Source organism: Candidatus Endolissoclinum faulkneri L5 (assembly GCF_000510265.1).
GTDB classification, from domain to species: domain Bacteria; phylum Pseudomonadota; class Alphaproteobacteria; order Thalassobaculales; family Thalassobaculaceae; genus Thalassobaculum; species Thalassobaculum faulkneri_A.
In genome coordinates, this window is record NZ_CP006745.1 from 461,372 (window position 1) to 576,714 (window position 115,343).

At 35.8% G+C, this 115,343-nt stretch carries 65 protein-coding genes and 5 tRNA genes; 31 read left to right on the plus strand and 39 right to left on the minus strand.

Going from position 1 to position 115,343, the window contains the following annotated elements:
- Positions 1–347: 347 nt before the first annotated feature.
- The 10 genes from P856_RS01410 (at position 348) to thiD (ending at position 16,245) form a co-directional block, all read left to right on the plus strand.
- The gene (locus P856_RS01410; RefSeq protein ID WP_025300393.1) at positions 348–950 is read left to right on the plus strand and encodes a 5-formyltetrahydrofolate cyclo-ligase; all 603 of its coding nucleotides are present in this window, start codon (positions 348–350) and stop codon (positions 948–950) included.
- Positions 951–954: 4 nt separating this feature from the next.
- Positions 955–1,773 (plus strand): TIGR00282 family metallophosphoesterase, encoded by an 819-nt coding sequence (locus tag P856_RS01415; RefSeq protein ID WP_025300394.1) that lies wholly within the window; start codon positions 955–957, stop codon positions 1,771–1,773.
- 267 nt (positions 1,774–2,040) lie between these two features.
- Positions 2,041–2,772 (plus strand): YebC/PmpR family DNA-binding transcriptional regulator, encoded by a 732-nt coding sequence (locus P856_RS01420; protein ID WP_025300395.1) that lies wholly within the window; start codon positions 2,041–2,043, stop codon positions 2,770–2,772.
- A gap of 2,239 nt (positions 2,773–5,011) precedes the next feature.
- Positions 5,012–5,437: a YbgC/FadM family acyl-CoA thioesterase gene (locus tag P856_RS01425; protein ID WP_052323020.1), complete on the plus strand. Its 426-nt coding sequence runs from the start codon at positions 5,012–5,014 to the stop codon at positions 5,435–5,437.
- A 2,453-nt stretch (positions 5,438–7,890) separates the two neighbouring features.
- Positions 7,891–8,397 (plus strand): OmpA family protein, encoded by a 507-nt coding sequence (locus P856_RS01430; protein ID WP_025300397.1) that lies wholly within the window; start codon positions 7,891–7,893, stop codon positions 8,395–8,397.
- A gap of 445 nt (positions 8,398–8,842) precedes the next feature.
- Positions 8,843–10,216 carry a tRNA lysidine(34) synthetase TilS gene (gene tilS, locus P856_RS04145; RefSeq protein WP_025300398.1) on the plus strand — a complete coding sequence of 458 codons (1,374 nt, stop codon included), beginning with the start codon at positions 8,843–8,845 and terminating at the stop codon, positions 10,214–10,216.
- Positions 10,213–12,150: an ATP-dependent zinc metalloprotease FtsH gene (gene ftsH, locus P856_RS01440; protein WP_025300399.1), complete on the plus strand. Its 1,938-nt coding sequence runs from the start codon at positions 10,213–10,215 to the stop codon at positions 12,148–12,150. Before tilS ends, ftsH begins: the two co-directional genes overlap by 4 nt.
- 719 nt (positions 12,151–12,869) lie before the next feature.
- Positions 12,870–13,973 carry a dihydropteroate synthase gene (gene folP / locus P856_RS01445; protein WP_025300400.1) on the plus strand — a complete coding sequence of 368 codons (1,104 nt, stop codon included), beginning with the start codon at positions 12,870–12,872 and terminating at the stop codon, positions 13,971–13,973.
- 80 nt (positions 13,974–14,053) lie between these two features.
- Positions 14,054–15,415 carry a phosphoglucosamine mutase gene (gene glmM, locus P856_RS01450; RefSeq protein ID WP_025300401.1) on the plus strand — a complete coding sequence of 454 codons (1,362 nt, stop codon included), beginning with the start codon at positions 14,054–14,056 and terminating at the stop codon, positions 15,413–15,415.
- 11 nt (positions 15,416–15,426) lie between these two features.
- Positions 15,427–16,245, plus strand: coding sequence for a bifunctional hydroxymethylpyrimidine kinase/phosphomethylpyrimidine kinase (gene thiD, locus P856_RS01455; RefSeq protein WP_025300402.1), 819 nt, complete (start codon positions 15,427–15,429; stop codon positions 16,243–16,245).
- Between the two features lie 1,471 nt (positions 16,246–17,716).
- On the opposite strand, the gene P856_RS01460 is transcribed toward thiD, so the two are convergent.
- On the minus strand, positions 17,717–18,757 hold the full coding sequence (locus tag P856_RS01460) for an NAD(P)H-dependent glycerol-3-phosphate dehydrogenase (protein ID WP_044214843.1): 1,041 nt from the start codon (positions 18,755–18,757) through the stop codon (positions 17,717–17,719).
- Positions 18,758–20,215: 1,458 nt separating this feature from the next.
- On the minus strand, positions 20,216–20,881 hold the full coding sequence (ccmB, locus tag P856_RS01465; protein WP_025300403.1) for a heme exporter protein CcmB: 666 nt from the start codon (positions 20,879–20,881) through the stop codon (positions 20,216–20,218).
- A 1,285-nt stretch (positions 20,882–22,166) separates the two neighbouring features.
- On the opposite strand from ccmB, the gene P856_RS01470 reads away from it, so the two are divergent.
- From P856_RS01470 to ccmI, 7 genes are all read left to right on the plus strand, one after another.
- Positions 22,167–22,886 (plus strand): heme ABC transporter permease, encoded by a 720-nt coding sequence (locus tag P856_RS01470; protein WP_025300404.1) that lies wholly within the window; start codon positions 22,167–22,169, stop codon positions 22,884–22,886.
- A gap of 149 nt (positions 22,887–23,035) precedes the next feature.
- Positions 23,036–23,224 (plus strand): heme exporter protein CcmD, encoded by a 189-nt coding sequence (ccmD, locus tag P856_RS01475; protein WP_227028684.1) that lies wholly within the window; start codon positions 23,036–23,038, stop codon positions 23,222–23,224.
- A gap of 1 nt (position 23,225) precedes the next feature.
- Entirely contained in the window at positions 23,226–23,639 is a 414-nt protein-coding gene (gene ccmE, locus P856_RS01480; RefSeq protein ID WP_025300406.1) for a cytochrome c maturation protein CcmE, read from the plus strand.
- Between the two features lie 68 nt (positions 23,640–23,707).
- Complete coding sequence (locus P856_RS01485; protein ID WP_227028685.1) at positions 23,708–25,624, plus strand: heme lyase CcmF/NrfE family subunit; 1,917 nt, start codon at positions 23,708–23,710, stop codon at positions 25,622–25,624.
- Between the two features lie 34 nt (positions 25,625–25,658).
- Positions 25,659–26,213: a DsbE family thiol:disulfide interchange protein gene (locus tag P856_RS01490; RefSeq protein ID WP_227028686.1), complete on the plus strand. Its 555-nt coding sequence runs from the start codon at positions 25,659–25,661 to the stop codon at positions 26,211–26,213.
- The gene (locus P856_RS01495; RefSeq protein ID WP_025300408.1) at positions 26,210–26,680 is read left to right on the plus strand and encodes a cytochrome c-type biogenesis protein; all 471 of its coding nucleotides are present in this window, start codon (positions 26,210–26,212) and stop codon (positions 26,678–26,680) included. Before P856_RS01490 ends, P856_RS01495 begins: the two co-directional genes overlap by 4 nt.
- Positions 26,681–26,682: 2 nt before the next feature.
- Complete coding sequence (gene ccmI / locus P856_RS01500) at positions 26,683–27,597, plus strand: c-type cytochrome biogenesis protein CcmI (protein ID WP_025300409.1); 915 nt, start codon at positions 26,683–26,685, stop codon at positions 27,595–27,597.
- A 486-nt stretch (positions 27,598–28,083) separates the two neighbouring features.
- On the opposite strand, the gene P856_RS01505 is transcribed toward ccmI, so the two are convergent.
- Together P856_RS01505 and purE are read right to left on the minus strand one after the other, a co-directional pair.
- A complete protein-coding gene (locus tag P856_RS01505) occupies positions 28,084–29,172 on the minus strand; it encodes a 5-(carboxyamino)imidazole ribonucleotide synthase (protein ID WP_025300410.1) in 1,089 nt (362 codons plus the stop codon).
- Positions 29,169–29,669, minus strand: a complete 501-nt coding sequence (gene purE / locus P856_RS01510) for a 5-(carboxyamino)imidazole ribonucleotide mutase (protein ID WP_025300411.1) — start codon at positions 29,667–29,669, stop codon at positions 29,169–29,171. Before purE ends, P856_RS01505 begins: the two co-directional genes overlap by 4 nt.
- A gap of 527 nt (positions 29,670–30,196) precedes the next feature.
- On the opposite strand from purE, the gene ribA reads away from it, so the two are divergent.
- Positions 30,197–31,396, plus strand: coding sequence for a GTP cyclohydrolase II (ribA, locus tag P856_RS01515; protein ID WP_025300412.1), 1,200 nt, complete (start codon positions 30,197–30,199; stop codon positions 31,394–31,396).
- Between the two features lie 1,221 nt (positions 31,397–32,617).
- Entirely contained in the window at positions 32,618–32,968 is a 351-nt protein-coding gene (locus tag P856_RS01520; RefSeq protein WP_025300413.1) for a hypothetical protein, read from the plus strand.
- A 1,492-nt stretch (positions 32,969–34,460) separates the two neighbouring features.
- On the opposite strand, the gene P856_RS01525 is transcribed toward P856_RS01520, so the two are convergent.
- A complete protein-coding gene (locus P856_RS01525) occupies positions 34,461–35,330 on the minus strand; it encodes a DUF2333 family protein (RefSeq protein WP_227028687.1) in 870 nt (289 codons plus the stop codon).
- 1,809 nt (positions 35,331–37,139) lie between these two features.
- Between P856_RS01525 and P856_RS01530 the strand changes: the two genes are divergently transcribed.
- The 5 genes from P856_RS01530 to argF all read left to right on the plus strand — a co-directional run bounded on the left by P856_RS01530 (position 37,140) and on the right by argF (position 43,285).
- Positions 37,140–37,214 (plus strand) — tRNA-Val (locus P856_RS01530).
- Positions 37,215–37,811: 597 nt separating this feature from the next.
- Positions 37,812–37,884, plus strand: a tRNA-Glu gene (locus tag P856_RS01535).
- A gap of 856 nt (positions 37,885–38,740) precedes the next feature.
- Positions 38,741–39,352 carry a pyridoxamine 5'-phosphate oxidase gene (pdxH, locus tag P856_RS01540; protein WP_025300415.1) on the plus strand — a complete coding sequence of 204 codons (612 nt, stop codon included), beginning with the start codon at positions 38,741–38,743 and terminating at the stop codon, positions 39,350–39,352.
- 1,788 nt (positions 39,353–41,140) lie between these two features.
- On the plus strand, positions 41,141–42,352 hold the full coding sequence (locus tag P856_RS01545) for an aspartate aminotransferase family protein (RefSeq protein WP_227028688.1): 1,212 nt from the start codon (positions 41,141–41,143) through the stop codon (positions 42,350–42,352).
- A gap of 27 nt (positions 42,353–42,379) precedes the next feature.
- Positions 42,380–43,285, plus strand: coding sequence for an ornithine carbamoyltransferase (argF, locus tag P856_RS01550; RefSeq protein ID WP_025300417.1), 906 nt, complete (start codon positions 42,380–42,382; stop codon positions 43,283–43,285).
- A gap of 2,440 nt (positions 43,286–45,725) precedes the next feature.
- Here argF and katG read toward each other — a convergent pair.
- From katG to P856_RS01565, 3 genes are all read right to left on the minus strand, one after another.
- The gene (gene katG / locus P856_RS01555; protein ID WP_025300418.1) at positions 45,726–47,936 is read right to left on the minus strand and encodes a catalase/peroxidase HPI; all 2,211 of its coding nucleotides are present in this window, start codon (positions 47,934–47,936) and stop codon (positions 45,726–45,728) included.
- Positions 47,937–49,148: 1,212 nt separating this feature from the next.
- On the minus strand, positions 49,149–59,810 hold the full coding sequence (locus P856_RS01560) for a non-ribosomal peptide synthetase (protein WP_025300419.1): 10,662 nt from the start codon (positions 59,808–59,810) through the stop codon (positions 49,149–49,151).
- Between the two features lie 1,181 nt (positions 59,811–60,991).
- Positions 60,992–61,225, minus strand: a complete 234-nt coding sequence (locus P856_RS01565; protein WP_025300420.1) for a hypothetical protein — start codon at positions 61,223–61,225, stop codon at positions 60,992–60,994.
- A 3,682-nt stretch (positions 61,226–64,907) separates the two neighbouring features.
- Here P856_RS01565 and rpmB point away from each other — a divergent pair.
- Positions 64,908–65,207, plus strand: a complete 300-nt coding sequence (gene rpmB, locus P856_RS01570; RefSeq protein ID WP_025300421.1) for a 50S ribosomal protein L28 — start codon at positions 64,908–64,910, stop codon at positions 65,205–65,207.
- A gap of 816 nt (positions 65,208–66,023) precedes the next feature.
- Positions 66,024–66,695, plus strand: a complete 672-nt coding sequence (gene ccmA / locus P856_RS01575; RefSeq protein WP_025300422.1) for a heme ABC exporter ATP-binding protein CcmA — start codon at positions 66,024–66,026, stop codon at positions 66,693–66,695.
- Between the two features lie 3,425 nt (positions 66,696–70,120).
- Here the strand turns inward: ccmA and P856_RS01580 are convergent.
- Entirely contained in the window at positions 70,121–71,200 is a 1,080-nt protein-coding gene (locus tag P856_RS01580) for a quinone-dependent dihydroorotate dehydrogenase (RefSeq protein ID WP_044214847.1), read from the minus strand.
- A gap of 2,098 nt (positions 71,201–73,298) precedes the next feature.
- On the opposite strand from P856_RS01580, the gene trxA reads away from it, so the two are divergent.
- On the plus strand, positions 73,299–73,619 hold the full coding sequence (gene trxA / locus P856_RS01585; protein ID WP_025300424.1) for a thioredoxin: 321 nt from the start codon (positions 73,299–73,301) through the stop codon (positions 73,617–73,619).
- A gap of 169 nt (positions 73,620–73,788) precedes the next feature.
- Here trxA and P856_RS01590 read toward each other — a convergent pair whose 3' ends face one another.
- The 3 genes from P856_RS01590 to P856_RS01600 all read right to left on the minus strand — a co-directional run bounded on the left by P856_RS01590 (position 73,789) and on the right by P856_RS01600 (position 78,767).
- Complete coding sequence (locus P856_RS01590) at positions 73,789–75,129, minus strand: Mur ligase family protein (RefSeq protein WP_044214849.1); 1,341 nt, start codon at positions 75,127–75,129, stop codon at positions 73,789–73,791.
- 24 nt (positions 75,130–75,153) lie between these two features.
- Positions 75,154–76,110, minus strand: coding sequence for an acetyl-CoA carboxylase, carboxyltransferase subunit beta (accD, locus tag P856_RS01595; protein WP_025300426.1), 957 nt, complete (start codon positions 76,108–76,110; stop codon positions 75,154–75,156).
- 1,688 nt (positions 76,111–77,798) lie between these two features.
- Positions 77,799–78,767, minus strand: a complete 969-nt coding sequence (locus P856_RS01600) for an acetyl-CoA carboxylase carboxyltransferase subunit alpha (RefSeq protein WP_025300427.1) — start codon at positions 78,765–78,767, stop codon at positions 77,799–77,801.
- 959 nt (positions 78,768–79,726) lie between these two features.
- On the opposite strand from P856_RS01600, the gene P856_RS01605 reads away from it, so the two are divergent.
- The gene (locus P856_RS01605) at positions 79,727–80,419 is read left to right on the plus strand and encodes a LabA-like NYN domain-containing protein (RefSeq protein ID WP_025300428.1); all 693 of its coding nucleotides are present in this window, start codon (positions 79,727–79,729) and stop codon (positions 80,417–80,419) included.
- 29 nt (positions 80,420–80,448) lie between these two features.
- Positions 80,449–81,099, plus strand: a complete 651-nt coding sequence (locus P856_RS01610; protein WP_025300429.1) for a uracil-DNA glycosylase — start codon at positions 80,449–80,451, stop codon at positions 81,097–81,099.
- A 411-nt stretch (positions 81,100–81,510) separates the two neighbouring features.
- On the opposite strand, the gene smpB is transcribed toward P856_RS01610, so the two are convergent.
- The 26 genes from smpB to P856_RS01740 form a co-directional block, all read right to left on the minus strand.
- Positions 81,511–81,981: an SsrA-binding protein SmpB gene (gene smpB, locus P856_RS01615; RefSeq protein ID WP_025300430.1), complete on the minus strand. Its 471-nt coding sequence runs from the start codon at positions 81,979–81,981 to the stop codon at positions 81,511–81,513.
- Positions 81,982–82,110: 129 nt separating this feature from the next.
- Positions 82,111–83,013: a 4-hydroxy-tetrahydrodipicolinate synthase gene (gene dapA, locus P856_RS01620; protein ID WP_025300431.1), complete on the minus strand. Its 903-nt coding sequence runs from the start codon at positions 83,011–83,013 to the stop codon at positions 82,111–82,113.
- A 1,168-nt stretch (positions 83,014–84,181) separates the two neighbouring features.
- The gene (locus tag P856_RS01625) at positions 84,182–85,369 is read right to left on the minus strand and encodes a beta/alpha barrel domain-containing protein (RefSeq protein ID WP_025300432.1); all 1,188 of its coding nucleotides are present in this window, start codon (positions 85,367–85,369) and stop codon (positions 84,182–84,184) included.
- Between the two features lie 692 nt (positions 85,370–86,061).
- Positions 86,062–87,744: a ribonuclease J gene (locus tag P856_RS01630; protein WP_025300433.1), complete on the minus strand. Its 1,683-nt coding sequence runs from the start codon at positions 87,742–87,744 to the stop codon at positions 86,062–86,064.
- On the minus strand, positions 87,729–88,559 hold the full coding sequence (locus P856_RS01635; protein WP_025300434.1) for a type III pantothenate kinase: 831 nt from the start codon (positions 88,557–88,559) through the stop codon (positions 87,729–87,731). The genes P856_RS01630 and P856_RS01635 overlap by 16 nt, the downstream gene beginning before the upstream one ends.
- Before the next feature lie 52 nt (positions 88,560–88,611).
- Complete coding sequence (gene nuoN, locus P856_RS01640) at positions 88,612–90,054, minus strand: NADH-quinone oxidoreductase subunit NuoN (RefSeq protein WP_025300435.1); 1,443 nt, start codon at positions 90,052–90,054, stop codon at positions 88,612–88,614.
- Positions 90,055–90,075: 21 nt separating this feature from the next.
- Positions 90,076–91,590, minus strand: a complete 1,515-nt coding sequence (locus tag P856_RS01645; RefSeq protein ID WP_025300436.1) for an NADH-quinone oxidoreductase subunit M — start codon at positions 91,588–91,590, stop codon at positions 90,076–90,078.
- 4 nt (positions 91,591–91,594) lie between these two features.
- Entirely contained in the window at positions 91,595–93,532 is a 1,938-nt protein-coding gene (gene nuoL / locus P856_RS01650; protein WP_025300437.1) for an NADH-quinone oxidoreductase subunit L, read from the minus strand.
- Positions 93,533–93,537: 5 nt separating this feature from the next.
- The gene (gene nuoK / locus P856_RS01655; RefSeq protein WP_025300438.1) at positions 93,538–93,846 is read right to left on the minus strand and encodes an NADH-quinone oxidoreductase subunit NuoK; all 309 of its coding nucleotides are present in this window, start codon (positions 93,844–93,846) and stop codon (positions 93,538–93,540) included.
- Position 93,847: 1 nt separating this feature from the next.
- Entirely contained in the window at positions 93,848–94,456 is a 609-nt protein-coding gene (locus P856_RS01660) for an NADH-quinone oxidoreductase subunit J (RefSeq protein ID WP_025300439.1), read from the minus strand.
- 92 nt (positions 94,457–94,548) lie between these two features.
- Entirely contained in the window at positions 94,549–95,037 is a 489-nt protein-coding gene (nuoI, locus tag P856_RS01665; RefSeq protein WP_025300440.1) for an NADH-quinone oxidoreductase subunit NuoI, read from the minus strand.
- A 31-nt stretch (positions 95,038–95,068) separates the two neighbouring features.
- Positions 95,069–96,067: an NADH-quinone oxidoreductase subunit NuoH gene (nuoH, locus tag P856_RS01670; RefSeq protein WP_025300441.1), complete on the minus strand. Its 999-nt coding sequence runs from the start codon at positions 96,065–96,067 to the stop codon at positions 95,069–95,071.
- A 9-nt stretch (positions 96,068–96,076) separates the two neighbouring features.
- Positions 96,077–98,200 carry an NADH-quinone oxidoreductase subunit NuoG gene (nuoG, locus tag P856_RS01675; protein ID WP_025300442.1) on the minus strand — a complete coding sequence of 708 codons (2,124 nt, stop codon included), beginning with the start codon at positions 98,198–98,200 and terminating at the stop codon, positions 96,077–96,079.
- A gap of 62 nt (positions 98,201–98,262) precedes the next feature.
- Positions 98,263–99,555, minus strand: a complete 1,293-nt coding sequence (gene nuoF, locus P856_RS01680) for an NADH-quinone oxidoreductase subunit NuoF (protein ID WP_025300443.1) — start codon at positions 99,553–99,555, stop codon at positions 98,263–98,265.
- Between the two features lie 19 nt (positions 99,556–99,574).
- Positions 99,575–100,231 (minus strand): complex I 24 kDa subunit family protein, encoded by a 657-nt coding sequence (locus P856_RS01685; protein ID WP_025300444.1) that lies wholly within the window; start codon positions 100,229–100,231, stop codon positions 99,575–99,577.
- A complete protein-coding gene (locus P856_RS01690) occupies positions 100,228–101,406 on the minus strand; it encodes an NADH-quinone oxidoreductase subunit D (protein WP_025300445.1) in 1,179 nt (392 codons plus the stop codon). The genes P856_RS01685 and P856_RS01690 overlap by 4 nt, the downstream gene beginning before the upstream one ends.
- A gap of 11 nt (positions 101,407–101,417) precedes the next feature.
- Positions 101,418–102,050 (minus strand): NADH-quinone oxidoreductase subunit C, encoded by a 633-nt coding sequence (locus P856_RS01695; protein ID WP_025300446.1) that lies wholly within the window; start codon positions 102,048–102,050, stop codon positions 101,418–101,420.
- Positions 102,051–102,099: 49 nt separating this feature from the next.
- Complete coding sequence (locus P856_RS01700) at positions 102,100–102,639, minus strand: NuoB/complex I 20 kDa subunit family protein (RefSeq protein WP_025300447.1); 540 nt, start codon at positions 102,637–102,639, stop codon at positions 102,100–102,102.
- A complete protein-coding gene (locus P856_RS01705) occupies positions 102,630–102,995 on the minus strand; it encodes an NADH-quinone oxidoreductase subunit A (RefSeq protein WP_025300448.1) in 366 nt (121 codons plus the stop codon). The genes P856_RS01700 and P856_RS01705 overlap by 10 nt, the downstream gene beginning before the upstream one ends.
- Positions 102,996–103,224: 229 nt before the next feature.
- A tRNA-Asp gene (locus tag P856_RS01710) sits at positions 103,225–103,301 on the minus strand.
- A 1,088-nt stretch (positions 103,302–104,389) separates the two neighbouring features.
- Positions 104,390–104,465: transfer RNA gene (locus tag P856_RS01715), tRNA-Val, on the minus strand.
- Positions 104,466–104,914: 449 nt separating this feature from the next.
- A complete protein-coding gene (lon, locus tag P856_RS01720) occupies positions 104,915–107,329 on the minus strand; it encodes an endopeptidase La (protein ID WP_144079719.1) in 2,415 nt (804 codons plus the stop codon).
- A 132-nt stretch (positions 107,330–107,461) separates the two neighbouring features.
- Entirely contained in the window at positions 107,462–108,730 is a 1,269-nt protein-coding gene (clpX, locus tag P856_RS01725) for an ATP-dependent Clp protease ATP-binding subunit ClpX (protein WP_025300450.1), read from the minus strand.
- Positions 108,731–108,976: 246 nt separating this feature from the next.
- Positions 108,977–109,612, minus strand: a complete 636-nt coding sequence (gene clpP, locus P856_RS01730) for an ATP-dependent Clp endopeptidase proteolytic subunit ClpP (RefSeq protein ID WP_025300451.1) — start codon at positions 109,610–109,612, stop codon at positions 108,977–108,979.
- Between the two features lie 210 nt (positions 109,613–109,822).
- Entirely contained in the window at positions 109,823–111,235 is a 1,413-nt protein-coding gene (tig, locus tag P856_RS01735; protein WP_144079720.1) for a trigger factor, read from the minus strand.
- A 78-nt stretch (positions 111,236–111,313) separates the two neighbouring features.
- A tRNA-Leu gene (locus P856_RS01740) sits at positions 111,314–111,396 on the minus strand.
- A 404-nt stretch (positions 111,397–111,800) separates the two neighbouring features.
- On the opposite strand from P856_RS01740, the gene ccoS reads away from it, so the two are divergent.
- Positions 111,801–111,953: a cbb3-type cytochrome oxidase assembly protein CcoS gene (gene ccoS / locus P856_RS01745; RefSeq protein ID WP_025300453.1), complete on the plus strand. Its 153-nt coding sequence runs from the start codon at positions 111,801–111,803 to the stop codon at positions 111,951–111,953.
- Positions 111,954–112,126: 173 nt separating this feature from the next.
- Here the strand turns inward: ccoS and P856_RS01750 are convergent, their stop codons facing one another.
- Positions 112,127–113,449 carry a dihydroorotase gene (locus tag P856_RS01750; protein WP_044214857.1) on the minus strand — a complete coding sequence of 441 codons (1,323 nt, stop codon included), beginning with the start codon at positions 113,447–113,449 and terminating at the stop codon, positions 112,127–112,129.
- A gap of 1,265 nt (positions 113,450–114,714) precedes the next feature.
- On the opposite strand from P856_RS01750, the gene folE reads away from it, so the two are divergent.
- Positions 114,715–115,305 (plus strand): GTP cyclohydrolase I FolE, encoded by a 591-nt coding sequence (gene folE / locus P856_RS01755; protein ID WP_025300454.1) that lies wholly within the window; start codon positions 114,715–114,717, stop codon positions 115,303–115,305.
- Positions 115,306–115,343: the final 38 nt, after the last annotated feature.

Consider the following 115,343-nt stretch of genomic DNA (forward strand, 5'->3'; position numbering starts at 1 on the left):
CTGCACAATCATTCCCTAATGCAGTTTAGCGAATGATTGCTAAGTACAAACCTGCGGTATGTACTAAAATATTTTAAAACTGAATACTGGGTAATCATCTAATGTATTTATTGTGCTCACACGAAATGATGCGAAGTATAAGGTTCAATGATTGTTTTTTATACCAAAGATTAGGCACATGAACTATTCCGGATGTGAGATTAAATAAAAAATATTAACTTTTTACTAACGCAATTGCATAAAATAAAGAAAATTTCTTGAACGAAAAATCCTTGCATATGCTCTATTCTTTGCTAAGAATCACTAATTTAGCTATTTATATTCAAAACGATAATTTTTAGGTAGTTATGGTGATTACAGCTTATCCAATTGTTAATAATTTAATTATTGACAAAATTAATATGCGTAAGCAAATTTTTCGTCTCCTTGAGAGGCTGTCGGCTGAGGCGATGGGTGCAGGTCATAAGCTAGTTATCAATCTTTTTGAAGCACTCTCACCCTGTTCAGGCATGGTAGTATCTGGGTATTGGCCAATGCGCTACGAGATCAATTTGCTGCCGTGTTTGAATGCGCTATGCTCTTACGGTTGTCGAACTGCTTTGCCTGTTATACTTCCAGATGAACATGTATTGATCTTCCGTGCTTGGGCACCAGGCGATCAATTGGTTAAAGGCTTATATGGTACTTTGGAGCCGAGCCATGAGGCGGAGGTAGTTTACCCTACTTTGCTGCTGGTACCTCTAGTGGCCTTTGATCGATCGGGCAATCGTCTTGGTTATGGTGGAGGCTATTATGATAAAACACTAGTCAGCTTGCGTGAGTGGCTTACTATCCAGGCTATTGGCGTAGCCTATGCAGTTCAAGAGGTTGACTGTGTTCCTGTAGGCGCTCATGATGTTATGCTTAACGGCTTCTTAACCGAAAACGGTTTTATTGAAATTTCGGAGTAAGATCTTGCGTGTATTGTTTTTAGGTGACATTGTTGGGCGGGTTGGGCGAGAAGCAGTAATTCATCATTTGCCTAATTTAATAAAATTTCTCAAAATTGATTTCGTTGTAGCTAATGGTGAAAATTCTGCGCATGGATTCGGAATTACTAGCAAAATTTGCAATGAGCTTTATGATTCTGGAGTAGACGTTATTACCACAGGCAATCACGTATGGGATCAGCGTGAGATTATCAATTTTATTGTAGATGATGATCGATTAGTGCGTCCAATCAACTTTCCTCGGGGCACACCCGGCAAAGGAGCAGTTGTTAGAGAAAGTTGCGATGGGCATAGAGTTCTGGTGATTAATGTTATGTGCAGGCTTTTTATGGAGCCTCTTGATGATCCATTTATTGCTGTGGAGAAGGCGATTGATGGGATCTCTTTGGGAGGAGAATTAGATTTTATTTTGATTGATGTGCATGGTGAGGCGACAAGTGAAAAAATGGCTTTCGGACATGCTTTCGACGGCCGAGTTTCTTTGGTAGTCGGCACTCACACACACGTACCAACAGCTGACTTAATGGTTTTAGCTAACGGAACAGCCTACCAGAGTGACGTAGGTATGTGCGGTGATTATGATAGCGTGATAGGGATGAAAAAAGAATATCCAATCAAACGTTTCATTACAAAACTTCCTACTCCGCGATTAGAAGCTGCCGAAGGCGAAGCTACTATTTGTGGTATTTTGGTTGTCACAGATGATCGTAGTGGCTTGGCTATTAGTGCTGAACCGTTGCGTGTCGGAGGTTTGCTTACAGAGATAATGCCACTTAGATCTTAATCTTTTACTGTATTTTACTTCTAAATTTAAAAACAACCTTAGTAATTATAAAACGATAATAATAATATATTAAAACAGATTAATTAAAAAAATATTGTATGGTATAAACAGCGTGCTCTATGCTTTCCTAACTAGGAAAAGCTGCAGATTTGTTGTATGAAATATTAATAGAGTAATATTAAGTATAGAATCTTGCTTGTTGTCTGCTTATTTTTTATTAAGTATCGGTTGTTGTTGCAGACATGGAGGTAAATGGAAAATCTGAAAATGGCTGGTCATTCTCAATTTAAGAACATTATGTATCGCAAAGGAGCGCAAGATAAAAAGCGTGGCAAGATTTTTGCTCGTCTTGCATGCGATATTCAGGCCGCAATTAAAGCTGGTAGCGATGATCCATGTTCAAATCCAGCTCTTCGTAGCGCTATTATGTCAGCTCGCAGAGAAAATATGCCTAAGGAGAATATTGAGCGCGCTATTAGAAATGGTTTTTGTGGTGGTGACAATGTAAGCTGGCAGAATGTTTGCTATGAGGGCTATGGACCAGGTGGCGTAGCTCTGATTATTGATGCATTGACTGATAATCGTAATCGTACTGCTTCAGAAATGCGTGCTGCTTTTAGCAAATTTGGCGGTAAATTAGGTGAAACTAATTCGGTTTCTTTTATGTTTAATCGAGTTGGTCGGATTGTGTATCCTGCGGATATCGGTAGCGCTAACGATGTGCTAGAAGCAGCGATTAACGCTGGTGCGGAAAATACCGAGAGCTCGCAAGTTTCGCACGAGATCGCTTGTCATGTTGAAGAATTTAATATAGTGCTTGAACTTTTACAATCTACATTCGGCAAACCTCAGTCAGCAGGGCTAGCATGGAAACCATTAAACAAATTGGCTGTGGATGATGAACATGTTGTTGCTCTAATTAAATTGTGGAAGCTTTTGAAAAGCAACAATCATGTACAGCAACTTGCCGCAAACTTTGACACTACTTTAATTGTATAATTTTTATTGTTTCGGAATATCGAATGCGATCTTAGATACTAAGAATTAATCAAATAATTTTTACCTTTTATTTAGTGACCCTTTTTAGGAGTTAAGTTTATTTATAGTTGTTTTATTCTGGCGTTATATCCAAAACTAAGCTTTTAGCGCTATTTGCTAGTACTTAATGATAATTTTTTATTTTAAACTCGAAAAGTTAATTCTTACTGAAAGGTAAATATTTTTATTATCCATAAGGAGAGAGAACTTTCGATGTTCCTAACCCCTATAATCGATCTTTATATGTTTGAAGATTTTTACCCGATTATAGTAATCTCTTAATTTTATTATTACTCGTATTACAGTAATATTTCTTTATAAGAAATATGATCAAAACAAAATGCAGTTTCGCGATAAGTTTTTGAAGATATTAATGTAATCTTATCTACTGCTGTATTATTTATTTAGCTAGTGCTATAGTAAGAAATATCTCTTAATTAGTAGTAATTAATTTTGCTTTATTTCTTATTAAGCTTTAAAAAAAAATAATGTTTAACTAAAAATTATTAAAATAACTTCATTAGGCTTATCGCTAATCAAGATTAAGCAATCTCTAAACTAGAAATTGCAGATTACACAACTAATTCATTGAATTTTTATTCTGCTGATCGATCCACTACATAAGTTATATAATTTAATATTTGTATATCTAAAAATACATTAGTATAGAAGTATTTTTACTTATGTTTTGCGACGGTAATTTTATTGATAATGTTTGGCGTTTTCAATTTCATATTTAGACTTACTCTTAAAATAAGAAAGATTATTTAGCGACAAGAGCGTGAACTGTCTGCATTCTACCATGTTGCAAATAATTAAGATTTAATGTGCTTGTTTATAGCAAGCTCTAAGATTATTGTAATAAAAGGTATTTTGATAAAATTGTTAGTTTTAATTGTTTTCTTAGCGCAGCGGAAAGTTGTTATTGTTTGCATAGGCTAATAAGTATGTTTTGCTTTATGTTCTTTATATGCAGTGCATTTGATCAACTTTGAATAATTATTTTTAATTAAATGCTTAGCTATCAATAGTAAAACAGAGAATGTAATGTTGCTTTTATATTACAGTATTGCTATTAATGAGAAATAAATATTTAATTATCATTACAGATAGTTTTGAATGTTTAAAAATTTTTAATTACATTGAGCAGCAATTTCTTTAAGAATATTTTATATTTTAAGCGTATACGATCAGTTTATTATAAAAGATAATTTTGTTTTATTATAACTTGACAATTAAGTTAACTATAGTTTGGTGTGCTAGCACTGCTATATGAAAATGATCGCAAAAGCGATTGCTGCAATTTATAATTTTTAGATACTTTCCACGGTAAAGAAAATTTAAGATCGTATGATAAAAATAAATTATTTAGCTAATATTTGACATGAATATTAATTACGCAACTTATAAAAACAATTAAGCCGTCCAATTTTTGCTTGGTGCTTTCATAGTCTGAGTAACTATGGAAATACCGACCAAATTTTATTATTGGAATGCTATTTTATAGAAAAGTAATCTTGGTAAATATTACTAAAGACGAAAGAAATGCATAAAATTATATATTTTTAGAAAAATTCTATTTAATTTTTAACAAAAATCTATGCTGCATTAATCTAGATTAATTCAATATTTTTTATCATGTATTACTTACAAAAATAATCGTTTATTTTAAGCAACACTTTGCTGTGAAATATTCCAGCACTAATTTCCCTACTAACATATATTATGCTATTAGCTAAAATATAAAAGTTTTATGTAAATTTTTTGATTTTCAGTTAACTAACAGCGGCACAAGTGAACTTTAATCAATGTCAGTCTAAAAATCGTTTAGATTGTTTAATAGGAATGCGATAAATATACAATCTTCAATAAATATAATTTGAGATTATGGCGAATGGCTTGATAGCAGATAAATTGTGATACATGTCAACATCGATTCTGTTATCTTTAATACATTAGCATGAACTGTTTAGTGCTTTTTAGTTGGCCACAGAGATCATAATGTTTACGCAAAAATAATAGGATAAAAGATTATTAGGATAAAAGATTATCAATTATTTATTAGGGGATTATTGGCTATTCTACAGCAATCAGCTTAATTAGTCCAAAATTTATATTGGCGCTGGTAGTGTTAATATTTATAATTAAAAAAAATTATAGATATCCAACTATGATCTGCGTAAAGGGGGGCGCAGAGACGATGTCTGAATCATTCCGATTTTCTGTCCGTGTATATTACGAAGACACTGATGCAAGTGGAGTAGTGTATCATGCAACTTATTTGCATTATGCAGAACGTGCACGTACGGAGTTTTTGCGCACTAAGGGGATCGAACAACGCGTAATGCGGAAAGTAGAGAACTTTGCCTTTATGGTTCGCCGTTGTACAGTTGATTATCGTGCTCCAGCGCTTTTAGATGATGCACTTGAAGTACTTACTCGTTTTACATTTGCACGCGGTGCTGTTTTGAAAGTAGTGCAAGAAGTGATTAGACGTGGAGAAAGCAAACCGCTTGTGGTGATAGATCTAGTTATTGCTGGAGTAAACGAACGAGGAAGACCAGTGCGGTTGCCTCAAAAAATATGCGATATGGTTATTAGAGCTAATCAGTCTAAGGAATTATGAAGAGATGTTTAGTTTAAGAAAATTAAAAATAATTGCTAAATTGATTGCAAACAAACTATTATTTGTAAGATGTTGAAGTTAGTATTCTGACTTGTGAGTATTATGCTTTAAATATAAAATTTAATTTTCTTGTTTAGTTGTATTAGGTATAAGCTGCTAGCTGAAAAATTCTATTCTACGTCTATTCTATTAGTCAGATTGATTTAAATTAATATTTTTAGCAATATAATAAAACATAACAACCAAATGATTATTTTGATTGTTATGTTTTGATCGGCTATTTATAGCATTAACAAATCAGACGCTGCATTTTATTAATTTAAAATCATCTTTAGTTACTTATCATGCAAGAATAAGATTCTAATGCTTTGTTCTAAGTTATTAGCTTTTATTATTTAAAAGTTCAGTAAAAATTGCTTATTGCAACTGGCTTAGCCTTTAAGCTATTTTTATTTGATTATAGCTAACAAGATAATATTCAAATAGAGAAATCCTCTAAAAGTGTTATTTTTTCTTTGATTGCTTAAAAATAAAAATAGTACGCTAAACTATATATTCAAATCTTGATTTATTTATAGATACGTTGAACTATAAGAGCTGAGAATCATAATTAATAGATGAAACGAAAAAAAGATTTTGTACCGAAGAATAGGTATATTAGTGGTTTAACGACCAAGCTTAGCTATGAAATAGCGTATTTAAGAACAATAGCGCACTTGCTTGTAAGTTTTATAGATATTTTACAAATCACTGTATTATTATGTGTTTACTGCAATAAACCTATACTTTTTTGATCATAACTTTAAAAAGAATAGTTGAGATTATTGTAATATATTTTGCTTTTAAACTTGTTTTAATTGTAGGTATAACAGTGCTATAATCTTCTTATTGAAAATATTTTTTCTTCCTAATCGGAGTTAATGGATGACTTCATGAAGATCTTCTGCTACTTGTTGAACCTTTAAGATTAAATAATAAAGCTTTTTGACTAATTAGCTGTTTTACTTAAGTAGCTGTAAGCGCTAATGAATTAATCATTACCGCCTCCTTTCTTCATAAGTCTCCTGCGATCAGATTATCAGCAACAGTACTTAATAAGTTTAATCATTTTAAAACTTTATTCTCATCGTCATTAAAATAACAATTTTAGTATCTGTCATTTTGACGGATACTGCTTGATGAATGATATAGTACTAATTTTCGTAGTTTGGGGATTAGTATCTATTAAGTAAATTTATGCGATAAAGTAATCTTACTAGTTATCACGATATAAGCTTTAAAATATTATATTGAAAGTTACTTAGTATGTAATTCTTAATATGAAGATTAGTTTAATATCCTTAGGTTTTATTATTTTTTTGATCTAGCTTAAACACTTAAAAGTTAGCAGAATTTAATTGCTTAAACTTTTAGGAAGTTTTAGCTGGATAGATGTATTGTTATGTCATCAATTATTAAGTAAAATTTTTTATAGTGTCATTTTAATAGTGTTATATAGATTTTTATACAGATAGTGGATTTTTATATAGTTATAGTGTTTTTTATTTAATTTAGGTTATATTAAGTGTTATATTTATAGTGTTATATAACTATATTACATGAGCTCCTTGCTTTAAGGAGAAAGCTGACCTTGTATTGTTTGGATGATTATTTCACAATAAGAAACTTCTTTACGAAAGAAGCGCTATATTAAGAACAGCAATTGTTATTTAGCTTTTAAGCATTGTGCTGTAGAAGCACGATCTGCTTAATCTTGATGTCAACTTTTTTACTCTTAATGTTTAAGTAGGCTTTTAAATATCGTATTTCAGCATAGGCTATGTGAGCTATTTTTGTTTTAATTAATCGGAGCTGATCTGGTTTTGTTTCTGTTAAGATAAATTAGTTTTGGATTTTTTCTATTATTACGTTATGTCTATTGACAAGCTTCGTGAATAGTGACTTATTAAATAATGGTGACTTAATAATTCTTGTGGAAGCTATGAGTTATGCGGTCTAAGATTTCGCTTTTGCGTATTTTATATAGTGCGAAAAGTATTTGCTCCAATTGGCTCAATGTATTACAGGTTGTATAGTGATTGGTTTAGCCATAATTATGTAGTTATATATATGTTACATAATATATACGTTACATAATATTATGTAGTTTATAATATATTATGTAGTTATATATTTTAAATATGTTTATATATATTTATAAATATATTTATAAATATATATTTTGGTATACGTTTTTTAGAATTTCGCTAAAAACCTTAAGTATTTTTTTTGGTCGGTCTTTAAAGGAGCTGCTAAAGATAATTTTAATGGTTAGATTAAGGTTAATTCTGTGAAATTTGGTTAAACGATTTGCGGTTTTTTTTTGGGTAAGCTTTGGCTTTGAAGATAGCAAATTAAGTCTCAAACTTTGAAGCAAGCTACCGCAGAATTCTTCAAAGGAGCTAATATTGATCATGCGCATAAAATTTCTCAGCATATTTGCTGCAGTATCGCTGCTTGCTGCTTGCGAAACCGCACCCACTGAGACCTCGAATGTCGAATCGACTGGAGTAAAGACGGATGCTGTTTCTACATCCCCTTCAAATCCCACTACTATAGTCCCCGGCAGTTCGGAAGATTTTGCTGCTAATGTTACCGATCGCGTTTTTTTTGCATTTGATAGTTTTTCTCTTGACGAGAAGGCCCGCCGAATCCTTAAAAATCAAGCTTCCTGGTTACGCAAATATCCAGCCACGATGGTTACGCTAGAGGGGCATTGCGACACAGTTGGTACTCGCGAATATAATATGGCCCTAGGAGAGCGTCGCGCTAATGCAGTTAAGGATTATCTTATTTCTTTGGGCAGTGATCCTAGTCACATAACAACTACCTCTTATGGTGAGGAACGTCCAATTAACAAGGGGACAACTAAGAAAGATCAGGCGGCTGGAAATCGTCGTAGCGTTACTGTAATTAATTGATAATTTTGCTTCTGCTTAAGTTCTACTTGACGTTATGATAAAAGGATGAAATTTTATTTTAGATTATTTCATCCTTTTATCTCTCCAATAGGCATTCTTGCGGTGGTTTTTATGTTATAGACTGATTTGCTAACTGGTAATAACATTTATTTGTGTGCTGGATGGTATGCGCAAAAGCTATGATTAGTGATTATTTAAACAATATCTAAACCTTAATTCCTAAGGTTTAGATATTGTTTAAATAATGTTTCTGTTATGTCTAAAGTTTTTTCATCCTAAGATGTATCTTCTCATCTAAGATGTAGCATGGTTAGTTGGGAGGGATTACACAATTTACTGCTAAATTTCTTAAAAAATTATTTTTAAGGAAAAACTTATTTAGACTAGAAATGGCCTAATTGGCAATGTTTTAGTCAATTAGCGGTATTGAGTAGTTTGTTCTTTTGTGAAAGAAGACTTTTCTCTAAGTCATGCTCCGTTGCATGATATCGATGCGATCGAATTGTTGGACATCGTTATGGCTGATGATCTTGATCTATATGGACCAGTTGCTTTAGCTGTTTCAGGTGGGCCTGACAGCACAGCTCTATTGTATTTTGCGGATCTTTGGGCGCGGCAAAGAAAAAGGAAATTGTTAGTACTTACAGTAGATCATTCTCTACGTCATGAATCTTCAAATGAAGCTGTTGAAGTTGCACGGAAGGTTGTGGCGATGGGGCATACTCACCGAGTGCTCACTTGGCGTGGGAATAAGCCAGCGACAAGAATACAGGAGACCGCTCGTGCTATTCGTTTAACTCTGCTTTCTGAGGCATGTTATAATGCTGGTGCGAATACTGTGCTACTTGCACATCATCGTGAGGATCAGGCAGAAACATTGTTGCATCGCATAAATTGTAACACTGGTCCAGAAGGACTCGCAGGTATGGCGCTGGTCACTTCGTGGAATGGCTTGCGGTTGGCTAGACCGTTTTTATCTGTGCCAAAGGATAGACTTTTGGCTACTTGCCGGAAAGCCGGGATTGACTACATTACGGACCCATCTAATGAGGATTTGCGTTTTGCTCGTGCAAAATTACGGCGCTTACGACCTGCTTTATCTGGGATAGGTTTAACGGTTGACCGTTTAACTCGACTATCTAATTCTATGAGTATCGCCCGTTGCGCTATGAGTAAGATAGTTAGTAACTGGCTGGCTCGTTATGCCGTGGTTTACTCTTGTGGTACTTGTCGGCTTGATCGATTAGCTCTGCAAGCTGAACCGGTTTATTTTATTGTTATTATTTTGCGTTACGTGCTCAATATAGCGGGCGGCTGCGGTTATCCACCGAGCAGCGAGGCGATGACCAAGTTGATTGATTGGTTAACTGGAGAGTCAGCTGTATGGCGACGTACTTTGCGTGGATGTTTACTCCAAGTTGATAATGCTGATCTTATAGTAATGCGGGAAGAAGTTGCTTGTGCGCCGCCTGTGTTTATACGTCGTGGCCAAGTCAGATGTTGGGATGGCCGTTTTTTAATACGCAACAAGACGAATTGTACAATAAATGTAGGATCATGTGGTACGGATGGATGGCGTCGAATCAAATGTTCTAGATTAACTTTGATGCTATCTAAGGAATTGCGAAATCTACCTTACCCAGCTCGTATCGCTTGGCCTGTTGTTACTAATCTTGACGGATCAATTACTCTCCCCCACCTTGTGTCAAGCGAACAAGATGCACTGAAATCAAATAGTATTGGGGTGGAAATCTGTTTGATGTCTCTGCAGGCGCAAATGATCGTTGGCCTGAAGGTTAATGGAAAGCTAAGGATGTGAATAATTTTGGTAAAAATATTGCTCTTTGGGTTATTATTGGCGTTTTGTGTGTAGCACTGTTCAATCTTTTTCAAGGATCTTATTCGCACACTAGCCAGCGGACTCTAGCCTATTCCGAATTTTTGTCTGAAATTGAAAGTGGTCGTATTAGTCAGGTTGTAATTCAGGGACAAGAAATTTCTGGCCAGTTTTTTGATGGTAATACTTTTAGTACTTATGCGCCGCAAGATATTAATCTTGTTGCGCAACTTACCAAGTCCGGTGTACGGATTTCTGCGGAACCTCTTGAGAATGGTACTTCCGGATTTCTTCAAATATTACTTAGCTGGTTCCCAATGTTGCTTTTTATAGCTGTTTGGATTTTCTTTATGCGTCAGATGCAGGGAGGAGGAGGAAAGGCTATGGGATTTGGCCGAAGCCGAGCTAGATTGTTAGCCGAGAGAAGTGGGCGTGTTACCTTTGACGACGTTGCTGGTGTTGATGAAGCAAAATCTGAATTAGAAGAAATAGTTGAATTTCTCAAAGATCAGCAGCGGTTTCGTCGATTGGGTGGCAAGATTCCTAAGGGATGTCTATTGGTAGGACCTCCTGGTACTGGTAAAACCCTTCTTGCGCGCGCAATTGCGGGTGAAGCTAATGTACCGTTCTTTACTATATCTGGTTCTGATTTTGTTGAAATGTTTGTAGGTGTTGGTGCTAGTCGTGTTCGCGACATGTTTGAACAAGGTAAAAAGAATGCTCCTTGCATCATTTTTATTGATGAAATTGATGCAGTCGGTCGTCATCGTGGTGCTGGAATGGGTGGCGGTAATGATGAACGCGAACAGACTTTAAACCAACTTTTAGTTGAAATGGACGGTTTTGAGTCAAACGATGGTGTTATTTTGATCGCTGCTACTAATCGGCCAGACGTTTTGGATCCTGCTCTTCTGCGTCCTGGTCGCTTTGATCGACAAATCGTCGTCTTAAATCCTGATATTCTTGGTCGCGCAAAAATTTTAAAAGTTCACATGCGCAAAGTGCCAATCGCATCCGACGTAGATGCACACACAATTGGACGTGGTACCCCAGGTTTTTCTGGCGCTGACCTTGCTAATTTGGTGAATGAAGCCGCCTTGTTAGCCGCACGTAAGGGCAAGCGCTTAGTTGGTGTTACTGAATTTGAGGAAGCCAAAGATAAAGTTATGATGGGCTCAGAACGTCGCTCTATGGTCATGACCAACGATGAAAAAAAGCTTACTGCTTATCACGAAGCAGGTCATGCTATAGTCGCTTTGCATTGCCCGAATAGCGATCCTATTCATAAAGCCACTATTATTCCGCGCGGTAGAGCTTTGGGTATGGTCGTACGCCTACCTGAGGGTGACAGGATATCATTATCACGAGCAAAGCTAGAAGCTGATTTGTGTGTTGCTTGCGGTGGACGTATTGCTGAATCCATTATATTTGGTTCCGAGCAGATAACTACTGGTTCTGCTTCCGACATTCGCATGGTGTCAGAGATGTCACGTCGAATGATTAGAGAATGGGGCATGAGTGATCAACTTGGCTTTTTAGCTTACTCGCCTGATCAATCTGAGATACTTTTGGGTCATTTAGTTAATCACCAAGCTAACGTTTCCGAAGCGACTGCTAACGTTATTGATAAAGAAATTCGCCGAATTAGTGATTGTGCCTATGACTACGCTACTCGAATATTGGAGAATAATATAGAAGATTTGCATGCTTTGGCTAAAGGCTTGTTGGAATACGAAAGTCTTTCTGGTAATGAGATTCAGGAGTTGTTAGCAAGAGGATCAATTAATCGTTCTTGCGGTCGTGATGAAAGCTGTAACAAGCCTAGCAACTCAGGTCTTCGTCGTAGAGCATCTGTGCCTACTGGTGGCAGTACTGGTGTTGCCACTACGACCACTAATAGTGCATATTGGACCTAATTTTCCGTAGCCTGGTGATTGCTGAGAAATGTCAACATCTTATATTAAAAAATTAATATTGGTAAATTTACCTAGCAAATCGAATTCGCCTGTGATGCAGAGAGTTTTACCCTCTTGAATGTATGCAAATAAATAAATTAGATTATTCTTAAAATATACTGGCTATAAAAGTATGGAAAGAATTAATTTTTTTATTAAAGGTAAACTATACGTATTTTATAGGTAATTGTGTTGCTTTGTTTTATATTTTTTGACTAATTGACCTAATTGATTTGTCTGTTTATGTAATTTGGTATATGTAATTATCTGCTGAGAAATTTCTCGTGTGCTATAAAAAAGCTTTATATATTAGTTAATTAGGCATTAAGCTCATATATCTTGTTAATTTCTTTATTTTTATTCAGCATAAAAAATTTATAATTTTTATTTTTAAATGGGTGTACTTGCAGTTAGTTAAATATTATGGAGTTTATTGAATATAAGCTTTCCGCTATTAGTTATGAAATTCTTTTGATTGATTAAAGTTTATTACAAGCATGTGATTTAGTATTTTTTGCAAAATTTGTAAGCAGATAGTATTGCAATACTTTTCTATTGAAGATTGAGCGTCTTTGTTCTATTATTTTATTTCTTAAATAAACAGCTGCTTTAAAATGGTGTTGATAATTTATCATCGTAATTTAAAAAATTAATTAAATTTAAATCTTCTTTGTCTTATTATGAATTTTCGTATTATTCGTGAACCTTTACCAACGCGCGGTTTGCCCTTATCTACAATAATTAGCCCAGAATATGCTCGCCCAGTCGATTTATTGTATGGCCCGATGGCCAAGATTGCGGTGGATGCTGGTGAAGCTTTGTTGTTAGCTGGCGGACCTATTGCTTTTCGTGCTCTACAATTGATTTACCGGGAAAGCAACTGCTTACGTGTGCAGACTGTCACTGTACCTGAACTTGATTCAGTTGTTTTGCCAATAGGTATGTTGCAATGCTTTATAAATTCTCGCCCACCTATGTGGAGCAATTCTGTTCCAGTTATTATGGGTATAGTTAATGTAACGCCAGATAGCTTTTTTGATGGTGGATTTTTTGCTGCACGGGATGATGCAATATCAAGAGGACGTCAGCTTGCAGCAGCTGGGGCTGATATTCTAGATATAGGCGGTGAGTCTACTCGACCAGGAGCTATTGAGATTACGGTTGCAGAGGAGATTGATCGAGTAGTTCCAGTGATTGAAGCGCTTGCTAACGAACAGTATCGAGTATCTATTGACACTCGCAAAGCTTCAGTAATGCATGCGGCTTTGGAAGCCGGGGCAACGATTGTTAATGATATTTCCGGTTTAATATATGATTCTAATGCACGAGAATTATTGGCTAATTACACTTGTCCAATTGTGCTTATGCATATGCGAGGCACACATGAAACGATGCACAATGATTACCACTATAGTTTTGCGCCAATTGAAGTTTATGACGAGCTTAGCGAGCGCTTAGCAGCTGCGGAGATGGCTGGAATTGCGTTAGACCGATTGGTAATCGATCCTGGCTTCGGATTTAGTAAAAGCGTATCGCACAATGTGCTAATAACAGCTTGGCTAACGATGTTTCATGGAATGGGTAGGCCTATTTTGTTTGGTGCATCACGCAAAAGTTCTATCGCTGCGTTGTCTTGCAAAGAGCCAGCGCAGGCTCGTTTACCCGGTTCTATTGCTTTAGCTTTATCAGCCTTTGAACTTGGAGTTCAAGCAGTGCGTGTACATGACGTCTCGGAAACGGCTCAGGCTTTCGCTGTACGTCAAGCTATTCTTAATTCATTATAAGCCTAATAGTTTAATCACTTTTATTAAGTGAGGATAGACTTTTATTATCTAAAACATTATTAACATATATTAGCATACTTATGTCGCGCACACTTTTTGGAACAGATGGAATACGCGGCCGCGCAAATGTAGAACCGATAACCCCTTCTATTGCTATGGCTGTAGCAATGGCGTCTGGTGCACGATTTCATACTAACCATGCCGGGCGCAACTTAGTCTTAATTGGTAAGGATACTAGGTTATCTGGATATATGTTGGAAACGGCAATGGTGGCTGGTTTCACCTCAATTGGTATGGACGTAGTACTTGTCGGACCGATGCCTACTCCTGCTGTTGCGATGCTAGTGCAATCTATGCGTGCTAATCTTGGAGTTATGATCTCTGCTTCGCACAATCCTTACTATGATAATGGTATTAAGCTTTTTGGGCCAGATGGATATAAGCTATCAGATCAGGTTGAAGCGGAAATTGAAGAAATGTTTACCCGCTGGCAAAGTTTACCATTAAGCAACTCTGAGTCACTAGGTCGTGCACGTCGTTTAGAAGACGAGCAGGGTCGATATATTGAGTTTGTTAAATCAGCTTTTCCCAGAGATTTGCGTCTAGAAGGTTTGAAGGTTGTTATCGATTGCGCAAATGGCGCTGCTTACAAAGCAGCACCTCGTGTTTTGTTTGAGCTTGGTGCTGAAGTCATCTCTATGGGAGTATCACCGGACGGGTTTAATATAAACGATAATTGTGGCACTACCGCGCCGGAAGCTATGATGAACCTTGTTAATAATGAGGGTGCTGATATTGGTATTTCCCTTGATGGAGATGCTGATCGGCTGATCTTAGCTGACGAAGAGGGGCGCAAACTAGACGGTGATCAGATTCTTGGCCTAATAGGTAGCTCTTGGTTGATTGATGGTAAGCTTAGCGGAGGTGGTATAGTAGCTACAGTGATGTCTAATCTTGGATTAGAGCGTTATCTTAATGGGATTGGTCTTAAGTTGGTGCGCGTTAAAGTAGGTGACCGATACGTGCTCGAGGCAATGCGTGCAGGGGGTTATAATGTTGGTGGTGAACAATCTGGACATATGATCTTAGCTGATTACGGTACTACTGGTGACGGTTTAGCAGCTGCTTTGCAAGTTTTAGCAGCAATGAAACGCTCTGAAAAGCCATTGTCCCAAGTTTCTAAGATTTTTGAGCCTATGCCTCAGATTTTGCGTAATGTTAGATTTGTTGGTCCAGATCCTCTATCTATCGATTCTGTAAAATCTGCGATCGTAGCTAGTAAGGCTAGATTGGGTGATAGTGGTCTTTTAGTAATACGTAAATCAGGCACAGAACCTTTGATCAGAGTTATGGCACAAGGTGAAAATCAAATAGAAGTGTTGTCTGCAGTAGAAAGAGTAGTGGATGCAATTGAACAAGCTACAAAAAAAACGATGGAGTAAAAAAAATTGTTATGTCGAGGCTGACAAAAGGACGTGTTTTAATCGTTGCCGGATCTGATCCTACTGGTGGCGCAGGTATTCAAGCTGATATCAAAGTTGTTACTGCCCTTGGTGGTTATGCTATGACTGCTATTACAGCATTGACGGCCCAAAATAGCAAATGTGTGCTTGATATCCATTCAATACCGATTGCTTTTTTGCGTAAGCAATTTGAACTTGTAATTGATGATATCGGCACTGATGTGATTAAAACTGGCATGCTACATTCTGCTTTGGTGATTGATCTTATTGTTGATCTAATTCAAGATAAGGCAAGAGATATCCCATTAATAGTTGATCCTGTGATGACAGCAAAGGGTGGAGGATGTCAATTGCTTAATTCAGACGCTATGCAAGTTCTTAAAGATAAATTAATAATGCGAGCGCATTTACTGACACCTAACATACCTGAGGCTGAGTATTTAACTGGTATAAAAATCAATAATTTAGATGATATGTATTACGTTGCTAAATCACTTTTATCTCTTGGTCCTTCGGCAGTTTTACTAAAGGGAGGGCATCTTTTTTCAGAAACGGTTATTGACCTAATGGTTACAAAAGACAATTTGCTTGAATTTAACAGTCCGCGAATTAGCAGCAATAATACTCACGGCACGGGCTGTACATTAGCGTCAGCTATTGCTACAGGCTTAGCTCAGGGGTTATCTATGAAAGATGCAGTATTACGAGCAAGGAAATATGTCTTTACAGCTATAGCAACTGCTCCGAGCTATACAACAGCTGGCTATGGTCCTTTAAATCATGTTCATACGGTTATTAAAGACATTTAGTCTTTTTTTTTTGAGCAAATGAGAGCAGCGAGCCGCCTAATTTATTTTCTTTAACTTGTTTCTTTATCTGTTTTCTTGCTCGTAGAGCGAATGCTCTAAAAATAAAATTGTATAATATATTTTCTATTAATGAATAGAAATACACTGATGATAATTTTTATTTTTTTACAGCATTAGTTAAGTATAAGATTTGCATGTAGCATCTGATGCTAGTAATCAGTGATTGACGACAACTCTGATTTATAATTTTGCTTAGTAGCTAAGTAAAATGATTGATGAATTTAAGGATTCTTATTAATAAAAATCTACTGTGTTTTTCTATTTTATAATATAGGCTTTTATCAAGAGTATAATCTATATTTTATCGAAATTAGTATATTATACTAGTAAATTATACTAGCATTAACAATAAATCGATAATTGTTAATTTTTAGTTAAGACTTATTACCTAATTAAAGCATTATATTTTACTTTTAAGTAAAAAACATGTAAAGATCAATAATCACATTGTGGATATTTTATTGTAACTCCAAGACAAATACTGTAAAATTAGATTATCTTAACAAGATGTCACGAAAGAACATGAATGTTAATTCGCTAGATATTTGTTTGACAAACCAAGGATCATATTTTTAACTTAAATAACTAGATTTTACAAAGAAAGTGATTTTTCTATGAAATTGGATTTAAACAATCGTTTTGACCGTAAGAAACTTGCTAATAATATTAGTATACAAAATTAAAAAAAATAAGAAAAGCATAATTTTAACAATGCACTTTCTTAACTCTGTTAATTTTATTATAATCTCATTGTTTTTTATTTGATATATTAAATTATAGACTATTGCTTTGTTTAATCTTCTTTACAAGAACCTCTGTTTTTACAAGAGGTTTTGTAAAGAAAAAACTTAATTTTGCGATTGGTTTATTTTAGCGTAGCAAGTTTTATTTTGTTTTTTTTAACTTCTCAGTTATGAGATGGATTGAATGATGTATTACTTTTTAATTAGAATATAACACACAATAAGTGTATTTATTTTTACTAGAATATTCTTTTCTGAAGAAAAAAAATATTAAAGAGTAAATTGGTTATATCTAGCAATTAACAATAAGGTATGGATTAATTTTAAAATGTGTGTTTTATAACATTAGAACAGAAAAGAAACGAAAAAAATATCCGCCCAAATTTGTATTATTTTATTGCTACAATATTGAATATTTGCCATCCGGTTGGATATAAATATTATAGGTTAATTAATTGATTTTACCAAAGATAAGTCGCCTTCTGCATTAATTTTAAAATTAAAATTATAATATGGCAGATTACTATTGAGATCGTCAATAAATTTTATGACTTATGCGAGCCTGAAGAAAACAACACACCCAAAAGCATTATAAAAAAACTTTACTTACGTCAAAAAATAGCTAATTTATGATAATTTATTCTTATTATTGTGCAATATAATGACTGCTACGAGCAGCGATGCTCCGCTTTTAGCGGGCGTTGTACAAGGCGATTGATTACTTCTGAAATCTCCATATCGTCAGATATAACAGAACGTACAGCTTCACATATTGGCATCTCTATACCCAATCTTCGAGCGAGATCAGTAATGGAAACTGCGTTAACTACACCCTCTACAGTATCCTGTTTACTACTGACAAGATCCTTTTTGCAGTGTTGATTACTACTTAAAACTTTACCAAATGACATGTTACGCGACTGCTCAAAAGAGCAAGTTAATGCAAGATCCCCAATGCCTGATAGGCCTGCTAAAGTTTCATCTCGCCCTCCAAGAGCCCGCGCTAGACTCTTAATTTCGTATAGCCCACGAGTGATTATTGCAGCGCAAGTATTAGCTCCAAAGCCATAGCCACTAGCAATTCCGCTAGCGATAGCAATTACATTTTTTACAGCTCCGCAAATCTCTACGCCTATTAGATCATCAGAAATATAAGGGCGGAAAAATGGCGTTGCGAGTGCTAATGATAGCCTATTAGCTAGTGATCCATCCGGATCAATTATAGCATCTGCCGAAGCTATAATTACTGCTGTTGGATGACTAGCAGCAACCTCTGAGGCAAGGCTTGGACCAGATAAGACGGCTATAGGTTGACCAGGCATTTCTTCAGCTACAATAGCTGACATTAGCTTCCCTGATTTATTTTCTACTCCTTTACTGGCCAAGACGATTGGAACATTTGTAGGTGCTACATTGTGTATCATTTTCCCAATTTTGCGAATAGCTTGAGAGGGAACTGCTAAAATAATCGCGTCAGATATAGCCACAGCTTCTGCTATCTCAGAAGTTGCAGTCACTTCATCGGGAATATTATAGCCAGCTAAAAATTGAACATTCGTTCGATTTTGATTTATAGCGTTCGACAAGGCTGGATTACGAGCCCACAACATAACTTTGGATCCGGCACGGGCAGCAATGATGGAAAGTGCTGTACCCCACGCCCCTGCGCCAATCACGGCAATTTTTCTTATTCTATTATCACTGTTCATGTTGCAAACAACAGCCTATTGTTTGTTCTTACTAAGATAAGGAAAAATTTTAAACCTGATCATTTTCCCCTCTAACTTGGGCTGCATGATACCCTTATCAAGATTTAAGCGTGTGGCTATTTGCTAACCTATTGTTGTATTGTTAAACCCAATATGCTTTATCTTTGTTAGATTACATTTAACCTCAGATGCATTTAAAAATAATCTTAGGCAAAATGTTATTAGCTAATTTACATTAGTGTAGCATATTAACTCCATTTGTATTAATAGAATTTCTAAATTTATTATTGCTTTAATCGCTGATTAACAACCGTAAAAGCATCAAAAGTTCTATATTATATTTCTCTTAAATAATCTTAAAAACGATATAGAGTTGGTTTGAATATTAATCTTTGACTACATTATGTTTTTCATGAATCGATTAGCTGTACTATTTAAAACTAAATGCGTATCTATGTTCTATTAACCTAAATACAAATCTAATAATCATATTGATAAATAACTAAATCACTTAGCATTGCTTAATATTTTTAGTATGTAGTTAATCAGCTGCCGCTCCGGCCAAGCTGAATAGAGCTAATTGGGAGAATTATTAGATCGGTTGCAAGGCATATCTAATGGTATTGATTTTTTGATCCGACCGGCTGTTGACTTAACTGCTAACTAAGATTTATTTTTGCGCTCAAATCCTGTGGATGTTGATGCATAAGATCTTTATGTAGAACTTTTTATTTTTTTTTTGACTAAAAATATAATATCATTCGTTTAATTAAGCTATTTTTTTTGAAAGCTGTTAACTTGACAAGTTGGTTAGATTATTACTATGCAATATCTTTGTACGCTAAATTCATGTTTTAATTTGAGTAAATTATTATAATTATACTAAATTAGGCAATAATTTATGGACTTGCGATGATGCAAAATTTGGTTGCCGAATTTAATAGTACAGTTTTAGCAAATGAAAAATGCTAAAGTAAATTTACCTAGAAGAAGTAAATTTACTTTAGCATGACTATCCTATACGTAACTAGAGTATTTTAATTTAATTTATTATATTTTGCTACTTGTACCATTGTAAATTATTAAATAAAAAAGCTAAGATTAACTTATTATACTAGATTAGTATCATTTAGCATTTATCTTAGTAATTTTTTAAGTTTATTTATACAGCTTGTCTGTTATCTATGCTTTCTTAAATGCTAATAATTTCTCAACATTACAATAAACAATCCGTGTGCGCAGTGATTTAAAGATTAATTAAATTGGAGGAAGTTGTTAATGAAGATATTTGGCTATTTATAGTAGGCGATAATAATCAAGTTTTCACGAAAAACAATTTAGCGTTAATTTCAATGTTATTTAGAAACGATTTTAGTATAGTTATAAATACTTATATAGTTTTCATCTTCAGGTGTTTTTTATTTATTGATAATACAATTTGCTCAATAGTTTGAATAATTATTCTAGCGATTGGCGCAAAACGTTACTCGCAGCTATTCCTACTAACGGAATTGCTGCGGATAATATTGCGCCTAAAAATAAAAGGCGTACACGAATGGCTGACCAGTCCCCCGTAGCCTCGATCGCGGAAACTGCGAAAATAAGCACCGGTATTAACAATGGTAACACGATTATTGTTATCAGTAAACCAGGGCGACGAGCGCTGATTACTAGTGCTGCTCCTAAAGTCCCGAATAGGCTAATAACAGGAGTCCCTAAAAGCATAGTAAAAATTGTGATAGGATAAGATTTTGATGGAAGATTCAGACCAACAGCTAAAAGTGGAGCTAATAATAACATCGGTAGTCCAGTTATTAGCCAATGAGCACATGCTTTAGCCAATACTAGCATCGATAGGGGTAAGCCAGAGAAGATAAGTTGTTCTAACCAACCATCTTCATAATCTTTTTGAAATAATTGATCAAAAGATAGCATTGCTGAAAGCAATACGGTAACCCATAGTACTGCCGGTGCTATTTTAGAGAGCAAAACCGGAGCAGAACTAAGTCCAAGCGGAAATAAAGCAACCACTAGAACAAAAAAAGCTAGCGTCATAGCGATATCAGTACCATGCCGCTTGGCAAGCTGCAAATCGCGGATAATAACAGCTAGAAATAAAGCCACAGTTCTCAATCGTGAAAGCGTTGCGCGTCTGTAATTATTGCTAAATGTATCACATAAATTAATTTTTGCGAAATTACTTAACTAGTTAGCTAGAATATTATAAAGTATAAGCTGAATACGGTATGCAATCTTGATGGTTATTTTATGGAAATTAGTTGATTTGTTTTTAGTTAAATGATAATAAACGATAGGTATAATGATAGCATAAGGGTATAATAACAGCATAAAGACTCTTCTTAAATCAATTTTATTAATTCCTTAAATACTATAAAACTATTCAAAGATAAGCTTTGCTTATCTTAATGAAAGAACACACCTTAGCAATGCTATTAATTCATAATTTTATGATTTTTATTAAAAATTATGAATTAATAGTTATAGAAAAATTTTGTTAACTACGCATATAATTTAATATTATTAAAATATCCCTTAAGTAGAATTCAGATCATCATTAAGTATAAATAAACAGGTCTTAAATAATAAATTACTTAAAATATTGATTAATTTGACATTGTGCATTACTGCTAAGTTGCTAGTAATATAGCAACTAGTATTTTTATACATAAATGTTGTTTTAATCCAAAAAGTAAATATTATAATTTATTTTTAAAGCAATATTTGATATCTAAAGCTCCCAAAATTCTAAAAAAGTATTGTTGTGCTAGGCCATGCTAAAGATATTAGATGTATTTGATTAGTCAAACTAAAAATTAGTTAACTACTTGAATAATTAACTAGATCAATAATCGTTAATGGTTGTTATAGAATTTATATAAAGGTGATTACGATAATTAGTTTTAATATTAGCCTACTGGAACAAATACTAACTACAAGATAGTAGATTGGCATACATTTCGGTAATGTAAGCTATTATTTTGGTATTAGCAATGATACAAATAATTTTGTTGAATTTAAGCGCATCTCCTAAAGATCGCTATGATCAATTAGCCCTATGCTGACTTACGATAGCAGCAACCTCGAGTACATTATCAATACATGATAGCTTAAAAAGATTATTGTTAATTTATCGAAGTTAATTTTAATTTTTTAAAGTGTATTGGTCTGCTTAAAATCCTTTTTAAGAAAATCATAATTCACGTTAAGCTGTAATTGACTACTCTGCTCAATATCTAAATTGAATATTTAGTATATTATGAATCATTTATGCCCTACAATTATGTATTTACATTGTAATTATCTGAATTGACTATAAAATATCAATATGACTATTTAGGCTGTAGTATAATGATGCCATTTAAAATAAGTGTGATATTAGGAGTCTATTATGCACCATATTAGCAATATGAATCGCTTTTTCTGTATTGCTAACGCAATTTTGCCTATATTTTGTGTAGTATCTGCGGGGATGTTTCCTGTGGGCTTGTACTACGCTTTAATTGAAAGCCCAGCAGATTATCAGCAGGGTGATACAGTGAGAATTATGTACGTGCACGTACCAGCTGCATGGGGTGCAATGATTTGTTACTTAACGATGGCAATGGCAAGCGCTGTTTTTCTTATTTACAATCAGCCGTTAGCGAATCTTGCTGCTCGTGCGGCTGCACCAATCGGTGCAGGTTTTACGTTAATCGTTCTGGTTACCGGCTCCTTCTGGGGGCAACCAGTATGGGGAACTGGTTGGGTATGGGATGCTCGTTTAACTTCTGTGTTAATCTTGTTTTTCCTTTATCTAGGCTATATAGCTCTGGCTAATGCCTTTGAAGATCCCGATCGAGGTGGACGAGCAGGTGCAGTCTTAGCGCTGGTTGGTGCTATTAATCTGCCAATCATTAAATTTTCTGTCGATTGGTGGAACACTCTGCACCAGTCTTCTAGCTTGTGGCGTATCCGTGGACCTTCAATAGTGCCTGAAATGTTGCTGCCATTATTGCTAATGGGGTGCGCATATTTTTCGTTGTTTGTGGTGATGATGATCCTACGCTTGCGTGGGTTATACGCTGGTCGACTTTTACGTCAGATGAGAATTGCTGCAGCTTCTAGATAACCAAAATACATTCGCTTTTGTGCTGGGCGCTAGATGATACTTAAGATAAATCTTTATCGCGCATTTAAATACAGTTCCTTTAGTTTATAATGCTCTAAATGTATTTTACCGATATACAAATTGTATTATACGATCTAGGAGAATCGATAATGGAGTACTTCTCTATGGGTGGGTATGCTGCCTATGTTTGGCCTTCTTACGGTATAGCAATGCTCATATTGGTAGGTCTTCTGATAAACTCTTGGAGTATTACTCGTCGTTATGAGGCTGATTTGATTTGCATGTGCCAAAATAGATCTGATATCGAACCTGTTTCAATAGACATTACGGAAAAATAAGATGATAAGTAAGAATTATCGATTAGGGATGCTAATTGGCTTTCTTGCTTTTATCGGTACTGCAGTTGCTCTAGTGCTTATTGCATTTGAAGATAGCGTTGTTTTCTTTTTTACTCCAACTGAACTCCAATCGAAGCAGGTTAATCCAGAAAGGCGTATTCGTGTTGGCGGGCTGGTAGAGGATGGTTCTACAAAACGCGGTCCTGCTGATGCAGAGATACGCTTTAAGATAACGGATGGCAATACTACTGTAACTATTCGCTATATAGGCATTTTACCTGATTTATTTCGTGAGGGTCAAGGCGTAGTAGCGCAGGGATATTTGCAGAATGCTGTATTCCAGGCGGATGAAGTATTAGCTAAGCACGACGAGAATTATATGCCTAGAAATTTAGCTAGTGCTATGAATAAATAAAAATATATTAAGATATATTTAGTAAAAGCATATACAATAAAAAACAATTAAAGACGGAGGAATAGTTTTTGATTGTGGAACTTGGCCACATGGCGCTTATCATAGCTTTGGTTGTATCAGTATTTCAGACGATAATTCCTCTCTATGGTACGGCTTGTCAGCAGGCTAGATTGATATCTTTTGCTTGCCCAGCCGCTATTGTTCAATTTACCGCACTAGTACTATCCTTTGGAGCATTGATTAATGCATTTGTAACTTCGGATTTCTCTGTAGCGAATGTAGCTTATAACTCTAGTTTTCTAAAACCTATGCTTTATAAAGTTTCAGGTGTGTGGGGAAATCATGAGGGATCTATGTTGCTTTGGGTGCTAATTCTATCTTTTTTTGGCGCTTCTGTGGCGATTTTTGGAGGTAATTTGCCGGAAATTTTACGGGCACGAGCCATAGCGGTACAAGGTTTAATTGGCGCTAGTTTTTTAACATTTATAATATTTACTTCTAATCCGTTTGCTAGATTGATTCCAGCTCCAATAGATGGGCGTGGGCTAAATCCTTTGCTGCAGGATATTGGTCTTGCCTTACATCCACCTATACTCTATTTAGGCTATGTTGGTCTTTCAACTACATTTTCTTTTGCTGTAGCCGCTCTTTTAGAAGGTCGTGTTAGTCAATTATGGGCACGCTGGGTGCGTCCATGGATTTTAGCCGCTTGGGTCGCGTTGACTGCGGGTATCACGCTTGGCTCTATTTGGTCTTATTACGAACTTGGCTGGGGAGGATGGTGGTTTTGGGATCCAGTTGAAAATGCTAGTTTTATGCCTTGGCTGGCAGCTACCGCTTTGTTGCACTCGGTAGTTGTGGTGGAAAAGCGAAACGCTCTTAAACGCTGGACTATTTTGTTGGCGTTAGTTGCTTTTGCCTTTTCATTACTCGGTACCTTCTTAGTGCGTTCAGGTGTATTGACAAGTGTACACTCCTTTGCTGCTGATTCTCAGCGCGGTATGTTCATACTTGTTCTACTTTCAATTGCAATTGTTGGTTCTTTATCCCTTTATGCTTGGCGAGCACCCAAGATAGAGAGTAGTGGAACTTTTCTCCTCATTAGTCGTGAAGGTGCTTTGGTCATAAACAACCTTTTTACAGTCACTGGAGCAGGAACTGTATTAATAGGAACCATTTATCCTTTGTTTTTGGAAAGTATCTCTGATGAGAAAATTTCCGTCGGTCCACCATTTTTTGAGGCTACTTTTGTTCCTCTTATGGTGCCGTTAATTTTTGCTGTAGGTGTTGGCCCATTCTTGGCATGGAAACGCAATAATTTAGTAAGTGCATTACATAATCTAATTTTTGCAACAGTTTGTTTAGTTGTGGTATTTGTATGTCTTCTCGGCGCGCCAATCGGTGCGGTGTTTGGCATGGCATTAGCAGTTTGGCTAATGTTAGCTGTGTTAACTGAATGGGCTAAACGCGTGCGTTTATTTCGAGTATCACTTTTTGCGTCTTTATCTCGTGCACGTTTATTACCGCGTTCGGCCTACGGGATGTCCATCGCTCATTTTGGATTGGCGGTGTTTATTTTTGGTGCTGTCGGTGATAACCTTTATAGCACAGAAGTTGTGCGATATGCTTCCCCTGGAGATAAGATAAAAATTGCTGGACATACTTTAACTTTTCAAAGTGTTACTAAGCAATTGGGCATTAATTACGATGCATATGTGGGTAAATTTGTTATGGAAAATGGACAAGTGATTGAATCAGAACGTAGATTTTTCCCGGTAGAAGGTCAACAAACTACTGAAGTTGGGCTTAGTGTTCGACCTTCTGGTGATATTTATACTGTTTTAGGAGAGGCGGTTGCGCAAGATAAGTGGACTATAAGAATCTATTACAATGCTCTTGTGGTTTGGATTTGGATTGGAACCGCTCTAATGTCTGTGGGAGGCTTGTTGTCATTTCTCGATGCTCGTTTACGTATTGCTCTTTAGGTAACGCGCTATAATCGGGTGATGGCGTTAACCATTGGAGGAGATCGCTGATTCAGTGTATCGTTTTCTTTCGATTATACCATTACTTGGAGCTATTATTTTACTATTTGCCTTGGTATGGCCAATTTTGGAAGATCACAACCCAGAAGAGTTGCCGTCAGCATTATTGAACAAGCAAGTTCCTGTTTTTGATTTGCCTGGATTAGATCCTAAAGCTCCCCGAGTAAGATCAGCTAATTTGATTGGTAAACCAGCGATAGTGAATTTTTTTGCCTCTTGGTGCATACCTTGTCGTATTGAGATTACAGAACTTAGAACTATTGCCAGCGATGGCATAATCATTTACGGTCTAGCATACAAGGATGATACGGAGGCGATACGTCGATTTTTGTCTAGTTTTGGAAACCCATATAAAATGGTAGGTCTAGATCGCGATGGTCGTATTGGCCTTGAATTTGGCGTTTATGGTCTGCCTGAAACTTATATAATTGATAGTAAAGGATTTATTCGCTATCGCCACGTCGGTGCATTAACTAATGAGATGATTAAAAATATTTTGGTACCTTTGCTAAATAAGCTAGGGCAATGATTCTGATAATTATTGTATACTTTCTGTTGGTTAACAGTGAGCCATTATTTGCTGTAGAACCTAACGAAATGCTTGACGATCCTATTCTTGAGGCTAGTGCTCGTATAATTAGTGCTAATGTTCGTTGCCCTGTCTGTCAGAATCAGTCGATTGACGACAGTGATTCTGAATTAGCTCACGATTTGCGTTTACTAATACGCGAACGACTGATGGCTGGAGAAAGTGCTGAGCAAGTGTTTGAATTTCTAGTTGATCGCTATGGTCAATTCATTCTTTTAAAACCACCGAAGAAAGTTAGTACTTTATTACTCTGGTATGGCCCTGCTGGTTTGTTTAGTCTGGGTGTTGTAATATTAATTTTTTCTTTTTCTCGACGCCAGAAATCAGTTGCACCCGTACCTCTGACTGCAGAGGAGCGAATACGTTTGGTAGCATTTTTAGGCAAGCACGAACATACTAGGAGATGATAATGACGTTTTGGGTGGCTGCTGGTATTTTAATATCTATCGTAGTGCTTGTCCTAATTATTCCATTGTTGCGCCAGCATACTGCACCGGTTCCGAGAACAGCCTGTGAGCTAGCTGTATTGAACAATCAATTGGCTGAAATAGAGAATGATCTTGCTTGCGAGCTTATTAGCAAGGAGGAAGCTAATGCTAATCGGATAGAGCTAAAGCAGTGTATGCTGAATGCAATTAATTTAACAGATAATTTTGTTCAACAATCTTCTAATATGCGATACAACTTTGTAGTTGCTTTATCGATTGTCTTGTTCTTACCATTGACAACCAGCTTAATATATCTGAGTATCGGTAATCCTTATATGCCTGATTTACCGCTATCGATTCGATCAAAAGAGATAGGCGCTGATATAGTTAAACTTGCTCAAAGCCAGCGTAGTATCGTCGCGATGGCTCATAATCTGGAAAACCGGCTTAGCTTTGAGTCGAACGATCTGGATAGTTGGATGTTACTTGGCAGAGTCTGGCTGGAGCTTGGAGATTTTAAACAAGCCACTGTTGCCTTTCGTCAAGCTATTAAACTTGGTGGCGGATCTGAGGCAATGGGTGAACTGGCTGAAACTATGATTCGCATTAACCATGGGATTGTTAGTGCTGAAACTTATAAAATTTTTCAACATATACTAAAGATTGTTCCAAGTGATTCACGAGCCAGATATTATTTAGCCTTAGCAGCGTTACAAGCAGGCGATGCTAGTTCTGCACTACGCCAGTGGTTATTATTGGTTGCTGATACTCCACTAGACACTAATTGGCTCGCCACTTTGATGAAACGTATTGAAGAGGTAGCAAATGATAATAAAATTGACCTCGCAGCAATAAAGGAGCAGATTTGGCTTGATCGTATAGAATCATCTAAATAGTTTGTTCAATCATTACTAATGAACAAATTACTATAGAGCATACCATATATTCAAATGATCTATTCTCAATAATGAGAGTTATTATCAAGCAATTTACAAATTCTTCTGAAAGAGAATTTCAAGCAATGATTAAGAGCTGTCTATAGTTATTTCATTCTTAATAATTGTTACGCAAGTTAGATGATTCGATTGATGATTAGATGCAAGAGATAGCATTGGATCTAAAAGATTTAATGCATAAATAAATTATGCTTGCGCTTTGTTTTCGCGAGAAATTAAAAGAAAATACTTACAAACAAAATTTATTGAAGTTACTGAAAGAATAACTGTAAGTTAGACTTCTAGTTTAGAAGGAATATTGTTCGTTTGTGGGTAATTGTAAAACCAAACGTAAATGATAACAGTTAAGATAATAATGAAAAATATCTGCTGAAAAGCATAGCAAAATATTTACTGATCTGTGAAATTATTCAGCTAATACTTAATTTATCTTGGAATAGTATCTAGTCTTCTATTAACATGCCCCATCTTGCGGCCTGGACGAATTTCTTTTTTACCATATAGATGTACATGAGCAAAAGGATCCAGTAGGTAACTCGCGGTTTGTTTAATATCGTCGCCAATTAAGTTGATCATCTCAGTTGCTACTAACACATCGGTTGAGCCTAGTGGTAAGCCGACAACTGCGCGTACAAACTGTTCAAATTGAGAGGTGGCACAACCATCCATAGTCCAGTGGCCTGAGTTGTGTGGCCGAGGTGCAAGTTCATTAACTAAAATTTTACCGCAATTGGTTACAAACATTTCTACTGTTAATAATCCTACGATGTTTAGAGCAGCGATGAGAGTTTCAGCTGCCTTGTTGGCTTTTTGGGCAATTGCTTGAGAAATCTTAGCAGGTACCACTGAGCGATGAAGAATGCTATTTTTATGGTTATTTTCAGTTACAGGGAAACACGCAATATTGCCATTTATGCTGCGTGCGGCTATAACTGAAATTTCAATACCAAATTCAACTTCCCTCTCTAAGATAGCATCGTTGTCATTCAAATCTTTCCAGGCTGTGGTCAATATGGAATTCGAGTCAATGCGTATTTGACTTTTGCCGTCATAACCAAACTGGCAAGTTTTTAATAGGGCAGGTAAACCAACTACTGTTAAACCGTAAATCAATTCATCTAGCGATTTTACTCCTAAAAATCTTACGGTTTCTAGTCCATTATCACGGGCAAATTTCTTTTCTAGAATTCGGTGACCTGTAATTGCTAGTGTTTTTGGGCTGGGGCGTACAATAACTTGTTTTATCAAGTATTCAACAGTAGCATAAGGTACGTTTTCAAATTCAAAAGTGACTACATCCACGGATTTTGCGAAAGCATCTAGTGCCGCCCAATCATCCCAGGCAGCTGATGTTGCTGCAAATGATACCTGAGCTGCTGGACTGTCTTCAGCACACGGATCGTAGATATGGCAAATGTAGCCAAGTGAAGCGGCGGCAAGCGCTGTCATACGCCCAAGCTGCCCGCCACCTAAAATACCTATTATTGCATTTGTTGGGAAAGGATCAGTAGTCATGATTTACAATCTTCTATCGGAGGAAATTCGGCAACTAAATCAGTGCAAGCTTTGCGCCAGCTCGTTAAAGCGATATCAGCCTTAGGGTCGGACAATGCAATGATAGAAGTAGCCATCAGGCCAGCATTAATTGCTCCTGCTTTTCCAATTGCTAAGGTTCCAACCGGAATACCGCTAGGCATCTGTACGATTGACAATAAACTATCCCAACCGGACAAAATATTACTTTCTACTGGCACTCCTAGTACTGGCAAGGTTGTCATAGAGGCTACCATGCCAGGTAGGTGTGCAGCTCCGCCAGCAAAGGCAACGATCACTTGTAATCCCCTATCTTTAGCTGTCTCAGCATATTCAACCATACGTTTAGGGGTGCGGTGAGCGGAAATGATCCTAGTTTCATAAGAGATTTTTAGATCATTTAATATTTTACATGTATGCTGCATGGTTGACCAGTCTGATTGACTGCCCATTATAATACCAACTCTGGGGGATGTCATTCTAATCTCCGAGTTTTTGAATTTAGCCTATGGCTACCCGAAGCTTCAAAGTAACAAATTATCATTATCTAACTTTAAACCCCCGAAAAAAACTTACTTTAAATATACTTAACAGTAAGATTAATATTATTAATTTAGCTAGCAACAATTTAGTCTTCTAGCAAATTAATGTAAAGTGAGCTTTTTCTTAACTAATATTTGTTTTGCATCAAGATCTAAAATGCTTCTTAATTTGATTAAGAATAGTAAATTAATAGAGATAAATGTATAATTTTATTGTAGCTTGCGCAACTAATAATGTATCAGCAAAGCTAATATATATATACTACTTATGGAAGCATAGATGTAATTAATACAGATCTGTCCTTCAGTAATTATGCCTAACAGATTTTATATAGCAGTATATAAAATCTGTTAGGCATAATTACTCTTAGAGCTTGATTTAATTATATCAATACGCTCTTAGTAAAACTATAGTACTATTTTTATTTTCTCTCGCTAGGAGAGCTGCAATCAATGTATCATCTATGTTAACTAATCCTTATCATCAAGCAAGAGATACAACTACTGTTAATAATTCATCTATTGAATTTAATACTTCCGCTCGGCCTTTTATACGAGCAACAGGCCAAATAGCCGTTGATCGCGCTATCGCCGAATTACGACGTGGTGGATTAGTAGCTATTCGTGCTAGTCGCGATCTTGATCGTCTAGCGGTAGCTGCTGGTAGTGAGATGGCTACACGGGAACTTATGAGTCAGATGTCTGTTATAGCAGGCTCTGAGCCGCGGGTTGTACTAACACGAAATCGGGCGGCAGCAGTTCTTGGTTCTGCTACTGAAGCACCAGCTGTTTCAGTAGCTATGGCTAATGATCTTGATGTGGATGCTGTCTTGGACCTTGCAGATCCCACAAGGAATGCCGGTATTCCATCTGGTCTTACCGCCTTACCTGAAAGAGCTGATACGCCAGCGACTGCTGCGGTAAAACTAGTAAAGTTATCTCGGTTACTTCCCAGCGCATTAGTTGCTTCAGTGCATGGTATTTCAGCTTCGACTATTACCGCTTGGGCTCGTGAGCTGACACTACTGGTAGTTGATGCTATAGAAATTGAGCGTTTTGCTGCAACCACTTCTCATAGACTAATACGTGCAGCATCAGCTAAGGTACCAATGGCTGATGCTGAGCATTGTGAAGTAATTGCTTTTCGTCCGATGGATGGCGGGACCGAGCATGTTGCGATTCGTATCGGGAAGCAAGGCAACAATGCTAATCCGATCATGATACGTATTCATTCTGCTTGTTTAACCGGAGATTTACTGGGTAGTCTTCGTTGCGATTGTGGAGAGCAACTTCGTGGTGCTATTCGTGAAATAGCGAATGCTGGTGGAGGTGTACTGCTCTATCTAGCTCAGGAGGGACGAGATATTGGCTTGATTAATAAGCTGCGAGCTTATACTTTGCAGGACCTTGGAGCTGATACGGTAGAAGCTAATACTACATTGGGCTTTGACGATGATGAAAGGGTTTATTTTCCAGCTGCCGAAATGTTACGCCAACTTGGAATTGATAGAGTTCGTTTGATGACTAATAATCCATCTAAAGTTGATCAACTCGCTGCCTGTGGCGTGAAGGTAGTAGAACGAATGCCTCACATTTTTGCTTCTAACAGCCACAACGAGCGCTATTTAAAAACCAAGGCTAAGCGCTCAGGACATTTATTGTAGGTGTTATTTCACTGAGAAGTAAGTAGACATACTCTAATGAAAGTTAGTTTTACATTGATTTGATTACTAAGCCAATTTATTTAGTTCTCTAAATATGTTAGTATACATCGTCGTTGAATGCGCTTAAAACTTTAATTTTTATTGAGATAAATTGTTTTTGTTGAAATTTTTTAATTTCTGCTATAGAAAAAGTCGCTGAATTGTGCATAACAGAAACAGCGATTTCCCAGTAGCTAATGCTTTTATTGTTAAACGATAGCTTGTATAATTATATTTAATACAATAGTAGTATTTTTTACTCATCCATTACTAGATAACAAGTATATTATATTGACTGCATAACAAGCCAAATAGCTTTAAGTTTATAAAATTGATTGTGTTAATTTTAATGTTTTGGGAATACTAATACATAGAATTTTTATGAAATTTATTAGCTATATAATTAGCTAAATGTATTTATCCACAAGAGCTAGTCGTTATCAGAATTAAAATGATTTACTATTAAATATTACTGTTAATCACTTCAGCATACTTTACTATCAGTAAATTCATAATATATTTTGCTTTTGTTACTTAAATTAATTATGATCATTTATAGGTTAATAGGATAAATTGTAGGCAGGATTATATGACTAGATATATTCTATTTTATTTTAATAATTTATAATTAGCTAAGTTTTATTTAGTTGATACTTGTAGTAAGTAATATTTTGCTAATTACTTACTACAAGTATCAGGCTATTGCTGTGGGGTAAGATATATTGATGTGCCTATGTTATTTTCTTTGTTATTGATTACGTTAAGGTAAATAACTTTATCCGTAATTTAAAAGTTCTTTATCTGTTAATCTGATAACGAACTGTATTGCTTGCTTGATGCACTGGCAGCATAAGTATTTTTCTTACTAAAATGCTAAACTTCAACTATACAATATGCCTTTTTAATGGTGATCATTAGTAAATGTAAATTTTTGTAATGTTTTATTCTTTATTTAAAATCTCACCGTTTAAACTATTTAACAATTTTACTACAAAAGTAGTAAAATAAATCAAAAGTAGTGATTATGCTTAGAAAAAACGATAACTAAATTATTGGTTTGCTTCATTTTATATTCTTTTCGAGAAAGAACACTAAGAAAATACACTGCTAGAATGATTAAGTGATTTAATGATCTTGATTGCAAATAATGTAATATTTCTTTACAGAGAATGTTGTTGTTAAATGAATAAAAAACTGACTGCTTCTCTGTTGTGCGTAATACTTGAAGATCTGGCACGATCTAAAAGTATTATTACATATGCCGATCTTGCTCGTTCTGCTAAGGTTGCTGGACCATGTTTTATTCACAAAACTTGTACAGCTTTGGAGTTAATAATGGAACAGGATGTTGCACGCAATCGACCATTGCTTGCAGCTATTGTTATTTCTAAAACTCGTAATAAATTGCCCGCACCAGGATTTTTTCGGCAGTTAACTAAGTTGGGTGTGTATTGTGGTCCTGAGCAGGGGAAGGAAGCAGCAATATTTCATGCATGTGAATTAAAGAAGGTTTGGGAGTTCTATTGTGATTAAGTGAGTAATAACAAAACTCTCCCTTCGGTTATTTTAAAATTTTTACTTCTTAATGTAAATTATATATGCAAATTGCATTATCTATTATGTTATCCGTAATGTTAATTCAGTATAGTTCTAATACAATAACAATGGTAGCTTTAATTAAAAATTAAGTAAAAAATGATGGTTTTATTAAACATACTGTCTTAATTTAGTAGTATAAACGAAGAGTAAGACTCTCTCTATCAGAGATACTCGATAAATTGTAGTAATTTGTTAATATCCTTTGAAATTAACGCAAATTTCGTGTAACCTTTATTTGCGAACATCTATTTTAGTAAAAATAAACAAGATTACTATTCTGTTAGCCCAAAAAGTAAGAAATTTGATATATTCTTGGGAATTATTAAAATCGATTAGCTAATTTTTAATATTACACTAACTATCTAATTTTGAAGTTTTACTTTGAAGTTTGTATCACATTTTAATCTAGGCGATTAGTCATAATTATTAATTTATAATTTCGCATAAAAATTTTACTATAAGATTTAAACTATATCATCTACAAACAACTTTCTTAAATTATTAAACATACCTAGCATTAGTAAAATACTATTTTCATTTTTATCCAATCAGCATTTTGAACTTATGTCGATCGTAAACCTTTGGTTGCCGAAAAGGCTGCTATTTCTTTGAAATACAATCAAAAACCAATACCTCTTAAAGTATTTCACTATCCTAATAATCATTTAATTTATTTGTGTACAAAGAATAGAATTATAAAATTATAGCAATAAGCTAATCAATAGCAACTAATCAAGCACTTTAATAAAAAAGGCTAAAAGCATTACTTGTAGAATACAACTACAAATAACCAATAATTTTTACAAAAATCTATTTTTAGTTATATCACTTTGGTGTTTATGATTACTAACTTAAGACAATAATAAACAACTATAAGATAGCCTGGTATTGTGTGAACTAATAATTTATTAATGTATTTATAATAATATTTTAGATAATATTTTGTACAAAAGTGTATTTGTTAATTATTAAAAGTAATAAACTTACATGTTGATTTCTTTTATTCCGCTACAATTGCTTTAGAAAATCTATTAACAATTTTAAAAATATGATTTTCGTATGTTCTACTGAACATCGGGTAAATAAAATTAAATTTTTATTTAATTAATGATAAGTTATTATCAATTTTGATATCAAAAAAATTAATATTTTAAATAATTTAAAAGGCAGTTAACTTATTATTTTCATTATATACAAAAAGCTAGTAGCTATAAGTATTGTTAATATTTATTGTACTAAAACTAGCAAAAATCTCCTTTTTAAAGATTGTTAACTTATTTTTACTTATATAATGACTAAACATTATGAGCAAGTTAAGATCATTAAAAATCGATTTTTGTATAATTTTTTTTGTTAAAGACTCTAATCTTTAACAAAATGGTATATCAGAGTGATACTTTTGGATTTAAATACAAGATGCTAATTATTATTTCATAAGTATATTAGTAATCTCGCGTAGTTGCGTTCTGGCACGCAAAAGGTAAAAACCCTGTACTGCTAGATGGTTGGGGAAATATATACTATCTGGACTATTATTCATTACTACTATTGGGCGTAGAATGCTTGCTTGATTAAGTGATTTCATCATTTGCTCCCAAGCGGGCATTAGTTGTCGATCATTAATTACTTTATTGAAGTCTCTCCCAAGCTCATGCAATAATACATAGTATCCGTGTAGTCTTCCTTTCACTCCGTAGAATATATCGTCGACTTTTGTATCTACCAATAATGGATGCGAATTAGTTATATATTTATCCGATGTAGCCGAAGCTGAGCCTAAGTCTCCAGCTATTCTGTCCAAGGTTGATATTAAATTGTCCGAACGTCGTTCGAAAATGGCTTTGCTGCTTGCAAGTCGAGAATTGTATGATCTTAGAGCTTTAGATGCTGCACGGTATTGCGTTTCTGATGGTGGGGTTGGTAAAAATGACGTAGATAAATCAAAGATCCATACGTTACCTGGGTATTTTAGTAGACCAGCAGCTTTATCAAGATCCGCATCTACTTCTGATGAGCCGCGGGTACGGCCGATTTGTTCGGCCATTTCTATAGTAAAGCGAGATAGTGCATAAATAATGCCTTGCTGATAATTTAACATATTGTCAAGCAGGGCTGAAGGGTAGAAAAATGGGTCGTTAGGCGTCCAGAAATGAGTATCGACTTCGCGATTTATTAGAGTAACAGTTGCACTTACCGCGTAACTACCACCTTTTGTTTGGTTGATCGAACTAAATTCAATATCATCTTCGATATCGTTTATTACACAAGCGCCTATTAAGTAGTAAAGTAAGATCACAACAAATATACTAATTAAATAATTGCTACTAAGCTTAATAAAGCTAGTAATTGATGCGGTATGCCATTTTTTAATAAAGTATTCAATATCTAGTTTCATCTTTATTTGCCTTAGATATATTTATCTATATTAATAATTTAAAATTATAACGATTAATATATTATAAATTTATTATTTAATATTTTTAATTTATTATTGTATTATTCTACTAAATATATTTTTAATGAGACAAGAAACCTAAGAGAATTCAAATGGCCAAATAGTTTTTTAGTTTAGCTTTTATTTTCAAAACAATTGATTTAACCTGTTTGGTATATCCTTTTTGATTGAAGATTTTCAGTAATCTTCTTAAGGTAGGAGCAGGGTTACACAGATAAGATTCTTAGTATTTTGCATTAAGTTATGCAATACTTGATTATTTTAAGGTGTAGATAAAAAGCCACTTAAATCTCAAATTATAGACTGTGGTATTTTTTAAATCAGTATAGCAAAATTGTACAAGTTAAATTTTTGCTAAAATATATCAGTTATACGATAAATAATTAGCTAAAATATATCAGTTATACGATAAATAATTATAAAGCATTAATTAATTATAGCCTAAAGTTAATTTCTATTGCTGTATTTTTAGATATTGCTTTAATCAATCGTTTTTTCTTTAAAATTGCTTGTTAGACTGCCTAGAATTGGTTTTTATATAATTTAAAGTTATAATTTATATAATTTAAAGTTATAATTTTTTTTATTTATACAGCAAGTTTGTTTTTTGTTAAATTGATTTGTTAGAAGCTAATATTTATTAGCTTTAATCTTCAATTTTGTTAAATCATCAACAAAGAAAAATCTTTGTTATTACTATGAGCATAGCAATATTTAGGTTTTTTAATAAATTAGATGATATGTCTCGTTCTAGTTTTTGGCATAAGCCTATGCTTGTTATTCTTTAAATATGCTGCGTATTCCAAATAATACAATCTTAATTAACAAATACAATATGCTCTTGTTACGAGCACATATTCTAAAAATTTTTTCTACTAACCTTTAATTGATATATTTTAGTTACATTTTCTATGTTTTAATCAAAAGTTATGTGAGGTCTTAAATGTTGTGGATAAGTGTTCGATATGGTAATTAGTAGTTTTATCAGGTTGTAGGTCGTTATTGAAATTTTTATCCATTAATAAAATTCGAATGAGACATTCCGCTATGGCAAAATAGTACTAATTTTTAATATATTGAGAATAATTACCTCAGTAATTATCATCTCTTAAATTGTAGTCGATAGTTATTTATAACCTCAGGTTAAATTAGTCTATGATTCTGCTTAACAACTTAGAAGTGCCTTAAAGAATTTTTACTTCGAGTAAAATATCATATAATTTTTATTCAACAAACGTAGACATTAATAAGCATTTTTTATAGCTTAGCATCTAATCAGCTACAGTAATGAATTACTGTGCAACGCGCATGAGCAATTAATATAACTTGCTAGATTAAAAGCAGTCACAATAACTGCAGTTTTATAACTATGCTTGTTAAGCAGTAAATCATAGTACAGCATCTTATTTATTCATTAGGCAAAACTTATTTTAATTAAGATATTATTTACATAATGTTGGCAAATGATATTACTTAATTTTTTATTTAGAATGGCGTTAGTATTCCTGGTATATTCTTGCGTGATTTTAACTTTTAGCGATTTGATTTTATAAAAAATCTCTTATCGATCACCTAAATATAAAAAATTATAATTAATAAGCGAAAAAGTTTAATGAATTATTTAATTAAGTATGCTACAAGCTTGAAAGTGGGCGCGTAGCTCAGAGGGAGAGCGCTACGTTGACATCGTAGAGGTCGCTGGTTCAAATCCAGCCGTGCTCACCATTAGTATCTTAAAAACTAAGTAAAATGGCTTGTTCTTTACTGTTAGAGATTAATTAATTTATTTTCAGTAAACGATTGTAGATTTTCATCGTATTGAATATAATCCATCTACTTAGGAAGTAAGTTAATTCCAATGATAGCTTTATTGGCTATCGCGCTATCTGAACAAAGATATAATTACAAAAAAAATTTGATTATACTTACGAATAATAGAATTGAGATTATCTAACTTTTAACTTCAGAGTTAAATAATTAGCCAGTTATTTAATCAAAAAATTTTTGCTATTTGTTATTCCATAAAAGCAAATGTAAGTGTTTAACTTGATTAAATCTCTGAAGATACGTTTAAATGTCTTTAAAAATTTATTATACATTGATGATTAATGGATTAAATTAGGTGATTACAGCAGTAAAAGAGTATAAGGTAATTTATCCCACTTGAATATTGTAGTTGATTTTGCTTATCGTTGGTAGTTCGTAAATAATTTTTGATGTTCTTTAAGCTAGTAATTAAAAAAGAAGAAAAATTGATTGTCTGCGTGGATTGATTGTGAGAATAGCAGCACATATGTTTATTTGTTTAGCTATTGCCGCGCTGACCCCTTCGTCTAGAGGTCTAGGACACTGCCCTTTCACGGCGGCAACACGGGTTCGAATCCCGTAGGGGTCATCAATTTTACCCTAAGCCAGACGATAACTAATTTATTTTCGTTGCTCTTTTGGCTAGAAATTATATTTCTTATGATTTTTTGTTGACGATGATAGAAAAATTGGGTTAGCTAAATAGCAGAAGGGATGTAATTATAATCTTTGCTATGACTGGCTTTACCCAAAGTTTGTTGTTTTATTTGGCTATATGATAATATTTTTTTGATTATATATCTGACGAGTGTTGTGGAATACGAATATAAAACGTTTAGTCGTTGCATGCTTTAGTTTTTTTTACAAGCAACTCGATTAATTGATTGCTTATTCGTGATAGTAAAAATCAGGTGTTTGGTAAATAAGTGCTATTGTTCCCATTACTGAATGGCTGAGATATTATGCAACAGCCCTCTAGATGCTCTCCGTTGAGCATAAGTTATTTTCAATACAATAGCTAGATCCTTAATTGTTCAAATACAGAAAAAATTTTTCTTTGAACCTTGGATGCGTAATTTTCTCTAGCAAAGCTAAACTTATTTGCATGACTAAGATTATATCATAACACTAAAGGTGTTATTAAAGATAAAACACAATAATTTATGGTAGAAATTAATTTTAGTATATTTGATACTTAAGTATCATAATAAATTTACGCTTAGAAGGTTCTAGTATGTTGCTGTTTGCGCTAAGAAGTTATTAGCGCGAGTTTTTAATGAAATTAATATAATATAAATTAATATTCTATAGACTAGTAATGTAGTTTATATAGACTAGTAATGTAGTTTATATTTAACCTGCAATTTGCGTTTTGAACCCAGAAATAATAATTTAGTATATTGTTTTATACTGGATTACCCAATGAGAAACTAGGTGAAAATCTAATGAGTGTAGAAAATACTGTTTTTGAACCACGCACCGATAGTCCATTCGAACAATTTCGAGTTTGGTTAGCAGAGGCTAGCGAGTTTGAAGATGATGTTAGTGCTATGACACTCGCTACCGCTGATTCTAGAGGTCGGCCGTCAGCTAGAATTGTGCTAATGAAGAAGTATAACGAAAATGGTATTGTTTTTTATACCAATACGAAAAGCCAGAAAGGTTTAGAGCTTGCGATAAATCCATTTGCTGCCTTATTATTTTATTGGAGATCCATTCGTAGCCAGGTGCGTTTTGAGGGGACAGTTGTTCCGGTAACTATGGCTGAGGCTGATGAGTATTACGCAAGCCGTCCTCGAAATAGTAAAATAGCCGCTTGGGCTTCTAAACAGTCTCGTCCCTTGGCTGATCGCGCTATCCTAATGCAAGCTGTTGATTATTTTGATAACAAATATTCTAAAACATCAGTACCTCGTCCTCCATACTGGTCAGGATATCTTTTGTCGCCAAGACGTATTGAATTCTGGCGAGATAAAGAGTTTCGCTTGCACGATCGCTTTGTCTTTACACGTGAAGCAGAAAGTTGTCCGTGGAGTCTACAGCGCTTGTTTCCTTAACGTAAAAAATAATTAGGAATTACTTTAGACGAAATTAAGGTTAATTCAATCAATTTTTATTATTGTTAATTTATGGTGTTAAATATATAGCCTTAATTTTTAAATTAATCTTGTATTAACTTTCATAGTTATATTTTATTAGTTATCTATTTCATTTAGCTTTTAATTTTATCATTGATATTATATTCTTATTGAATTTTGTATTATTGGCTAAGTTTGTTTTCTTATTTATGTATTGCGTAATAGTTTTGTTAAACTATAATTAATAAGTTATTTTTAATAATTAAGTTTAACATTTCAAAATTAAGTTAGCCTGTAAGGTTGTTGAAATGTTAAGAACGGTTCACTTATTTATCTTCTTAGCAAAGACTTTAGGGTATCATTTTATATTAATAAAGCTATAGATTTGCTTTTATTAAACGTATATTTATTAAGTCTTTATGCGGGAATTGATATCTAAGGTGGATATAAAATGGAGTTAATAGCTGTTATCTTTAGCAAGATATAATCTTTGGTACTATTTTGATTAGTGTTTTTAATTAATAAGAATATTTTAAAGCTATCTTCCATTCTGAATCACTAGTTTTCCTTTTGCTATAAATTTTGTGATATTATTATCATATAAAGTGATCTAAATTTACAAAGATCGTTTTATTCATGATGTATTGTATTTTTTATTACTTTATTTCATTGTAATGAAGAGTACAATCAACAATTATTTTTGTTGGCTTGCTTATTGAAGGATCAAAAAAAAATCATATATGTAGCGTTTTGTTGTTAAGTATACTTAATGTTAAGTATACTTAATTGTTCTCGTATGATGTTTAAAAATATCAGCTGTGATATATAGGTAATACTGAGGTTGTGTATCTTAGCTGATTATCAAATTTTAATTGCTTTGCAGCTCTATATGCTTATTGATACTAATTGATACTGTATTCTTAAAATCAACTATAGTTAGTGAATTATTTTTTATTAGTTAACAAGAATATGATATTTTTATCATTCTCATGATTAAGATTTTTGATAATTACCGCTGTGTTATTTAAAAAATAAATTATTTTTAATATTTTGGTCTATAAAATTGATATTTGTATGTACAATAATAATCTTCTTGGCGTTACGAGAAGTACTTGGCAAAATAAGCTTAATGTATAGTTTAAAATTAAACATTTTTTCTTTAGGACTTATTTTTTTATGATCAATAATCAAGCTTAGGATATTAAAACTGACTTTTATTGGTTTATCGTATAACTGTAAGAATTATTGTTTTTCGTATTAATCTAAATATGGCCCTGTTTTATTTAAAGTATATTTTGGGGTATTTGCTAATTGTTTATTAATTGTCTTAATAGTATATTTTAGCAAATTCTATTGAATTTGCTAAAATATACTTGGCTGCTATCTATGTTTGCCTATTCCTTCCTTCCCGGAAGGAAGGTTTGCTGGGATACTAAGTACGATATAATAGTGAAATTATGCTGATTGTTTCCTAAAATCCTATATTAAAAATTAATTTTTGCTTAAGCCAATAAGCTGCTTAGTGCCTAAGTAAATTTTATTTTTTTTATGACATAATACATAAAACGTCGGTAATCGTTAGTTTGCATGCTTAGATTGAGCTAGATAACGTATTTTGGATTAATTTAATAAACATTTTTAAATATTTTAAAAGATTGCATAGAAACGTTGAATATAAATAAAAATAAGTAGATCAAGTTGACCATCTCAATATTGTTTCTTAAGTACAATATTTTTCACAAATTTTTGCTGGATTAACTGATATTTATGGATAGAAATGAGGTATTGAGTATTGTGGTAACAAGCGTAATGCCAACATATGGTCGTGCTAATATAGCTTTTGAGTGGGGCGAAGGACCATATTTGTATAGTACTGACGGCCGAAAATTTCTTGACTTTGCTAGTGGTATTGCTACTAACTCTTTAGGGCACTCACATCCAGATTTAGTTAAGGTAATTTCTGATCAGGCAGCTAAATTAATCCACGTCTCCAACCTTTACCGGATTCCGGAGCAAGAGCAATTAGCAGACAAGCTAATTGCTACATCTTTTGCCGATACTGTATTTTTTTGTAACTCAGGTGCTGAATCATTAGAAGGCTCTATTAAGCTTGCAAGACGTTATCAGTTTCATGTCGGTAAGCCGCAAAGGACCAAAGTGATTTGCTGTAAGAATGCTTTTCATGGCCGGACGCTCGGTACTATGTCCGCAACTTACAAGGAGGAATATCGTGAGGGTTTTGGGCCTCGCGTTCAGGGCTTTACTCATGTTGCATTTGGAGACCTGGAAGAAATGCGCGATGCAGCGGCATCTGAAGATGTTGCAGCGATTCTCGTGGAACCAATTCAAGGTGAAGGTGGTATATTTGTCGCTTCGCACGAATATCTACAAGCATTGCGCAATATTGCTGATGAATTTGGGTTAATGTTAGTGTTTGATGAGGTTCAGTGCGGTATGGGCCGTATTGGCAAGTTGTGGGCTTACGAGTGGTCTGGTACCACTCCAGATATTATGGCTTCAGCTAAAGGCCTTGGCGGTGGTTTTCCAGTTGGTGCGGTTATGGCAAGTGAAAAGGCAGCATCTGGCATGAAACCTGGTTTACATGGATCAACATATGGGGGTAATCCTTTGGCTATGGTTGCAGCTAAGACGGTACTTGACATTATCTCAGAAACTTCTTTCCTTGAACATACTACTAAAACATCAGCATTTTTACGCAGACAGCTTGATAAAATCGTTAATAAATATCGCTGTGTAGTAGAAGAGGTTCGCGGATTAGGCTTTCTGATAGGATTGAAGTGTATAGTTTCTTCTCGCGATCTGCAGCTCGCCTTGCGTAAGAATGGGCTACTTACTGTGCTGTCTGACGATAACGTATTGCGGGTATTACCTCCTCTGATCATTGACGACAATCATGTTTTAGAAGCGGTTTCGATGATTGATTCAGCTTGTGCTGACTTAGCCCGACGTGTTACTTGATAAGGCGGACAATTTGATGATTGAAGAGTGAGGCACTTTCTGGATCTCAATCAGATCGATTCATCGGTTTTGCGTGAGATAATAGAGCGGGCGAAAACCTTTAAGCTTGGTGATGGGCTGGCAGAACGTCCGCTAGATGGTAAGATATTGGCCCTAATATTTGAGAAGCCATCAACACGGACACGCGTCTCCTTCGAGGCTGGCATGAAGCGTTTAGGCGGTGAAGTAATTATGTTGAACAGTTCAGATCTTCAACTTGCACGTGGCGAAACATTATCTGATACTGCTAAGGTTCTGTCTTGCTATGTAGATTGCATTATGATGCGTACTTTATTAGAGTCAACGCTTGTTGAACTTGCGGAAAATGCTAATGTACCAGTAATTAACGGGTTGACTAATCGCAGCCATCCTTGTCAGCTGATGGCTGATGTGATGACTTTTGAGGAGCATTGTGGGCCGATTAAAGATAAGGTAATTGCGTGGTCTGGAGACGGTAATAATATGGCTGCTTCTTGGATTCAGGCCGCTGTGCAGTTTGATTTTGTTTTACATATTGCTTGCCCACCTGATTTGATGCCTTCACAAACTTTGATTGATTGGGCTAAATGTAAGGGTGGTCGAGTTTATATTAATCATGATCCTTTTATAGCGGTAGCTGATGCTGATGCAGTAGTCACAGATACTTGGGTTTCCATGGGTGATGTTGACTCTAATCGTCATAACTTATTAGCGACTTATCGTGTTGATGATGCGTTAATGGCTAAAGCAAAGCCTAATTCGGTGTTTATGCACTGTATGCCAGCAAATCGTGGTAAGGATGTTTCAGCAGAAGTGATTGATGGTCCACAATCTCTAGTATTTAACGAGGCAGAGAACAGAATGTATAGTCAGATGGCTATTTTATACTGGTGTTTATCGGAGACTAGGGGATAATATGAAACGATATTTTTAATATATCGGCCTTAATATGTAGCTTGGAACTATATCAAATTGATTTAATTAGATAAATGTTTATCAAAGTGGTATTTTTTACGTTTGGTTATTTGCTAAATCCTGATTTACTTTCTCTAAGAAGATTAATAATCAAAATGTAGTTTTTGCGATAAGTAATTTTTACTTGAATTAGAGAACTTTACTTCGATAGATATTATTGAATATAATCTTAGCAAATTATGTTACTCTCTTGGTTAAAAACAATTTAGTTGTTTTTATGTTTATTTACTTTTTTAGATCTACTGAACGGTATGAAGTTTAAGTTTTTATTGAATGCATTTCTCCTATGCAATATTTGATTTTGTATAGAGAATAATTGACGAGTAGTTAATTCTTCATTAAATTAAAAATCACTCATTGATCGTGCGTGTTAACTAATGTAAGTAGTTTTTATTTTTCTTGGTAAAAATTAAAAGCTTTATGCTTTTATTGTCCATGGCAATCTAATAAGATTATTGGAATTATTTTAACTAATATAGAGAATAATGAACCAAAAGTTTATTGTTCTCTATATGCCCTTGTAATTCAGCAAGACTGTATTTCAATTACTGGTGTAATTGAAGGTATGTAATTTTATCTGATGTTTTAACGTTCCGCGAGAGCTTTTTCTATATACTAAACACCTTATATTTTGTTTAGGATGTATTTTATAACGTAAAAGCAGTCTTGTCTTATTTGTAAATAATTTTTACTATTATCTTTAAATTTATTTATATTATGATTTTTAATTGGAATCAGTTTTATTTTAAGATATCGGCTACGAGCAGCTTATTATTAACGTAATTGTTTTTTTTTATTCACTAGTAAAATAAGCATTTTATCTTACTGATTTTACGTTTAGAGTGGTCGCATATCCGCGCTACATTTTCATTAGAAATATCTTGTTAAACGAACGATTGCAATTAGTAATTTTTGCTGTTAATTTATGCGTAAATGCATCAAAGTTTTAGATATATTAAAATATTTCATTGAAATTAAAAGTAATACATAACAATTTATAAGTTATTATTATACTATTAAAATTTAATTAACGTCAGTTGGTTCTTCATATGTAATGCTTTTAAAGTAATAATCATAAGGCTCAATTTATGTTCTTTAAATTATTAAATTTTTATTTTGAAAATTGCTTAGTTTTATATAGTGATAGGATTAATATCCACTGCTTAATAAATAATAAGTAAAAACATCTGTTCTATCTTATATCAATTTACGTATTTAATTATTAGATTTCGTTATTTGGTAAATTCATAATTGGCGTTATCGCTTTATATAGAAATAACCTCATAGTTTATTAGCTAGACATCCGTTAGATCTTTCATGAAGTATTATTCGCTATTAGGGGAGTCCAATTTTAGATATAAAATATAATAAAGCAAATTTTTTTTTACTATGAAACTTTTTAATGCAAAAATATCATAAAGACTAAAAACAGTTAGTATTAGATATTTTTATAAAATCAATATATTGAGCAAAAGTATTATTTTACCTTATTAAGATATTTTATTACCTATAATATTATTTGATTGGTTTATTAAACTAACAAAGTTAATAATAACTTATTATACTGATTAATCTATTAAAGATATATCGATTAGTGTATGAAGTGATGTACATTGCTAGATATAATTATCAATTGAATTGAACTGCATCGTATAATATTCTAGTTAAACTATGAAACTTCAACAATTTTTTTGAATCAGGATATACTTTTACATAAAGCAAGCTAAAGCTTTCTATTTAGTTATTTATCAATATTTTTAGAATTATCTTATAGCCCAGAATATAATAGATTTTATTATTTTTAACGATTAACAATGTTTGCTAAAAACAAAATCATGCTAAAAATTATGTTCAAAAAGATTATTGAACAAGTGCTTTATCTTATAAAATCTCTAAAAATCACAGTAATGTAAAAAGGTTGGTCAAAAATTCTTATATCAATTACTAATTAGCTCGAAAGGGTTACAGCGGTTTTTCGATATTTCTTATTTGCCCTAATACTCTATGCAGCACAAGAGAAGATTGGACTATAAATACAAACTAAATGGATAAAAGACTTATAAAGCATATGTAAATGTAAGGCTTTTCTAGCTTTATTTTCTAATAAAAGTATTTTCCTCTTTTTGTAGTCTAATCGGAGGATTAGACTTACCTAACAACTAGGATTAAACAATGCACTAAGATTTAACTTTTGGTTGAAATGATATAAAGTAAAATAATTTATTGTTTGTAATAAATAAAACTGCGGTTCATCATCCATTTTTATATTGTGCTTTATTGTATGCTATTAATATAGCTAAAACAATAGTAGCAAATAGGCTTTTCAATGTCATACTTTTCTTATATCCTACATTATTATAAGTCTGATAACAAAAGTGGATTAAAGAACGTCAAATCGATCTGCATTCATTACTTTAGTCCAGGCTTTAATAAAATCATTGATAAACCTTTCTTTAGCATCTACTTGAGCATATATTTCTGCAATAGCGCGTAACTGAGAATTAGAGCCAAAGATTAGATCAACGCGAGATGCTTTCCATTTTATCTTATCGGTTGCACGATCTCGACCTTCAAATTCAGTATCATTTTTATTTGATGAATTCCATACTGTGTTTATGTTTAGTAAGTTGATAAAAAAATCATTTGTAAGTATGCCTGGAGTGTCTGTAAATACTCCTAGAGATAAACCCTTATAGTTAGCGTTCAAGGCTCGCATACCACCAACCAATACAGTCATTTCTGGGGCCGTTAAACCTAAAAGCTGGGCACGATCAACCAATAGCTCTTCGTCCGAGATGCTATACTTTTTTGGATGATAGTTACGAATGCCATCAGAAACTGGTTCAAGTGGTCCGAAGCTCTCAATGTCAGTTTGCTCCTGGGTAGCATCATTACGACCAGGTATAAAAGGTAGAACGACATAACAACCTGCTTTCTGCGCAGCACTTTCAATAGCAGCATTACCAGCCAGCACTATAAGATCTGCTAGTGAAATCTTCTTACCGTTCGAACGGCTATAGTTAAACTTTTTTTGAATCATTGCAAGCTTATCAAGTACAATAGAAAGCTTTATTGGCTCATTAGCTTCCCAATTTTTTTGTGGATACAAACGAATCCGCGCACCGTTTACTCCGCCTCGTTTGTCAGAAATACGGAAGCTGGCAGCTGCATTCCATGCGGTAGAGATAATGTCAGGCAGATAAATTCCAGATAACAAAATTTGCATCTTTAGATGATTAATGTCCTCGTTATTTACTAATTCGTAATCCACGCTCGGAATCGGATCTTGCCAGATAAAATCCTGATTCGGAACTTCTGGCCCAAGATAGCAGGTACGTGGTCCCATATCTCGATGAGTTAACTTAAACCACGCGCGGGCAAAAACATCAGCAAATTCTTCTAAATTAGCGTGGTAGCGTCGTGCAATTTTTTCGTAAATAGGATCAACACGTATCGCCATGTCTGCTGTAGACATCATAATCGGAACTTTTTTTGATTGATCGTCTGGAGCTGGTGCCATATCTTTTTCTATGAGATTTTTAGGAGCCCATTGATTAGCACCAGCTGGGCTTTGGTTTAGCTCCCATTCGTAACCAAATAGCATATCAAAATAGCCCATATCCCACTGAGTTGGATTTGGCGTCCAGGAGCCTTCTAAACCAGAAGTAGTAGTATAAGCGCCGAAGCCGGTTTTGAAGCTGTTTTTCCACCCTAAACCTTGTTCAATGATATCACTACCTTCTGGCTCAGCCCCCACTAAAGCTGGGTTGCCAGCACCGTGACATTTACCAAATGTATGACCTCCTGCGATTAGTGCAACGGTTTCTTCGTCATTCATTGCCATACGTGCAAAAGTTACACGAATATCCTTAGCAGAAGCTAGAGGATCAGGATTACCGTCAGGACCTTCTGGGTTTACATAGATTAGCCCCATTTGCACTGCAGCAAGAGGTTGCTCTAATAGGCGATTATCTAAGTATCGGCTATTTTTTTGATTAGATCTAGCTAGCCATTCGGTTTCTCGACCCCAGTAAATATCATCTTTTGGTTCAAAAATATCCTTGCGACCTCCGCCAAATCCAAAAGTTTTAAATCCCATGGACTCCAATGCGACATTACCGGTTAATATTATAAGGTCTGCCCAGGATATTTTATTGCCATATTTTTGTTTAATTGGCCAAAGCAGTCGTCGCGCTTTATCCAGATTACTGTTGTCTGGCCAACTGTTAAGCGGAGCAAAGCGTTGAGAACCCGAGGAAGCCCCGCCACGACCGTCGCCAGTACGATAAGTTCCGGCACTATGCCAGGCCATCCTAATAAATAACCCTCCATAATGACCGTAATCTGCTGGCCACCAATCCTGGGAATCATTCATAAGGCGAAGCAGATCATTCTTTAGTGAATAGTAGTCAAGTTTATTAAACTCTTTTGCGTATTCAAAATCAGAACCAAGAGGATTTCCTTCTGATGGATTTTGATGTAGAATTCTCAAGTTGATCTGATTAGGCCACCAGTCATGGTTGGTTGATCCTAGAATTGATTGACGCTCGTGCATCAATGGGCAACCAATTGACTTATTACTACCGTTCATAATTATTCCTCAGCAAGAAAATTCAAAATATTTATCTTCTTATAAAAACTATAGATAATTAAGTAAGATGATCTTGGATAAAAACACCTTCACTACGATACCTGACCTAATAATCCGTAAACTTATAGTCAACCGTTTTTAAAATCTTAGAACATTAGTTACTAAACTACAAAGGAGCGAATTATGACAAGAAACAGCATAACATGTCAAAAATTTTGTTACTAAAACAATAATTATTTAATCATTATAAAATAACAGTATTTTGTATTACCAGTATTTTATACTAATAAGAGTTAGCTTGCTCAATAAGGAAATTCAACGTGAATCTTGCTGGTATTAAAATACACAAAAACATCTATAACTATAATATATTAGTTGACCTATTGCAACAAAAATTTAGACAACGCTTGCTCAAGTATAATTGTTCTTGCAATTAGCGAACGACAAGCAATTATATTTTTCATTCTTGAAGCTTCCTTTGAAGCACTGTGTATATTATAACATATACTTATATTATTTTTAATTATTTCTTTTGCTATATTACCTCTTATTTGCTTGTAGCCACATATTCATATTGCAAATAATATAGCAAATTTACTAGATTAAAAACTTTAACTATAAATTAATATTGCGAATATTCATTCGATAAAATTCTTTTTATTAAAGAACAAACAAATGGCCTTGTAATAAAGTATGATCTACTTGATAATCTCAGCACATAAAAATTTGACGAATAAATTTAATTTATTGAAGCTTAAGTGTTAATTTAATCTAATTAATTATTAATTTGATCCATTAAAAATATCATAGAGTATTATACTTTTAGCCATCATCATGGACTGCAATTTAAATTGCTTTATTAATTTTTCCGGTAAACCCTTTATGTTTATTTTGCCAAATTTTATATTGCCTGAACAAAGCCAACAATTGGTATCGCTGTGATATTATATGTCAATAAATCTTGATTTAATTTTTAGTAATTAGCTAATTACATGTTTAATTTTTATAAACTGTATGCAATTTCATAATTAGAGAATTACTCAAAGAATTAATTTTTATAATGCACAAAGATTAGCTTTATAGCTATAGTTTGCTATTTGCCTTAGGATGTTGTCAATTAACTATTAAGCCATCGTATATAATAATCCTCATTTATTTATTATGCTTTATAGGTTTTCTGCAAGAAAATTTTATATCTAATCATCCAAAAACCTAGTCTTGTTTTTTTTGAGCAGCCTGAAAGTTTTGTCTAAACTCTTGCCGAATGTTAGCGCGATGAGCTGCAATAGAGCTAGATGTAGTATGATTATTACTTTCTAGTTTTTCTTTTGAGTCCTTATATTCAATTAATTTATTGCTGTGGTTAATAGTTTTACAATGTGATGTAGATTTTGTAGATAAGTAATTAGCTAACAAATTTACGCTAGGATATTCAAAGAGATCGGTAATCTTTGTGTCAAATCCAAGCATCGATCGCAATTGACGATTAATTAAAACAGCTGACATGGAATCGGCACCAAGATCAAAAAAAACTGCTTCAGCAGGTACCTTGCTTATTCCCAGAATATTTGCAATAATGGAGGAAATCTGGATAATCAAATTATCTGCGGAAAGAGTTTCATCTATACACTCTATTTCTTCTTGTTTTTCCTGGTTATCGTAGCTCATTGCCGCAGTAAGGGCTTTTCGGTCAATCTTCCCATTATCAGTAAGTGGCAAGGTTTCTTCGATTTTAATTGATCTAGGTATCATATAATCAGGCAATAGTTCAACTAGATGAGTTCTTAAAGTTTCTGGCGTTATTAATATTCCTGGCTTGGGAACAGCATACAATATAAGCCGCTTACGTCCTGCGCTGTTATTGCTTTCCACGAGAGCTACAGCTAACCGGATGTCTGGACAACGCAAAGCTGCCCACTCTATTTCACCTAACTCAATTCTAAATCCGCCTATTTTTATTTGCCCGTCGCGTCGCCCAAGAAATTCAATAATCCCGCCCATTCGCCATTTTCCTCGATCGCCTGTGCGATATAAACGATCTTTGGTACTGGGATGCCTAATAAAAGCATTATTTGTTAATTTAGGATCACGCCAATAGCCTCTTGCAAGACCAAGACCAGAAATATATAAATCACCCTCAATTCCTTCGATACAAGGCAGCATGTTTGCATCTAACACGTGAATGCCTTGATTATGCATCGGTCGGCCATATGGAATACTACGCCAATCATTTTTTAATTCGCTTACTATATGACATATCGACCATATTGATGCTTCAGTTGCTCCGCCAAGGCTAATCAGCATGGCTTGCGGAGCAACAGCCTTTAGAAGAGTTGGTAAAGAAAGAGGAATCCAATCACCACTAAGCAATACCAAGCGTATAGAGAAGAGATCTTCTGCTTTAGGTCTGCTTTCTAAGACCATATCGAGTAACATCGGTACCGAGTTCCACACAGTTACACCACAGGCACGGATGTGTTCTATCAGAGCTTCTGGATTTCGCAGACTGTTAGCGGATGGTAGGACAAGTGTAGCTCCCAGAGATGTTGGCCCAAAAATATCGTAAACAGATAAGTCAAAACTTAACGCTGAAAGCCCTAAAATTCTATCATTCTTTGATAATTTGAAACGAGCATTGCAATCTAAAATAGTGTTAAGAGCCGCTCTATGTTCAATCATTACCCCCTTTGGTTCCCCGGTTGATCCAGAAGTAAAGAGCACATAAGCCAAGTCGGCTGTAGATCGATGGCGGGGTGGTAAACAATTTGGCAATTGAGCAGGCTTTAACTTGTCTACGGATATTATCGTTACACTTTCCGGCACAACAAGATCATTTGCCAATCTAGAAGTAGTTAATATTATTCTAACTTCACCTTTTAGGGCAAGATACTGAAAACGCTTGGCTGGTAGGAAAGGATCTAATGGTAAGTATGCTCCTCCAGCTATCAAGACTCCTAAAGTCGCCGCAATTTGCCAGGGAGATTTTTCTAGTGCTATTCCAATCAAAGTATCAGCCGGCATTTCTGGAAGACAAACGGCTATCGCCATAGCTCTACCGACTAGATCGCTATAAGTCCAGTTTGCTTCAGGCGCCATAATCGCTATTTTTGTCGGTTCTGCAAGTGCTTGGCGTAACAAAGGCTCGTGTAGCAAATCATCACAGATTGGCTCAGCGGTAGAATTAATTTCGGCATACAGATTTCTCTCTTTGCATTCAATCGCTACAGTTGTCGAGGTTTGCCAATCAGTTGTTGGCTCGGAAAGAAAATTAATAGCTGCAGCAAAAGCAGCAAAGATACTATCAAATAATCCATCTGGATAGGCAGCATCAACACTATCCCAGGTCGCTATTAGCTTCCCATCTTCTTCGAAAACTTGTACGTCCAACAAGACTTGGGGTGTTTGAGTGACACCCCAATCAAGGCGACCAAGCTTAGTTATTCTGTTATCTCTTCCTATCACAGACTCGTAGCCAAGCATGCTAGTAAAAACATAGGCAAGAGCACTCGTTGATCCGGAAGAGAAACGGCGTATAGCTTCAGCACCCGAAACTAAGGTATGGTCAAGATGTCTTGCTATTAAAGTCGATACCGAAGCTGCTGAGGCAGCAAATCCAGTTTCTACATCAGTCCCAGTAGGCACTAAAATAGTTGAGGTAAAGTCTCCTACAACTTTGCTAATGTCTGGATGCAATGGTCGGCGATCATAGACAGTCAAATTTAGTGTAAAATATGGCTCAATACTCCATCTGGCTAATGTAGCACCAAGAGCAGCGATTAACGCAGATACTGGAGTGGAGCCGATCTCTCGCGACTGATCTTGAAATCTTTTCCAAGCTTCTGCAGAAATACTTGTACGACGACGCTTAAAACGTGCTCCAGATAATTCTGCATCTGCTCGAGATCTAGGTAATTGAGGACCATTTGGCATTTGTGCCATAGCTTCTTGCCAGTATGCGAGTGCGCGATTGTGCTCACTACTTTCACGCAATCTCGTAAATGCTTCAATATAATCGCGGAAGCTAACCATTGGTGGAACAAGCTTACTTTCTGGATAAAAGTATATTTCTCCCCATTGGCGTAGCAACCTAAACAGGCTGAGAACATCAATAATCAGTAAGTCAATAGAAAAATGAATCCTTTGTTCATCTGGACCTTCACTAGTAACAATTCTAAATAATGGCCACTTGCTTGGGTTAAAAACCTCATGAGCCATTTGTTCACGAACTTTCTCTAGTGCATGGCTAGCAAGATCGCGTGACATTTCACTCCAATCATAGTGCTCTATGGGCATCATTGGCACTTCTGCTAACACTAACTGCTCACCATCTTCAGTGAAAACAGCACGCAACATACTATGAATTTTTACTAATCGATGCCAAGCATTTCTAAGTAAGGTATTGTCAATTGGATTATCGCATAAAAATTCCCAATAAACGTGGCAACCAGTTCCGCCCAACGGAACAGAAGCGCTGCGACCTACCAAATAAGCAAGCTGTAAGTCAGTAAGTGGGAATGGAGCATTGGCGTTAGCAGGATCAGGTATAAGTTTCACCGAATCCTTAAGGGAAGGAGCAGCTGACAATATCGTTGTTAGCGATTTGTCTCCCAATAAATCAGAAACATCCAACGCTAAATTAGCCTTGCTAGCTAACTGCGATTTAATTTCAAGCGCCATGATACTGTCAACACCTAATTCACGAGCAATCGCTTTACTATCTAACAATTCAGCTGAAATTCCTAAACAGTCTGCAACAATCGCTAGCGGAACTTTGTTTGTCATGGCATTAGTATCGGCTGATCCTAAACTTAAATCAGGTTTAGCCATTGGCAGAGAAATATCAGATGTACTATTCGGCCAGTAACGACGTCTGGAGAACGGATATCCCAGAGGGCGTGATGGTGGAAGTATTTTGGTATTTTCAATCCTCTCACCAGTATTCTTTTCTGGTTGAACATTAGACAAAACAGAGTCAATTGATGCCAGTAATTCGCTGGTTGATTCTCCTCGCAAAACTATCTTACAACGGCGATTAGGGTCACCTGCCAATACGGCATTGACTTCGCTTGGTTCCGGATTATGCTCAAGAATCCAGGCTTTCAGGCTAAGTAATCGATCCTCTAGGTCAGTTTTTAGGGCAGCCGACAAACTAATATTTACTGGTTTATTGGATTTAACAAAGGATTGTACCGGCGCTGGAGCTATTACAGCTGCAGCACATGTGCCATTCATCGAAAATCCATTAACTAACACAGGCCCGGCTTGACATGGAGCCCCAGGTACTAGAGCTGTTCCTGGGAAAATAGCCTTCTTAGACAAACGAGGAAGCCCACCTTCACGCTCCATGCCAAGTATTGCGACAGACAAAGCAGATAGTCCGGATACCTCCAAACCATGTCCTAGCATTGGTTTTACTGTATCGACAGCAACAGTAGGACCGCCAGCTGGAAAAATCATCGCCAAGGCTGCTGTTTCTGTTGTATCTCCAGCTTGAGAACCAACACCATGGGCTTCTACAGCTGATATTTGCTCTGGTAAGAGATGCGCGCTATTAAGTGCTGCAGCCATTACACGAGCTTGAGCTTTAGCTGATGGCGAGGTTAATGCAGCACCACCGCTAGACTGTGTAAGCCCGGTCCCTAAGATTAATCCTCGAATTCGGTCACCGTCCGCCCTTGCTTGTTGAAGTTGTTTTAGAACTATGGCGACTGCACCTTCTCCTAATACAATTCCATCGCTGCCATCTTGGAATGGCAGCGGATGACCAGAACGAGAAGCTAGTCCAGCACGATTAATTTGTACCGCAAAACCAGGTGTAGCTTGGATACTAGCTGCTCCAACTATCGCAGCATAACATTCACCACTTAGTAAGGATTTAACTGCCAAATGGAGCGCAGCCAATCCGGAAGCGCATGCCAGATCCACTGCCATAGCTGGACCCTCAAAGCCAAAAATATGTGAAATTCGTGCTGCTGAACTCGACGGCATTAGCGCTCCCAGGGATTGCGGTTGTACTGGATGGCCAGCTGTCATAAGTTTTTGTACATAATCACCACCACCGGTACCAACAAAGACGCCGAATAACTCTCGATAACCATTCATATCAGGTCGTCCTGCATCGGCTAAAGCAGCAAGTGATTGTTCAAGAAGCAATCGTTGACGAGGGTCAATTACTTGCGCCTCGCGATCGGAGATACCAAATCGAGTTGCATCAAAATTTTCTCCTTGATTTAAAAATCCTCCCCGTAGATAACGAAGGTCTTCTGCCCCAGCTAGCTTTATATCGGCTTCGCTCCATCGCCCCTCTGGAACTGGGACAATGGATGGATTAGCATCAAGTATTCTTTTCTCAAGTCCGGCAAGACTATCCGCTCCTGGAAAAATTCCAGCTGCTCCAATGATAGCGATAGCATCATCCTGTAGCAATTCAGAAGATTTAGCTGCTGTGCAAGAGACTTGGTTCGGATAAATAATTGATGAAGATTCTGGGAGAGTTTTTGTTGTAGCTAATTTGTACTTGTTTAATCTTGCTTGGCGATCTACGATTTCGGCTGCCAAAGCGGCAGGAGTTGCTAAGTCAGCAATAGTTGCAGGATCAAAGGTAATACCGGTTTCTTTTTCAATCCGCTCTACTAGATCAAAAGTCAAAATAGAGTCAAGCCCTAGATCGCTCAGCATTGCATCAGGGTCTAGTCGTTCTGGCTCAATCTCAAGACATTTTGCAATTAAGTTATAAACTACAGTTAGGTTTTCTGAAGATACGGATTCTACTACTTTCTGCGTATTTGCATATGATGCTACAACGACACCTTGGAGTAATCCCTGGTCATCGCTTGGGCCATCGATACTAATATCGCTAAACCTGCTGTTTAGTGCCTTTCGCCATTGATCTGGCATAAGCAAAGGCCCATTACCAGCTCGAACGTCTTTAGCTAGCCACCAGCCAGGTAATAAACCAAAGATCGCTGTCATATGCTCCAATGGTCGCATTAGTTCGTTAAGGATTAAGGTGCCGCCTGGTGCAATTCTTTTAGCTAGTCTGTGAAGTACTAAGTCAATTGTTTCTGTTACGTGTATCGCATTAGCAGCAATTACGAGGTTAAACATGCCGAGAGTCGAAAAATTTACAGGATCAGCATTAAAATCAAATCTGGCGGTGGTAAACCAATTACGTTTAATCCCAAACCTAGCTTTGGCTCTACGGAGGAAGGCAGGAGATAAATCAGAAAATACATATTCAATATTTTCTGTATCCACATTTTCTGTATCCACAACTAAATCAAGCGTCTTTAGAATAGCCGAGGTAGTACCACCAGTGCCAGCCCCAACTTCTAGAATTCGCAATATCTTTCCGCTAGAAAGTCCGGCAACTACTAGTTCAGCAACTCGTTCAGCTACAAGAGTATTTGCGGCATCAGCAAGCGGATTGCCATGATAATACGCTTCTACAAGATTCATATCCCCACCCGGAAAGATTACGTTAGTACCGGGCATTTCACCAGTTAGCACTGCGACTGTGCCGTCAGTCGCCGCCTCTAATAGACTTACTACACCAGATAAGCTGGCATAATTTTGTCGAATGTTATCTGCTAAGGAAATTGCTCTCGTAGTCGCAGTTTCTCTGTCGAGAGCGTTCCAGCCACGGACAGCAAGAAAATCAGATAGTGTGTTAAATAATTGCTCTTGCCCTTTGACTATAGAGGAGCGCCCGCCATCACTTGACTTTAACCAGCCGACTTCGGAGAAAGCCGCACTGATGCGCAACATTGCTAGATCGTCAATAGCCTTAAGGCCTTCTGTGAGTAGATCTTTAAAACTTTTATTGGGCAAAGAAAGTTTTGACAAAAGCTTAGGCGAAAGTTGCGCAACAACCACAGCTCGTGAATCAGAACTGAGGACTTGATCCATTGCCGTAAATGCATCCACCGTAGATATTGGCTCTAATCCGATTTTAGCTACGCGTGACCGATGTACTGCATTGGCTACTCTACCAATTTCACCCCAATATCCCCAGGATATGTGCTTAATATCCCATCCTTCGCGCACAGCGAGCAATGCTTGAGACATCTGGTGGGCGGTACCAGCTGTGTAATTAGCCTGTCCTGCATTACCAATCAACCCAAGTATTGAACCAAATACAATCCTTCTTGGGCGATTCACACCTCGTTCAGCAAAGACAGCACTGATATTTGCAAATCCTAATGCCTTAGGAGTGAAGGATAATTGAAATTCTTGGTCGGACATATTTGCTGCAGCACGATCAGCTAATAACATTTCTCCATGGACTATGGTACCAATCGTTCCAACCTTCATCTCAAGATCAGCAACGGCTGTTACCAAAGAGGCATATTCATTGACGTTAGCTTGCGCATAAAATGTTACGATGTCGTCATTAGCAAGCCTAGCATTAATCTCTTTAACCTCCTCTAGAGAACGTCTGCCTATTACTGCTAATTTTAGTTTATTTTGACTGCGTCTGGATAAATGCCTAATTAAAGCTTCTCCTATTCCTCCATAGCCACCAATTAACAACCATGCTTTGCAATCTAACTGATCGGTTCTAATTCCATGATTGGAAGAGGAGGTAATGTAGCGCGAGCATAATTTGTTATTATGTACCGCTACTAAGTTAAAAGAAGATATTTCTGATACGCTAAGCGCTTTTGTTATCTCAACTATATCATTTTTGACAAGAATACCAGCTACCTCTAATCTATGCCGATTTTCTAATGCAACCGATAACGCAGCTGCATATGCAGCTGCGAATCCTGGTTCCGGCAAAGGATCCTCGTTGTTATCCGCTATATCTCGACCGATCAAGATTATCTTGGTCTTTCCAGGGGCGTTAGATAAATTAGTAGCGAGACGTAGAATAGGTATAACTAGGTTATCAGCAACATTTTCGAAGGATAAGTTATCGTATTCTAATGGCCAAGAAACTATTATCGTTTTCTGTTGTAATTCAGCAAGCGGTTCTGCTAGTAATCTATCAGAAATTGATTTATCAGTTGGTTCTCCTGCAAATATCTGAATTGATTTTGGCAGCTTGTTATTAAAATGTTCATTGCTGGATAAGAAGATTATTGGATGATTGGGGGTTGATCCAGAAGCTATTGGTTTCCATGCAAGATCGTAAATAGGCGTAGAAGTTAAGCAGGTTAAGGATTCGCGAGCTGGCGAAATCACATTGGATTCTGGCATAGAGATCCAATGCCTTGTTTGTTCAAATGGATAAGATGGTAAACTCGCAATGCGATGCGGTTGGGAAAATGCTGACCAGTTAACTTCATAGCCTGCGGCCCAGCGTTCGACCATAATTTTCAGCAAAGTATTCGGAAAATCATTGTCAAAACGCAGTAGAGTTGATTTTCCTTCTGCTGAAGCAGTAAGTGATCCAATATCAATACTGCGATCAATGCCTAACGAATTAACTTGGTATGGTCGTTCGATTTGGGTTTGTAACCAAGCACGAGGATTTTCAATTTCTGAGATATTATTCCACGCTTTAGATAAAATTGGTAAATGCCTACTTACTACTTCAGGAGTTAGTGGATTGGTATTAATACGATCTGCAAAATCCACAGTTGATGAAGTCTCCAACAGGAGCACTGCATCAGCTGGTGACAATGCCCCTAGTGCAACCAAACTTATCAATTCGCTAGCCTTACCTTTGATTGCTACCCCTGGTTCTGGGATGTTCCAGCGCTGACAAGTCTGACGTCTAGCAGTTCCTAAGGCTAGAAATAAAACTTTCTCCGCTAAGCCACCTGTCGGCACATCCTTCCAGTTTTCTGGTTCACTTATACCAAGTCTAATTAACGACTCACGCCAAGCATCGAAAAAACCAACAAATGTGTGATTAGTTTTTATTAAGCGGATTGTCTGGTCTATAAGACCAGACAATCCAATATCTAGGTTGATTGAGAGTTCTGATATGTATTTTGCGTCGATTCGACGAGGCGGAATTACTATCTTCATTATCGCATCGTAAACAGCAATTTGTGGTCGTCGCAACCTGATTTCTGGTATTCTTCCTGCGCCTGTTGCTGTTGCTGCGTCGGGAAGATCCATAACACCTGCGGTTGTTAGTGAAACCCAACGTCCAATACCCTCACCATACAACACATCCGGCATTAGGCCATTTTCTAGCATCAAACTGGCTAGAGCATGTAGTCTTGCTAGTAGGAGTAACCGACGGGTAGCACGACGAGTGTTGCCCAGTCTTGCAGATTCGACTGCTGCATCTCCTCTATCGCCTAAACCAGGCATTGCTTTAACTAACTGATCCCAGACAGCACCGTCAAGCCTATTGACGTCTCCTAATCTTAACATCCAGCGAGTTGGTTGATGATTTGTTATTGGATTCTCTAGTGATTTAATCACCTCATCCCAGTCTCTAACTACAGCAGCAAAACGTACCGGCAGTGGTTGCCGGCGCTGTGCTAAAGTTTGGGTGACATCACTAAGTTCTAGTTTCTTTTTACTCAATGCCAGCGAAAAATGTGCATTCTTAAGTCGCCCAAGTGCTTCTTTGCTACTTGCTGATAACAAGTATGCCATGGGTGATTCGTTAAGAGAAGTTTTGCAATCAGTTATTAATTCTGATTTCGGCCCTTCAAGGATAGCGTGGCTATTTGCTCCTCCAAAGCCGAACGAGCTAATTCCTGCACGTGGTCGATCATTGGGCCAGGGCATTAACATCTTGACAGGCAAAACCCTTCCTCCATCAATATCGATTAGTGGATTGATCTCGTCAAGAAGGGCAGTGGGTAGCAACATGTTACGTTCTAGCATTAGCACTAATTTTACTAGTCCAGCTAGTCCAGCCGCAGCTTCTAGATGGCCAAAATTAGATTTAATTGATCCGATAGCTAGCCTGTTCGGACTTGCATTAGAGAAGACAGTTGACAGAGCAGCTGCTTCGATTGGATCTCCAAGCGGAGTACCTGTTCCATGCGCTTCCACGTAACCAATGCTACTTTTATCAATGCCCGCATTGGCAATGGCTGCTTCTATAACTGATACTTGAGATGATACACTTGGAGCGGTTACACTGCGTGAATGCCCTACATGATTGACTGCTGTTCCAAGTATCGTTGCGCGTTCTCGTAAGCCGTCTAACCTGACTTGAGCACGGCGGGTTAACAGCATAACTACTACCCCTTCCCCTTGCACGTAACCATTGGCACGAGCGTCAAATGTACGACACTCTCCATCTGGACTTAGCATGTGAGCCTGAGAAAAAGAAATCGAGCGCCAAGGATTGATTAAAGCATTGGCAGCTGCAACGACCGCATAATCGCACTCATCCCCCAAAAGAGCTTGACAGGCTTGATGTAGTGCTACCAAAGAGGAGGCACAGGCTGCGTCAACTGTAAAGCTTGGTCCTGTCCATTTAAATGTGTGGGATAGTCTGTTAGCCAGCAATGCGCCGTAAGTGCCAAGCGCGGAAAAAACTCCTACCGGTTGACCAGGTGCAGTGGCGTTTTGCTGATAATCATTTGCCATAACACCGGTAAATACACCGACCTTGCGGTTTTCTAAGTTCGAAGGACGAACTCCAGCATTTTCTAAGCAATGCCATGTTTCTTCAAGCAGCATTCGTTGTTGCGGATCCATAGCTCTCGCTTCACGCCCGGAAATACCAAAGAATGCAGCATCAAACTGATCAACATGATCAAGGAATCCACCCCGATCCATAACCGTATGGTTTATTCTAGAATACGATTTGTCATGAAATTTTTTTCTATCCCAGCGATCTTCAGGGACTGACCGCAACGCAGTTTTACGTTCAGCCAATAACGACCAAAGAGAATCTTCGTTTGTCGTTCCTGGTAATCGAAATGCCATTCCTACGATAGCAACTTGTCCCATAATACAATCCTTCGCTTACAAACAGCCGCAACGGGAATGCAAATCATCGGTCAACAACAAAGCTAACCCGGAACAGCGCTCAAAAAAAAACAATTAACAACTGACTAAACAAAATTTATTGCAGGTAAAAGGGTCATTAATTTTAGGTGATTTGTCACCTACAATTATAACGTTAAATGATGTATTACCTAAAATGTTAAAGTTAAATGATGTGTTACTAAATTAAAATAATATTTTAGTGTTACTAATTAAAATAATATTTAGTAGCTCATCAATCTTAAAAACTCTAGAAATATTAACTTCAGCTTCGCATACGGATACAAATCAATACAGTTTTCTATTTTTCCTGATTCTAGCCTAAAATAATATTTTTAAAAGCTAAAATTATTAGGAAATTATAGTGCTTTGAGGATATAACTTTTTTCCTTAAAAATTTTATCTTGTTTTGTATACCAAAACCAAAGTAAAAATTATTTTAAGGCTTGCTGTTTTAATAATTTTTTTATGGAGCTATAGTTATTATAGCTTAAAAAAAATCAAGTTTATTTACAGCCTAAAATAAGCCTATCTACCATAATTATAAAAAACTTTTATTGTATTCATCGTCAGTGCAGCTCAGTAGCAGCTTTGGCTGCAGTTCATTAAGACAAAATCATTATTTTTCTATAGCTGCAGGCATGTGCAAGAGTTGGCTTGTCTTAAAGATAGGATATTTGAAGTATTACTTTGGATGCGCATGAAACAAAAATTAGTATCATCTGGTTCAATTTTGAAACAAACCCCTCAGGCTGAGGGGTTTGTTTATTGCAAACTAAAACATATAAAGCAATACATTTTTATTGAACTGAATATCTAATTTATAATATTTTTGTAAGTGCATCTGAATTCTAAAAAAATTACTGAATATGAAATAATTCTTTCGGGTAATTTAGTTAAGTAAAAACAAACTGAGTGAATCTTCCTATCGCGCTATATAACAGCTAGATTTTGTTTAAGTTAATTTCTAAAGTTAATTGCGAAATTGATAATAAGCATTTCGTAGTGCTGCTGTTTTCCTCTCGGTCGCCAATTTACAATAGAAACACTCTGATAGTTGTTGAATTTCAGTAGATAGCTAATCTCAATCCAAATGTCCTAAAAGATCCACAATAAGGAAGCCGATAAACAATTATTAGGTAATATCAATCATCCAGATACGACTTTAACATTAGCATAATATGTTGTACGTCCATAGCTTTCTCTAGCTCGACTCCACTAAGCTGTACATTCCAATTTTCAGCGACTACAGCTCTAAACTCGGCTCCAGTCAGAGAATCCCATTGCCCTAACCCAAACAACATTTCATCGCCTTTTAGAGTACCTTTTTCAATTCCAGCAAGATCCTCAATTACTTCAAAAATTTCTGAACGTTTCACTGCCCTAATTTCTCTTAAAAAGATTAATCCAACAAAAGCCTAACTCCAAAAATGCGCATTCGCCTATTCTTGCAGCTCTGTTTATCCAGTATAAATTAGACTTACTTAATAAACTTTTAGACTTGCTTAAAAAAAATCGTAGACCTTAAATCTCAAAGTTTAACTCCCAATAATCACTAACTTCATTTTAGTGAAAAATACAACTAAGAATAAAAAAACTAGCAACTCTATAGCCAAACAAATGTTTTGTTGTCAAGCACAAATATTATAAAAAAACAGCCTAGTGCTAGTTTTCAGAATATTAGGAAATAAAGATCTGCATTAGTTAAGCAAATGTAATCTGTTAAGTAAATGTGCGAAACTAAGAAACATGTTTAAATTAAATTAAGCATATTTTTAAGCTTAGCATCCAAATACTAATCAATTATACTAATCAATTTCTTGATGCTGTAAATATTATCTTCTTACACTATAACTTAAGAAAGTATACTGTTTGTACATTATTACAAAATTATTTTTTAATTAATTACAATTATTATCTAATAAAATAATTTACTTCAATGAAAGCTTATTAAGTACCTTTGAAGGGTAATCATTCATTTTTCAACAAAAATTAATTTTTGCTAATACAATGGATAATATTACAGAATCACTGATTTAATTTTCTTTTGCATTATTCTGGCATTATTCTGTTAATGATATTCAATTCAATTATATAAATTTTTTACAAAAGCTGAATAAAATTTCTTAAGTACAAAAATCAATTTTATTGATTAAAACTATATATTTACTACGATTACCTGATCTCGTTAGGGATTTAGCTTTAATTAGCTGTCTTTTCGCCAGCGTCTTCTACTAGTTTGAAATATCACTATCAATCATCCTAAGATCTACTATAAATACTGCCAGGTGTTTTTGCAGAACAGCATTAGGTTACTTAATTAATTTAATTGAGTTATGCATCTTCGCAATAAAATAAAATTTTGTGCCCTGCTGATAGTTTATTTGATTGACCAGTTTACTAGCTAGTATTTACTAAGTCGCGTATTCTGAAGAATTAATGCTTGCCGATATAACTTTTGTGCATCAATAAACGATTTTCCCCTAACAGGAGGACTCTTGAGATATTCATAATTCAATCATAGTTTGATCTTGATGGTTCACACCTAACAGTAGTCGATTATGATTATACTAAATCGAATCAAGTAGTCTGTATCGTCCTCTAAGTCATAAGAATTTAGCTGTAGCACTGGTAAATAATTTCTTAATATTACAGGCTAACTATAGCTAAAAGCGCAGTAAAAAATTTTCATATTTTTTTAAAAATTTGCTTACATACTAGAGTTAAGCTTACATATTTAGATTTCATAAATTAGTTAAATGCTATTATGTCTAGTCAAATAGCTTCCTCTAACTACAGTAAAGCATGCGATCTTGTACAGGATCGCATGCAAGTTTGCATGAAGATTACATGATTTATGAGAATCATGTAATCTTGGCATAGCCTAGTGCTATTGAACGAGATCTTGGTATAATTGTTGAGTATGAGGAGCGGATTTGGTTATTGTAATCGGTCTTCTTGTCTATGGGTTAAGATGCAATAAGAAATTAATATTAACAAAAGTAATTAGTTGTTACAAACAATTGGGGAGCTTGAATCGAAATGTTCTAAACTGCTGGAATTGTTTATTATCCTCGTAAATTCTAGTATCTTAATATAATCTATTACAATCCAGATAATCTATTACAATCTAGGCTTAAACAACTTATCATAGATCCTAGCTATCAAGGCGGCAATTTGCATATTATCGAAAATTAATTAATAACTCTTTGTGGTCTATCATCTTAAGCTTGAATCAAGAGCAAATCTCACTCTTAGTCACTAGTAGAGTACTTATTTCATCTCAAGTGCGGTAGAGAAATTTTAATTTAAATAAATAATAATGCATTGAGAAATAATAATGCATTGAGATTTAATTTTTCACTGTTATAACACTGTATCCTATTATAACACTGTATCCTATCTAGCAATTAGTAGTTTATGCATCCTAAAAATTTATCAGTATTTTATTAGAACTATTTAGACAAATAAATATTTTTAACACTTGTTTTGCATTTGAAAACTTAGAATTTTACTTAACTTAGTAATAGTTTCTTCCGAAGGTTTATTTTTAGTAAATTATTTTATATTGCGGTCATTTTAATTAAAAAAAATTATCCAGCATTAGCAAAAGTTATAAAATTGCGTATCTATAATCTTCTAAATCATATAAAATACTCAGAAATACTCTCTTAGGATTATGGGGGTATGTATTCTGAAAAAAGAGATTACGATAATTTTTTTAGATCCCGTTATGCTTACGATCGCGTAACTTTTTGGAATCGTCATTTGTAATGCACTGTTTCTTCTTCGTTATGCCTTATTATTGATTCTCATTGATTAAAGTTAGTTATGCTTGCCTAAAACCTAGCACTTACTTCCCTGACCAAAATTTATAACAATAAAAAATAGAGCAACAACAATGGCTTAATCAGCATGATGCTAGTTAAATAATTGTTCATAAATTAAATCCGTTTAAATTTTCTTACATATAAACTCTTACATATAAACCGAAAAAATACACCGTAAGATAGAATAAGCTTTTATGAATTATTATGTGAAAAAATTTTATCATAATCAACATTAACAATCTTCAAATATGCTGGGGATAATTGTCTATCAGTTCTATTGCAGATCAGTTGATAATAATAAATATTCATTTAAGTATTGCGTAAATATAATACAATGTTATCATATTCATGACTGGTTATTCTTAATAATTTAATCTATAAATTAAGTCTTATTTAAGTTAATTACAGTGATAAAATTATATGAGATTTTATTTATTAATACAAAACTCTGTTTTTATTAGTGTACATAATCCTGTAATAAAAAAAACCAAGAGATACAATCCAATTAGTAGGTGATTATCTTAAAAAACAACTTTGTAAAATACATACAAAATAGATTAATTAAATGTTACCTTGAATTAAGATTAGTAGTTAAAAAAAACTATCTTTATTACTGTTTTTTTTGGAAAAATGCTGTATTTTTTTGTGCTAAGATTTACTTACTATTATTGCGTTTAACAAAAACTACAAGTTTTTGTCATACTTGAAAAGTCAAGGTCGTGCGTAAAAAATTATTTCATCAAATAGACTAGAGATAACAAATGTATTTACTCGGGAAACGATTTAATAATTATCAAAAATAAAATATTTCGTTAGTGTATATGGCCTTATTAATAATTTATTAAGCGGATGCATATGCTAGAAAAAGCGTAATAACAATAACAATATAATTTCATAATCGATATAGTTATTTAATTTATCAGAAAAGTTATTCGATCTCGATGTAGTTAAGTGTTTAGCTTGTTTTCTAACCTAAAAGGCTATACATTATTAATTTAAATATCATCTAGCGATAAGCACAAGTATTTAATTTATAATCATCGAATTAAGTTAATTATCGAATAAAGTTTTATTAATAAAAAAATTATCGGATAATTATCGTTAATTAATCATTAACCATCTTTAATCCGCATAACCTCTTGTTCCAGACAGCTTTGTATCGTATTTTGAGGTGATTTTTCTACAAGACACCGCTTGATATAACAAACAAAATAATTGGGGAGATATAATTATGACTCGTAGCTGTAATCTTACAGGTAAAAGTGTTCTAACTGGCAATAATGTTAGCCACGCAAACAATCGGACTCGTCGACGCTTTTTGCCTAATATCCAGCAAAAATCTTTACTTTCAGAAGTACTCGGCGACACAGTTCGTATAAAGTTAACTACAGCCGCATTGCGAACGGTCGAACATCGTGGCGGTCTAGATACTTTCCTAAAAACTACACAATCATCTAAATTACCACCATTTGCTCGCCGACTGAAGAAAAGAATACTTCTAGCTGAGAGAAAAAATTCCCAAAATTCCTAAACAATACATTTAATTTATTCGTATCGCATGTTGTTTATTTTATCAAATGTGTCTTTGCGGTTATTCAACGAATAATAAAGCAACTATGCAATCGAATGAAAAAAACCTAAAGTCATTACCGATTCTGCTCTTTTCCCTAATAATTGGCTTATTTTAAGTTGAAATATATTTCTTTAGTAAAGCGAATCAATTATATCATCATATTACAAATATTTTTCGTAAATCAGCAAACACTGTATGGTAAGTGTGTTTTGTTGATTTAAGTACTCGCTGAGTAGACAGTAACGATTGCGTTATATTTTACTTTAGTTTAATCAGACTTCTAGTAGCTTTAATTAGCTGTATTGCTGAGTAAACCTTGTAATAGAAATTTTATCCGAATTGCAGCTGTAATACTAGATTTTTGTGTTAGCATTCAAAGAGCTACTTTGATTAAGTTCCTTAAATGCTTGTAATTAATAATTATATGTTCATTATTTTCTAATGAATATTGAGGATTATAAATATAATAAATATCTCCTAATTTTAATAAGAATCATATTAATAACAATATTCTAGCATATCAAAAATTTAATTTTGTAAAAACAAATTTTTACAATTTAATAAAGACACAGTAGTCTCCATATTAAAAATGTTTAATAACTAAACCTAATCTTTACTATCGCGTATTAAAATCCATTACATAGAAATTAATGCGCTTTAAATATAGTATAGATTATAAATAATCATTTTAAACATAAAAATAATTAATAATGTAAAATTACATCATAGTATAAGTTATTATCAATAAATAATTGATGGTTTTTTTAAAATAAGATGATTCAAATACATCCTACTCCAAGCTGTTTAACAGCAAGAGAAGTTTCTGTCTTTCGTAGTGGAAAACCTATATTTACCAAGCTTTCTACGGTTATTTTTCCAGGTCAGGCCTTACGTTTAGTAGGACCAAACGGTTGCGGTAAAAGTACGGTTTTGCGCTTATTTGCTGGGTTACTATCGCCAATTAAAGGTAATGTGTATTGGGCAAATATCCCCATCAAAAAAGATCTTTCTAAGCATGTCAACAGAGTTGCTTATTTAGGGCACAAAAATGCCATAAAATTTTCACTTACAGCACGTGAAAATGCTAAAACTTTGTTAACAGTCTCTGGAAGATATTCCCAATCGTCGCTGGACAGAGCATTTAAAATGTTAGAACTGGAGCATTTAGCAGGTCTACCTGCGGGGTTGCTATCAGAAGGACAAAGAAATCGCGTATCACTCGCTCGAGTGATAGCATCTTTTTGCCCACTATGGCTGCTAGATGAGCCGACAACTGGTCTAGACTCTGCCGCTACTAACGCTTTAGAAAACGCTATTTCCCTACACCTATCTGACGGCGGTATGGTAATTTTTGCAACCCACAGCGCCATAAATTTAGGACAAGATGATAAAACGCTTGATCCGAGCGATTTTGCTTGTTCTCTAAAGCTATGGGAAGATATTTGAAACAAATTAACGACCAGTTAAGATTGTATTACAATAATTGTTTAATTTTAGATTATTTAGACATAAAGGACAAGGATTCTAAGGATAATTTCGCCTGCTAGGGAATAAATTACTGCGGTAAGTGCATTTTTTCTTACGCAGTTTAAAAAAAATTACTTTAGTAGATTAAAAATTAACTGAAGTAAACTAAAACTATAGTAGTAATTTTAATCGAAAAATTGATTTAATGCTGTAAATAATTACAGACAATACATAATTAATTTATTTTTAATTATTATTTTGCCATAGGCAAAAACAACTTTATGTTTTTTACATCGTTAATACTATTAATTATAGATATTGTAGTTAATATATCGATATTGTAGTTAATAAAAATTGCTGACCTAGTCACTAAGATTGTTTGATTAAACTCGATCGTCATCAATAAATTTTTTTATTTAATGTCGATTTGTAAATTGTTGTCAGATACTGACAACTTATTTAGAAAATAAATGTATTAAAACCATCATGCGGCTCTTTTTATAGTAATTTACCAAACGCACTGTTGCCAAAATTATGCTTAGTGCTTTTTGTTGAAATGACTTAATTTATGATAATAAGTAATTGAATAAAAATAGTTATAAAAGCTGCGGTAGTATAGATTACTATATACAAAATTAAATTATTTAAGCTAAATAATATGATAGTTTGTAATTTTTCTACTATAATTTTCATAATCTAAACAATATCAGTTTTAAGCGTTTTCGGCTCCTATGTTAGGTATATCATTGCTTTATCTTTTAGATAAAAGAAGGTGTTTTCTAGCTGATAATATTTTTGTTGTTATTATTTAAATAGGCACATGGAAGGCTAAAAGATAATTGATTTTATAATTGCTATTATTGAGTTTTGCTAATAATAAAAAGACAATGATAGCTTTCTTTAGGAAAGGAACAGCTAATATATTAAACGCCTGATCAATTAACTTTGTAAATTAATTGAATGTTATGATGTAACTTATGTAATCTCAAATAATGACTTTGTAAATTACAGAAAATTTCATTTTTTTTGAAATGCATCGTTACTTAAAACAAAACGAAATATTTGTAGGTTTAGACTGCGTAAGAAAAATACTTTAAGTTACCTAGAGATTTTGCTTTATCGTATAGTTATTCTAAACTAGATATACTGAACAGTTTTATTTGATAATTTTATCGCGCTGCAGTCGGGATAAAGTGGCTAAATAGCTTGCTGTTTGGGTTTTAACTGGGGTTGAGATTAGCTCTTATATCTATTAAAATAGATAACCTATCTATTAAAATAGATAACCGCCCCCTAACCTAAAAGTGGTTTTTTTAATTACTTTGCTTGTTGTTTTTTTTATTTAAGAAAAATAAACGCTTGCTAACTCGGTAAATATAACGGTAGGTTATAGTCATCTGATCTATAGTTTATGCAAAAAATTTATATTCGCACATAAGATTAAATAAAGTAGTATAAACCAGATTAAATAAAGTAGTATAAACCATTCATATCCTGAACATACACAGTTTGTATGCTAACCTTGGATTTTTATTAATTTAGGATTGAGATATTTCAATGCAAAAACTCTTACTAGAACTATGCTTTTTGCATTAGAATAATTGATAATGAGTATTCTTCTTGAATTCCTGTCAAAAATCTCCCCATTCGATTGGTGGCGTAGTTTAAATATTCTATGGCTTTCGTCACAACAGTTGATCTTTTTGTACAAAATATACTATACTACAATGCCTATATACTATCGCTTTTATAAAAAATTATTGGTTTTATAATACAATTTTTGACAAAAGCAACTTTAATATCAAAAATATTAATTTGACATTAAGCCTAATTTCAGGCAATCATCAAATTTTTTACTTATCAGGACTTATTCTAGAGTATTATCTGTTTGAGCGACTCTTATTGCATCTTGTAATCTGTAGAACAGATCAATGCTTTACTTGTAAAGTAAAGCATTGAAAATTAACAAAAATACTCAGAAATTGTCTATGATTTATCGTTCTTTATACTTATAGGCAATTCATAAAGGCTAATTACTTTCTCTCTACTAATAAATTTGCTACAAAACTAATAATTACTTTTAATGCTTTGCGCTGGTATAGAAAAATAGCTGCAGATAATTGAATATTTTAAAAGAAAATGACTTAATTGACTGTTAATACTGTGTTTAGATTGAAAAGTTTTAACAAACTAAACCAAGCTTAATTTAGATTCGCTAGCTTATTAAAGCTGCTGATCATGAATAGATTCTCCAGCCTTCGTCGGCAAGATATGAATTAATTATCTTTAATTTTAGCAGAAAAGTTAACAGTATAATAACAAAGATACTAACATTGCACTTTGCTAATGAATTAGTTAAATATAGTGTGTTACTTTTTTGGAATATAAACTAACTTTCTTAATTGGATGTTAGCAAACTGCTACTGGCTATAACTTTAATACTAAAAGATTAGCGCAAATGTTAATTTAGACTTTTTATTAATGTAGTATACGAAGCCTTTTTAGCTAATATACTAAAAATAGCTTCTTACGCCAGATCAGTTTTGTTTATAGAATTTTATACCCCTACAGTCTGTAGATGATGATTTATCCCAGTATTGTTTAATTTCATTATTGAGTGATATAAATTTTTTATTGTTATAAATAAATTACGGTAAGTCAGCTAAAATATATTGTCTAGCTGTAAAATTGACTTTTATTTTATCATCAAGTTTTACCAGTAATTGATAATTATCAGTAATTATAATTTAATATTAAGCTCACTTGATATGTTGCTAATGACTCATATTATCCCTGATATTATTTATTGTACAGCATTCACTGCAGTTTATCAGTAAATAATTTTACTGATAAACGTCAATCAATATTATCATACTATAGTTATATACTAAAATAATTAGTTCAGCGTACGATGCTCGTATTTTTATTTTCTTCTACAATGAAAATTGTTGATAAAAGGACACCTTATTTATATCTCTATAGCAAAGATTTATTCTTAAAATAAAGATAATTCTTATACATTAGCTATCTAGCTTGCTTTATTGATATGATAATCATTATCTATTTTTATTTCTTTATGCAACTATATTTAGATTATATGTTTAATTTTGTTTAACTTTTAAAATAAATGATTCTATGAATGAGGCTATTACTAGTTTAATTTTAATCTAATTAAAGAAGTTCATTTATTCTACTAGCAAGTTCTTTAATAAAATTAAATACCATTTATATTTAGCTCATTATCTAAAACAGTTGCTTTTACTTAATCAACGACAAAAATGTTGCTTAACAATAATTTGTTTCTAAAAAACTTTAGCCGTGCTGTGGATAGGCAAATAGAATGATCTAAGAAATTGTGATGTAGCTCTGATTGCCCCGTCTTAGTATTTATAGGCGGCGCTAAACTATTTCAGCGCTAGCTTTTCTGAATCAATCCCAACTATTGATCCGATTGTGGGGTAACCTGCTGATGCTATTTGTGCAGAAAGTTCGTTTCTAATTCTCATAAATAAACCTGCGCCATTATATACTAGAGCTGAATAAAGCTGCACGAGAGATGCACCAGCACGAATTTTAGTATAGGCTGTTTCCGCACTTTCTACTCCGCCAGCACCAATCAATACTAGACTATTTCCCGCTATTAGTTTTGCTTGAGCTAGTATTCTGGTAGATAGTTCGAATAGCGGACGGCCAGATAGGCCCCCAGGTTCATTGCTTAGTTTTGAACGCAAAAATGTGGGACGAGTAATAGTAGTATTGGAGATGATAAGTCCTGCTATACCAGCACGTACTGCTGTATCAATGATTGCTTCAAGCTGTCCTTCTCCCAAATCAGGTGCAATCTTCAGAAGTATAGGCGGAGTATTTTTATATTCTGCAGAGCTCCTAGCCTCAATTACTGTATCTAATAATCTACTAAGTGCCTCCTTTTTTTGTAGGTCACGCAATCCAGGAGTGTTTGGTGAAGATACATTAACCGTAATATAATCAGCTAATTGTGTAAACTTTCGTACACAGTGATCATAGTCATTAACGAAATTAATAGTGTTCTTGTTAGCTCCAATATTAATTCCTATAATTCCCGTGTGCCGCGATTTACGGCACAAGCGCCGAAGAATAATCTCGCTGCCTTCGTTGCTGAAGCCAATGCGGTTAATTATTCCTGCATCTTCGCGTAGCCGAAAAATCCTGGGTCTTGGATTACCTGGCTGAGGACTTGCTGTAATGGTGCCAATCTCAACAGCTGCCGCACCTAGTTTTAATAGTGCATGCCAGCATTCAGCATTTTTATCGAAGCCAGCGGCTAAGCAAACTGGGTGTGGAAAATTTATCCCCATCAGGTTCTGGGAAAGGTTGGGGAAAGTTTTAGAGCGGTCTACTGGCGCTATTCCAGAGGAAAGCCCGCATATTGTAATACGATGAGCAATTTCTGGTTCAAAATAATTCAGAAACGGAATTGCAAGATCAAATATAGGCATATTCATATGAATGATATTAACCTATTGGAACATTTCTATAAATAATAACGGATTATCCCTAATTAAGGATAAAATAGGAGCTGATAGTAGTCTTAATCATCGTCATATTTATATTCTTTTTGTCCAAAACTGTATTCCCAGTTAATCAATTTTTATTCTACCAGTATATTAAAACTACGATGTATTAAAGAGATATTTGATTTAGCAGGGATATTGAAAGTCAAGCGTAATTATTGTATATCACGTAAGATACAATTTATTCTATTGATATAACTGCAATATATTGATTATTCTAATACTGCTATACTATAAGTCTTGTAGACTAGCTTTAGGAAGGTTAGTCTGCGATAATTACCGACGATGTAGTTAAATTGATATTTGAAACAGATAATTTACTTAAGTTATTATTAATTTAAGTTTTGATTATAGGTTAAGAGGCTTATAGGCATCAATTGAATTGAGCAAAAAAAAACAATTGCAAAGTTTAGAATGATTACATAGGTATTAAAACGATTATAGTACTACTTAGTTAAATTATTTAGTTGCTTTGATTTGTCAGGAACTGTTTAAAAATGATTAATGATCTATTGCTATTGCGTTATATATAGTGAAATTTTAGTGCTACACTTCCTCAAGCTAATTTGCTTTATGTTTCTATATTTTCTACTTTGATCTATTTGTCAACTGATTTCAATCAAAAAAGCATAGGTTTGGGCTTGTTATCTTTTAATTTAACGAATGGAAAGGTATGAACTATATTAGTAATATAAATTTGCTTTAAAATATCAATTTTATTACAACTAAATAGTTTAGATGAATGATTTTTAATTTTATTCTACTGTAGAATAAGGAATCTGTGTAGGTTTTAGGTAAAAAATAGCAGAGAAGCAAGGGAATTATTTTTTATTTCACTCTATGATGGGACTATATTTGCTAATATATTGTCGTTAGTTAAGAATTTTATCGATTAAGCTTAAGTGGCTTAATGTGTATGCTAGTTCATAAATCACAAATATTATTTAGCAATCCTACGATTGAATTTATTTAACTTGTTCTTAGCGCTCAATGAATTAAGCAAAGACTGGAACGCTAACTTACAGTATACCGGTAGATATATTGTATATTATTTGCTATTTTGACTCTTTTACTATCATAAATATGTTTATTGTTGTTGTTTGATAAATCTAACTGAAAAACTCCGCTTACGTCTGTCATAGCGTCTATTTTAATGTTGTACGATTTGGATAGTAGATTTAGATAATTGAGTTAGTTTAAAGACTTCAAGATGTGGCTTATTTCAGTTTAAAAGCATTATCGAGCACAAGCAATAAGGTTAATTTTGCTACCTTGCTTAAAATGCAGGTGAGAAAAATTTTTCAGTATATTGCTTTGTAGATAGCAGGAAATGTAATACCTTTACTTATATTGAACTATTCAGGATTATTTAAGTCATGTTTTATGAATTAAGTAAAAATTTTTAGAAAAAGTTAATTAAGATATATGTATATTTGAGCTGCTAATAGCAATATGTTTTAGTTATACTTTCATCAAAAATCAGTAAATTGTTTTCCAATATTTATTTTAATAATTGAGATTGATTGCTAAATCAATCTCAATTATTAAAATATTGACTCTCCTAATTTAACTAGGTTATATTTTATATAATTACTGTTATATTTTATATAATTACTGTTATATTTTATATAATTACTGTTATATTTTATATAATTACTGTAGTTATTGTACCTGATGTTTTAACTTAATATTGTAGTGGTATTGACAGGCGACAGTTTGTTCGTTATAGCGATGAGAAGTTCTATTACTAGGGTCAGTTATTAATTTAGCTCAGGCGGAAATTTTTCTTCATAAATAATTATTTATCTATAAATTTAACTTGCATTAAGCACTCTTTTTTCGCAATGATTTATTTTTAATAGTCAATTTATTACTTGGTCGTTAGTGTGAAGTTCATTAAATCATGTTATACCATCAATATAGTATGATTTAATTAAAACGTATTAATTGCTCAACTTGACATTGCCAACGATTAGTGTTAGCATTCAGCTGGATAAATTTTAATAAATAATCAAGTAAGGGTACTTAAGTGGCTATAAAGATAGTTTCTGACTCTTCGTTTTGCGAAGAAGTTTTAAAATCTGATATTCCTGTGATAGTTGATTTTTGGGCTGAGTGGTGTGCTCCTTGCAAAGCAATCGCTCCATCATTGGAAAAAATTTCCGATGAACTTAAGGAGCAGGTGAAGATTGTTAAATTAAATATAGACGATAATCAAAAAACCCCAGTTACTTATGGCGTGCGTGGTATTCCTACTTTAATAGTTTTTAAGAATGGGAATATCCATGCTAAGAAAGTTGGTGCAATGTCTGAATCCCAGTTAAAAGATTGGATTAAAGGATTGATATAAAAGTAATAAGCAATTGCGGGAATTTTTGCTTTTTCTATGCAAAAATTTGCTTTTAGGTAATTATTTTCAATTAAAATGCCAATCCAGTATGCTTAACTTGTTATTTCGGTTCATTTAAATTATAGATAACCTATTTTAGCACTAGAGAAAATTGTACAACAGATGCCTTTTAATTATTCTTTGCTAAAACATGGCCTGCAAGATATAATGAGCCAGTAATGAGAACGCGGCTTCGTTTTTCTTTATTCGATCTTATGATTAACTCTAAAGCTTCATTTAGGTTTTTGCAAGCTGTAACTATCATTTTAGCTTTTTTTTGGGCTATTTTTGCGATTTCATCAGCTGACAAGCTTGATTCTTCGCCTGGAATGGTTACAGCTGAGATGCTTTTTAATAGCTTAGCGAATGGACTAAGATAGTCGTATACTGATTTGGTTTTGAGCATGCCAATGACAAGATGCACAGGCTCTTTAGGGTTTTTTGCACACCAAGATGCTACTTGCCTGGAAATTACGCGGCTAGCGTCAGCATTGTGTCCACAATCTAACCAGAGGCTCCAGCCGCTTGGTAGCATATCTACTAACGGTCCGCTTGTTAGAACTTGCAATCTTGCTGGCCAATTTACTTCAAGCAAGCCACGTGCTCGGTCTTTAGTGATATTGATAAGTTTATCTGATACTATTTTTGCAATCGTTACTGCGACAGCGGCATTGTCAATTTGATGCTCGCCTAGTAAGGATGGCAAAGGCAATATCTCCGATTCACCTTTTATTGTTATCACCATTCTATTGGCATCGCATTTGACAGTGTAATGACGATCAAAAACATTAATCGGTGCTTCAAGCTCAGCTGCCCGGTTGGTTATTATATCTAGCGCACGCGAGTTCTGAGGACCGATAATCACTGGTACTTTAGGTTTTATAATACCAGCTTTTTCGAAAGCAATTTTTTCTATTGTATTACCTAAAAAACTTGCATGGTCAATTGATATCGTAGTAATTCCGCTAACTAGCGGCTGTTCTACAACATTAGTAGCATCTAATCGACCACCAAGGCCAACCTCTAACAATAACACGTCTGCAGGCACCCGGGAAAATATCAGGAAAGCTGCTGCGGTTACGATTTCAAATAAAGTAATAGGTTTGCTAGAGTTCTTTGCTTCGCATTCCTCAAGCACAGAGCAAAGTAATCCATCATCAATAATGTTTCCAGCTAGGCGGATTCGCTCATTAAACCTTACCAAATGTGGTGATGTATAAACATGCACGCGATGACCAGCTGCCTCCATAATTGCTCGCAAATAAGCTATGACTGATCCTTTTCCATTCGTACCCGCTACATGGATTACTGGTGGAAGAGCATGATGTGGATTGCCAAGATCTTTCAGCAAACGTTTTACTCGATAGAGTGATAAATCAATTGTGTTAGGATGAATAGCCTTAAGGCGCGTAAGTATTACATTCCAAGCTTGATTCTTACCGATAGATAGTTGGCTATCAACGTTTATTATAGTATCCCCCTAAGAAAATCCCAATCAGACCTTATCATTGTCTGCAATATTTTTGTGCTTTACTCCTGCATTGTTATCTTGATCCGACAAGCTTGCTTGTGGATACGGTAGAGCTACTAATTTATCTGCTGATTCACGGAATATCATTAGTCTAAGCAGTTGTCCTAACGTAGCCTTTAGCTCACGTCGGTGCACAACCAGATCAATCATGCCGTGTTCGCGTAGATATTCTGCCTTCTGGAAGCCTTCAGGAAGTTGTTCATGGATGGTTTCTTGAATTACTCGTTGGCCTGCAAAGCCGATGATCGAGCCTGGCTCTGCAATATGCAAATCGCCAAGCATAGCGAAGGACGCTGTTACTCCACCAGTGGTAGGGTTTGTTAGCACTACTATAAACGGTAGATTATGCTCTTTTAGACTATTGATAGCTGCGACAGTACGTGGCATTTGCATAAGTGAGAAGATGCCCTCTTGCATACGCGCTCCTCCAGAGGCCGGAAAGACTATAAGGCTAGCATCTTCTATTTCAGCTAGTTTAGCGGCTCTAACTAAAGCATCTCCTACACTTGTGTTCATAGAGCCGCCCATAAAGGAGAAATCGAATACGGCGCAAACAACTCGTGAATTTCCTATTGTGCCCTTAGCTACGATAATTGCATCATTACGCCCAGCTTTTGCTTGTGCTTCTCGTAGACGTTCGTTGTATTTTTTGCGATCACGAAATTTTAGAGGATCTGCCTTGGTCTTCGGCAGATCTATTATTTTATAGATCCCTTGATCAAATAGAATAGCAAGCCGATCTACTGCACTAATCCTTAGATGATGGTCGCATGAAGTACATACTTGAAAGTTTTCCTCCAAGTCGCGATGAAATAGTATTTGTCCGCAAGATGGACACTTAGACCATAGTTTATCAGGTATTTCACGAGTGCTGACCCAGGCTTTAATTTTTGGCAGGACCGAGCTGGTAAGCCAGTTCATTGCTACCTATCTCCTTATCTATTCCAGGATTTGCGTCATGTTATCTGCTTATTCCTAATCTATTAACATCTTTGTGCTCTTTTTAGATTATTATGAAGAATATTATTAAAGACATTAATCTTATAGCGTTTTCATTAGTTATTCGAGGGAGATTAGATTCGAATTATTCAACTAAAGTTTACGAAAATTCCTACTTTGATTATCGTTTTTCAAGCGGTTGAAGCGATTAAAAACATATTACGCTACATTATTATTTTCTATAATGTAACCTTTATTTTTGATATCAAGGCAAATGATTAAGTGGTTTAGTTTGATATTTTTGCAATTGATTTATTTACTAATTATGATGTTAACACAATAATGAAAATTTCTTTTTTACCTCTAGTACGCAACCTTTATTCTTGCTATTTAGTGTAAATTAGACGATTATTTCAGAATAAATTGTGCAATTATGCTAACCTACGGCAAATGCTAGGTAATTTGTTTGCTTACTTGATTTAAGGCAGAATCTAATAGATAATAAAATAATTTTATGTATGATTATTTTATTTGGAGCAAAAATTCTTCAGTAGAAGGCAGATACTCTATCCATAAATCTACGAAAGCCATTTGTCATTTTCTTTTTAAGTATAATTAAAATCATAACATTAGGAAACTTCTCTAGATTATAGCTCTGGCTATAACATTATTGTTATCATACCTTGATAATAACTTAGTCGCGTAAAATTGATTCGATGGATTATAAAAACAGGTGAAATAGAATTCATCAATCAGGCTTTCATTGAGCTTATTAATACATTAGATAAGATTTCTTATGATTATCTATTAAGTAAAAATCGAATGACAAACAACAATAGTAATTATTGCTCATCTCTGAGCAAGTTCGAAAACTTTTGATATAAAAAGCATATATAATAGCATACATTCAACATTACCGTTAAAATTATTTACAAAAGGAATGGCTTGCTATACTCTGTCGAAATATTTATAGAGCACACAATTAAAACCTAAAGATAGTTTTTTGATATTTTTTACGTAATTTTTAAATTAATGCAATCAGCAATTATAAATTAAACACATTATATTCAGCAACATTTTAGAAAAAGTTTTCTAGGCCAGCGGTCTATCCGTAACGAAAAAATATTATCATTGCTATAAACATTAAGCGTCATCAGAATCCTTGTGAATAAAGTTTAAATCATTAGAGACAAAACGCCTAATAAAATACTATCTGAGATACAGATTAGATGTACTTAGGTTTAGCATATTATCTTGACAATCCTCAAATAGCTAACCATTTTATCAAGGAATTAATCTTCAGTAAGCTACAAATTTTAATCATAAAATGCAAGTATTGGCGGTAAGTTATATAAATTTTCCTAAATATTTTAGATAAGAATCCTTGCTCAAGTTAGGTTATTGTAGTTTTGCTATGTGTAAGAGAATCTATATGCGAAATCTCAAAGTAAGAAAATAACTTTGTTCAATAAAGTAAGTAGAGTAACATAATAAAAATTATTAAGATTATGCATCTTAGGTGAAGTCAGCGCTTATATATAATCCCTGATTATAGTATGCTATAATGATATTAGCAAGCAAAATGCATTACGCCAGATTGCTTGTTGCTAACCACTAAGAGTATCATTAAGAAGCGATGAAATTTGAAAAATAATATTTAAGGTACAAGACTAAGTATTTATTTTCGCATCCTCTGCTTCGCCGATCGCCATGTACTTATTACGGCGCTCTTCACGTAGAAGATGGCCTTCACGACCTATTAATTCGTTTAAGTGTTGGTCGATTGCCTCTTCTACTGCGAGCAGTGCTCGATTATGGTCACGGTGTGCGCCACCAAGTGGCTCTTTAACTATGTCATCAATGACACCTAATTTTTTAAGATTTTGTGCAGTTATTTTTAGTGCATTAGCTGCTTCCTTGGCGTGCTCAGCTGATCGCCAAAGAATTGATGCACAGCCCTCTGGCGATATCACTGAATAAATCGCGTGTTCCAACATTAATACCTTATTACCTGCAGCGAGCGCTACTGCGCCACCAGAGCCACCTTCTCCTAAAATAGTAGCGATCAAAGGCACTTGTACGTTAAGGCATGTCTCGATTGATCGAGCAATAGCTTCCGCTTGACCACGCTCTTCCGCATCGATTCCTGGATAAGCACCAGCAGTGTCGATAAAAGTTAAAATTGGCATCTTAAAACGATCAGCAAATTTCATAAGTCTTCTAGCCTTACGATAACCCTCAGGGCGAGCCATACCAAAATTGTGGCGGACACGTTCCTCCGTAGTGTTTCCTTTTTCAGTGCCGATAACTATAACTGAGCGTCCCTTAAAACGTCCTATACCACCTACAATCGCTGGATCTTCGGAAAATAATCGATCGCCTGCTAATGGAAGGTATTCGCTGATTATATGGTTAATGACAGCCTGAGCGTGGGGACGTTCAGGATGACGTGCAATCTGCACTTTCTGCCATGGCGATAGTTTTTGATATATAATAGTAAGTTGTTGTTTAATTTTTGTTTCTAGCTTAGAAACCTCTTCGGCGATTTTCAGTTCATTGTCACTTGGCAGGTGTCGAAGTTTTTCAATCTTATACTCCAAATCAGCGATCGGTTTTTCAAAATCAAGGAAATTATGCATATAATAAGTATACTCCCTAATGCTAAAGTTCATCAAATTAATACTAGTATTTTCCCTCAAGCGTGACCAGTGTTAATTTTTCTATTACTTTATTGAGTAGCTGTAAAATCATTTAATCATTATAAGGTTTTCGTTTAATAAATTTAAGTCTGGATTTTATTAATTATAAATTTATATGCTTGCAACTATTGGTAGGTAACAATCGCAAACTACAAGACTCATGTTTATATAACGTAATTTACTTCCAATAATTGTTTGAGGCTAAGCCAAAGAAGTTTTTTGTTTTTAGTAGAATTGTAATTTATGGGAAAATACAAAAGCGATTCAGCTAAAGCTGTTACTTGCTAGTACAGGCAAGAATGTGTATAAAATTAGCAGCTGTAATCGGCGGTTGTTGGTAACAAATTATTATTTCAATTACATGATTAACAATTCATATTTAATGATAAATTATTTTTTAATATTGCTCGCCGACAAGTCGGACAAAACTTTAGCTTGTAACGCATATAAAAAATTTTGTAAAAAGATAATAAAATTCGTGTAAGTACGAATAATAAATGTAACTTTTTCAAGTGGCACATTAATCATCAGTTATTATTTTTAATAATTAATCTTAAGCTTGTTGACTAAGCGTAACCATCTCCTTTTAAAAAATTATATTAAATAACGCAGACTTGCTTAAAATTTTTAAATAGACTTGGATCATACTATAACCAATTCAACTGTAATAATTAAGCATGCTCGGCTACAACTTACTTTAATCTAATAAGATATTATTATCTATGCTGAATCAAAGTAAATTATATCATATGCGAATGCCAAACAACTAGTATCTACATTAGGTTATGATCTAATCTACATTGCGTATAATTAGATTGCCGCTATTTTAATTTCTAGTCGAGTAGCGAATTTTAGTAATACTGCTTAATACAAGAATAAAGTAATTGAAAGGATTACATATGCTATTTCATCCAGATGATCGGATTGCTCTCTTTATAGATGGAGCTAACCTCTATTCTGCTGCGCGGTCGCTGGGATTTGATATCGATTACAAACGTCTTCTCGACCTATTTGTCAGTAAAGCCCGATTAATTCGCGCATTTTATTATACAGCAGTGCTTGAAGATCAGGAGTATTCACCAATTCGCCCGCTAGTTGACTGGCTCGATTACAATGGCTATACCCTAGTCACTAAACCAGCTAAAGAATTTACTGATGGGACGGGACGTCGCAAAGTGAAGGGAAATATGGATATAGAACTTGCTGTGGACATGATGGCAATGGTCGACTTAATCGATCATGTAGTTCTTTTTTCTGGCGATGGTGATTTTCGCTCGTTGATTTCTGCCGTACAAAACAAAGGAGTACGGGCTTCAATCGTTTCCTCAATTCGAACTCAACCTCCTATGATTGCCGATGAGTTGCGCCGTCAAGCAGATCAGTTTATTGAACTAGATCAGCTTGCTGCTGATATTGAACGTATTCATCACCTTAATAGAGGAGATCAACCGCAAGATCAATCTAGTCCATCTCTTGATCCTTATATAGAGCCTTATAATAATCTTGACGAAGATTATATTGAAGAGAATGATTGCATTGACAATAATCAATCTGAGATAGTCAGCCATACATTGCATAGTAAAAGTGACTGATACGACTTGTTATTGTTGTGGTTTTTTCAATGAAAAAAAAGAAAGTGAGCGACCCTCCGATCGATTGTTTACTTTGTCCACGATTGGTAGCTCTTAGACATGAAAGCAGGATACTATATCCTCATTATTATAACGCACCCGTGCCGAGTTTTGGTGATACCAATGCGCGGCTTCTTGTGGTTGGAATGGCTCCTGGATTAAGAGGTGCAAACCGTACAGGAAGACCATTTACTGGAGATTACGCTGGTGATTTGCTTTACAGCACTATGCTAAAATTCGGCTTTGCAATAGGTAATTATGATAAAAGGCTGGATGACAATATTTTGCTAGTTGACTGCCGAATCACCAACGCAGTTCGTTGTGTGCCTCCAAAAAACAAGCTAATAAGCTCAGAAATTAACAACTGTTGCTTTTTTCTTAAAATGACGATTAAAGAGATGCCATATCTTAAGGTGATTATAGCGCTCGGCTCTATTGCACACAGTGCAACGTTATCTGCACTTGGTTATAAAAAGTCATCAAATAAATTTTCTCATAATATGTTTCATAGTTTAAAAAATGGTCTTATATTAATCGATTCTTATCATTGCTCACGTTACAATACGCAAACAGGTCGACTGACCAAAAATATGTTGCACCAGGTCTTTTCACAAGTTCACAATTTGCTTGCTTCGAGATAAAATATTTGCTTGGGTTAATTTTTTTTGTTTAAAAGGAGTGTTTTTCCTAAAAAACAAGACTGATATCTTTTACCTAAAGACTATATAGAAATGAATTTCTCAGATGATAGCTATATGTTGATAGTGAAAAATAATTTATGACTTATTAAAAATATCTAAGAGTAAAGATTATATTTACTCATTTGTTTCACTAATATGGATAATGACATAATAATTTTTTATACTATGTTCCGAATTAGCATAAATAAATGTAGATTATATAAAAGTATACGATTGTTAGAAAGGCAACATAATAAATCAAGATTAATAAAAATTATTTTTATTGTAAATGGTTGAATGAAAACTCACTTATCTCTTGATAAGGCTGTATTCCTTTTTAGGAATGACTGTATCATTGATATTGGGATGGCTTTATCTGTTTTTTCTTAAAAGCCGAGCTTGTCGGCGTTCCCAATCTCTTTTTTTAATTTCTTGACGTTTGTCAATTATTTTTTTTCCTCGAGCAAGACCGATTTGCAGCTTAGCAATACCACGATCGTTAAAATATATCGATATTGGCACCAAAGTATAACCTTTTTGCCGCACCATTCCGAACAGTCGTTCACGCTCTTTTCGATGAACTAGTAACCGACGCACGCGACGTGGATCGTGATTGCATACTCCTCCCGGTTTATATTGTGGAATATGCGAGTTAATAAGAGCTAATTCACCATTGTCATCGCCAGCGTATGACTCGTTAATTGATGAATTACCCTGACATAAAGATTTTATCTCAGAACCAGTCAGTATAATACCAGCTTCAATAGTATCTTCAATCACATATTTGTATTTTGCTCGCCGATTGCTAACAATTTTTTCGTACGCACTACGCCGCTCAGCCATGGCAAAACCTCCCTTACTCTTGAGGTGTAAAGTTGAGCAATTATTCTATAGCTTGGTTGCTTCTGCTACAAAAAGCTTAAATAAGCCTTGCTTTGTGTTAGGCTTTGTAAGTTGTTTTTATAAAATGTATCAACTAAGCAATCCAGCTTGGCACATCGCATTTTTAACCATTGCCTTGCTTTCATTAGCTATTTCACTAATCGGCAAGCGAGATGTTGATTCGCAGATTCCTAACAAACTTGCTGCGTATTTAACAGGACCTGGACTACTTTCACAAAATAATGCTTCGTGTAGCGGTTGCAGTTGTTCATTAATAGTGAATGCTGTATCCAAATCACGATTTTGCCAGGCCCTATGCAAATTAAAAAGTTGCTTAGGCGCAATATTAGCAGTAACCGAAATACATCCATGACCTCTATGAGATAAGTAAGGCAGCACAGAGGCATCCTCTCCGGTGAGCTGGCAAAAATTACCTCCCATTGCCATACGATACTTTATAGGGCGAACAAGATCAGCACTAGCATCTTTGACTCCAATGATATTTTTAAGTTGCTCGTAGCAGCGTTTCATTGTCATAAGTGACATATCTATGACTGAACGGCCTGGTATATTGTACATAATTATCGGAATATCTACAGCGTTATTAATTGCTTCGAAATGCCTAAACATACCTTCCTGGGTCGGTTTGTTGTAATATGGCATGACATGTAAAACTGCGTCAGCTCCTGCTTTTGCGGCGTGTGAGGTGAATTCAATTGCTTCATTTGTTGAATTTGATCCGGCTCCAGCAATAATTGGTATTCTTCCTGCTGTTTGTTCTATACAAATCTCTACAATCCGCTTATGTTCTCTATGGCTAAGGGTAGGGCATTCACCAGTAGTGCCTGCTGGTACTAAGCCTTGGGTACCTTCTTCTATTTGCCAATCTATTAAGTTTCGAAATGAATTTTCATCCACTTTACCGTTTTTGAAGGGCGTTATCAAAGCAACAAGCGATCCCTTGAATAAGGGATGAGCTAACTTACAATACATATTTTCTCCGATTCAGCATTTGCAATTAAAATTATTAATGCAGCATTCTCCTTAGCTAAAAATGTACATTAATAATTGTTTATTAATTTGCTGATATTAAACGAATAGTTCTATCTTTGGTATCTATACAATTTTATTAAGAAAAAAAATTCTAAATTATTTTTTAGGATTTATCTAGATGCTTATGGTAAAAATTTATATGTGCCACTATTCGAATAGTTTGTGATTTTTTATTTTAAAGTTTTTTTTCAAAAATGTATTAAATCTATAAATTTTACTTGCATTATGCTTTAATCCAGGGTTGCATCTTTTGCAGGAAGACCATTAACCTTATTGAGGTTGGTACAGCTACATTGCTTTTAATTTTTTGTATTGCGTCACTCATTAAATGGATTAAATTAAGGCCATATTGTTCAAACAATACTAAACTTGTTAATTTTAGGCTTTTTGTTCGATAATAAGTGTTGTTAATCTAATTTTTGCCTTTATCAGTCAGGTATCTACAGTTAGATACTCCTTGCTATCGCTTGGTATCAATAAGGTTCGCATTGTTGCAGTTATGGCAGAGAGATTAAATTTTGTAAAAATTCTTCAATGGTTGCTTGACAATGATTAAGCCTATATAAGGTTAATTTAATAGGTTATTGTATGTGTTACATACTTGTTACTTATTTTGTTTTAGCAAAAGTTAAATTGTTTTAAAAGTATACCATACTATTCACAAATTATGTGATCTTACCCCGGACAAATGTCCATTATAAGATCAAAGACTGCTAGTTACAATGCAAGTTTCTTTTCAAGAAAATACTTTTAGTAATAGGCAATTTATCGTATTTTGGATTTAAAATCTTCTAGAAAAATCACTATTGACTTGAACGATAAATTTAATGATAAATAGTAGTTTGTTAACTATATCACTTGAGTATTTAAACGATTTTTAAAATCGGCTACCTTGCGCTAGTTGATGCTACAACTGATAATTAATCACCCAAATATTGCAGCCTTGTCTAGCGATCCAATTTAATTATCAGTTGTAGCATCAACTCATTACAGAATGTTATTCAGCTTATTAGTTATTTTTATACCAAGCAAATTAAACTACTTGGAGAGATTGTACGAATCATTCAAACTTAATATTAAAAAGAAAATAATATAAAATTTTATCCATCTATTTACGCAGCAAGAATTCACGACCAACTTTAACTCTTGGCTGACCGTTATAATCAACTATGTCCGCAGTTGCATAGGTTTCACTCCATTTATCAGGCAAATAAGATCCTGTTCCAATCACATCAATTGGAGCCTTGGCGAGTGCCATGATTCTACACTTTTCTGGCCCAAATCCCGAGGAGGCAACAATAGAAACATTAGGAAAGCCAGCAGCATTTAGGCATTCGCGCATTGACCAGATCGCTGCTGCTGATACCCCAGTGCCGATTAGAGCGCGCAGCTCATCCTCTGTTCTATAACCGCGAATCGCTTCTGGTGCGTTACGATCTAGAACAGCGTAGGCCTTCGCGGTATCTAATCCTTCAATATACCTGCCTCCATGAGTGTCGAGGCGCACAGAAAGCTTGCCTTTTGCTGCTAGTTCTGGAAAACGATTAGTTACTTCAAGCGCGTCGGTAATTTCTTTCCCAAAATAGTCCACTAACACAGTTATATTTTCAGCTGGGTGAGTTTCGTGAAAAATTTCAGTAGCGCGTAAAGTAGAACCCGCGTAACCGATTAATGCATGAGGCATAGTGCCGAATCCAGTATCTTGATCAAAGTAATGAGCTGTAGCATCAGTAGCGTTTCCAATAAATCCTATGGCACCAAATTTCTTTTTTGCTTTAGCAGATCCAACACTAGCACCATAAGCCATTATCTCAGCCATCTCTGTACCAGCACAATGTCTTGCATCCACAGCAAAAAAAGCTGTCTTTGGTAGCTCAACGCACATAGTATACGCATTGTAGGCTGCGACGCAAGCAGCTCCTAGTTTTTGCAAATACTGAGTTTCTAAATCTACCAAATGAAAAAGCGAACCAGTAATATAAAGCATCGGCTCACCTGCTCCTACCCAGCATCCCTCTCTGTGAAGAATCTGGATGTCTACTCTTGCGCCACGTTCAGCCATCACCCATTTTAACCATTCAACCGACATTTTAGCAGCACAAGTAACAGGACGACGCATAAATACAGCGTATGTTACTTTTTTGTCACCAAAAGCAGCAACACACTCTTTGGTCAGAGTAAAATATTTGTCAGCATACTTCGAAAGGGTATCGGATGTTGGATGGCGTATAGTACTTGGCCAATTTTTGTTGTTTGGGCTTAACTGTTTATGGTTATTATCTTTGATTATGCTCATCGAAGTATTTATTAGTTTAAGATTGAATTTATTGGGATATAATAAATTAACGCGATAATTAATTTTCTCATATATTTTATTCGTCTAAGATGTAGTACATGCGTCTTGTTAAGAACATTTGCAGTAACGGGTAATTATGCAAATATTTTTGCCGAAAATCAGCATAAATAAACATTATTTTATTACACACAGAAGAAATAATTAATTGTTGATTACTTGCTAGATACTAACTTAGTACATTTTAAAAATAGAAATTTTTAGATCTTTATATTATTAATATATTAGCACTTATCATTTTACAAAATCATATTAAACCAATAGGAATGACGACTACCCTTTGTTATTAATAGTAAAACTCATCGACAAAGGGAATCGTAATAAAATCGTCATTTTTATAGCCAAAGATATAATTATAGGTTTTGAATTTACATAAGCTTGTTTCAGGGTAGATTAAGAAAAAATATTGTTAGTTAAAATCAAGAAAATTGACAATAGCGACAAGCATAATAAAAATGAAAAATTACACTATCAAAAATTAATTCAAGCTTATTTATAGTTAAATTAATAACGATAAGATTGCTTATAATTATTGAAAAGATATATGAAAGCAAAGCATTACATTTTTGTTTACACTTAATATAAAGATTATAGTTAATAATAATCTATGCAGTAAAGTTTACTTGGTAATTCGTTCAGATTCTCACAACATTAACGTTGGTTAGCGGGCGTTTGTTAAGCTCGTTGCGCACAATGCTTCGAACAATTTGACTTGCAGCATCGCGAATTTTCTGGTTATTGCGTTTATGGCTATTAGATAATTTACGCAATACTCCATCAACTGCATCAGCTGCATCTATTGCTACGGTTTGAGAATTAGAACGATCAGCAACACCGATTAGCGATATAATAGGTGCTGTTTGTAAATTGCCCTTAACGTCAAGAACTAGAAAAACGTTAACTATTCCATTATGAAGCATTCTTCGACGATCGTTTAAGGTTTCTGAGCGTAGACTAATTATTTGACTACCATCAACTACTTGTACTCCATTAGCTTCTATCCATTCAATAATTTCAGCATGGCCTTTACTAGACAAACGCACCAAACTTCCATTAGAGGGCACTAAGCTTTTGGGCACGTTGCATTTTTTTGCCAGCCTAGCATGTTCGCGCAAATGACGAGCATCTCCATGTACTGGAATAGCAATCTTTGGTTGTAATAGCTGGTACATCTTAGCAAGTTCTTCTCTTGCTGGATGACCAGAGACGTGGATGTCTGGTTGATCATCAGTGGTGATTACTTCTACACCTCGGCTAGATAATCGATTTTGTACCCTAGCAATTGCTCGCTCGTTACCAGGAATTTGACTTGAAGAAAAAATACATATATCACCCTCATCAAGTGATATATGAGGGTGAGATCCATCAGATATTCGTGTTAATGCAGCTTTAGATTCTCCTAGGCTACCAGTGCAAATAAGCACAATCCTATCCTCTGGAAAATACCTAACCTCCTCCTCTTTTATGAAAGTCGGAGCGTTTTGAAGATATCCGTTATCTTTAGCGGTATCGTGCATTCGCCAAAGCGATCGACCGACCATAGCACATTGACGATTATTAGCAACAGCAGCAAGAGCAATGCTTTCTAGTCTAGCGACGTTAGATGCAAAACAAGCAACTGCAATCCTTCCTTGTCCATCATACTTGGCAAATAGTTCTATCATCTTCTTTCGAACATCTATCTCGGATCCGGCGCTACCAGGTACGAATACGTTAGTGCTATCACCGACTAGCGCTAACACGCCTTTCTTACCTAAATCGCTAATAGCATTAAAATTAGTTGGTTGACCAACACAAGGAGTAGGATCAAACTTCCAGTCACCGCTATGTACAATCGTGCCAGCTCTACAGTGTAAGATGAGCATGTTTGATTCAGGAATAGAATGCGTTATACTAATTATCTCGATTTCAAATGGTCCTATGATTGTTGTGCTAGTTATATCAATCTGAATTAGATTAACTTTATTCAGTATTCCAGCGTCGAGCAATTTACGGCGTACTAGTGAGGCAGTAAAAGGTGTACAGTAAATTGGGCATCCTAATCGCTCCCACAGATATGGTACGGCGCCTATGTGATCTTCATGTCCATGTGTGAGCACCAAGCCGCAAATATCATTGCGGTGTGGTTCAATGAATGAAATATCCGGTAGGATTATATTAACTCCAGGCATTGTGTCGTCTCCAAAAGTTATTCCGAGATCGACAATTAGCCATTGTCCAGAATAGCCATAAAGGTTGACATTCATTCCAATTTCATCAGAGCCACCAAGAGGTAAAAAATATAAATTATCGTAGTTTCGATTTATTTTGAAATCCATTCCGGCCCCGTTTCAGCCTTATTATAGTCATATATCATACGTAATCCGTCTATTGTTAATGCTTCGTTTACTACTTCAATTACTGAAGTAGAGCTAACAAACAACTCAGCTAGTCCTCCTGTTGCAATAACTTTCATAGGAAGCTTGTATTCAGCACGAATGCGAGCAACTAATCCCTCAATCATAGCTAAATATCCCCAAAAAATTCCGGACTGCATCGCAGTTCTGGTATTATTGCCAATTAGTGTAATCTGCTTATTATCTCTGAACTTACCTTCCGGGGAACCAATGGTTACTCGAGGCAGTTGTGCAGCTGCCATGTAAAGCGCCTCCAAACTGAGATTGATACCGGGAAAGATTATACCTCCTGCATATCCACCGTCTTCATCTATCACGTCGAAAGTAGTAGCCGTACCAAAATCTATGATTATTAACGGACCGCCATAAAGCCTATAAGCTGAAACTGCATTTACTGCACGATCCGCACCAAGTTCTGCAGGTTGATCTATTCGCACCTCAAGGTTAAGTTTAGTGCTAGATTCACCAACTACCATCGGATCAATATCAAAATGCTTGTGACACAACATTTTTAGATTAAAGCGCGTCGCGGGCACTACAGTAGCGATTATTATATTTTCGATATCGCAAGTATTGATTTTGTCAAGTGCCATAAGTTGAGTTAAACAAATGGCGTATTCGTCTGCCGTTCGCCCGGCATTTGTTGATATTCGCCAATGACTTATTGACTTTTCAATTCCATCTTTATATACGGCAAAGACAGTATTTGTGTTACCGCAGTCGATTACAAGTAACATTTTTACTTCCATAATTGATAATTATTAGAATTTTACTAAACATTAAGGTAGATTAAATACCGATAATGCTAGATGACATTGCGGTATTGTGTATCGGTTTAATAAAAAGGAAAAAAAATACTATTATCATTGCTGATCCACATAAGGCTAGCTGTGATTTCTTGTCAATTATTGCATCAAGTGGCTCAATTGCTTCTTCAAAATACATTATTTTTATGATACGTAGGTAGTAAAAGGCGCTGATTACGGTTGATAGTATGCCGATTGCAGCTAGGAGATATAAATCAGCATCGATGGCTGACATAAAAATGAACCATTTACCAAAAAAGCCGGCGAGCGGCGGGATACCAGACATAGATAACATAAAAATCATTAAAGCTAACGCCATTATCGGATGCGTATCCGATAATCCTGTAAGATCCGATATATTTTCTACGGGACTATCATTACGCCGCATGCAAAGTATTCCGGAGAAGGTACCGATAATCGTAAATGTATATGTTGTCAGATACATTAGAACACTTGTTACACCTGTTTCGTTGCCAGAAGCAAGACCAATAAGGGAATAACCCATGTGAGCGATGGAGCTATAGGCCATAAGGCGTTTGATATTGGTTTGCATAATTGCAGCTAATCCGCCAATCAAAACAGATACAATCGAAAGAAATGCTATTATAGGTTGCCAGGAGATTAATAAATCTCTGAACGGGTCGATCATGACTCGCAAAAACAGAGCTAAAGCAGCTACTTTCGGAGCGAGAGCGAATAAGGCAGTTACAGGGGTCGGAACACCTTCATATACATCCGGTGTCCACATATGAAAGGGTGCAATAGAAACCTTGAAAGCTAGTCCAGAGATTAGGAATATTAAACCGATTATCAAACCGGGAGATGTCGAACGGTTAGTACTTAAAAATGTAGCTATACCATTGAAGCTAGTAGTGCCAGTAAATCCATAAATTATGGAACAGCCATATAGCAATATGCCTGAGCTAAGAGCACCAAGAACAAAGTATTTTAAACCAGCTTCAGTTGACTTCAACGTATTGCGTTGAATAGTTGCGATAACATAAAGAGCAATGCTTTGGAGCTCTACACTCATATATAGCAATATAAGATCGTTAGCTGATGTCATTAACATCATACCTAGCGTAGTAAACAAAATGAGTAGCGGATATTCGAACAAATTATTTTCACTACGCTTTAAATGCTCGAAGGATATCAGTATAGAAAATACAGCTCCAAGAATAATTATTATCTTAATAAAACGTGCAAAGTTATCGCTGATAAATAAGCCTTGAAATGCGAGTGTGTTCTCAGATTGAATTACTAGTATAGCCGTCAATAGCAGGATAATTATTGTCGAGTAGGAAATTATTTTTAAGCTGTTTGTGCTCATGAATAAGCCTGCCATGAGTAGCGTTAAAGCGGAAATGACTAAAAAAATCTCTGGCGAAGCAGGAGTAATAATAGAAAAAGTGCTAGCTAAGTCCATATTATGTGTTTTCCAATAACTTTATCTAGCAGTTAAATTAATAATAGCATTTTCATCGAGCGCTGCTTTATAATTTGTTATTAAGCTTTCTACCGAGGCAGACATCATATCGGTGAAGATCGAAGGATAAATACCCATACAGAATACTAAAATGATTAAAGGAGTAAAGATAGCTATTTCTCTTGGACTAAGGTCCAGAATTGTATTAAGCTTTTCATTTTCTAATTTACCAAAGACGACACGACGATAAAGGTGAAGCATGTACGCCGCACCTAGTATAAGGCCGCTTGCTATAAAAGCTGCAATCCAAGTATTGACCTGGAAAGCCCCAGTTAGAATTAGCAATTCACCAATGAAAGCTGATGTTCCAGGTAAACCAATGGATGCCAGCATAAATAGCATAAAAATTATTGCGTATCGAGGCATGTTTTTTGCAATTCCACCATAGAATTTTATTGCACGTGTATGCATACGATCGTATATAGCTCCAACGCAAAGGAATAGAGCGCTTGATACAATACCATGCGATAGCATATACAATATCGAGCCATCTACTCCTATTATGTTCATGGTGAATATGCCGACTGTTACAAATCCCATATGTGCAACGGAAGAATAAGCAATCATCTTCTTCATGTCCTCTTGTACTAACGCCACCAACGATGTATAGATTACTGATATAACGCTAAGCGCATAGACTACTGGTGTAAAATCAGCTGAAGCATCTGGAAAAATTGGTATGGAGAACCGAAGAAAGCCATAACCACCAATTTTTAGTAAAATTCCCGCCAAAATCACTGATCCAGCGGTTGGTGCTTCGACATGTGCATCTGGAAGCCAAGTGTGTAATGGCCACATCGGTACCTTCACCGCAAAGGAAAAGAAAAAAGCTAGCCACAACCAGGTTTGCATTTCTGGCAAAAATCTTGTTTGCATGAGAGTAAGCAAATTTGTGGTTCCTGTGTAGCAGTACATCGATATGATTGCTAGTAGCATTAATACCGAACCGACTAAAGTGTATAAAAAGAACTTGAAGGCAGCATAAACTCGATGAACACCGCCCCATACACCGATTATTAAGAATATTGGGATTAATAATGCTTCAAAAAAAATATAGAATAACAAAATATCTAATGCGCAAAACATACCAACTATCATAGACTCTAGTACAAGAAAAGCGACCATGTATTCTCGTACTCTTTTCTGAATTGCTTCCCAACTGGCCAAGATGCAAATTGGCGTCAGTAAGGTTGACATCATAATAAACCATATCGATATGCCATCGACTCCAACGTGGTATGAGCTTGACAAGCTTGGTATCCAATTAATTTTTTGAACAAGCTGAAAATTAGCAGAATCTGGTTCAAAAAAGACCAATATGAGTAGCGATATTAGGAAAACTAGACTTGATGTAATCAGAGCTAACCAGCGCGATAAATAAGCTATCCGATCTTGTTTACCTCGGAATGTCATAATAAACGCTGCACCTAGCATGGGGCCAAAAATTATAATCGTTAGCAACCATTGCTTAATCATCAATTTAACTCCCGAATGCTAATTGCCAAGAAATTAGCGCTACGAGACCTATTAATATGGCAAATGCATAGTGATAAAGATAACCGGTTTGCCATGTTGCTACTTTTTTGGCGCACCATTTAGTTACTGCACTTATACCGTCTGGACCAAATCCGTTGATAATGGTGTTATCACCAGTTTTCCAAAATAACAACCCAAGCTTCCATGAGTTACGTACAAACAAATAATTATATAATTCGTCAAAATACCATCTGTTTAACAAGAATAGCTGGATTGGACGGATAGCATTTTTGATTTTTTTTGGCACGCCAGGCTGTAATACATATACGATATATGCCAAAAAGATACCAATAAATCCAAGCAAAATAGGTAGCACTTTAACCCAAATTGGTGTATAGTGGTGGGCAGCATTTATTGTGTTATGTTCTTCAAGAATCTTGATAGTTGATCCCCAGAAACCAGCCATTTGGCTACCGACAAAATATTTGTATCCAGCAATACCGCTTACTATTGCGCCGATGGCAAGCACTAACAGTGGTATGAGCATTATAGGTGACGGATCATGAGCATTTTTAAAAGTACTGCTATTCTGCATTCTTGACTTGCCGTGAAATGTCATAAATAACAATCTACATGAGTAAAAGGCGGTTAGCAAAACTGTGAGTATTCCAATCCAGAAGGCGAATTTCCCAGTCCGTGTATGAGAAGCGAAGGCTGCTTCTAGTATTATATCCTTAGAATAATAGCCGGCAAAGAATGGGATGCCAATTAATGCTAAGTTACCGATCCAAAACATAACATATGTCCATGGGGTTTTGCGCCACATTCCACCCATGTTTTTCATATTTTGTTCGTTGTTAAGTGCATGGATGATTGATCCAGCTGAGAGGAATAGCAATGCCTTGAAGAAGGCGTGAGTTACTAGGTGAAAAATTGCCGCTGGGTATGCGGAGACACCAAGCGCGAAGAACATATAACCTAATTGAGAACAGGTTGAATAGGCAACAACACGTTTTATATCATTTTGCGTTAAAGCAATAGTTGCTGCAAAAAAAGCGGTAGCAGCACCGATGTTGGTTACGAAGACTAAAGATTTTGGCGCAAGCTCGAACAATGGTGACATACGCGCTACTAAGAATACGCCTGCCGTTACCATAGTAGCAGCATGTATTAAAGCGGACACTGGAGTAGGGCCTTCCATAGCATCAGGCAGCCAAGTGTGCAGTCCGAGTTGGGCTGATTTTCCCATAGCACCTACAAAAAGCATGATGGAAGCCACCGTGATAGCATTTATATTGTCCCACAAGAGAAAATTAAATGTTTTGTTGGCCATTTTAGGAACATTCAAGAATATTGTATTGAAATCTACCGAACCAAATATTACGAAACAGCAAAAAATGCCTAGCAAAAATCCAAAATCACCGATACGATTGACTAAAAATGCTTTGAAAGCAGCTACGTTTGCTGAAGAACGATCATACCAAAAGCCGATCAATAAGTAAGAAATAACTCCTACACTCTCCCAACCAAAAAACAATTGTATCAAGCTATCAGAAGTTACTAGAATTAGCATAGCAAAAGTAAACAACGATAAATATGACATAAACCGCGCAATGGACGGGTCGTCTTTCATGTATTCTACAGAATACATGTGCACACAAAAAGAAATGACACTAATTACAATTACCATTACAGCAGTTAAAGTATCCCAACGTAACGCCCAATTGACTTTTAGAATACCACTGTTTATCCAAGTAAATAATTTGATAGTTTGGTAACTACCATTCAGAGCAACTTCCCAGAAGGCCACTATGCTCAATATAGATACTATCAGAATAGTAGCGCAGGTAACGATTTGGACTCCTTTGTCTCCTAGTTTTTTATCTCCAAACCCACTGATTAAAGCGCTGATTAGGGGAAGAAAGACAATGGCAGCATACATAAACCTTAGCCCTTCATCAGATTAATTTCATCGACTGATATTGAGCCGCGATTACGGAAAAACACTACAAGTATTGCAAGTCCCACAGCTGCTTCTGCTGCTGCAACCGTTAAGACTAATAGTGCAAAGACTTGACCTACAAGATCACCGAGCTGAGTTGAAAAAGCTATAAAATTTATATTAGCAGCGAGCAGTATAAGCTCGATCGACATTAGGATGATAATAACGTTTTTCCGATTTAAAAAAATACCAAAAACTCCTAAAGTAAATAAAATTGCGGCAACTATTAAGTAATGACTAATAGTAATTTCCATGCTATACTCCCTTACTACGAGTCACTTCAACTAATTCTACCACTTCTTCTGAAAGAAGAAGATTCTGTTTGTCTATAGACTGACGTTTCACATCTGTACGTTGGCGTAAAGTTAATACGATAGCACCAATCATAGAAACAAGCAGTATAATGCCAGCAGCATGAAAAGCCAATACGTATTGCGTGTAAATTACACGTCCTATTGCTTCTGCATTAGGAACGTGGTAGGGAATTGGCGAAGTGGCCTTTGCAGCAATATTTAAGTCAATATCTCCTAGTCCTATCACCATGATTAGTTCAGTTAATAGCACAATAATAATCAATCCACCGAGCGGTAAATAGCTTGTAAAGCCTTGGCGTAGCATAACTAAATTAATGTTAAGCATCATCACTACGAACAAGAATAACACAGCGATAGCACCAACATAAATTATAAGTAGTATCATTGCCAAAAATTCAGCGCCCATCAACAGGAATAATCCAGTCGCATTAAAAAAAGTTAAGATTAAGAAAAGTACAGCATGTACCGGATTGCGCGATGTAACAACCATAACAGCTGATGCTATAGTTACAATAGCCAAAACATAGAATATTAAGGCTAATAGAGGCACGTTGATTTATTTCCCCTTCATTTTTAATAAAAAATATTTTAATTAAAATCTATGCAAAATTGTTAATTTTTTATTAATGATTGATCTTTGTTTTAGCGATAAGAGGCGTCAGAAATTAGGTTTTTGTTAATTTCCATTTCCCAACGGTCACCATTTGCAAGTAATTTCTCTTTATTATAGAAGAGTTCTTCCCTGCTTTCGGTAGCAAATTCAAAATTTGGCCCCTCGACAATAGCGTCGACCGGACAAGCTTCTTGACAGAAGCCACAATATATGCATTTGGTCATATCAATGTCATAGCGTGTGGCGCGACGAGATCCGTCAATACGTGGTTCAGCCTCAATGGTGATGGCTTGAGCTGGACATATAGCTTCACACAGTTTACAGGCGATGCACCTTTCTTCACCGCTTGGATAGCGACGTAAAGCATGCTCACCTCGAAATCTTGGACTGATTGGCCCTTTTTCATGGGGATAATTTATAGTTACCTTGGAGCGGAATAAGTACTTTAATGTTATTATCATCCCTCGCATTAATTCGATTAACAATATATTTTTAATATGATATTTAATGGAAGCCATGAATTATCCTAATTAAATTTGTTTATCTAATTTACTTGAAAAACATTATTTTTACACTTGCAGTAATTATTACCCAAAGCATCGATATAGGGAGAAAAACCTTCCATCCTAAACGCATAAGTTGATCATAACGGTAGCGTGGAAATGTAGCACGGACCCACAAGAATACAAAAAGTACTAGAAAGATTTTTAAGACGAACCACACGAGATTTGGGATCCATTTAAATGGTACTATATCAAGCGGGGGTAACCAACCTCCAAGAAATAATATAGAGGTGATGGCACTCATTAAGATCATGTTAGCGTATTCACCGATAAAGAAAAAAGCAAAGCCTATTGATGAATATTCGACAAAATAACCTGCAACTAACTCTGACTCACCTTCCGGTAAATCGAATGGTGCACGATTCGTTTCAGCAAGAGCTGAGATAAAAAATATTAAGAACATCGGTAGCATTGGAATTATAAACCACACATTTTTCTGTGCTTCAACTATCTTGGTTAAATTCATCGATCCAGCACAGATTAGTACAGTAATAATAACCAAACCGATCGAAATTTCGTAAGAGATCATTTGAGCAGTAGAGCGTAAAGCTCCGAGGAATGCATATTTTGAATTGGATGCCCATCCAGATATAATCACACCATAAACATTAAGTGAGCTAATAGCTAACAAGTAAAGCAAACCGAGATTAATATTTGCCAGTACCATTCCTTCATCAAAGGGAATCACTGCCCAAGATACTAAACTAAGTATGAAAGTTATCATTGGTGCTAAAATAAATATTATCTTATTTGCACCACTAGGAATGATAGTCTCTTTTGACATTAGCTTTAGCACATCTGCAAATGGCTGCAACAGCCCGAATGGCCCAACTAAGCTTGGACCTTTTCGCAACTGTATAGCACCAATTACTTTGCGTTCAAAAAACGTGAGGTATGCTATCGCTATCAGTAGTGGAAGTACAATGGATAAGAGTTGAGCTAATACGATAGCTCCCGGAATGATATATGTATCGATAAATCCCATATTCAGGCTTTATCCTACAACCGACTTATTCATTTGTTCTGAAATACCAGTAATATTACGCCTCTGCAAGACGAAGGACTCTGTGCACTCGGACATCGTCCGAGAAGCTCGGCTAATCATATCAGTCATGTAAAAATTATCGATCGTACAACTAAACGGTACGTCACTCATTACATCAGCATTGCCAAAAACCCCCCATTTAGCGGGCTGGATAGCATCAATAGTAGAGAAAGTTGGATACTCAGCGCGCAGTTCAGAACGTACAGACTCAAGTGTGGAAAATGGAATAGTCGCACCAACTATGTCAGACAGGGCACGCAAAATTTTCCAATCATCGCGTGCTTCTCCTGGAGGAAAAGTAGCTGTTGCAGCCATTTGAATCCTTCCTTCAGTGTTTACGTAAATGCCATCCTTCTCCGTATAAGCTGCACCTGGGAAGATAACATCAGCTATATGAGCGCCTCTGTCACCATGATGTCCTTGATAAATTACAAAAGCATCTCCAAAATCGCTATCTATCTCATCGGCTCCCAGCAAATAAACTAATTTCACAGCACCTGACTTTGTTCCTTCGATTATGCCAGTTACGTCGCGGCCATTATTATGTGGTAAAAAACTCATATCCAGACCAGCTACACGCGAAGCAGCTGTATGTAGGACATTAAATCCGTTCCAGTTGGCTGTATGAATATTATTCTTCTTTTGATCTATCTGATTGTTATTAAACATACCGGTATCGTTTGCTATCCTGCGAGCCGCGTCAAGAATAGCTGAACCATCGCTACGTGCAAGCGCACCCATGCCTAGAATAATCATCGGTCGTTTAGCATTTTTTAGAATTTTCGTAAAGGTATGAGATCCATTCATAATTTCAAATAAAGTCTTTGGTCCTACACCAATATGTTCGTAGTCATAATTCAAATTAACCTTCTTACCTATCAAAGCAATAGAAATCTGTCCTTCCATCCAGCGTTTGCGGATACGCGCATTAATTAATGCGGCTTCCCAACGCGGATTAGTTCCAACCATAAGGATAGCATCAGCATATTCAATTCCAGCTATAGTCGTGTTAAACAAGTAAGCGGCTCGAATATCGCCACCAACTTTTGCTCCATCTTGCCGGCAGTCAATATTGGGGCATTTTAAATTATTCATTAATCGCTTCAACGCATACATGGATTCAGCGTCAACAATATCTCCGGCAATTGCTGCCATTTGTGTACCTTTTAGATTTTTCATGGCTAAAGCAACAGTGGTAAAAGCCTCTAGCCAGCTTGTAGATTGTAACTTGCCGTCCTTGCGAACATAAGGGCGATCTAGGCGTTGTTGTTTTAATCCATCACAAGCATACCTTGTCTTATCTGAGATCCAATCCTCGTTTACATCCTCATGTAAACGAGGGAGTATTCTTAAGACGTCGGCTCCACGAGTGTCGACACGTATATTAGAACCTACTGCATCCATTACATCGACACTATTGGTCTTCCTGAGCTCCCATGGACGAGCAATGAATGCGTAAGGCTTAGATGTAAGAGCTCCAACAGGGCACAAATCAATGACGTTTGCTGAAAGCTCGCTATTTAGCGCTTCCTCTAAATATGTAGTAATTTCTGCGTTTTCTCCACGGTTTAGCATGCCCATTTCTTTTACACCTGCGATCTCGGTTGAAAAACGTACACAACGAGTGCAGTGGATACATCTGGTCATAACTGTTTTAATTAGAGGACCCATGTATTTATTAGTTACTGCCCTTTTATTATCAAGGTAGCGCGAGGAGTGAAATCCATAACCCATTGCCTGGTCTTGTAGGTCACACTCACCTCCTTGATCACATATTGGGCAATCCAGTGGATGGTTAATTAACAAAAACTCCATAGTGCTCTTCTGAGCTTTAAGAGCAAAATCTGATTTGGTATGGATTACCATTCCCTCGTCAGCCGGAAAGGCGCAAGCTACAATTGGTTTTGGGGCATTCTCCAATTCCACTAGGCACATGCGGCAATTACCTGCAATCGATAATCGGCTGTGAAAACAAAAATGCGGAACCTCGGAACCAACAGACTCACAGGCCTGCAAAACTGTCCCTCCCTGCGGAATAACAGTTTCAATTCCATCAATTGTCAGTCTAGGCATGAACGTCTTTCTTAAAACAATATATCGTAACTTACTTAATATAATATATTCGCGTAAGTAGGTTAAGTACTGTTTTTTATTTGTTTACTAGCCTTATAAGCCGTTATTCTACCTTCCATTTCGGGACGGAAATTTCGGATTATTCCTTGAATTGGCCAAGCAGCTGCGTCACCTAATGCGCAAATTGTATGACCCTCTATTTGTCGTGTTACATCTTCCAGAGTGTCGATTTCCTCGATATCAGCATCACCACGCACCATTCGCTCCATGACGCGGGACATCCAAGCAGTACCTTCGCGGCATGGAGTGCATTGACCACAACTTTCGTGTTTATAAAAAGCAGTTAATCGAGCAATCGCTTTTATTATATCAGTTTGTTTATTCATGACAATTACTGCTGCAGTGCCAAGGCCAGATTGCACTTCACGTAACGAATCAAAATCCATAAGAATCTCATTACATACTGATTTTGGTAATAACGGCACCGAGGACCCCCCCGGAATCACCGCTAGCAAGTTATTCCATCCGCCAATCACACCACCGGCGTGTTTATCAATCAATTCCCTAAGAGGTATGCCGAGCTCCTCTTCTACATTGCATGGATTATTCACATGTCCAGATATAGAGAAAATCTTTGGACCATAATTATTCGGTCTACCAATGCTAGCAAACCATTCTGATCCTCGTCGCATAATAGTGGGAATCACTGCAATTGACTCTACGTTGTTAACTGTCGTGGGGCAGCCATATAGGCCAACACTTGCAGGAAAAGGTGGTTTCAGACGCGGTTGTCCCTTTTTTCCCTCCATAGATTCCAGCAAAGCAGTTTCTTCCCCACATATATACGCTCCAGCACCTCGGTGTAGAATAACGTCGAAGTCGTAACCAGAACCGCAAGCATTCTTACCGATTAAACCAGCATCGTATGCTTCTTCGATAGCTTTTTGTATGATTAATGACTCATTATAAAACTCACCACGGATGTAAATAAATCCTGTCGATGCGCGGATAGCAAATCCACTAATTAAGCATCCTTCAATTAATTTATGAGGATCATGACGCATAATCTCACGATCTTTACAGGTACCTGGCTCTGATTCATCTGCGTTAACTACTAAGTAATGCGGCCTTTCTTTTATTTCCTTTGGCATAAAGGACCACTTTAAACCAGTTAAAAACCCCCCACCTCCACGCCCACGCAGGCCGGAAGATCTAATTACATCAATGATTTTTTCTGCGGGCATCTTCAATATTTCTGTCGTATTAGACCAGTCGCCGCGTCGGCGTGCACTCATAATATCAGATCCAAACCAACCATAAAGGTTAGTAAAAATTCGATCTTCATCTTTCAGCATCTTAGCAGCCTTTTGCCCCTTAAGAAGTGGTTTTTTTTGTGCACCAGGTTGGTACTCCATCGCTATTTTTCAATGAAACTAACGATGTCGGGCCGTTCTTTGGCATTGATCCCTGGCGGCCTGACATTGATCCGCATTTAGGCATTTTCCCGATCTTTAAACTCTGAATCAGTTTTCCAGTCAGATCATAATTAAGGTCTTCGTAAACATTATCGTTTATTTGCAATACAGGCGCATTAGCACAAACACCCAAACATTCGACTTCTAGTAGAGTAAACTGCCCGTCTGAAGTACTGGCGTAATGTTCGAATAGGCCGAGCTTGTCTTTGATGCATGACATTACTTCGTCTGAGCCTCTCAGCCAGCATGGCGTAGTAGTACATGGTTGCAAAAACCATTTACCAACTGGAATAAGGTTAAACATTGTATAAAATGTCGCAACTTCTAAAACGCGAATGCGTGGCATACCAAGAGTATCTGCAATTAATTCTATAGCTTTTATTGGCACCCAATTACAATTTTGGCGTTGAGCAATATTCAACAATGGAATTACAGCACTAGCTTGCCGACCAGCTGGATATTGCCTTAATATCTTATCAATCGTTAATTGACTTTCATCTGTCCACTCGAAGCTTTTTGGCTGGAGATTTTCATCGGCTATCTCCTTAATAGTCATCGATCAATTTCTCCAAATACAATATCTAGTGAGCCAATGATCGCAACCGCATCTGCTAGCATATGTCCTCGTGTTAAAAAATCCAATGCTGCTAGAAAAGCAAACCCCGGTGCTCTTATTTTACAACGATATGGCTTATTAGTTCCATCAGATATTAGAAAAACGCCAAATTCGCCCTTAGGCGCCTCGACAGCTGTATAGGTTTCACCTGCTGGTACTCGATAACCTTCAGTGTATAGTTTAAAGTGATGAATAAGGGCTTCCATAGAAGATTTCATCTCGTTCCGTTTTGGTGGAGTAACTTTGTGATCCAGTGCCTTGACTGGACCACCTGGCATTTTGTCAATTACTTGATGAATGATCCTTAGTGACTGACGCATCTCCTCAATGCGCACCAAGTAGCGAGCATAGCAATCACCTGTTTTCCCGATAGGTATATCAAAATCAAAATCTTCATACGAATCATATGGCTGCGCTGTACGTAAATCCCAGGCAGCTCCAGCTCCACGCAGGACAGGACCTGAAAAACTCATATCTAAAGCTTGTTCATGGGTTACTACGCCGATATCGACTGTACGTTGTTTAAATATCCGGTTGTTTGTTAGAAGGTTTTCCAGGTCACTAATGAATTTCGGGAAGTTATCAGCCCAAGATTTTATGTCCTCGAGCAAGCCTGTCGGAAGGTCTTGATTGACTCCACCAGGACGAAAAAAGGCCGCATGCAGACGTGCTCCTGAGGCACGTTCGTAAAATTCCATAAGTTTTTCGCGCTCTTCAAATCCCCAAAGCATCGGCGTCATAGCACCAACATCAAGAGCAAAAGTTGTTATATTTAGTAAATGATTTAACAGGCGACCAATTTCTGCGTACAGCACTCGGATGTATTTTGCTCGCTTTGGCACTTCAAGTTCAAGCAGTTTTTCTACTGCAAGAGCATACGCATGTTCTTGATTCATCGGTGCAACATAGTCAAGTCGATCAAAATACGGCAATGCTTGCAAATATGTTTTGTGCTCTATCAACTTCTCAGTTCCACGATGCAACAGGCCGATATGAGGGTCTGCGCGCTCAACTACCTCACCATCCATCTCAAGTACTAGCCTTAACACCCCATGAGCTGCTGGATGCTGCGGTCCAAAATTTATTGTGAGTGGTTTAATTTGTAATTCTGCCATCAATCACCGAATCATTCTTTAACTTTTTTGTTCTTAAGATCAGTCAAGAGCGGGCGTGCTCCTTCCCAAGGGCTTAAAAAATCAAAATTGCGAAACTCTTGTACTAGCGAAACTGGTTCATATACGACACGCTTCTGCTCATCATCATAGCGAACTTCAACATGTCCAGTTAGCGGAAAATCCTTACGCATCGGATGGCCCTCAAATCCGTAATCAGTTAATATTCGGCGCAAATCAGGATGATCAGAAAAAAAAATACCATACATATCCCATACTTCACGCTCCCACCAATTGGCGGAACGAAAAACATTAGTAGCCGACGGCAGCGGGGTATTTTCGTCAGTCGAAGTTTTTATTCGGATACGTGTATTATAGCCGGTAGAAAGCAAGTTATAAACTACATCAAATCTGTTTTCACGCTCTGGATAATCTACTCCGCAGATGTCTATTAGCAACTTAAAATGACATTGATCATCGTCACGTAAAAAAACTAATATCTCGATAAGCTTGCTCAATGAGCAACGCAATAAAAGTTCTTCTTTGCTAATCACAACATCAATTAAAATGCTGCCAATTTGGATTTTGATGTAGTCAGCTAATTCTTTAAGCTTCCTCCCCGTTTCTGTTTTCTTGCTTGTTATCATCTTTAGCTACTAGTGGCAAAAGTTTACTAATTAAGCTAAAACTCTACAGTTAACGTGCAATAGTTGTAGTGCGGCGAATTTTTCTCTGAAGCTGCATAATGCCATACAACAATGCTTCGGCCGTTGGTGGGCAACCTGGCACATAAATATCTACCGGTAAGATCCGATCGCATCCTCGCACAACTGAGTAGGAATAGTGGTAATAACCGCCACCATTAGCACAAGAACCCATCGATATTACCCATCGTGGTTCAGCCATCTGATCATAAACCTTGCGCAATGCTGGCGCCATTTTATTAGTCAATGTACCAGCAACGATCATAACATCAGACTGACGGGGGGAAGGACGAAAAATGATACCGAATCGATCTAAGTCATAGCGACTTGCAGCTGTATGCATCATTTCTACTGCACAACATGCCAAACCAAAAGTCATCGGCCAAAGCGAACCAGTACGCGCCCAATTAAAAAGCTTATCGAGCTGAGTAACGAAAAATCCCTTTTCTTGCATTTCCTCACCAACGCTGGAGAGGACAAGGTCTTGATTATTATCAGTTGGGATTAAATGGCTGGATGACATTAGTCCCATTCCAAAGCTCCTTTTTTCCATTCGTAGATGAATCCTACTGTCAAGATACTAAGAAAAATCATCATCGACCAAAATCCAAATAAACCGATTGCGGAAAGCGAAGTTGCCCAAGGGAATAGAAAGGCTACTTCAAGATCAAAGATAACAAACAAAATAGCAACTAGATAAAAGCGTACATCAAATTGCTGCCTGGAATCATCAAAAGCCTCAAACCCACACTCATAGGCAGAAAGTTTTTCGGAATCGGGACGCCGCACGCCAATAAAAAAAGATAACATGAGAAATACAATGGATAGTACTATAGATAAGATGAAAAACATTAGTATAGGAAGGTATTCATTTAATGTGAATTTCATAGAAAGTCGATTCCTAGCTTGCAAGTCACCAGCGTCATTTTGTTATATATCTATATACGCCGCACGCTATACAACAATAAAATAATTGATAGAGCAATTCCCTTTATTATCCTTTCCCGCTCGCTGCTATGTATATTCTTGATTATAACTAAGATTTTTATCAAAAATCTACTAAATTTTTATAGAGATTTTAATGTGCGAATATCGTTACAAAAGAAAGCTAATATAATGGCGGGAGTGACGGGACTTGAACCCGCGGCCTCTGGCGTGACAGGCCAGCGCTCTAACCAACTGAGCTACACCCCCGTGTTTAGGACACCTTAAAAATCAATATTAGTACTTACAACTTATATTTAGGCTATAAACATTCCTGAATAATTAATTCAATTGATTGCGTCGACAGTTTACTACGATATGTTAATCAACTCATTAATCATCAACATAATTTACTGCTAGAAACAAAGAGCTACGACCTAAAAATTATTTAACCATAATATTACACGACATATTTAAGATATATATAAATACCTAATATATAAATACCTAAAAAATAGCTGATTTAACAAAAAATCTCAATCATATAGCTGAGTTTAATATAGTGCTAATGATTAATATCCGTTCTTTGCGCATTAATTAGTATTGCTATGCGCATAAAATAACTATTAGGTAATTTGAAAAAACTTTCTAATTATTAAAGAAACTAATTAAAAAAAACTACTTTAAAAACAGGGCAAAGCTGATGCTAGCGTTCTCTATAAATTGAGCAATAATATTCTGGCTAATTGATCCTACTTTGGGCTTATCCCATAATAAACTTATAGCTCTAAATTATCCAATGCAGAAAAGATTCCAGAAAACTCATTCATGATCATATATTTGATTAGTTTAAACTTCTAGCAAAATCATTAAGTTAAGAGAAAAATTGATAATACTTTTAGGTTTGATCGCCGTCAACTTACACAGCATAGCAAAACAATTATAACTATATAGCACAATTATAACTATATAGCTTTTTTTAATTAATTTTTATACGACAGCCATCAAATGATTTAATTAGCGAGTAAACTTAAAAAATTACGCTTCTAACGTAGAACATTTAGTTGGTAATTATAACTAGCTTTATCCAAAAACACCGTTTATTAATATAAATCGAATTTGTGTCGATTACGTACAATGATAGAGATTTGTACTGAAACTCCCAATCAATTAACTCTGATTAATGGCAATTATCAATAAGATTTGAGTAGCCTGCTTCTTTAGATAATTATCTCTAGTCGTGAAACATTTCTTATTGGCAACCACAACACGACATTCTAAAGGAGACCTTATTAATGCATTGCATGAAACACGTATTCTAGAGCGCTATTTCAATAAAATAGTCTTGATTAATATCCTGGTGGGCAGTGACGGGTTCGAACCGCCGACCTAGCGGATGTAAACCGCTCGCTCTCCCAACTGAGCTAACCGCCCTGAAAATTATTATTAAACGTTAAATTAATAAGCCAAGACAATCCACATCAAACGTAAAACTTACCAACTTTTGTTAAAAATCTATCTTAAAAACTAATGGAATTTTAGATTAGCATCTACCCGTATTAAGAAATCTAAGAGTAAGATATTTAAATTTTTGCTTCTCTCAGAGAATAAATTTTCAGAGTATTATATAATTAAAAAAGTAATAAAAGATTTCCTAAATATATTTATTTTCTAACATATTTCATATAGGATCTATTATAAATATTTTAAGCAAGGATCTACCCTTCTCTTTGTCTTATCAATCGACTTTCATTAAAATTACAAGCAAAATGTTTTCTCTGTTGTTAATCTTGAGACATAAGCAAAGGTAAGATATCGAGCAATGGAGGTTATCTGACAAGCATTTATTGAAATATATTTGATTGATCTATAATCTTTTAGCTTCAGTGCCTTTCTAGATTGTTTACGCATTCAAAAGCTATTGGTTTTGATAAATTGTCCATACTAGAATTGTCTGAAGCTATATTTGTAGCATCAATCGGTACGGGTTTTCTTGTCAAGGCATGTTCAATTACCTGATCAACCGTTGATACCTGAATAATATTCATACCTTGCTTGACGTTATCTGGAATTTCCGCCATATCTTTATCATTTTCTTTAGGAATTAATATGGTTTTCAAACCACCTCGTAAAGCAGCAAGAAGCTTCTCCTTTAATCCTCCTATAGGTAACACTCTACCTCGGAGCGTTATTTCTCCGGTCATAGCTAAATCTCTACGTACTGGAATACCAGTTAGAACAGAAACTATGGAAGTAACCATTGCTATGCCGGCTGATGGACCATCTTTTGGAGTAGCACCTTCTGGTACGTGAACGTGTATATCTGAATCTTCAATAACTCTAGATTGAATACCAAAGGTAAGAGATCGGGATTTTACGAATGACTCGGCTGCCTGGACTGATTCTTTCATCACATCACCAAGTTTACCAGTAGAGGTCACTTTACCTTTACCAGGCAATGTTAAAGCTTCAATCGACAACAGTTCGCCACCTACCTCAGTCCATGCTAGACCAGTGGTAACACCCACCATGTCAGACTCTTCTATCTCACTAGAACGATATCGATGAACGCCTGCAAAATCCTCAAGATTTTTTAGGGTAATAGCTACCTCCTTCTTTCCATTTTGCGCAATTTTTTTAACCGCTTTACGAGCTAGATTAGCCAGCTCACGTTCCAAATTCCGCACGCCAGCTTCACGAGTATAATAACGTATTAGATCGTATAGTGCTTCATCAGAAATTGTCCATTCATCTTTTCTTAAACCATGATTATGAATTTGCTTATCGATTAGATGATGACGCGCGATTTGCACCTTATCATACTCAGTGTAGCCAGAAAGCCGAATAATCTCCATGCGATCAAGCAATGGCTGTTGCATGCGGAGAGTATTTGCTGTAGTAACAAACATGACCTCAGAAAGATCATAATCGACTTCGAGATAATGATCTTGGAAGCTATTATTTTGTTCTGGGTCGAGTACCTCTAGAAGAGCCGAAGACGGATCACCCCGATAGTCCTGACCAAGCTTATCAATTTCGTCAAGTAGAAACAAAGGGTTAGAAGTCTTAGCCTTCTTCATACCTTGGACGATCTTACCCGGCATGGCCCCTATATAAGTTCGTCGATGGCCCCGTATTTCAGCTTCATCGCGTACACCGCCAAGAGACATACGAACAAAATTACGACCAGTTGCCTTAGCAATTGATTTACCGAGCGAGGTTTTGCCAACACCTGGAGGACCAACCAAGCATAGTATTGAGCCTTTTATTTTTCCTACTCTAGCCTGAACCGCAAGGTACTCCAGTATTCGTTCTTTAATCTTTTCTAAACCGTAATGGTCAGAATCAAGCACCACCTCTGCATGAGAGAGATCGCTTTTTATCTTGGAACGTTTTTTCCAAGGTACATTAACTAGCCAGTCAAGATAGTTGCGCACCACCGCTGTTTCAGCGGACATTTGGCTCATGTTGCGAAGTTTCTTGAACTCTTGAACAGCTTTTTCCTTGGCTTCTTTAGAAAATTTGGTCTTATTAATTCTCTCTTCCAGCTCAGAAAGATCATCGCGACCCTCATCAGTTTCTCCTAGCTCCTTCTGGATGGCTTTCATTTGCTCATTTAGATAGTATTCGCGCTGAGTCTTTTCCATCTGTCGCTTCACTCTAGTGCGAATCCGCTTCTCCACTTGGAGAACACTAATTTCACCTTCCATAAAACCGTAAACACGTTCCAACCGATCCATCACCCCAACACTTTCTAGAAGCTCCTGCTTATCAGAGATCTTTAAAGCAAGATGTGATGCAATCGTATCCGCAAGTCGTGCAGGGTCTTCGATTTGGTTGACAGACATTAATACTTCAGGTGGAATTTTTTTATTAAGCTTTATGTATTGTTCAAATTGACTAATCACTGCACGAGACAATGCTTCAACTTCCTGCTTGTCTCCCTCATCTTCCTCTATAACTTCTGCTTCAGCCTCGAAGAAGGCTACGTTGGAAGTATAGCGATGAATTTTCGCCCTCCTTCCGCCCTCAACTAGAACCTTCACTGTTCCGTCAGGGAGTTTTAAGAGCTGCAACACAGTACCTATGGTACCAATTTTGTAGATATCATCTGGTGCAGGATCGTCGTCTGCAGCGTTACGCTGAGTTACGAGAAGAATCTTTTTATTATCACTCATAACGTCTTCGAGAGCCCGTACAGATTTATCTCGTCCTACAAAAAGCGGTACGATCATATGCGGAAACACTGCGATGTCTCGGAGCGGTAGCAGTGGATAGACCTCGTTTCCTGCGGTCACGTTAATTGCCCTCGATAATAAAAAGCGTTACCCTCGCTATGTAAACATCGTAGCGCCTCACGAGGGTCATGAACCATAGCGCTCGAAACATATTAGGTGGCGAGCGCTCACCTAAGGATCAAGACTTTTGATTTATAAGCCAGCTTTTGCTTCTTCAGAACTTTCTCCATAAACAAATATTGGCCTTGCGCTCGCAGAAATCACATCAGCATTTATGATAATTTCCTCGAGATCTTTTGAATTTGGTAGATCATACATGGGGTCAAGCAAAATGTTTTCCAGAATCGATCGCAGGCCACGGGCACCAGTCTTTCGTTCGATAGCCTTCTGTGCGATAGCACACATAGCATCATCACGAAACTCAAGTTTTACTTCCTCCATTTCAAATAGTCTCTGGTATTGCTTTATTAGAGCATTCTTCGGCTTGGTCAGAATCTCTATTAATGTTGATTTATCCAGATCTTCAAGGGTTGCTATGACGGGCAAACGACCAATAAATTCAGGTATTAGGCCAAATTTAAGCAAATCATCTGGCTCAACATTTTTCAATATTTCGCCGGTACGACGCTCATCTGGTGCTCGTATATCAGCCCCAAAGCCAATGGAAGAATCCTTCGAAATAATCTTTTCTAATCCATCAAAAGCACCGCCACAAATAAATAAAATATTAGTTGTATCTACTTGCAAAAATTCCTGCTGAGGATGTTTGCGCCCCCCTTGGGGTGGCACGCTAGCAACAGTACCTTCCATAATTTTTAGCAGCGCTTGCTGAACGCCTTCACCCGATACGTCGCGAGTTATTGAAGGATTAGCCGACCTACGACTAATTTTATCGACTTCATCAATATATACAATACCACGTTGAGCTCTGTCAACATTATAATCAGCAGCTTGAAGGAGCTTAAGTATTATATTTTCTACATCTTCACCTACATAACCAGCCTCAGTCAAGGTAGTAGCGTCTGACATAGTGAACGGTACATCAATGATTCTAGCTAACGTATGAGCAAGCAAAGTCTTTCCGCAGCCGGTTGGACCAATTAGCAGTATATTTGACTTTGCCAGCTCAACGTCATTATTTTTCTGGATGTGCTTAAGACGTTTGTAATGATTATGCACCGCCACAGCAAGTATGCGCTTAGCTTTGCATTGACTTATCACATAATCATCAAGCACTTGACAAATCTCTTGTGGAGTAGGAATGCCATCGCGGGACTTAACTAGTGTGGTCTTGTGTTCCTCTCGAATAATTTCTGTACATAAATCAACGCACTCGTCGCAGATAAAAACAGTCGGTCCAGCGATTAGCTTACGTACTTCATGCTGACTCTTTCCGCAGAATGAGCAATGCAAAGTATTCTTAGATTCGTTGGAGCCTCTGCCGCTAGCAGCTTTGTTCATGGTTCACGGCCCTGTAGATCTAAAATGTAATGCAATTATAATGTTCTCGATTGTATTATATAACAAAACATCATTTTTGACGATAATTGCTGAATATGCAATTAGACTAAAATATTAGTATCTATATACAAGAAGCATTTATGATAAAATACAAGAAGCATTTATGATAAAATACTCTCGTCTAATAGAAGATGAGAAACCGGACATAGCTTTTCCTGTATTACAAAAAAGATTATATCTCATGTGTTAGACTGTAGCATCTTTTGCAAGATCAATACGCTTGTTGATTACTTTGTCAATTGTTCCAAAACCTTTTGCAGTCTCTGGTGTCATAAAATTATCTCGTTCCATAGCCTTCTCGATTTTATCTAATTTTTGCCCAGTATGCTTCACATAAATTTGATTAAGGCGTGAACGGACTGCTAATATCTCACGAGCATGTATCTCGATATCGGTAGCCTGGCCCTGGAATCCTCCAGATGGCTGATGAATCATTATTCTAGCATTTTTTAATGCATAACGCTTTCCGTTTGCTCCGGCGGTCAACAACAAAGAGCCCATTGAGGCAGCTTGACCAATGCAAACAGTCGATACATCAGGGCGAATATATTCCATTGTATCGTACATAGCTAATCCAGATGTGACTATGCCACCAGGCGAATTAATATACATCGAAATATCTTTAGCCGGATTTTCAGCTTCCAAGAATAACAGTTGCGCACATACCACGCTTGCAACTGCATCATTTATTGGCCCCATAACAAAAACAATTCGCTCTTTAAGTAAACGCGAATATATATCGTAGGCACGCTCACCGCGATTTGTTTTTTCAACCACCATTGGGACTAAGTAGTTCATGTAAAATTCGGCCGGATCGGCCATTGCGCTTATTCCTTAAATTCTTGTTAATAGAGTCGTTGTCCGACTTTTGTATTAAGCATGATGTCTTTAATCATACTAAGGATAATCTTAAAAAATTTAGATATTTAAGTATTAACCTTTTAAGAGTATTTTTAACCTTATTATTGCTGCTGTTTTGTTGCTATCTATTAATACTCAGATGAGAATTTTTATTCTTCGTTCATCTTGGTTTTAAGTCTTGCTATTGGCCTCTAAAGCGCGAAAAAAAAGTTCATCCACGCTTACGTTATTGTCTTTAACTTTAGCAGACTTTATTACAAAATCAATCACTTTATCTTCTAGTAGGGATGCTCTAATTTGACTTACAATAATTCGGTTTTTGCGATATGAGTTGAAGCTAACATGCTCTCGAGTAAGAGACCTGCTAGCTTGTTCCCTGATTGAGCGCAAAACTTCGTCATCAGTCACTTGTATGCTGTTTTGACGAACAATCGCCGATAGTAGCAAGCCAAAGCGCACACGGCGTTCGGCAATGCCTTGGTAATTAATTTTATCTTGCTCAGATAGTCTATAATTTTTGATTATCTCACTAGCACCATGATCATCTCTATAGTCTTTATTGTTTTTTTCTTCGGGCAACTCAAGAAAATTATCTTTTTTGCTTAAATGCTGTAAGGCTTGACTAACAATTTTATCGTATTCTCTCTTTACCATTTGCACTGGAGCTATAAAGAAGTTTTTTTCAGCAAGCACATCAAGCAGCTGGCATTTTAGGTGATTGCGCGTAGCAGCTAAGCATTCGCCTTCTATTATTTCACCAATCGCTTTTTTTAAACTGTTCAGAGAGTCTACTCCGAAGATTTGCGCGAAGGAATCGTTAATTTCAATTGGCTTTAGTTCGCGGATTTCTTTTATTGTAACGTTGAATATTGCTTCTTTACCGGCCAGACTTGAGTTAGGGTAGTCTAAGGGCAAGTGGACAGTAACTAACTTATTACTCTCGTTAACATTCACATTGATTAATTGTTCTTCGAAACCTGGGATAAGTGTGTTAGAGCCAAGTTTAAGATAATAATCTTTTCTTGCACAACCCTTGAAAGATTCGCCGTTAATTTTACCATCGAAATCTATAACTATCACATCACCTAACTTAGAGAGACGCGATTCTTTAATCGGTGCTGATTCTCTTTGACTCTCTGCCATTCGATTAATAGTCTTATTTATTTCACTATCATTAGGTAGTGCTATCAAACGCTCCAGCTCTATTTCAGAAAAATCAATATCTTTAATTTCCGGGATAAGTTCAACTAAAAGTTTGTACTTCAGGTCACTATTCTTTTTGCAAGATATAATCTCAATGCTCGAATGAGAAGGAGATAGGTCGTGCTCCTCTATAGCGCGTTGTGAGCTTTTGACAATTGAATCTTTGACTATATTATCAAGCAGCGAATCGCCATAGCGTTGTCGTATCAGAACATGTGGAACTTTGCCAGGACGAAATCCTGGCAATTCTACTTGTTGAGCGAGTCCTATTAAACGGCTAGTTAACTCAGCCTCTAATTCCTGAGCTGGAATAACTATCGTGAATTCGCGCATCATTTCACTGCAGAGGTTTTCAGTAACTTGCATAATTTGGAATACCACTCGAATGTAGCAATGTTAAGCAATTTAGTAAACAGTGCTGTTTTACGCGTAAGTAAATTCATTTCTTAATGATAGCGGTGCGGGTGGAGGGATTTGAACCCCCAAGGCTTTGAGCCACTGAAACCTAAATCCAGCGTGTCTACCAATTTCACCACACCCGCCTTTCCTAGAATACCCTAATACAAAATATTTTAATACAAATTTTTTAAGTGATTAGCAATGTGACAGCTAAGAACTTACCATTGCGCTTGGTCTGCAGATAATGCTTTGTTTATACATTAACATTAACGCAAAAAATTTTTGCAAAACTACTCTGGTTAGTACCATAAAACTTACAAAATTATTTGGTTGACACCTAAATACAATTACCTTAAAATAATTACCGTTTAGTTTCTTTATTCAAATGTCGCACGACGGATTATTTTCCATGATAATTTGTTATCCTCATGAAAATGGTAGCACTATGCAGTGCTTTGTTTATTATTGTTTAAGAGTATTGCATTATCGGTGATTGTGAACAATATGTCAACTTTTTACCTGCTCAAACTGCAGAAAGTTCTTGCACATGATAGTATTATCGATACTAATTCCTGCAGCCCTAGCTCTTAGTCTGATTGGACTTTTTGCTTTTATTTGGGCTCTTGGATCGAGCCAATTCGAGGATTTGGAAGGAGCTGCGGAGCGCATTTTGCTGCCGGATAATTACAACAGCAAGTAATTAATTAAGTAAAGCACTATAAAATTTGTTTTTATTTTTAGCAAAGCTGGTCTGATGTTTGCATATCTTTACAATGGCGTTCGTATCGCGGTTACATTTTAGGTTTTTACTGCCAGCAGTATATTCTTTTCCTACAAGGAGTTGCGTTCTTAATCTCCTATACTTTTTCTAAGTTATTGGATAAAACGCGCTGGTTTGCCAAGTGCAGTACCTATAAGCTCGTCATCGCGCATAATTATATTTCCACGTAATACGGTAGCTATTGGCCAGCCTATTACCATCTTGCCGTCAAAAGGCGTCCATCCGCACTTGCTGTCAATCCATTTATTGGTAATTTCGCGTTTGGCATTGAGGTCTACTAATGTTAGGTCAGCGTCCCAGCCCTTGACGATTCTCCCCTTGCCAAGAATGCCATAAACTCGATGTGGGCCTGCTGAAGTCAAATCAACTAATCTGGCTAGAGTCAAACGACCAGCATTCATGTGGTCTAGTAGCAATGGGAGCATTGTTTGTACACCAGGTAATCCAGATGGACTAGATGGATAAGGCAGCTGCTTTTCCTCTAAGGTATGTGGTGCATGATCAGATCCTATTACGTCTATAGTACAATCAGCGATTGCTGCCCATAGGGCTTTTTGATGCTTTTGTGTACGTACTGGAGGATTTATTTGCGCTAGTGAACCAAGGCGCTCGTAACATTCCGGGCCTACCATGGTAAGATGATTGATGGTGGCTTCAACTGTAGCGATCTCTTTGTGTTCAGACAAGAATTCTATTTCTTCAGCGCAGCTGATATGTAACATGTGTAACAAGCGCTCTGATTGCCTGTTTAGTCGAATAATTCGTTGGGTAGCTTTCAATGCAGAATCAGTTGATCGCCAGATTGGATGAGCGCGTGAATGCCCACAAATTTTAGCAATTTGCTCTCTTTTACGGAGTATATCATCATCTTCTGCATGAATGGCGATTCTGCGTTTGCCATTATTTAAAACTTTTGCTAGAAGTTCGTCGTCGTTCATTAAGAGACAGCCTGTAGATGATCCCATAAATACTTTAATACCCGCGCAGCCACTAGACAGTTCAAGATTTCTTAACGTGTGAATATTCTCTTGAGTTGCTCCTATAAAATATGCGTGATCACACCAGGTATTTGCCTTTGAACGTGCAAGCTTGCAATTAAGGTCGATTTCTGACACAGTAGGCGGTAGTGTGTTTGGCATTTCGAAGATGGTAGTGACACCACCTTTAGCGGCCGCACGGCAGCCATGGTAAATGCTTTCTTTGTGCTCGAGACCCGGTTCACGAAAATGGACATGAGTATCAATTATTCCTGGCAGAACAGTTAAGCCAGAAGCATTGATTACTTCATTGGCTTCGGCTGTTACTAGATTGCCCATCCCAGAAATTTTGCCGTCATTTATCGATAGATCTATCCTTTCTAGTCCGGACGGAGTGAAAACTTCACCACCTTTCACAATAAGGTCACAATATTTCATAATAGCGCTTTTCCGCAATTATATTAGCGAAGGGTCTAATGAGAGCTAGTATTGAAAAACAAGTTTTAATTGTATTAGAAATAATTTGTAATAATTTTGATAATTATATTTTTGATGCTAAAATTGATCTATTGTATCTATTGTATTAGTACAATAAATATATTTAATAAAAATACTATCTTTTATTATAATACTACATTTCCCCTTAGATATTTAGTGAGTATTAGTTATTATTAGCGCAATAAAGATTTTTATTAATCATTACCTAGATAACCTTAAAATTCGGATAAAAATAACATCATTTGTTTATATCAAACTTTCTTCTTATTTGCATAAAAGCAACTTTTTTATGTTATTATAGTTTTTGTCATATATAATCGTTGATACTAGCACCGCTCTTAATCATATTTTAAGAAATCGTTTAATGATTAATTTTAAGATTAATGTAATAATTAACAATTAAGATGCAAATTTTGCTTTACTCTTTCAAAAAAAACGAAAACTATTGTATGTTAGATCTTAATGTGCTAGGAGTTTACTTTAATTACTGCCCTACTGCTTTTTATAGATTACTATGACTTTTTTATAGACAAATCGCCCTTTAGGGGTTTATTACAAAACTATTAGGATTTTAATATCATTGTTGGCATATCCTAAATACCCTAGACAATACAAACAATTGTTACACGTACGTTATTGTATTTTTGGAGCAGTGCACTGTGGTTAATTTAAAAATACAAAAAAATTTTATACCATGCTGATGGGGAAGAATTTAAAGAAACAATTAGAATTTACCTAAGTTAATCAATTATGCAATTTAGATAACCAAATTTATTAGTGTTAATTTTAGCAACATTTAGTAACTAATGAAAAATTATTGAGTTTTTAGGCGTTTGCTCCAATTAAATTAAATAAAAATAATCTTGTAAATAATCCTAAACAGGATAAGGTCTTTCTTTATGACAAAATGCACTTATCTTGCTCGACAAGCCGCATATTAGGCACGAATCAATTCTTATTGATTACAATAATCATCGATTAATCAACATAATTCATCCACTCAGCAAAAATTTTTGTATAAACTCATAATACAGAACGTGCTGTTAGAGTGTGTTTTCTTTTATTACAAGATGCTATTTAAGAACTAGCTCTGCCTCGAATCTTCCTCTTCGTATCGCAAATACAATTCCACACTAGTTATAGTGAAGCAAAGGATTATCAGTATGCATGCGCATAAACAAATTCATAGTCACGATGAGGTAGCAATGGTAGCGCCTAGCAAAAACCGCCCTACGCGCGATCAGGCAGAGCGTGCAGTACGTACACTAATTGAATTTGTTGGAGAAAATCCAGATCGTGAAGGTCTTCAAGATACCCCAAGGCGAGTAGTTAAGTACTATGATGAACTATTTTCTGGCTATCTCTACAATCCAGACGAAATTTTATCTCGTACCTTTGAGGAAGTTGATGGATATGACGAGATCGTACTACTGCGTAATGTACGCTTTGAATCATTCTGCGAACACCATATGTTACCAATTATTGGTATTTCCCATGTGGGATATTTCCCAAGTGAGCGAGTTGTCGGTATTTCTAAATTAGCTCGAATAATAGATGTTTATGCCAAGCGTATGCAGATACAAGAGAGATTAACAGCTCAAATCGCCCAAGCGATTGACAATGTGCTAGCTCCTAGGGGGGTGGCTGTGGTCATCGAATCTGAACATTATTGTATGAGCACTCGAGGTTTACATAAGCCAGGTGTAAACATGACGACAACTCGTATGCTTGGCTGTTTTAAAGACAATTATGAATGCCGTCGTGAGTTCTACCAACTTATCGCAAATAAAAAATAGAAAAATAGATTTTTAGTTTTTATCGATAATCTGAGAAA

Bases quoted from the DNA above. Each gene is read 5' to 3' on its own strand.
- P856_RS01410 (WP_025300393.1), top strand. From the start codon at position 348: ATGGTGATTACAGCTTATCCAATTGTTAATAATTTAATTATTGACAAA.
- P856_RS01420 (WP_025300395.1), top strand. From the start codon at position 2,041: ATGGCTGGTCATTCTCAATTTAAGAACATTATGTATCGCAAAGGAGCG.
- P856_RS01425 (WP_052323020.1), top strand. From the start codon at position 5,012: ATGTCTGAATCATTCCGATTTTCTGTCCGTGTATATTACGAAGACACT.
- P856_RS01430 (WP_025300397.1), top strand. From the start codon at position 7,891: ATGCGCATAAAATTTCTCAGCATATTTGCTGCAGTATCGCTGCTTGCT.
- folP (WP_025300400.1), top strand. From the start codon at position 12,870: ATGAATTTTCGTATTATTCGTGAACCTTTACCAACGCGCGGTTTGCCC.
- glmM (WP_025300401.1), top strand. From the start codon at position 14,054: ATGTCGCGCACACTTTTTGGAACAGATGGAATACGCGGCCGCGCAAAT.
- thiD (WP_025300402.1), top strand. From the start codon at position 15,427: ATGTCGAGGCTGACAAAAGGACGTGTTTTAATCGTTGCCGGATCTGAT.
- P856_RS01460 (WP_044214843.1), bottom strand. From the start codon at position 18,757: ATGAACAGTGATAATAGAATAAGAAAAATTGCCGTGATTGGCGCAGGG.
- P856_RS01470 (WP_025300404.1), top strand. From the start codon at position 22,167: ATGCACCATATTAGCAATATGAATCGCTTTTTCTGTATTGCTAACGCA.
- ccmD (WP_227028684.1), top strand. From the start codon at position 23,036: ATGGAGTACTTCTCTATGGGTGGGTATGCTGCCTATGTTTGGCCTTCT.
- ccmE (WP_025300406.1), top strand. From the start codon at position 23,226: ATGATAAGTAAGAATTATCGATTAGGGATGCTAATTGGCTTTCTTGCT.
- P856_RS01495 (WP_025300408.1), top strand. From the start codon at position 26,210: ATGATTCTGATAATTATTGTATACTTTCTGTTGGTTAACAGTGAGCCA.
- ccmI (WP_025300409.1), top strand. From the start codon at position 26,683: ATGACGTTTTGGGTGGCTGCTGGTATTTTAATATCTATCGTAGTGCTT.
- P856_RS01505 (WP_025300410.1), bottom strand. From the start codon at position 29,172: ATGACTACTGATCCTTTCCCAACAAATGCAATAATAGGTATTTTAGGT.
- purE (WP_025300411.1), bottom strand. From the start codon at position 29,669: ATGACATCCCCCAGAGTTGGTATTATAATGGGCAGTCAATCAGACTGG.
- ribA (WP_025300412.1), top strand. From the start codon at position 30,197: ATGTTAACTAATCCTTATCATCAAGCAAGAGATACAACTACTGTTAAT.
- P856_RS01520 (WP_025300413.1), top strand. From the start codon at position 32,618: ATGAATAAAAAACTGACTGCTTCTCTGTTGTGCGTAATACTTGAAGAT.
- pdxH (WP_025300415.1), top strand. From the start codon at position 38,741: ATGAGTGTAGAAAATACTGTTTTTGAACCACGCACCGATAGTCCATTC.
- P856_RS01545 (WP_227028688.1), top strand. From the start codon at position 41,141: ATGGATAGAAATGAGGTATTGAGTATTGTGGTAACAAGCGTAATGCCA.
- katG (WP_025300418.1), bottom strand. From the start codon at position 47,936: ATGAACGGTAGTAATAAGTCAATTGGTTGCCCATTGATGCACGAGCGT.
- P856_RS01560 (WP_025300419.1), bottom strand. From the start codon at position 59,810: ATGGGACAAGTTGCTATCGTAGGAATGGCATTTCGATTACCAGGAACG.
- rpmB (WP_025300421.1), top strand. From the start codon at position 64,908: ATGACTCGTAGCTGTAATCTTACAGGTAAAAGTGTTCTAACTGGCAAT.
- ccmA (WP_025300422.1), top strand. From the start codon at position 66,024: ATGATTCAAATACATCCTACTCCAAGCTGTTTAACAGCAAGAGAAGTT.
- P856_RS01580 (WP_044214847.1), bottom strand. From the start codon at position 71,200: ATGAATATGCCTATATTTGATCTTGCAATTCCGTTTCTGAATTATTTT.
- accD (WP_025300426.1), bottom strand. From the start codon at position 76,110: ATGAACTGGCTTACCAGCTCGGTCCTGCCAAAAATTAAAGCCTGGGTC.
- P856_RS01600 (WP_025300427.1), bottom strand. From the start codon at position 78,767: ATGCATAATTTCCTTGATTTTGAAAAACCGATCGCTGATTTGGAGTAT.
- P856_RS01605 (WP_025300428.1), top strand. From the start codon at position 79,727: ATGCTATTTCATCCAGATGATCGGATTGCTCTCTTTATAGATGGAGCT.
- P856_RS01610 (WP_025300429.1), top strand. From the start codon at position 80,449: ATGAAAAAAAAGAAAGTGAGCGACCCTCCGATCGATTGTTTACTTTGT.
- smpB (WP_025300430.1), bottom strand. From the start codon at position 81,981: ATGGCTGAGCGGCGTAGTGCGTACGAAAAAATTGTTAGCAATCGGCGA.
- dapA (WP_025300431.1), bottom strand. From the start codon at position 83,013: ATGTATTGTAAGTTAGCTCATCCCTTATTCAAGGGATCGCTTGTTGCT.
- P856_RS01625 (WP_025300432.1), bottom strand. From the start codon at position 85,369: ATGAGCATAATCAAAGATAATAACCATAAACAGTTAAGCCCAAACAAC.
- P856_RS01630 (WP_025300433.1), bottom strand. From the start codon at position 87,744: ATGGATTTCAAAATAAATCGAAACTACGATAATTTATATTTTTTACCT.
- P856_RS01635 (WP_025300434.1), bottom strand. From the start codon at position 88,559: ATGTTACTTGTAATCGACTGCGGTAACACAAATACTGTCTTTGCCGTA.
- nuoN (WP_025300435.1), bottom strand. From the start codon at position 90,054: ATGGACTTAGCTAGCACTTTTTCTATTATTACTCCTGCTTCGCCAGAG.
- P856_RS01645 (WP_025300436.1), bottom strand. From the start codon at position 91,590: ATGATTAAGCAATGGTTGCTAACGATTATAATTTTTGGCCCCATGCTA.
- nuoL (WP_025300437.1), bottom strand. From the start codon at position 93,532: ATGTATGCTGCCATTGTCTTTCTTCCCCTAATCAGCGCTTTAATCAGT.
- nuoK (WP_025300438.1), bottom strand. From the start codon at position 93,846: ATGGAAATTACTATTAGTCATTACTTAATAGTTGCCGCAATTTTATTT.
- nuoI (WP_025300440.1), bottom strand. From the start codon at position 95,037: ATGGCTTCCATTAAATATCATATTAAAAATATATTGTTAATCGAATTA.
- nuoH (WP_025300441.1), bottom strand. From the start codon at position 96,067: ATGGGATTTATCGATACATATATCATTCCGGGAGCTATCGTATTAGCT.
- nuoG (WP_025300442.1), bottom strand. From the start codon at position 98,200: ATGCCTAGACTGACAATTGATGGAATTGAAACTGTTATTCCGCAGGGA.
- nuoF (WP_025300443.1), bottom strand. From the start codon at position 99,555: ATGCTGAAAGATGAAGATCGAATTTTTACTAACCTTTATGGTTGGTTT.
- P856_RS01685 (WP_025300444.1), bottom strand. From the start codon at position 100,231: ATGACTATTAAGGAGATAGCCGATGAAAATCTCCAGCCAAAAAGCTTC.
- P856_RS01690 (WP_025300445.1), bottom strand. From the start codon at position 101,406: ATGGCAGAATTACAAATTAAACCACTCACAATAAATTTTGGACCGCAG.
- P856_RS01695 (WP_025300446.1), bottom strand. From the start codon at position 102,050: ATGATAACAAGCAAGAAAACAGAAACGGGGAGGAAGCTTAAAGAATTA.
- P856_RS01700 (WP_025300447.1), bottom strand. From the start codon at position 102,639: ATGGGACTAATGTCATCCAGCCATTTAATCCCAACTGATAATAATCAA.
- P856_RS01705 (WP_025300448.1), bottom strand. From the start codon at position 102,995: ATGAAATTCACATTAAATGAATACCTTCCTATACTAATGTTTTTCATC.
- clpX (WP_025300450.1), bottom strand. From the start codon at position 108,730: ATGAACAAAGCTGCTAGCGGCAGAGGCTCCAACGAATCTAAGAATACT.
- clpP (WP_025300451.1), bottom strand. From the start codon at position 109,612: ATGGCCGATCCGGCCGAATTTTACATGAACTACTTAGTCCCAATGGTG.
- ccoS (WP_025300453.1), top strand. From the start codon at position 111,801: ATGATAGTATTATCGATACTAATTCCTGCAGCCCTAGCTCTTAGTCTG.
- P856_RS01750 (WP_044214857.1), bottom strand. From the start codon at position 113,449: ATGAAATATTGTGACCTTATTGTGAAAGGTGGTGAAGTTTTCACTCCG.
- folE (WP_025300454.1), top strand. From the start codon at position 114,715: ATGGTAGCGCCTAGCAAAAACCGCCCTACGCGCGATCAGGCAGAGCGT.